This window comes from Nocardioides sp. GY 10127 (assembly GCF_004919085.1).
Taxonomy (GTDB): Bacteria; Actinomycetota; Actinomycetes; order Propionibacteriales; family Nocardioidaceae; genus Nocardioides.
Map to the genome: position 1 here is coordinate 230472 of NZ_STGL01000001.1, position 115343 is coordinate 345814.

At 73.5% G+C, this 115343-nt stretch carries 106 protein-coding genes (2 of these 106 cut by a window edge); 35 read left to right on the top strand and 71 right to left on the bottom strand.

Features of this window, described 5'->3' with window-relative positions:
- On the top strand, positions 1-227 hold the 3' portion of the coding sequence (gene galK / locus E8D37_RS01000; protein ID WP_136567884.1) for a galactokinase. Its footprint begins 955 nt before the window's first position; 227 of the gene's 1182 nt are visible here — the last part of the coding sequence; the start codon falls outside the window, past its left edge; the stop codon is at positions 225-227.
- A 58-nt stretch (positions 228-285) separates the two neighbouring features.
- Here galK and E8D37_RS01005 read toward each other — a convergent pair whose 3' ends face one another.
- Positions 286-1620 carry a DUF2252 domain-containing protein gene (locus E8D37_RS01005; protein WP_136567885.1) on the bottom strand — a complete coding sequence of 445 codons (1335 nt, stop codon included), beginning with the start codon at positions 1618-1620 and terminating at the stop codon, positions 286-288.
- 149 nt (positions 1621-1769) lie between these two features.
- Here E8D37_RS01005 and def point away from each other — a divergent pair, with 149 nt between their 5' ends.
- Complete coding sequence (gene def, locus E8D37_RS01010; RefSeq protein ID WP_136567886.1) at positions 1770-2375, top strand: peptide deformylase; 606 nt, start codon at positions 1770-1772, stop codon at positions 2373-2375.
- Between the two features lie 241 nt (positions 2376-2616).
- Here the strand turns inward: def and E8D37_RS01015 are convergent, their stop codons facing one another.
- Positions 2617-3417, bottom strand: coding sequence for an RNA methyltransferase (locus tag E8D37_RS01015; RefSeq protein ID WP_136567887.1), 801 nt, complete (start codon positions 3415-3417; stop codon positions 2617-2619).
- A 2-nt stretch (positions 3418-3419) separates the two neighbouring features.
- Complete coding sequence (gene cobA, locus E8D37_RS01020; RefSeq protein WP_136567888.1) at positions 3420-4688, bottom strand: uroporphyrinogen-III C-methyltransferase; 1269 nt, start codon at positions 4686-4688, stop codon at positions 3420-3422.
- Positions 4689-4833: 145 nt separating this feature from the next.
- Here cobA and E8D37_RS01025 point away from each other — a divergent pair, with 145 nt between their 5' ends.
- Positions 4834-5361 carry a YbhB/YbcL family Raf kinase inhibitor-like protein gene (locus tag E8D37_RS01025; protein WP_136567889.1) on the top strand — a complete coding sequence of 176 codons (528 nt, stop codon included), beginning with the start codon at positions 4834-4836 and terminating at the stop codon, positions 5359-5361.
- Between the two features lie 34 nt (positions 5362-5395).
- On the opposite strand, the gene E8D37_RS01030 is transcribed toward E8D37_RS01025, so the two are convergent.
- Genes E8D37_RS01030 through E8D37_RS01040 form a run of 3 tightly spaced genes read right to left on the bottom strand, consistent with a single transcriptional unit; the run spans position 5396 to position 8188 of the window.
- Positions 5396-6370 (bottom strand): hypothetical protein, encoded by a 975-nt coding sequence (locus E8D37_RS01030; RefSeq protein ID WP_136567890.1) that lies wholly within the window; start codon positions 6368-6370, stop codon positions 5396-5398.
- 58 nt (positions 6371-6428) lie between these two features.
- Positions 6429-7052, bottom strand: coding sequence for an FMN reductase (locus E8D37_RS01035; protein ID WP_136567891.1), 624 nt, complete (start codon positions 7050-7052; stop codon positions 6429-6431).
- A complete protein-coding gene (locus tag E8D37_RS01040; RefSeq protein WP_136568053.1) occupies positions 7049-8188 on the bottom strand; it encodes an LLM class flavin-dependent oxidoreductase in 1140 nt (379 codons plus the stop codon). Before E8D37_RS01040 ends, E8D37_RS01035 begins: the two co-directional genes overlap by 4 nt.
- A 163-nt stretch (positions 8189-8351) precedes the next feature.
- Here E8D37_RS01040 and E8D37_RS01045 point away from each other — a divergent pair, with 163 nt between their 5' ends.
- The 4 genes from E8D37_RS01045 to E8D37_RS01060 all read left to right on the top strand — a co-directional run bounded on the left by E8D37_RS01045 (position 8352) and on the right by E8D37_RS01060 (position 11758).
- Complete coding sequence (locus E8D37_RS01045; RefSeq protein ID WP_240770108.1) at positions 8352-8969, top strand: hypothetical protein; 618 nt, start codon at positions 8352-8354, stop codon at positions 8967-8969.
- A 123-nt stretch (positions 8970-9092) separates the two neighbouring features.
- A complete protein-coding gene (locus tag E8D37_RS01050; protein ID WP_136567892.1) occupies positions 9093-9875 on the top strand; it encodes an ABC-2 family transporter protein in 783 nt (260 codons plus the stop codon).
- Positions 9868-10719 (top strand): ABC transporter permease, encoded by an 852-nt coding sequence (locus tag E8D37_RS01055; protein ID WP_206055504.1) that lies wholly within the window; start codon positions 9868-9870, stop codon positions 10717-10719. The genes E8D37_RS01050 and E8D37_RS01055 overlap by 8 nt, the downstream gene beginning before the upstream one ends.
- Positions 10720-10804: 85 nt before the next feature.
- Complete coding sequence (locus tag E8D37_RS01060; RefSeq protein ID WP_136567893.1) at positions 10805-11758, top strand: ATP-binding cassette domain-containing protein; 954 nt, start codon at positions 10805-10807, stop codon at positions 11756-11758.
- Here the strand turns inward: E8D37_RS01060 and E8D37_RS01065 are convergent.
- Positions 11740-12945, bottom strand: a complete 1206-nt coding sequence (locus E8D37_RS01065; RefSeq protein WP_136567894.1) for a PP2C family protein-serine/threonine phosphatase — start codon at positions 12943-12945, stop codon at positions 11740-11742. The genes E8D37_RS01060 and E8D37_RS01065 overlap by 19 nt on opposite strands.
- 236 nt (positions 12946-13181) lie before the next feature.
- Between E8D37_RS01065 and E8D37_RS01070 the strand changes: the two genes are divergently transcribed.
- The 3 genes from E8D37_RS01070 (at position 13182) to E8D37_RS01080 (ending at position 16711) form a co-directional block, all read left to right on the top strand.
- A complete protein-coding gene (locus tag E8D37_RS01070) occupies positions 13182-14705 on the top strand; it encodes a catalase (protein WP_136567895.1) in 1524 nt (507 codons plus the stop codon).
- 96 nt (positions 14706-14801) lie between these two features.
- Positions 14802-15725 carry a glycerophosphodiester phosphodiesterase gene (locus E8D37_RS01075; RefSeq protein ID WP_136567896.1) on the top strand — a complete coding sequence of 308 codons (924 nt, stop codon included), beginning with the start codon at positions 14802-14804 and terminating at the stop codon, positions 15723-15725.
- Positions 15722-16711: an alpha/beta hydrolase gene (locus tag E8D37_RS01080; protein ID WP_240770109.1), complete on the top strand. Its 990-nt coding sequence runs from the start codon at positions 15722-15724 to the stop codon at positions 16709-16711. Before E8D37_RS01075 ends, E8D37_RS01080 begins: the two co-directional genes overlap by 4 nt.
- Positions 16712-16767: 56 nt before the next feature.
- On the opposite strand, the gene E8D37_RS01085 is transcribed toward E8D37_RS01080, so the two are convergent.
- The 3 genes from E8D37_RS01085 to E8D37_RS01095 form a co-directional block, all read right to left on the bottom strand.
- Positions 16768-17835 carry an SPFH domain-containing protein gene (locus E8D37_RS01085; protein ID WP_136567897.1) on the bottom strand — a complete coding sequence of 356 codons (1068 nt, stop codon included), beginning with the start codon at positions 17833-17835 and terminating at the stop codon, positions 16768-16770.
- 77 nt (positions 17836-17912) lie between these two features.
- A complete protein-coding gene (locus E8D37_RS01090) occupies positions 17913-18437 on the bottom strand; it encodes an NfeD family protein (RefSeq protein ID WP_136567898.1) in 525 nt (174 codons plus the stop codon).
- 76 nt (positions 18438-18513) lie between these two features.
- Entirely contained in the window at positions 18514-19314 is an 801-nt protein-coding gene (locus tag E8D37_RS01095; protein ID WP_136567899.1) for an ABC transporter ATP-binding protein, read from the bottom strand.
- Between the two features lie 99 nt (positions 19315-19413).
- On the opposite strand from E8D37_RS01095, the gene E8D37_RS01100 reads away from it, so the two are divergent.
- Positions 19414-20175, top strand: a complete 762-nt coding sequence (locus E8D37_RS01100) for a hypothetical protein (RefSeq protein WP_136567900.1) — start codon at positions 19414-19416, stop codon at positions 20173-20175.
- 95 nt (positions 20176-20270) lie between these two features.
- Positions 20271-21509 (top strand): phosphoserine phosphatase SerB, encoded by a 1239-nt coding sequence (serB, locus tag E8D37_RS01105; protein ID WP_136567901.1) that lies wholly within the window; start codon positions 20271-20273, stop codon positions 21507-21509.
- 507 nt (positions 21510-22016) lie between these two features.
- Here serB and E8D37_RS01110 read toward each other — a convergent pair.
- From E8D37_RS01110 to E8D37_RS01125, 4 genes are all read right to left on the bottom strand, one after another.
- A complete protein-coding gene (locus tag E8D37_RS01110; protein WP_240770110.1) occupies positions 22017-22532 on the bottom strand; it encodes a histidine phosphatase family protein in 516 nt (171 codons plus the stop codon).
- Positions 22533-22741: 209 nt separating this feature from the next.
- Positions 22742-23512 carry an enoyl-ACP reductase FabI gene (fabI, locus tag E8D37_RS01115; RefSeq protein ID WP_136567902.1) on the bottom strand — a complete coding sequence of 257 codons (771 nt, stop codon included), beginning with the start codon at positions 23510-23512 and terminating at the stop codon, positions 22742-22744.
- A 122-nt stretch (positions 23513-23634) separates the two neighbouring features.
- On the bottom strand, positions 23635-24366 hold the full coding sequence (gene fabG, locus E8D37_RS01120) for a 3-oxoacyl-ACP reductase FabG (RefSeq protein ID WP_136567903.1): 732 nt from the start codon (positions 24364-24366) through the stop codon (positions 23635-23637).
- A gap of 99 nt (positions 24367-24465) precedes the next feature.
- On the bottom strand, positions 24466-24678 hold the full coding sequence (locus E8D37_RS01125) for a dodecin (RefSeq protein WP_136567904.1): 213 nt from the start codon (positions 24676-24678) through the stop codon (positions 24466-24468).
- Between the two features lie 147 nt (positions 24679-24825).
- On the opposite strand from E8D37_RS01125, the gene E8D37_RS01130 reads away from it, so the two are divergent.
- Both E8D37_RS01130 and E8D37_RS01135 read left to right on the top strand, forming a co-directional pair.
- A complete protein-coding gene (locus E8D37_RS01130) occupies positions 24826-25158 on the top strand; it encodes a DUF3099 domain-containing protein (RefSeq protein ID WP_136567905.1) in 333 nt (110 codons plus the stop codon).
- Complete coding sequence (locus E8D37_RS01135; RefSeq protein ID WP_206055505.1) at positions 25155-25388, top strand: acetone carboxylase; 234 nt, start codon at positions 25155-25157, stop codon at positions 25386-25388. The genes E8D37_RS01130 and E8D37_RS01135 overlap by 4 nt, the downstream gene beginning before the upstream one ends.
- Positions 25389-25429: 41 nt before the next feature.
- Here E8D37_RS01135 and moaA read toward each other — a convergent pair whose 3' ends face one another.
- A complete protein-coding gene (gene moaA / locus E8D37_RS01140) occupies positions 25430-26428 on the bottom strand; it encodes a GTP 3',8-cyclase MoaA (protein WP_206055520.1) in 999 nt (332 codons plus the stop codon).
- Between the two features lie 74 nt (positions 26429-26502).
- On the opposite strand from moaA, the gene E8D37_RS01145 reads away from it, so the two are divergent.
- Complete coding sequence (locus E8D37_RS01145; protein ID WP_136567906.1) at positions 26503-27573, top strand: SURF1 family protein; 1071 nt, start codon at positions 26503-26505, stop codon at positions 27571-27573.
- Here E8D37_RS01145 and E8D37_RS01150 read toward each other — a convergent pair.
- The 19 genes from E8D37_RS01150 to E8D37_RS01240 form a co-directional block, all read right to left on the bottom strand.
- Complete coding sequence (locus E8D37_RS01150) at positions 27519-28262, bottom strand: SDR family oxidoreductase (RefSeq protein WP_136567907.1); 744 nt, start codon at positions 28260-28262, stop codon at positions 27519-27521. The two genes, E8D37_RS01145 and E8D37_RS01150, sit on opposite strands and share 55 nt — an antisense overlap.
- A gap of 58 nt (positions 28263-28320) precedes the next feature.
- Complete coding sequence (locus E8D37_RS01155) at positions 28321-30222, bottom strand: ABC transporter ATP-binding protein (protein WP_136567908.1); 1902 nt, start codon at positions 30220-30222, stop codon at positions 28321-28323.
- A gap of 26 nt (positions 30223-30248) precedes the next feature.
- Complete coding sequence (locus E8D37_RS01160) at positions 30249-31076, bottom strand: enoyl-CoA hydratase/isomerase family protein (protein WP_206055506.1); 828 nt, start codon at positions 31074-31076, stop codon at positions 30249-30251.
- Between the two features lie 272 nt (positions 31077-31348).
- Positions 31349-32947 (bottom strand): ABC-F family ATP-binding cassette domain-containing protein, encoded by a 1599-nt coding sequence (locus E8D37_RS01165; RefSeq protein ID WP_136567909.1) that lies wholly within the window; start codon positions 32945-32947, stop codon positions 31349-31351.
- A 223-nt stretch (positions 32948-33170) separates the two neighbouring features.
- Complete coding sequence (locus E8D37_RS01170) at positions 33171-34079, bottom strand: aminoglycoside phosphotransferase family protein (protein ID WP_136567910.1); 909 nt, start codon at positions 34077-34079, stop codon at positions 33171-33173.
- 9 nt (positions 34080-34088) lie between these two features.
- Positions 34089-35735, bottom strand: a complete 1647-nt coding sequence (locus tag E8D37_RS01175) for a hypothetical protein (RefSeq protein ID WP_136567911.1) — start codon at positions 35733-35735, stop codon at positions 34089-34091.
- The gene (locus E8D37_RS01180; RefSeq protein ID WP_206055507.1) at positions 35732-36685 is read right to left on the bottom strand and encodes an ABC transporter ATP-binding protein; all 954 of its coding nucleotides are present in this window, start codon (positions 36683-36685) and stop codon (positions 35732-35734) included. The genes E8D37_RS01175 and E8D37_RS01180 overlap by 4 nt, the downstream gene beginning before the upstream one ends.
- 107 nt (positions 36686-36792) lie before the next feature.
- Entirely contained in the window at positions 36793-37446 is a 654-nt protein-coding gene (locus E8D37_RS01185; protein ID WP_136567912.1) for an acVLRF1 family peptidyl-tRNA hydrolase, read from the bottom strand.
- Positions 37443-38006 carry an ASCH domain-containing protein gene (locus E8D37_RS01190; protein WP_136567913.1) on the bottom strand — a complete coding sequence of 188 codons (564 nt, stop codon included), beginning with the start codon at positions 38004-38006 and terminating at the stop codon, positions 37443-37445. Before E8D37_RS01190 ends, E8D37_RS01185 begins: the two co-directional genes overlap by 4 nt.
- A 50-nt stretch (positions 38007-38056) precedes the next feature.
- The gene (locus tag E8D37_RS01195; protein ID WP_136567914.1) at positions 38057-38485 is read right to left on the bottom strand and encodes a metal-sulfur cluster assembly factor; all 429 of its coding nucleotides are present in this window, start codon (positions 38483-38485) and stop codon (positions 38057-38059) included.
- A 1-nt stretch (position 38486) separates the two neighbouring features.
- Positions 38487-38963 (bottom strand): Fe-S cluster assembly sulfur transfer protein SufU, encoded by a 477-nt coding sequence (gene sufU / locus E8D37_RS01200; protein ID WP_136567915.1) that lies wholly within the window; start codon positions 38961-38963, stop codon positions 38487-38489.
- On the bottom strand, positions 38963-40234 hold the full coding sequence (locus E8D37_RS01205; RefSeq protein WP_136567916.1) for a SufS family cysteine desulfurase: 1272 nt from the start codon (positions 40232-40234) through the stop codon (positions 38963-38965). Before E8D37_RS01205 ends, sufU begins: the two co-directional genes overlap by 1 nt.
- A 59-nt stretch (positions 40235-40293) precedes the next feature.
- The gene (gene sufC, locus E8D37_RS01210) at positions 40294-41061 is read right to left on the bottom strand and encodes a Fe-S cluster assembly ATPase SufC (RefSeq protein ID WP_136567917.1); all 768 of its coding nucleotides are present in this window, start codon (positions 41059-41061) and stop codon (positions 40294-40296) included.
- Between the two features lie 59 nt (positions 41062-41120).
- Complete coding sequence (locus tag E8D37_RS01215) at positions 41121-41483, bottom strand: non-heme iron oxygenase ferredoxin subunit (protein WP_136567918.1); 363 nt, start codon at positions 41481-41483, stop codon at positions 41121-41123.
- On the bottom strand, positions 41483-42679 hold the full coding sequence (gene sufD, locus E8D37_RS01220) for a Fe-S cluster assembly protein SufD (protein WP_136567919.1): 1197 nt from the start codon (positions 42677-42679) through the stop codon (positions 41483-41485). Before sufD ends, E8D37_RS01215 begins: the two co-directional genes overlap by 1 nt.
- Positions 42680-42728: 49 nt before the next feature.
- Entirely contained in the window at positions 42729-44147 is a 1419-nt protein-coding gene (gene sufB / locus E8D37_RS01225) for a Fe-S cluster assembly protein SufB (protein WP_136567920.1), read from the bottom strand.
- Positions 44144-44881, bottom strand: coding sequence for a helix-turn-helix domain-containing protein (locus tag E8D37_RS01230; RefSeq protein WP_240770111.1), 738 nt, complete (start codon positions 44879-44881; stop codon positions 44144-44146). The genes sufB and E8D37_RS01230 overlap by 4 nt, the downstream gene beginning before the upstream one ends.
- 119 nt (positions 44882-45000) lie before the next feature.
- Complete coding sequence (locus tag E8D37_RS01235; RefSeq protein ID WP_136567921.1) at positions 45001-45450, bottom strand: hypothetical protein; 450 nt, start codon at positions 45448-45450, stop codon at positions 45001-45003.
- Positions 45443-45808, bottom strand: coding sequence for a hypothetical protein (locus E8D37_RS01240; protein WP_136567922.1), 366 nt, complete (start codon positions 45806-45808; stop codon positions 45443-45445). Before E8D37_RS01240 ends, E8D37_RS01235 begins: the two co-directional genes overlap by 8 nt.
- An 88-nt stretch (positions 45809-45896) precedes the next feature.
- Between E8D37_RS01240 and E8D37_RS01245 the strand changes: the two genes are divergently transcribed.
- From E8D37_RS01245 to E8D37_RS01255, 3 genes are read left to right on the top strand one after another with little or no spacing between them, the layout of a single operon-like run.
- Positions 45897-46892, top strand: a complete 996-nt coding sequence (locus tag E8D37_RS01245) for an ABC transporter ATP-binding protein (RefSeq protein WP_240770112.1) — start codon at positions 45897-45899, stop codon at positions 46890-46892.
- Positions 46889-47713 carry an ABC transporter permease gene (locus tag E8D37_RS01250; protein WP_136567923.1) on the top strand — a complete coding sequence of 275 codons (825 nt, stop codon included), beginning with the start codon at positions 46889-46891 and terminating at the stop codon, positions 47711-47713. Before E8D37_RS01245 ends, E8D37_RS01250 begins: the two co-directional genes overlap by 4 nt.
- Positions 47714-47720: 7 nt before the next feature.
- A complete protein-coding gene (locus tag E8D37_RS01255; RefSeq protein ID WP_136567924.1) occupies positions 47721-48725 on the top strand; it encodes a COX15/CtaA family protein in 1005 nt (334 codons plus the stop codon).
- On the opposite strand, the gene E8D37_RS19670 is transcribed toward E8D37_RS01255, so the two are convergent.
- From E8D37_RS19670 to E8D37_RS01300, 9 genes are all read right to left on the bottom strand, one after another.
- Positions 48689-49924 carry a glycosyltransferase family 4 protein gene (locus E8D37_RS19670; RefSeq protein ID WP_168929559.1) on the bottom strand — a complete coding sequence of 412 codons (1236 nt, stop codon included), beginning with the start codon at positions 49922-49924 and terminating at the stop codon, positions 48689-48691. The genes E8D37_RS01255 and E8D37_RS19670 overlap by 37 nt on opposite strands.
- Positions 49921-50976, bottom strand: a complete 1056-nt coding sequence (locus tag E8D37_RS01265; protein WP_168929560.1) for a glycosyltransferase family 2 protein — start codon at positions 50974-50976, stop codon at positions 49921-49923. The genes E8D37_RS19670 and E8D37_RS01265 overlap by 4 nt, the downstream gene beginning before the upstream one ends.
- Entirely contained in the window at positions 50973-51776 is an 804-nt protein-coding gene (locus E8D37_RS01270) for a polysaccharide deacetylase family protein (RefSeq protein WP_136567926.1), read from the bottom strand. Before E8D37_RS01270 ends, E8D37_RS01265 begins: the two co-directional genes overlap by 4 nt.
- The gene (locus E8D37_RS01275; protein WP_136567927.1) at positions 51773-52888 is read right to left on the bottom strand and encodes a glycosyltransferase; all 1116 of its coding nucleotides are present in this window, start codon (positions 52886-52888) and stop codon (positions 51773-51775) included. The genes E8D37_RS01270 and E8D37_RS01275 overlap by 4 nt, the downstream gene beginning before the upstream one ends.
- Positions 52889-53180: 292 nt before the next feature.
- Positions 53181-55730: a beta-galactosidase gene (locus E8D37_RS01280; protein WP_136567928.1), complete on the bottom strand. Its 2550-nt coding sequence runs from the start codon at positions 55728-55730 to the stop codon at positions 53181-53183.
- Positions 55727-58210 (bottom strand): hypothetical protein, encoded by a 2484-nt coding sequence (locus tag E8D37_RS01285; RefSeq protein ID WP_136567929.1) that lies wholly within the window; start codon positions 58208-58210, stop codon positions 55727-55729. Before E8D37_RS01285 ends, E8D37_RS01280 begins: the two co-directional genes overlap by 4 nt.
- A 17-nt stretch (positions 58211-58227) precedes the next feature.
- Positions 58228-59520 (bottom strand): glycosyltransferase family 4 protein, encoded by a 1293-nt coding sequence (locus tag E8D37_RS01290; RefSeq protein WP_206055508.1) that lies wholly within the window; start codon positions 59518-59520, stop codon positions 58228-58230.
- Positions 59517-60419, bottom strand: coding sequence for a glycosyltransferase family 2 protein (locus E8D37_RS01295; protein ID WP_136567930.1), 903 nt, complete (start codon positions 60417-60419; stop codon positions 59517-59519). Before E8D37_RS01295 ends, E8D37_RS01290 begins: the two co-directional genes overlap by 4 nt.
- Before the next feature lie 263 nt (positions 60420-60682).
- A complete protein-coding gene (locus tag E8D37_RS01300; RefSeq protein ID WP_240770126.1) occupies positions 60683-61606 on the bottom strand; it encodes a heme o synthase in 924 nt (307 codons plus the stop codon).
- A 291-nt stretch (positions 61607-61897) separates the two neighbouring features.
- Between E8D37_RS01300 and tkt the strand changes: the two genes are divergently transcribed.
- From tkt to pgl, 4 genes are all read left to right on the top strand, one after another.
- Positions 61898-63997 carry a transketolase gene (tkt, locus tag E8D37_RS01305; RefSeq protein ID WP_276606449.1) on the top strand — a complete coding sequence of 700 codons (2100 nt, stop codon included), beginning with the start codon at positions 61898-61900 and terminating at the stop codon, positions 63995-63997.
- 34 nt (positions 63998-64031) lie between these two features.
- Positions 64032-65138 carry a transaldolase gene (tal, locus tag E8D37_RS01310; protein ID WP_136567933.1) on the top strand — a complete coding sequence of 369 codons (1107 nt, stop codon included), beginning with the start codon at positions 64032-64034 and terminating at the stop codon, positions 65136-65138.
- Positions 65135-66790: a glucose-6-phosphate isomerase gene (gene pgi, locus E8D37_RS01315; RefSeq protein ID WP_136567934.1), complete on the top strand. Its 1656-nt coding sequence runs from the start codon at positions 65135-65137 to the stop codon at positions 66788-66790. The genes tal and pgi overlap by 4 nt, the downstream gene beginning before the upstream one ends.
- Positions 66791-66909: 119 nt before the next feature.
- Entirely contained in the window at positions 66910-67656 is a 747-nt protein-coding gene (gene pgl, locus E8D37_RS01320) for a 6-phosphogluconolactonase (protein WP_136567935.1), read from the top strand.
- Positions 67657-67795: 139 nt separating this feature from the next.
- On the opposite strand, the gene E8D37_RS01325 is transcribed toward pgl, so the two are convergent.
- The 11 genes from E8D37_RS01325 to uvrA form a co-directional block, all read right to left on the bottom strand.
- Positions 67796-68155: an RNA polymerase-binding protein RbpA gene (locus E8D37_RS01325; RefSeq protein ID WP_136567936.1), complete on the bottom strand. Its 360-nt coding sequence runs from the start codon at positions 68153-68155 to the stop codon at positions 67796-67798.
- Between the two features lie 28 nt (positions 68156-68183).
- Complete coding sequence (gene secG, locus E8D37_RS01330) at positions 68184-68423, bottom strand: preprotein translocase subunit SecG (protein WP_136567937.1); 240 nt, start codon at positions 68421-68423, stop codon at positions 68184-68186.
- 100 nt (positions 68424-68523) lie between these two features.
- A complete protein-coding gene (gene tpiA, locus E8D37_RS01335) occupies positions 68524-69312 on the bottom strand; it encodes a triose-phosphate isomerase (RefSeq protein WP_136567938.1) in 789 nt (262 codons plus the stop codon).
- 4 nt (positions 69313-69316) lie between these two features.
- Positions 69317-70516, bottom strand: a complete 1200-nt coding sequence (locus E8D37_RS01340) for a phosphoglycerate kinase (protein ID WP_136567939.1) — start codon at positions 70514-70516, stop codon at positions 69317-69319.
- 1 nt (position 70517) lies between these two features.
- Entirely contained in the window at positions 70518-71513 is a 996-nt protein-coding gene (gene gap, locus E8D37_RS01345) for a type I glyceraldehyde-3-phosphate dehydrogenase (RefSeq protein ID WP_136567940.1), read from the bottom strand.
- Between the two features lie 269 nt (positions 71514-71782).
- Positions 71783-72769, bottom strand: coding sequence for a DNA-binding protein WhiA (gene whiA / locus E8D37_RS01350; protein WP_136567941.1), 987 nt, complete (start codon positions 72767-72769; stop codon positions 71783-71785).
- A 120-nt stretch (positions 72770-72889) separates the two neighbouring features.
- A complete protein-coding gene (gene yvcK, locus E8D37_RS01355; RefSeq protein WP_240770130.1) occupies positions 72890-73900 on the bottom strand; it encodes a uridine diphosphate-N-acetylglucosamine-binding protein YvcK in 1011 nt (336 codons plus the stop codon).
- 26 nt (positions 73901-73926) lie between these two features.
- Entirely contained in the window at positions 73927-74811 is an 885-nt protein-coding gene (gene rapZ / locus E8D37_RS01360) for an RNase adapter RapZ (RefSeq protein WP_136567942.1), read from the bottom strand.
- Positions 74808-76859 carry an excinuclease ABC subunit UvrC gene (uvrC, locus tag E8D37_RS01365; RefSeq protein ID WP_136567943.1) on the bottom strand — a complete coding sequence of 684 codons (2052 nt, stop codon included), beginning with the start codon at positions 76857-76859 and terminating at the stop codon, positions 74808-74810. The genes rapZ and uvrC overlap by 4 nt, the downstream gene beginning before the upstream one ends.
- A gap of 98 nt (positions 76860-76957) precedes the next feature.
- Positions 76958-77440 carry a Rieske (2Fe-2S) protein gene (locus tag E8D37_RS01370; RefSeq protein WP_136567944.1) on the bottom strand — a complete coding sequence of 161 codons (483 nt, stop codon included), beginning with the start codon at positions 77438-77440 and terminating at the stop codon, positions 76958-76960.
- Between the two features lie 147 nt (positions 77441-77587).
- Positions 77588-80623, bottom strand: a complete 3036-nt coding sequence (gene uvrA / locus E8D37_RS01375; RefSeq protein ID WP_136567945.1) for an excinuclease ABC subunit UvrA — start codon at positions 80621-80623, stop codon at positions 77588-77590.
- A 179-nt stretch (positions 80624-80802) separates the two neighbouring features.
- Here uvrA and E8D37_RS01380 point away from each other — a divergent pair, with 179 nt between their 5' ends.
- Positions 80803-81477: an MBL fold metallo-hydrolase gene (locus E8D37_RS01380; RefSeq protein WP_136567946.1), complete on the top strand. Its 675-nt coding sequence runs from the start codon at positions 80803-80805 to the stop codon at positions 81475-81477.
- Between the two features lie 31 nt (positions 81478-81508).
- On the opposite strand, the gene E8D37_RS01385 is transcribed toward E8D37_RS01380, so the two are convergent.
- Together E8D37_RS01385 and E8D37_RS01390 are read right to left on the bottom strand one after the other, a co-directional pair.
- Positions 81509-82351, bottom strand: a complete 843-nt coding sequence (locus tag E8D37_RS01385) for a hypothetical protein (RefSeq protein ID WP_136567947.1) — start codon at positions 82349-82351, stop codon at positions 81509-81511.
- Positions 82352-82585: 234 nt separating this feature from the next.
- Entirely contained in the window at positions 82586-82975 is a 390-nt protein-coding gene (locus tag E8D37_RS01390; RefSeq protein ID WP_136567948.1) for a hypothetical protein, read from the bottom strand.
- 205 nt (positions 82976-83180) lie between these two features.
- Here E8D37_RS01390 and map point away from each other — a divergent pair, with 205 nt between their 5' ends.
- Positions 83181-83948, top strand: a complete 768-nt coding sequence (gene map, locus E8D37_RS01395) for a type I methionyl aminopeptidase (protein ID WP_136567949.1) — start codon at positions 83181-83183, stop codon at positions 83946-83948.
- Between the two features lie 427 nt (positions 83949-84375).
- On the opposite strand, the gene E8D37_RS01400 is transcribed toward map, so the two are convergent.
- The 3 genes from E8D37_RS01400 to E8D37_RS01410 all read right to left on the bottom strand — a co-directional run bounded on the left by E8D37_RS01400 (position 84376) and on the right by E8D37_RS01410 (position 87779).
- A complete protein-coding gene (locus E8D37_RS01400; protein WP_136567950.1) occupies positions 84376-85635 on the bottom strand; it encodes a DUF480 domain-containing protein in 1260 nt (419 codons plus the stop codon).
- Positions 85636-85700: 65 nt separating this feature from the next.
- Positions 85701-86216 carry a 2'-5' RNA ligase family protein gene (locus E8D37_RS01405; protein ID WP_136567951.1) on the bottom strand — a complete coding sequence of 172 codons (516 nt, stop codon included), beginning with the start codon at positions 86214-86216 and terminating at the stop codon, positions 85701-85703.
- 54 nt (positions 86217-86270) lie between these two features.
- A complete protein-coding gene (locus E8D37_RS01410) occupies positions 86271-87779 on the bottom strand; it encodes a cryptochrome/photolyase family protein (RefSeq protein ID WP_136567952.1) in 1509 nt (502 codons plus the stop codon).
- A 108-nt stretch (positions 87780-87887) separates the two neighbouring features.
- On the opposite strand from E8D37_RS01410, the gene E8D37_RS01415 reads away from it, so the two are divergent.
- Positions 87888-88646, top strand: coding sequence for a dienelactone hydrolase family protein (locus tag E8D37_RS01415; protein ID WP_136567953.1), 759 nt, complete (start codon positions 87888-87890; stop codon positions 88644-88646).
- A 24-nt stretch (positions 88647-88670) separates the two neighbouring features.
- Here E8D37_RS01415 and E8D37_RS01420 read toward each other — a convergent pair whose 3' ends face one another.
- Entirely contained in the window at positions 88671-89741 is a 1071-nt protein-coding gene (locus tag E8D37_RS01420; protein ID WP_136567954.1) for a response regulator transcription factor, read from the bottom strand.
- A gap of 215 nt (positions 89742-89956) precedes the next feature.
- Between E8D37_RS01420 and E8D37_RS01425 the strand changes: the two genes are divergently transcribed.
- Positions 89957-90367: a response regulator gene (locus E8D37_RS01425; protein WP_136567955.1), complete on the top strand. Its 411-nt coding sequence runs from the start codon at positions 89957-89959 to the stop codon at positions 90365-90367.
- Between the two features lie 97 nt (positions 90368-90464).
- Positions 90465-92921, top strand: coding sequence for an ATP-binding protein (locus tag E8D37_RS01430; protein WP_168929562.1), 2457 nt, complete (start codon positions 90465-90467; stop codon positions 92919-92921).
- 59 nt (positions 92922-92980) lie between these two features.
- Here E8D37_RS01430 and E8D37_RS01435 read toward each other — a convergent pair whose 3' ends face one another.
- Positions 92981-93346 carry a response regulator gene (locus E8D37_RS01435; RefSeq protein ID WP_136567957.1) on the bottom strand — a complete coding sequence of 122 codons (366 nt, stop codon included), beginning with the start codon at positions 93344-93346 and terminating at the stop codon, positions 92981-92983.
- 192 nt (positions 93347-93538) lie between these two features.
- Here E8D37_RS01435 and E8D37_RS01440 point away from each other — a divergent pair, with 192 nt between their 5' ends.
- Positions 93539-94246 carry a class I SAM-dependent methyltransferase gene (locus E8D37_RS01440; protein WP_240770113.1) on the top strand — a complete coding sequence of 236 codons (708 nt, stop codon included), beginning with the start codon at positions 93539-93541 and terminating at the stop codon, positions 94244-94246.
- A gap of 17 nt (positions 94247-94263) precedes the next feature.
- On the opposite strand, the gene E8D37_RS01445 is transcribed toward E8D37_RS01440, so the two are convergent.
- The 4 genes from E8D37_RS01445 to E8D37_RS01460 all read right to left on the bottom strand — a co-directional run bounded on the left by E8D37_RS01445 (position 94264) and on the right by E8D37_RS01460 (position 98701).
- Positions 94264-95361 (bottom strand): prenyltransferase, encoded by a 1098-nt coding sequence (locus E8D37_RS01445; RefSeq protein WP_240770114.1) that lies wholly within the window; start codon positions 95359-95361, stop codon positions 94264-94266.
- On the bottom strand, positions 95358-96077 hold the full coding sequence (locus E8D37_RS01450; RefSeq protein WP_136567958.1) for a methyltransferase domain-containing protein: 720 nt from the start codon (positions 96075-96077) through the stop codon (positions 95358-95360). Before E8D37_RS01450 ends, E8D37_RS01445 begins: the two co-directional genes overlap by 4 nt.
- The gene (locus E8D37_RS01455) at positions 96064-97479 is read right to left on the bottom strand and encodes a glycosyltransferase family 4 protein (protein WP_136567959.1); all 1416 of its coding nucleotides are present in this window, start codon (positions 97477-97479) and stop codon (positions 96064-96066) included. Before E8D37_RS01455 ends, E8D37_RS01450 begins: the two co-directional genes overlap by 14 nt.
- Before the next feature lie 142 nt (positions 97480-97621).
- Positions 97622-98701, bottom strand: a complete 1080-nt coding sequence (locus E8D37_RS01460) for a HAMP domain-containing sensor histidine kinase (protein WP_136567960.1) — start codon at positions 98699-98701, stop codon at positions 97622-97624.
- Positions 98702-98933: 232 nt separating this feature from the next.
- Between E8D37_RS01460 and E8D37_RS01465 the strand changes: the two genes are divergently transcribed.
- Positions 98934-99626, top strand: coding sequence for a DUF1707 domain-containing protein (locus E8D37_RS01465; protein WP_168929564.1), 693 nt, complete (start codon positions 98934-98936; stop codon positions 99624-99626).
- Positions 99627-99698: 72 nt separating this feature from the next.
- On the opposite strand, the gene E8D37_RS01470 is transcribed toward E8D37_RS01465, so the two are convergent.
- Together E8D37_RS01470 and uvrB are read right to left on the bottom strand one after the other, a co-directional pair.
- The gene (locus E8D37_RS01470) at positions 99699-101012 is read right to left on the bottom strand and encodes an MFS transporter (RefSeq protein WP_136567962.1); all 1314 of its coding nucleotides are present in this window, start codon (positions 101010-101012) and stop codon (positions 99699-99701) included.
- A 56-nt stretch (positions 101013-101068) separates the two neighbouring features.
- Entirely contained in the window at positions 101069-103207 is a 2139-nt protein-coding gene (uvrB, locus tag E8D37_RS01475) for an excinuclease ABC subunit UvrB (protein WP_136567963.1), read from the bottom strand.
- A 135-nt stretch (positions 103208-103342) separates the two neighbouring features.
- On the opposite strand from uvrB, the gene E8D37_RS01480 reads away from it, so the two are divergent.
- Complete coding sequence (locus tag E8D37_RS01480; RefSeq protein ID WP_240770115.1) at positions 103343-104602, top strand: phospholipase D-like domain-containing protein; 1260 nt, start codon at positions 103343-103345, stop codon at positions 104600-104602.
- Between the two features lie 69 nt (positions 104603-104671).
- Here the strand turns inward: E8D37_RS01480 and E8D37_RS01485 are convergent, their stop codons facing one another.
- Positions 104672-105634, bottom strand: coding sequence for a DNA-3-methyladenine glycosylase 2 family protein (locus tag E8D37_RS01485; RefSeq protein ID WP_240770116.1), 963 nt, complete (start codon positions 105632-105634; stop codon positions 104672-104674).
- A 115-nt stretch (positions 105635-105749) separates the two neighbouring features.
- Here E8D37_RS01485 and E8D37_RS01490 point away from each other — a divergent pair, with 115 nt between their 5' ends.
- Positions 105750-107264 (top strand): ATP-dependent DNA ligase, encoded by a 1515-nt coding sequence (locus E8D37_RS01490; protein WP_136567964.1) that lies wholly within the window; start codon positions 105750-105752, stop codon positions 107262-107264.
- A gap of 146 nt (positions 107265-107410) precedes the next feature.
- Entirely contained in the window at positions 107411-108862 is a 1452-nt protein-coding gene (locus E8D37_RS01495) for an HNH endonuclease signature motif containing protein (protein ID WP_136567965.1), read from the top strand.
- Positions 108863-108889: 27 nt separating this feature from the next.
- On the opposite strand, the gene E8D37_RS01500 is transcribed toward E8D37_RS01495, so the two are convergent.
- Positions 108890-110173 carry an acetyl-CoA C-acetyltransferase gene (locus E8D37_RS01500; RefSeq protein ID WP_136567966.1) on the bottom strand — a complete coding sequence of 428 codons (1284 nt, stop codon included), beginning with the start codon at positions 110171-110173 and terminating at the stop codon, positions 108890-108892.
- A gap of 199 nt (positions 110174-110372) precedes the next feature.
- On the opposite strand from E8D37_RS01500, the gene E8D37_RS01505 reads away from it, so the two are divergent.
- Both E8D37_RS01505 and E8D37_RS01510 read left to right on the top strand, forming a co-directional pair.
- Complete coding sequence (locus E8D37_RS01505) at positions 110373-111707, top strand: 3-oxoacyl-ACP reductase (protein ID WP_136567967.1); 1335 nt, start codon at positions 110373-110375, stop codon at positions 111705-111707.
- A gap of 10 nt (positions 111708-111717) precedes the next feature.
- Positions 111718-112572, top strand: coding sequence for a MaoC/PaaZ C-terminal domain-containing protein (locus tag E8D37_RS01510; protein WP_240770117.1), 855 nt, complete (start codon positions 111718-111720; stop codon positions 112570-112572).
- Between the two features lie 39 nt (positions 112573-112611).
- Here E8D37_RS01510 and E8D37_RS01515 read toward each other — a convergent pair whose 3' ends face one another.
- Together E8D37_RS01515 and E8D37_RS01520 are read right to left on the bottom strand one after the other, a co-directional pair.
- Positions 112612-113469, bottom strand: a complete 858-nt coding sequence (locus E8D37_RS01515) for an acyl-CoA thioesterase II (protein WP_136567969.1) — start codon at positions 113467-113469, stop codon at positions 112612-112614.
- Between the two features lie 95 nt (positions 113470-113564).
- The gene (locus E8D37_RS01520) at positions 113565-114611 is read right to left on the bottom strand and encodes a PAC2 family protein (protein ID WP_136567970.1); all 1047 of its coding nucleotides are present in this window, start codon (positions 114609-114611) and stop codon (positions 113565-113567) included.
- A 229-nt stretch (positions 114612-114840) separates the two neighbouring features.
- Here E8D37_RS01520 and E8D37_RS01525 point away from each other — a divergent pair, with 229 nt between their 5' ends.
- Positions 114841-115343, top strand: partial view of a thiolase family protein gene (locus E8D37_RS01525; protein WP_136567971.1) — the beginning only. The gene runs 715 nt beyond the window's last position; the window shows 503 of its 1218 coding nt (coding positions 1-503); it begins with the start codon at positions 114841-114843; the stop codon falls past the right edge of the window.

Sequence of the window (115343 nt, forward strand, 5' to 3'; positions counted from 1 at the left end):
AGATCTCCTGCGCCGAGCTGGACGCCGTGGTGGAGACCGCGGTCGAGGCGGGGGCGATGGGATCGCGGATGACCGGTGGCGGCTTCGGCGGCTCCGCGGTGTCCCTGGTGCCGACCGAGCGGGTCGAGGCAGTGGTGCGGGCCGTCGACGCCCGGTTCGTGGCCGAGGGCTTCCGGGCCCCGAGGCACCTGCTCGGGGTGCCCTCGGCCGGGGCCGGGCTCGCCTGAGACCCGCCTCGGCGGCGCGCGAGCCCTGACCCCGGCCGAGGAGCCGGGGGACGAGGACTCAGGTGGCCGACACGGAGATCCGCCCGGAGCGGAAGGCCTCGACGAAGAGGGCGTGATCGGTGCGCACCTGGCGGGCGTAGGCCTCACCGGCGTCCTGCAGCCACGCCACCAGCTCGTCGTCCCTGCCCTCGAGCACCGCGCCCACGGCGTCCTCCACCTGGAAGTCGACGAGGTCTTGGTCGGAGTCGGTGTCGGAGGCGCAGTGGATCTTGGCCGTGGCCCGGCCGAGCAGCTCCACCACGGACCGGATCTCGTCCGGCTCGGTGAGGTCGGCCCACTCGAGGTCCTCCTCGTAGGGCGAGACCTCGGAGACGACGTACCCGACGCCGTCGACGTCGGTCCAGCCCAGCAGCGGGTCGGTGTGGGCCTGGAGGGCGCGCTGCGAGACCACCGTGCGCTGGCCCTCGTGCTCGAAGTACTCCTCCACGGCGTCGGTGTCGACGTAGCGGCTCACGGCCGGGACGTTCGCCTGCTTCATGGAGAGGATGCGGTCGTTGTCCAGCGCCTGGCTGTCGCCCTCGATCAGCAGGCTGTAGGCGGGCAGACCCGCCGAGCCGATCCCGAAGCCGGACTTGCCGGCCACGTCATGGAGCTCGTGGAAGAGGTCACCACGACGCTTGTCCGCGGGCAGGGAGTCCAGGTAGCGACGGTAGGCGTCCACGACGCGGCCGCGCTCCTCGTCGTCCAGACGCCTGATCGTGCCGTCCTCCAGGAAGACCCGCCCCTCGCCATCGCGGGTCGTGTTCGCGTCGAGGAGCTCGGCGCGGCGGTTCTGCCGGGCGGCCTGGAGCGCCTCGTGGATCGGACCCTCGGTGTTGTCGAGGGTGAGCGCGAAGTCGTCGTCGTGGTCCTCGCGGTAGCGCCGCACCTGGTCGACGTAGGCGCGGACGTAGACCTCGACGAGCCCGCGCACGTCGTCCTCGGGCAGCGCCTTCTGCCAGCCCGTGAGGGACAGGGACGCGGCGAAGCGGAGGAGGTCCCAGGTGTAGGAGCCGACGTAGGCCTCGTCGAAGTCGTTGATGTCGAACACCAGCCGGCCGTCCGAGGCCAGGTAGGTGCCGAAGTTCTCGACGTGCAGGTCCCCGTGGACCCAGATCCGGGAGGAGCGCGCGTCGGTGAAGTCGTCGCCACGACCGGTCAGCTCGTCGACGAGCCCGGCTGTGACGTCGCGGTAGAACAGGCAGGCCGTGCCCCGGTAGAAGGCGTGCGGGTCCTTGGCCATCTTCCGGTACTTGCCGCGGAACGCGGCCGGGTCGGCCTCCATCAGGCCGCCGAAGGCGTCCTCGAGGACCTCAACGATGGTCTGGATGCGCTTCTCGCTGCTCTCGTCCATGCCCGGCAGGGTTCCCAGCCCGGGGTGGGCGCCGACCACCCCTCCGGGTGGCTCAGCCGATCCTTCCGAGTGGGGGCCGCTGGACCGGCACGGGCGGGGTCGGCCCCGCGATGGGGCACGGTCGGGGCGGCGTCCCTAGGATTCGGGCCATGGCCGACGTCGAATTCCCGCCGCCCCCCGAGCATGCTCCCTTCGGTCAGCTGCCCACCGGAGGCAGCGTCCGAGCCATCACGCGGTGGGGCACCGACGTCATGCACCGCGAGCTGGAGAAGGTCACGGTCTACGACGACGAGCTGCGCGCGCTGGCCGCCGACATGGTCGCCACGATGTACGCCGCCGACGGCGTCGGCCTGGCCGCCTGCCAGATCGGTGTCGACCGCTCCGTCTTCGTCTTCGACTGCCCCGACGCCCGCGGCGAGCGCACCGTCGGCGTGGTCTGCAACCCGGTGCTCACCCTGCCCGAGGGCAAGGACCGCCAGATCGACACCGACCTCGAGGGGTGCCTGTCCTACCCCGGGGCGTTCGTCGACTGCTCCCGCCCCGACCAGGCGTCCGTCACCGGCACCGGCCTGGACGGCGAGCCGGTCGCCTTCTCCGGCGACGGCCTGCTCGCCCGCTGCCTGCAGCACGAGACCGACCACCTGTACGGCACCGTCTTCGGCGACCGCATCCCCACCCGCGCCCGCAAGAAGCTGGCCAAGGAGCACGACAAGGCCGTCGACGACTACCCGATCGGTTGGCCTGCCGAGGGCTGAGGCTCTCGCCGTCTCCCGCACCACGTTTGGTCACCAACGGTGACTTCGGGGGCTCGTTGCGCACCGTTGGTGACCAAACCTGAGGTGGGCCGACGCTGAGCGGCTCCCGGCCGTCTGCCCGCCGCCGGCGCTCCCGGCGGGGCGCTCAGCCTCACGTTTGGTCACCAACCCTGCGTCCGGGGGCCTTGAACCCCACGTTGGTGACCAAACCTGACGCGCAGCGGCCACCGAGGACCGCCGGCTACCGCCGCGCCGCCACGTAGCAGGCGACAGCCGCCGCGGCCGCGACGTTCAGGCTGTCGACGCCGGCGGACATCGGGATGACGGCGCGGCGGTCGGCGGACGACTGCCAGCGCGGCGAGATCCCCTCCCCCTCGGTGCCCAGCACGAGGGCGAGCCGGTCGACGTCGGTGACGGCGTCCTCCAGGTCGACGGCATCGTCCGCGAGGGTCATGGCGACCGTGGTGAAGCCCGCGGCGGAGAGGTCCGGCATCGCGGAGTACCAGTCCGGCAGCCGCGTCCACGGCACCGAGAAGACGGTGCCCATCGACACCTTCACCGAGCGGCGGTAGAGCGGGTCGGCGCACCGTGGCGCGAGGAGGACGGCGTCGACGCCGAGGCCGGCGGCGCAGCGGAAGATGGCGCCGACGTTCGTGTGGTCGACGATGTCCTCGAGCACCACGACGGTCCGCGCACCGTCCAGCACGTCCGCCACCGACGGCAGCGTCCGCCGCTCGAACGACCCGAGCGCCCCACGGTGGAGGTGGAAGCCGACGATCCCCTCCAGCAGGGCCTCGGGCGCCGTGTAGACGTCCACGTCCAGGGGGTCCAGGACGTCGGCCAGCGGCTCGACCCAGCGGTGGCTCATCAGCAGCGACCGGGGCCGGTAGCCCGCGGCCAGGGCGCGCCGGACGACCTTCTCCCCCTCCGCGAGGAACAGCCCGTGCTCGGACTCCAGGCTCCGGCGCAGCTGCGTATCGCGCAGGTCCCGGTAGTCGGCCAGGCGGTCGTCGTCGCGGTCGGTGACCTCGAGGAGTCGCACGGTCAGCCGGCGGAGGGGTCCGACGCGACGCGTCCGTAGTGGCCCGGCTTCGCCACGGCCACGACCTCGCCCACGACGATGATCGCCGGCGGGCGGACGGCCTGGGCCACCAGGTCCTCGGCGAGGGTGCTGAGGGTCGAGAGGACCGTGCGCTCCTCCGGCAGCGTGCCCTCCACGATCACGGCCACCGGGGTGTCGGCGGGGCGTCCGCCGTCCAGGAGGGCAGCGGCGATGGCGGGCGCGTTCTCCACCGCCATGAGCAGGACGACGGTCCCGCGCATGCGCGCCACGGCCGACCAGTCGACGAGCGAGGTGGGGTGGCCGGGCGGGACGTGCCCGGAGATGACGGTGAACTCGTGCGCGACCCCGCGGTGGGTGACCGGGATGCCGGCCCGGGCGGGGACGGAGATGGACGAGGTGAGGCCAGGCACCACGGTGACCGGCACCCCGGCGGCCTGGCAGGCCAGGACCTCCTCGTAGCCGCGGCCGAAGACGTAGTTGTCGCCGCCCTTGAACCGGACCACCCGCTTGCCCTCGAGGGCACGCTCGACGAGCACCTCGTTGATGCGCTCCTGCGTGGTGTGCCGGCCGCGGGGCAGCTTGGCGACGTCGACGAGCTCCACGTGGGCGGGCAGCTCGTCGAGGAGCTCCCGGGGGGCGAGCCGGTCCGCGACCACGACGTCCGCCGAGGCGAGGGCGTGGCGCGCCGCGACGGTGACCAGCTCCGGGTCGCCCGGGCCGCCGCCGACCAGCACCACGCCGGCGGTCGTGTCCAGGGCGGCGCGCGCGTTGAGCGCGCCGTCGCGCAGTGCCGTCATGATCTCGTCGCGCACGCCCGCGGAGAGCCGCGGCTCGCGGTTGGCCAGGACGGCCACGGTGAGGTGGCCGTGCCGACCGACGGCCGGCGTCCACGCCGTGGAGTCGGCCGCGTCGTCCCCGCGCACGCAGAAGATCCGCCGCTCCTCCGCGGCCCGGGCCACGGCCTCGTTGACGGCCGCGTCGTCGGTGAGCGCCAGCGCGTACCAGGCGCCGTCGAGGTCGGCCTCCTCGAACGCGCGGGCGTGCCAGGTCAGGACGCCGGTGAGCCCCTCGATCGCGGGGGTCACGTCCGGGGAGACGACCACGACGTCCGCTCCCGCGCCCACCAGGGCCGGGATGCGGCGCTGGGCGACGTGGCCACCGCCCACCACGAGGACCCGCCGCCCGGCGAGCCGGAGGCCCACGGGGTAGGACGGGTGGTCGGCCGGTGCGTGCTCCCGAGCGTCGGTCATGCCCACATTCTGACGGGTCCGTGCCGCCTGGCGGACGAGGGCTCCGCCACGCGGGCAGGGCGGTAGCCAGAGCAGGCGCCAGGGGGCGGTGGACGGCCCGCTGGGGTGAACGGGTGGGCGCTCCGGCCCGGCTAGCGTCGCCGGCATGAGCCTCGAGCGCCCCGTGACCCCCGATCCGTACCCCCTCCTGCCTGCCGTCCCCGCGTTCACCGTCACCAGCACCGACGTCGTCGACGGTGACCCGCTGGACCAGGCCCAGGTCGCCGATGGCGGCAACACCAGCCCCCAGCTGTCGTGGGAGCCCGGGCCGGAGGGCACCCGGAGCTACACGGTGACCTGCTTCGACCCCGACGCCCCCACGCCGAGCGGGTTCTGGCACTGGGTCCTCGTCGACCTGCCGGCGGACTGCACCGAGCTCCCCACCGGCGCCGGCGCGGAGGGAGCGGACCTGCCCGGTGGGGCCTTCATGTGCCGCAACGACGGGGGCAGCCTCGCCTTCATGGGCGCGGCGCCGCCGCAGGGCGACCAGGTGCACCGCTACTTCTTCGTGGTCCACGCGGTGACCGAGGAGACCCTCGGTGTCGACGCCTCGGCGAGCCCGGCGGTCGTCTCGTTCAACCTGGCCTTCAAGACGGCCGGTCGCGCCATCCTGCACGGCACCTACCAGCACTGACGCACCTGCCCGGGCCGGCGCTCCTGACCGCAGGTCAGCGGCGGCCGCGACGCCGGGTGGGGGCGGCGACCTCCACCCGGCACACGCGTAGCAGCGCCTCGCGCGTGGCCTCCACGGCCACGCGCGCGAGCTCCGAGCAGCGCACCGGGTCGATCAACCAGTCCAGCAGCACCCGGTCGTGCGTGAGGAGCCCCGAGCCGACGTCGGCGACCGCCGCCGCCAGCAGGGTCCCGGCCAGCGGAGCCGGCGCGGGCTCCGCGCCGAGCTGGTCCCGCAGCCAGCCCTCCGCCTCGTCCAGGAGGACGTCAGGGAGCACGGCCCGCCGACGACGCGCCAGCTCGTCCCGGACGCCGGGCAGGGAGCCGGACGCCGAGCCGAGGCTCCCGTCGCCGCAAGCGGTGTCGAGCTCGGTCACGAGATCCGTGAGGTGGCGCTCCATGAGCCACGACGGCATGCCCCGCGAGGCGAGCAGCCGGGTGAGCCAGTCGACCTGGCGCTGGGCCTCCCCCAGCGGCTGGGTGCCCTGGAGGGCGAGCCAGGCCGAGTCCGCGCCGGAGTAGCGCCCGGCGCTGTCGGCGTAGCGCAGCGTGTAGTACTCGACCTGGGTGCAGGTGCGATAGGCGGCGCGGACCCCGGCGCGGACCACGTCCGCCTCCGTGGCCACGGGGTAGACGCCGCCCTCCGGGTTGAGGACGCCGGCGTCCACGACCATCCCGCGGGCGCGGTACCCGAGCCCGCGCACGACGCTGTCGTGGGCCTCGGCGACGAGCTGGAGGGTCGCCCGGCTGGCCAGCGGCAGGCGGTGGTCGGTGAGGACGGCGCGGAGCTCGGCCGCGTTCGTGCTCCCGATACGGCAGGCGATCCGCTCGACGGAGGCGACCGCGGCCCAGACGGCCCCGTCGGAGGCGTCGCCGTGGAAGGACCGGTCGGCGTGCTCGAGCAGGAGGGCGGTGACGTGCGCGTCGAGCGCACCCGGCTCGTGCGTGGGGAGGCCGGGTCCGCGCGTCATGGTCCGATCCTGTCACGCCCCGGTCGGTGCCCGACCGGGGCGTGAGGGCCGCGCCGGCTCAGCCGCGGGGGTCGCTCGCGCGGCGCAGGAGGTCCTCGAAGTCGAGCGGGGCGGCGACCTGCTCCTCGAACGACTGCGCCCGGTCCGCGGCAGCGGGGGCGGAGGCCACGCCCAGGAGCGCGGCCAGCTCGGCGCCGGCGCGGTGGACGCGACGCTCGAGGTCGGGGTCGGCGAAGTCCTCGGCGGCGGCGAACACCGCGGTCGGCACCACGACGGCACGCAGGTAGGCGAAGAGCGGGCGCAGCGCGTGCTCGAGGACGAGGCTGTGCCGGGCCGTGCCGGCGGTGGCCCCGACGAGCACCGGGGTGCCGGCCAGGGTGCCGGGCTCCAGGACGTCGAAGAACGTCTTGAAGAGCCCGGAGTAGCTGGCGCTGAACACGGGGGTGACGACGATGAGCGCGTCGGCCCGGCGCACCTGCTCGACGGCGTCCGCGAGGGCGCCGGTCGGGAAGCCGGTGAGCAGGTTGTCGGCGAGCTCGTGCGCGAGGTCCCGCAGCTCCACGACGGTCAGGTCGACCGGCTGGCCGAGCGCCTCCAGCGTGGCAGCCGAGAGCCGGTCGGCCAGGAGCCGCGTCGAGGAGGGCGTGGACAGGCCGGCGTGGACGACGACGAGCCTGGTCATGCCGAGACCTCCTCGGCCCGGCGGCCGGTGACGTCGTCCACGGCGTGCACGGTGCTGTCGTGGGCACCGCCCGCGGCGGCGACCAATGAGGCATGGGTCGGCGCGTCCGGGACGTGCGCGGGGCGGCCCTCGGCGAACCCGGCGCGCAGGTCGGGGAGGATCTCACCGAGCAGGTCGAGCTGCTCCAGGACGGTCTTGAGGGGCAGGCCGGCGTGGTCGATGAGGAAGAGCTGGCGCTGGTAGTGCCCGACGTAGTCGCGGAAGGACAGCGTCCGCTCCAGGACCTGCTGCGGGGACCCGACCGTGAGCGGCGTGGCCTCGGTGAAGTCCTCCAGGGCGGGGCCGTGGCCGTAGACCGGGGCGTTGTCGAAGTACGGCCGGAACTCGTTCACGGCGTCCTGGCTGTCGCGGCGCATGAAGAACTGCCCACCGAGGCCGACGATGGCCTGGTCCGCGGTGCCGTGGCCGTAGTGCTCGAAGCGCTGGCGGTAGTAGGCGACCATCCGCTGCGTGTGCGAGGCCGGCCAGAAGATGTGGTTGTGGAAGAAGCCGTCGCCGTAGTAGGCCGCCTGCTCGGCGATCTCGGGGCTGCGGATCGAGCCGTGCCAGACGAACGGGGCGACGCCGTCGAGCGGTCGCGGGGTCGAGGTGAAGCCCTGGAGCGGCGTGCGGAAGCGGCCCTCCCAGTCCACGACGTCCTCGCGCCAGAGGCGGTGCAGGAGGGCGTAGTTCTCGACGGCCAGGTTGAGGCCCTGGCGGATGTCCTTGCCGAACCACGGGTAGACGGGGCCGGTGTTGCCGCGACCCATCATCAGGTCGACGCGACCGTCGGTGAGGTGCTGCAGCTTGGCGTAGTTCTCCGCGATGAGCACCGGGTCGGTGGTGGTGATGAGCGTGGTGGCGGTCGAGAGGATGATCCGCTCGGTCTGCGCACCGATGTAGGCCAGCGTCGTCGTGGGCGCCGAGGCGATGAAGGGCGGGTTGTGGTGCTCGCCGGTGGCGAACACGTCCAGCCCGATCTCCTCGGCCTTCTTCGCGATGGCGACGGTGGCCTTGATGCGCTCGTGCTCGGTGGGGGTCCGGCCGGTGGTGGGGTCGGTGGTGACGTCACCGACGGTGAAGATTCCGAGCTGCATGGTGCTCATCTCCGCAAAGTAGTTGAAAACTGGATTGCTTGAGGAACTGTACGGCCTCGACGCCTATTCCGCGCCATCTCGGCCGTGTCGCCCGTGTGGCGCACCTCATCCGTCGCGGCGTGTGCACGCCGGCCGGGGCAGGACGTCCGTCAGGATGTCCCGCATGGCCACCTCCTCGCCCGTGCCGGGCAGTCACGTCGCGCCGGGGTCGGGTGGACGCCCCGGCGTGTGGTGCGCGGTGGCGGTGCTGCTGCTCGCGCTCACGGTCGGCCAGCTCGCGGTCGCCACCTTCGTCCCCGGCATCGATCGCTTCGCCGGCAAGGCGTTCGGCGCCCGGCTGGTCGCCTACCCCGTCCTCATGCTCCTCGTCCCCGTCGGCTGGTGGCTGACTCACCGCACGGCGGGGTGGCGCGCACAGCCCTGGGCCGCGACGGCCCTGGTGATGGCGCCCTTCCTCATCGACGTCACCGGCAACACCCTCGACCTCTACGACACCGTGGTCTGGTGGGACGACGCGAACCACTTCGTCAACTGGGCGCTCCTGTGCGGCGGGCTGGGCCTGCTGCTGCCCCGCACCGGACGAGCAGGCCTCGACGTCCTGGTGGTGGCGGGCCTCGGCGCGCTCCTCGCGATCGGCTGGGAGCTCGGCGAGTGGTGGACGTTCATCCGGCACGGGACCGAGCTCGGCACCGCCTACACCGACACCCTCGGCGACGAGACCCTCGGCACGCTCGGCGCGACACTGGCCGGTGTCGTCCTCGCCCTGCGTCGCCGGCCGTAGGCTCCGCGGGTGCGCGCGACGGTCCCTCCCCACCCCGGACACGCGCCCGGACACGCGCCCGGACGTCGCCTCGCACATGGGGTCGGCCACCGGGTCGGACACCAGGTCGGTCTCCACCTCGCCGTGGCCACCCGCTCCTTCCGGCGCTACTCCACCTACCGGGCGGCCACGCTGGCCGGCCTGTTCACGAACACCGTCTTCGGGATCATCAACAGCTTCGTCCTGCTCGCGGTGTGGCGGGCGAACCCGACCGCGGGCGGGTACGACGCCTCGGACGCGGTCACCTACGTCTGGCTCGGCCAGAGCATCATCATGGTCGTCATGCTCTGGGGCGGGGGCACCCCGTCCGACCTGACCGAGCGCATCCGCACGGGCGACGTGACGATCGACCTGCACCGCCCGGCCCCGCTCCTGGCCTGGTACCTCAGCGCGGACGTCGGCCGCGCGGTGTTCCACCTGCTCGCCCGGGGCGTGGTCCCCACCGTGGTCGGCGCGCTGCTCTTCGACCTGCGCTACCCGGCGGGGCCGGGCACGGTGGTGGCGTTCGCCGTCTCGGTCGGCCTGGCACTGCTGGTGAGCTTCGGCCTGCGGATGCTCGTGGCCTCGGCCTCCTTCTGGCTGCTCGACGCCCAGGGCGTGCAGCAGCTCGGCTCCCTGCTGGCCGTCTTCCTCTCCGGCCTGACGCTGCCCCTCGTCCTGTTCCCGGGGTGGTTCGGGGAGCTGGCGCGGGCGCTCCCCTTCGCCGCGCTGCTCCAGGTGCCGGCGGACGTCTGGCTGGGACAGCTCACGGGCCCGGCACTGTTCCGTGGCCTCGGGTTCCAGGCGGGCTGGGCCGCGGTGCTGCTCGCGGCCGCCCACGTGACGCTGCGCCGGGCCGAGCGCCGGGTGGTGGTCCAGGGTGGCTGACCAGCACGCGACGGCACCGCTCCTCTCCCCCTCACCCTCGACGTCCCCGCGCGCGGTCGTGCGGGCCTACGCCGGCCTGGCGGGGGTCTGGGTGCGCGCCTCCTGGACCTATCGGACGTCGTTCTGGCTGCTCCTGGCGTCGAGCTTCGCCATGAACGCCATCGAGTTCGTGTCGGTCCTGTTCGTCTTCGCCAACGTCCCCGACCTCGGCGGCTTCGGCCTGCGCGAGGTGGCGTTCCTCTACGGCACGACCGGGGTGAGCATGGCCGTGGCGAACCTGCTGGTGAGCGGCGTTGAGGACCTCGGCCGGGCCATCCGCACCGGGACGCTCGACCAGATGCTCGTGCGGCCGGTGCCGCTCCTCGTGCAGGTCTGCACCGAGCGGTTCGCCCTGCGGCGCGTGGGCCGGCTGCTCCAGGCCGTCGCGGTGCTGATGTGGGCCTGCTGGTGGCTGACCTGGACGCCCCTGACGGTCGGCCTCACCGTCCTGACCCTCGTCTGCGGGTCCGTCCTCTTCTTCTGCCTCTTCGTCCTCGTCTCCAGCCTGCAGTTCTGGACGACGGACGCCGCCGAGGCGGCCAACGCGTTCACCTATGGGGGCAACACGCTCACCCAGTACCCGCTCACCATCTATCCCGGCGGGTTGGTGAAGGCGCTGACGTTCGTCGTGCCCGTCGCGTTCGTCAACTGGTACCCGAGCCTGCTGGTGCTCGGACGGACGGACGCGAGCGACCTCCCGGGCTGGGCCGGGTACCTGTCCCCCGTCGCCGCCGCTGGTCTCGCCCTCGTCACCGGGATCGTCTGGCGCGCCGGCGTCCGCCACTACCGCTCCACGGGGTCGTGACCGTGCAGCACCCGGCACCCGACCCTGCCCCCGACCAGGCGACCACCCGCGCCACCACGACCGCAGCCCTGAAGGAGACCACCGCATGAGCCTCATCGAGGTGCGCGACCTGCGTCGCGACTTCGTCGTCCGGCGCCGGACGGGGCGGTTCTCGCGCACCCGCGACGTCGTGACGGCCGTGCGGGACGTCTCGTTCAGCGTCGAGGCCGGGGAGATGGTCGGCTACATCGGGCCGAACGGCGCGGGGAAGTCGACGACCATCAAGATGCTCACCGGCATCCTGGTGCCGACCTCGGGGCACGTTGAGGTCGCGGGCGTGGACCCCAGCCGGCACCGCACCGCCCTGGCCCGACGCATCGGCGTGGTCTTCGGCCAGCGCAGCAGCCTGTGGTGGGACCTCCCCCTGCGCGACTCCTTCGACCTGCTCGCGCGTCTCCACGACCTCCCCCGGGCCCGCTACCGCGAGAACCTCGGACGCTTCGCCGACCTCCTCGACCTCACGGCCCTGCTCGACACCCCCGTGCGCCAGCTGAGCCTCGGGCAGCGGATGCGCGGCGAGATCACCGCCGCCCTCCTGCACGACCCGGACGTCCTCTACCTCGACGAGCCGACGATCGGCCTGGACGTCGTGAGCAAGGCCCGGCTGCGCGCGTTCCTGCGCGAGCTCAACGCCGAGCGCGGCACGACGCTGCTGCTCACCACCCACGACCTCGGCGACATCGAGGCGCTGTGCGACCGGGTGGTGCTCATCGACCACGGGTCGCTGGCCTTCGACGGACCGCTGACCAGCGTGCAGGCCCTGGCGGGTGCCACCCGGACGCTGGTCGTCGACCTGGCCGAGCCCGGCCCGCCCATCGACGTCCCCGGGGCCAGGACCACGCGGGTCGACGGACCCCGCCAGTGGCTGTCCTTCCCCGCGGACGCCAGCGCCGCCCCCGTCATCGCGGCGGTCGCGGCCGGGTACGCCGTCGCCGACCTGTCCCTTCAGGAGCCCGACGTGGAGCAGGTGATCGCCCGGCTCTACGAGGGCCGGGGCTGAGCGGCGGTCCGACGCCGCGGCGGCACCGCGAGGCCGACCCGCAGCTCCGGCGGCAGGTCGACGGGGAGGAACCGCTCCAGGACGAGGACCGCCCGGTCGTCGTCCCCGCGCGGGACCGACGCCAGCACCCGCCGCGCGACGCCGTCGAAGCCCGGGGCGACGGCGCGGCGGGCGGTCTCCTGGAGCCAGGCGACACCGTCCTCGATGTCGCCACCGGGCTCCTCGACGACGCCGTCGGTGTAGAAGAGCAGCGCATCGCCCGGGGCCAGGCAGCCGCGGCTGGCCTCGAAGGGCGCCCGGTGCATCACGCCCAGAGCGAGCCCGCGGGCGTTGTCGACCTCCCAGCTGCGCCGCTCCGCGTCCCAGGCGAGCGCCGGTGGGTGCCCGGCGCTGTGGACCTGGTAGTCACCCGTGCGCAGGTCGACGACCACGTGGACGGCGGTGGCCATCGCCTCGTCGGACTCCTGGCGCAGCAGGAAGTCGTTGGCGGCCTCCAGGAGGGCCTGGGGTGGCAGGGCGCCCAGCAGCCCGCCCAGGGCGCCTGCGAACTGGAGCGCCGCGGTGCCGGCGGCCACGCCCTTGCCCACCACGTCGACCAGGATGAGCTCGAGCCGGTGGGCGTCCTCGTCCAGGCGGGCGACCATGAAGTCGCCCGCGTACCCCACCGAGTGGGCGGCCTTGGTCGCGGTCTGCACCCGCCAGCCGTCGGGCAGCGGAGGCACTTCCCCCTGGGCGGCGAGACGGTCACGCAGGTCGGCCAGCATCGCCTCGCTGAGGGGAGCGGGCAGGCCGCTGCGCTGACGGCTGGACTGCCACAGGACGAGCGCCGCGCCCAGCACGAGGGCGACCATCCCGGAGGCGCGCGCCGACCCGAAGGAGCCCCCGGCCCACCAGTCCACGAGCGCCGCGAGGAACGCGACCGGCACGGTGACCGCCGTGAGGACCGCCAACGCCCGGAAGCGCAGCAGCAGCATCCCCAGGACGAGCCACACGAAGTAGGTGCTGACCGGCATGACCGCGTAGGTCCACAGCGAGACCACGAAGCAGAGGGCGACCCCGACCAGGAGGACGAGCAGCACGGTCGTCTGGCTGCGCGAGGTGCCCGAGCGCCACTGCTCCGGCAGACCGTCGACCGCACGGGCGACCGCGCGCGCTCGTCCGAGCAGGGGGGAACGGTCTCGGTGCACGTCAGCAGCCTAGTCGGGCCGTCCCTGCCGCACCGGTGAACCGGCCGGTCCCCGGGGCTGCGGTAGGGCCGCGCGGCCTCGGCCCTCACCCGCACGGACCTGCTCCTGCCCCGCGTGCGTGGGCATGCTGCCGGGGACGGCGCTCCCCGCCGTCCGCACCCCGAGCAGGACCCCGCGAGGGACCTGCCAGCAGCACCCGACAGCAGCACCCGTCACCGGAGACCAGGGAGATCAGCATGACCGCCACCCAGGAGCCCAGCACCGGCTCGACCACGGGCTCGACCACAGGCACCGGAGCCCCCGCGCCCAGCGACCGCCAGAGCCTGACCATCGGGCCCGACGGGCCGATGCTCCTGCACGACCACCACTTCGTGGAGCAGATGGCCCACTTCAACCGGGAGCGCGTGCCGGAGCGCAACGTCCACGCCAAGGGCTCGGGGGCCTTCGGGACGTTCGAGGTCACCGGGGACATTACGGCCTACACGAAGGCCGCCGTGTTCCAGCCGGGCACCCGCACCGAGATGCTGGCCCGCTTCTCGACGGTCGCCGGCGAGATGGGCTCCCCGGACACCTGGCGCGACCCGCGCGGCTTCGCGCTGAAGTTCTACACCTCCGAGGGCAACTGGGACCTCGTCGGCAACAACACCCCGGTCTTCTTCGTCCGGGACGCGATGAAGTTCCCGCACTTCATCCGCAGCCAGAAGCGGCGAGGCGCCTCGGGCCTGCGGGACAACGACATGCAGTGGGACTTCTGGACGCTCAACCCGGAGTCCGCCCACCAGGTCACCTGGCTCATGGGCGACCGTGGCATCCCGGCGTCCTGGCGGAAGATGAACGGGTACGGCAGCCACACCTACATGCTCTACAACGAGGCCGGCGAGAAGTTCTGGGTCAAGTTCCACTTCATCTCCCAGCAGGGCGTCGAGTGCCTGCCCGGCCCCGAGGCGAACCGGATCGCCGGCGAGGACGCCGACTTCCACCGGCGTGACCTCTTCGAGGCCATCGAGGCGGGCGACTTCCCGGCGTGGACGCTCAAGGTCCAGGTGATGCCCTACGAGGACGCGAAGACCTACCGGTTCAACCCCTTCGACCTGACGAAGGTCTGGCCGCACGCGGACTACCCGCTCATCGAGGTCGGCACGATGACGCTGGACAAGAACCCCGAGAACCACTTCGCCCAGATCGAGCAGGCGGCCTTCGAGCCCTCCGCCATCGTCCCGGGCATCGGCTTCTCGCCGGACAAGATGCTGCTGGGGCGGGTCTTCGCCTACTCCGACACGCACCGGTACCGGATCGGCCCCAACTACCAGCAGCTGCCGGTCAACAGGCACCGCGTCGAGGGTGCCTTCACCTACCAGTTCGACGGCCCGATGGCCTACGACCACACGGGCGACCGCTCCCGGTACGCCCCGAACTCCTACGGCGACCCGTTCTCCGACCTCACCGGCCCGGCCGAGGACGGCTGGGAGACCGACGGGGACATGGTCCGCGAGGCCTACACGCTGCGTGCCGAGGACGACGACTGGGGCCAGGCCGGGGCCATGGTGCGCGAGGTCTTCGACGACGACGCGCGCGACCGGTTCGTCGAGACCGTGGCCGGGCACCTGCTCGGCGGGGTCAGCGACCCCGTCCTGGAGCGGGCGTTCGAGTACTGGCGCCACGTCGACGCCGAGATCGGCAAGCGCATCGAGGAGGCGGTGCACGCCGGCAAGGGGGCGCCCGCGGCGCCGCACCCGACGGAGCCGACCACCACCGTCTGAACGGAGACCGAGGCGCGGCTGAACGTCGCCCGAAGGTCTGCGAGCACGGCCCCGACCCCCGTGGGTCGGGGCCGTGACGCTTGTAGTGTCGACGACGTGCCGATCAGTCCCCGCCTCCCCGGGCGGCCCGTCCTCGTCAGCGCCCACCGCTGCGGGGCCGGCGACGACCGCAGCCTGGAGAACACCCGGCCGGCGCTCGACGGGGCGCTCGCGGCGGGGGTCGACTTCGTCGAGGTCGACGTCCGGCGCTGCGCCGACGGGACGCTCGTGTGCTTCCACGACGCCCACGTGGGGGTCGAGGGACGACGCCGGCCCCTGGAGTCGCTCGACTACCCCACGTTCGCGGCCGCCGCGCCCCAGCACCTGCTGTTCGAGGACGTGCTCCGGGCCCTGGCCGGTCGTGCCCGGGCGCACGTCGACCTCAAGCTCACCTCGCCCGAGGCTCTGTACGCGCGCCCGGAGGAGACCCACGAGGTCGCGGCGACCCGGCTGGCGCTGGCGCACCTCCCGGCCGCCGACGTCATCGTGACCACGCTCGTCGACGAGTCGGTGCGGGCGGTCAGGGACTGGGCGGACGCCGAGGGTCACGACATCCTCGTGGGCCTCAGCCTGGGCCGCCCCGTCGACGAGCTCCCCTGGTGGGGTCAGCTGACCACCCGGCTCTCCGAGATCCGCCCCGCCCGCCGGGTCGCGCGCTCCCGCGCCAACCTCGTCGTGGCCCAGCACGCCATCGCCCGGCTGGGCGCGGCGTCCTTCGCCCGTCACCACGGCATCCCGCTCCTGGTGTGGACCGTGGACACCGAGCGGGGGCTGCGGTACTGGCTGCGCCCCGGACGGGCCTGGCTGGTCACCAGCAACCACCCGGCGCGCGCGCTCGACCTGCGTGCGAGCCACCGCGGCGGCCGCTTCGGGCTGGGCACCCCCTGGCGACACCCGGAGGAGCGTCCGCGACCCACCCGCCCCCGAACCGCCGGCGACCGACCCGTGCCGGTCGGGAGGCGTGGCAGGATCGCCTCGTGACCTCCCCCAGTGCCCCGGACGCCGACCACGTGCTCCCCGACGTCCTCGGCGAGCCGTGGACCGCGGAGACCCTGCACCTCGGCCACGACGACGAGGGGCCCGTCGTGGCCACGCTCGTCCACCACGCGGCCGCGGAGCCCACCCGCCGGGCCGTGCTCTACGTGCACGGGTTCAGCGACTACTTCTTCCAGGTCGACTTCGCCCGCTGGTGGCTCGACCGCGGCTACGACTTCTACGCCCTCGACCTGCGCAAGTACGGGCGCTCGCTGCGCGACGGCCAGACCCCCGCCTTCGTCACCGACCTCGACCAGTACGGCGAGGAGCTCGCCGAGGCCTGGGAGCGGATCACGGTGCGGGACGGTCACACCCACGTCATCGGCGCCGCCCACTCCACCGGGGGTCTCGTCCTGCCCCTGTGGCTGGACGCCGCCCGACCCGCCGGCCTGGCCGGCGTGGTGCTGAACTCCCCCTGGCTGGACATGCAGGGCAGCGTCCTGCTGCGGACGGTCGGGACCGTCGCCATCGACCGCCTCGGCGCGCACCGCCCCCGGTTCGAGATCAAGCGCGCGGTCGACGGGTTCTACACCCAGGCTCTGCACCGTGACCACCAGGGCGAGTGGGACTTCGACCTGTCGTGGAAGCCGGCCGAGTCGATGAAGGTCTACGCCGGCTGGCTGCGCGCGGTGCGCCGCGGCCACGCGCGGGTGCACCGGGGCCTGGACGTCGGCGCGCCGGTCCTCGTGCTCTCCTCCGACCGCAGCTCGCACCCGACGTCCTTCGACGACGACCTGGTCTCCACCGACGTCGTCCTCGACGTGGAGCAGATCCGGCGCTGGTCCACGAGCCTGTCCCGGCACGTCACCTATGCGGCCGTGCCGGGGGCGATCCACGACGTCGTGCTCTCCCGGGAGCCGGTGCGGCACGCCGCCTATGCCGAGATCGAGCGTTGGCTCGACACCTACGTGGCGGTGGACGCCGGGGTCTGACCCCGGCACCCACCGCACTGAGTCCCGGGGTCAGGCCCGGCGGTCAGACCTCGCGGTCAGGCCTCGGGCGTGCGTCCGGGGTTCGCCGCGTCCTCGGCGGCCGCCAGGGCCTCCGCGACCGCCTCGTCGGCGCTGCTCTCCCCGCGCTCGGGGACGTCCGGCTCGCTCGGGCCGAGGTCCATCCGCGTCCGCGGCCCGTCCACGTGGTCCGGGACGCCGGCCAGCGACCCCATCGTCGAGCCCAGGCCCTCGAGGGCCTTGCCGACCTCGCTCGGGATGACCCAGACCTTGTTGGCGTCGCCCTGGGCGATCTTCGGGAGCATCTGGAGGTACTGGTAGGAGAGCAGCGACTGGTCGACGCCGCCGTCGTGGATCGCCTGGAAGACCGTCTGGATGGCCTGGCCCTCACCCTGCGCCCGCAGGATCGCGGCCTCGCGGTCGGCCTGCGCCCGCAGGATGGCCGACTCCCGCTCGCCCTCGGCGGTGAGGATCGCGGACTGCTTGCGACCCTCCGCGGTGAGGATGGCGGCCTGGCGGTCGCCCTCGGCGTTGAGGATGGCGGCGCGCTTGTCGCGGTCCGCACGCATCTGCTTCTCCATCGAGTCCTTGATGGACGGCGGCGGCTCGATGCCCTTGATCTCCACGCGGTTCACGCGCAGGCCCCAGGTGCCGGTCGCCTCGTCCAGGACGCCGCGCAGGCCGGCGTTGATGGTCTCGCGGCTGGTGAGGGTGCCCTCGAGGTTGATGCCACCGACGATGTTGCGCAGGGTCGTCATGGTGAGCTGCTCGACGGCCTGGATGTAGTTGGCGATCTCGTAGGTCGCCGACACCGGGTCGGTGACCTGGAAGTAGATGACCGTGTCGATCTCCACCGTCAGGTTGTCCTCGGTGATGACCGGCTGCGGCGGGAACGAGACGACCTGCTCACGCATGTCGATGATGTACCGGACGTTGTCGACCACCGGGACCACCAGGTTGAGCCCGGGCGGCAGCGTCGCGCGGTACTTGCCGAAGCGCTCCACGATGCCGGCGCGTGCCTGGGGCACGATCCGCACGGCCTTCGCGAGGACCGTGACGACGAAGACGAGCAGCAGCACGAGGACGACGAGCAGTGGCAGTGGCATCCGTTCTCCCTGGGTGGGTGGTGTGCGGCCGTCGCACCCGGCGGGGCGCTGAGCGGCCGGTGGTGCAGGTGGGACGCTCAGGACGTCCCGTGGGTTCCTGGTTCGTCCGCGGGCCCGGCGTGGGGGCTGTCGAGAGGACCGTCGAGGGGGTCGTAGCCGTGGACGGGATGCACGAGCGCCGTGGCGCCGCGGATCTCCATGACCTCGACCTCGGTCCCGGCGGGCAGCGTGAGGGTGTCGTCGTAGGGCCGGGCGGTCCAGGTGTCGCCGCCGAGGCGCACGAGACCGGCGTGGCGGGAGACGTCCTCGCTCACCACTCCCCTGCTGCCGAGCAGGCGCGCGGTGCCCAGGACGAGCTCGGGCCCGCCGTGCAGTCGCGCGATCAGCCGGGGACGCAGGAGCCCGAGCGTGGCCCCGCTGGCGCCCAGCGCCACCAGGACCTGGAGCACGAACGGGGCCGAGAGCAGCCCGGCGGTCATGCCCGCCAGGGCGCCCACGGAGAGCATCGCCAGCGTGAGCTCGAGGGTGATCATCTCCCCGGCCCCGAGGAGCACCGCGAGACCGAGCCAGGCCACCCACGTGTGGTCCGCGAGCCAGTCCATGGCACGACCCTAGCCCGCGGACGGCGAGCGCGGGGCGGTTGCCGTCCGGAAACCCCCGACGAGGTGACGGCGGGGGTCAGCGCGAGTGCGAGGCCCGGCGCCGGGCCGCCCAGCGGCCGTCGTCGGTGTGGCTCACGTGCAGCGGGAGGCCGAAGGTCGAGGAGAGGTTCTCCTCGTTGATCACGTCCTCGATCTCGCCGGCGACGACGACCTGGCCCTGGCGCAGGAGCAGGGCGTGGGTGAACCCGGGCGGGATCTCCTCGACGTGGTGGGAGATGAGGACGGTGGCCGGGGAGTCCTCGGCGTAGGCGAGCATCGACAGGGTGCTCACCAGGTCCTCGCGGCCGCCGAGGTCGAGGCCGGCGGCCGGCTCGTCCAGCAGCAGGAGCTCCGGGTCGGTCATGAGCGCCCGCGCGATCTGGACGCGCTTGCGCTCGCCCTCGGACAGCGTGCCGAAGCGGCGGTCGGTGAGCCGGGAGACCCCGAGCTCGCGCAGCAGCGCGGTGGCGCGGTCGTGGTCGGCGTCCTCGTAGGTCTCGTTCCAGCGTCCGAGGACGCCGTAGGACGCCGAGACCACCACGTCGTGGACGGTCTCGTGCCGCGGGATGCGCTCGGCCAGCGCCGCCGACGTGATGCCGATGCGCGGACGCAGCTCGAAGACGTCGACGTCGCCCAGCAGCTCGTCGAGGATGCTGACGATGCCGGACGTGGGGTGCATCTGGCTGGAGCAGACCGAGAGCAGGGTCGTCTTCCCGGCGCCGTTGGGGCCCAGGACGACCCAGCGCTCCTCGGCCTCCACGGTCCAGCTCAGGCGGTCCAGCAGGAGGGACTCCCCGCGGCGGACGGTGACATCGACGAGGTCCAGGACTGCGGCCATGAGCGTCACCCTAGCCCCGGCCCGGAGCCCGCCCGCGGGTGCCCCGCCGGGCGGACCGGAGCCGGACGGGTGGGCGTGGCGCCGGTACCGTCGGCCCCCGTGAGCACCCTTCTCCCCGACGCGCTCCGGCTCGCCTGGTGGGGCACGGCGTGGCTGCGCGGCCACGTCGTCGCCGACCACCTCATCGACGAGGTCGTGGCCGACCAGGCGACGCATGCGGTGCACGGTCTGCGTGAGCTGGGCCTGGGTGGTGCCGAGACCGAGACGCTGGTCGGTGGGCTCGGTCGGCTGCGTGCCGAGGGCGCCGACACGATCGGTGCGGCGTTCCCGGCCGAGGGCCTGCCGATCGGGCTCGGCGGGCCGCCGCCCTTCAACGCCGCCGCCCTGGACGCCGGCGAGGCGGTCGTGGTCTCCGGGCCGGGTGTCGAGCCGCCGATCGGGCTGGTGCCGGTGGTCGTGGGGCGCGCGACGACCTGGGTCGCGCAGCCGGCACGCCGGCGTCCTCTGGTCGACCTCGGGGAGGCCGACCGCGGCCTGCGCGCGGCCCTCCCCGCCGCGGCGGACCTGCTGGCGAGGCTCGACGTCGCCCGGTGGCGACCCGAGGCGGCCGACCTGTTGCTGAACCTCCGGCACCGCGAGCGGGTGGCGGGCCCGCCCGGCGTCCCTGCTCGGGCGGTGGACCTGGCCGTCCGGGGGCTGCAGGCGCTGGAGATCTGCGACGTCGCCCTCGAGGACGACGGGGGCGCCGTGTCGCTCGGCGAGGCACAGGCCCGAGTAGAGGCGCTCCGGCCCCTGGCCCGCGCCGCCCGCGAGGCGCTGGTGGCCGCCGGTTCCCCCGAGGGCTGGCCCCCCGGGGACTGAGCGGGCGGTCGGCGTCCGGCTGCGGGCGGGCCTGCGCCCGCGCGCGGCGTCCCGGAAGCGACGTCCCGGGCGCGCGGGCAGTAGCCTTCGCCGTGATGAGCGAGCAGCCGGCCCCCACCCCGCGCCCCGACTCCCACACCCTCCTGGTGACGCTGTCCGGCCGTGACCGGCCCGGCGTGACCTCGGCGGTGCTCTCGACGCTGTCGGAGTTCGGGGTCACCGTCGTCGACCTGGACCAGATCGTCCTGCGCCGACGCCTGATCCTCGGCGTCCTGGTCACCGTCGACGGCGACGCGGACGCCATGCGCGCGGCCGTCGAGGCCACCGCGGCCCGGCTCGAGATGAGCGTCGAGGTGGACGCCGGCACCGGCCTGTCCCAGGCGCCGGCCGAGGGCCGCGCCCACGTCACCGTGCTCGGCACGCCGCTCTCGGCGTCCGCGATGTCGGGGATCACCTCGACCATCGCCGCCGCCGGTGCCAACATCGACCGCATTCAGCGGCTGGCCAGCTATCCCGTGACGGCGATCGACCTGCACGTCTCCGGCGCCGAGCCCCAGCGGCTGCGCGAGCTGCTGTCCGTGGAGGCGGCGCGGCAGCGGATCGACGTCGCCGTGCAGCCGGCCGGCATCCTGCGCCGGGGCATGCGCCTGATCGTCATGGACGTCGACTCGACCCTCATCCAGGGCGAGGTGATCGAGATGATCGCCGCCCACGCCGGGTGCGAGGCGCAGGTCGCCGAGGTGACCGAGCGGGCGATGCGCGGTGAGCTGGACTTCGAGGAGTCGCTGCGCGCTCGCGTCGCGCTGCTCGAGGGCGTCCCCGCCTCCGCGCTGCACCAGGTGTACGACGCGATCGAGCTCGCCCCGGGCGCCCGGACGATGGTCCGCACCCTGCGCCGACTCGGCTACCGGTTTGCCATCGTCTCCGGCGGCTTCACCCAGATCACCGACCGGCTCGCCGTCGACCTCGGCATCCACTACGCCCGCGCCAACCAGTTGGAGATCGTCGACGGCAAGCTGACCGGCAAGGTGATCGGCCAGGTCGTCGACCGCGCCGGCAAGGCCGCCGCACTGCGTGAGTTCGCCCAGCAGGTGGGCGTGGACGTCGCCGCGACCGTCGCGATCGGCGACGGCGCCAACGACCTCGACATGCTCGCCGCCGCCGGCCTCGGCATCGCCTACAACGCCAAGCCGATGGTGCGGGAGCGGGCCGACACCGCCGTGAACGTCCCCTACCTCGACACGATCATGTACCTGCTCGGGATCACCCGTGAGGAGATCGAGGCCGCCGACGCGGCCGCCGGCATCACCACCCCCGCGCCCCCGCTAGCCTGATCCTGGCGGTTCGCCCGGTGCCGTGGGTGCTCGGGCGGTGGCGTTCTCCGGTCTGCTGGTCCTGATGGCCCCAGGTTTGGTCACCAACGTGGTCAGATCGGCCGTCTGAGGCGGGGTTGGTGACCAAACGTGGGTTGGCCGGGCGGTGGCGCTGCCGCCAAGGCCGGCTGGGAGCCGGTGTGCCTGGCCGGCGTCCGATCTGAGGCTGCTGGGGTCTCGGCGTCAGGTTTGGTCACCAACGTGACGAAATCAGCCCTCCGGCGCAGGGTTGGTGACCAAACGTGGGTTGGCCGGGCTCAGGCGCTGCTGCCGAGCTCGGCTGGGAGCCGGTGTACCTGCCCGGCGTCCGATCTCGGGCCTGCAGGGGTCTCGGCGTCAGGTTTGGTCACCAACGTGGCGAAATCAGCCCTCCGACGCAGGGTTGGTGACCAAACGTGGGGCGCAGCAGCCGCAACCAGCCGCCAGGGCCGCGGCCAGAGCGGAGGCAGAGCGTAGTCAGAGTGGCCGTCAGCCCCGAGCGACGTGGAACTGCGTGAGACGCAGGGAGGCCTGCTGGACGGCGGTCCAGCCGCCGGAGACCTCGAGCACGACGAGCGAGCAGGGCGGGAAGCCGAGGGCGACGGCGTTGCCTGCCTCGGCGTCGCCGGAGCCGTCGTCGAGGAGGGACGCCAGCATGGCCATCGTCGGGTTGTGGCCCAGCACGAGCAGGGTGCGGGCGTCGTCGTCGGTGGCCCAGACGAGGTCCAGGACGCTGGCGGCACCGGCCTCGTAGACGGCCGGAGAGACGGTCGGCTCCAGGTCCCACCCGGCGCCGTCCACCAGCCCGGTCCACGTCTCGCGAGTGCGCCGGGCGTCCGAGACCAGCGCGACGTCAGGGGAGATCCCCTGCGCGGCCAGCCACGAGCCCGCCGCGAGGGCGTCCTCCTGGCCGCGGGGCGTCAGGGGACGCTCGTGGTCGGAGCGGGCGATCTGCTGGGCCTGGGCGTGGCGGACCAGGACGAGACGGCGAGTCGTGTCGGGCACCTGCACAGCCTCCCCCATCGAGGGCCGGCGCACTCCCCCAGGGTCCCCCGGATCGAGAGGACCACAGGGCGCACCGGGCGAACGGCATGAGCGCCGGGAAGGACGCCGGGAGGGAAGCGGGAACGCCAGGACGCAGGAGGGCCGGGCCGCCCCGAAGGGCGACCCGGCCGGTGTCCAGAACAGAGGTCCAGAGCGGAGGTGCGGCGGCGTCAGGCGCCGGTGGCGTGGAACCCGCCGTCGACGTGCACGATCTCGCCGCTGGTGGCGGGGAAGAAGTCCGACAGGAGCGCGACGACTGCCTTGGCGGTCGGCGTGTGGTCGGTGTTGTCCCAGCCGAGGGGGGCACGGGTCTGCCACATGTTCTCGAGGTCCTCGAAGCCGGGGATGGCCTTCGCGGCGAGCGTCTTGAGCGGTCCGGCGGAGACCAGGTTGACCCGGATGCCCTCGGGGCCGAGGTTGCGGGCCAGGTAGCGCGAGGTCGACTCCAGGCCGGCCTTGGCGACGCCCATCCAGTCGTAGGCGGGCCAGGCGACGGTCGCGTCGAAGGTCATGCCGACGACGGACGAGCCGGGCTGCATGAGCGGGCGGCAGGCGTTGGTGAGGCTGGCCAGCGAGTAGGCGGAGACCTGAACGGCCTGCGAGACATCCTCCCAGGGACCGGTGAGGAACTTGCCGCCCAGCAGCGTCTCGGGGTTGCCGTAGGCGATGGAGTGCACGACGCCGTCCAGGCCGTCCACGTGCTCGCGGACGAGCTCGGGGAGCCGCTCGAGGTGCTCGGGGTCGGTCACGTCCAGCTCGAGGACGGGGGGCTCGACCGGCAGCCGCTTGGCGATGCGGCGGGTGATGCCGAGCGCGCGACCGAAGTTGGAGATCAGGACGGTGGCGCCCTGCTCCTGGGCGACGCGGGCGGTCGCGAAGCCGATCGAGGTGTCCATCGTGACGCCGGCGACGAGGATGCGCTTGCCGTCGAGGATGCCCATGGTGGTGATGCTCCTGCCTGTGGGTGCTGCGGTGGTCTGCGGGTCCGGCCAGGGAGGCCGGGATGTCCGAGGTGTCCGGGTGTCCGGGGTGGCTGTGGGCCAGGGGCGGGTGCCCGGGGGCGTCAGTGCCCCATGCCGAGGCCGCCGTCGACCGGGATCACGGCCCCGGTGACGTAGGCGGCGCCGTCGCCGGCGAGCCAGGTGACGGTCTGGGCGACGTCCTCGACCGCGCCGAGCCGGCCCAGCGGGATGCGCGAGGCGTACTCCTTCTGCTGCTCCTCGGGGAGCGCCGCCGTCATGTCCGTCGTGATGAACCCGGGGGCGACGACGTTGGCCGTGATCGACCGGGAGCCCAGCTCGCGGGCCATCGAGCGCGCCATGCCGACGAGGCCGGCCTTCGAGGCGGCGTAGTTGACCTGCCCCGGCGAGCCGAGGAGCCCGACCACGGAGGAGATGAACACGATGCGGCCCCGACGCAGCCGCAGCATGCCCTTGGCGGCACGCTTGGCCAGGCGGAAGGACGCGGTGAGGTTGGTCGAGATGACCTTCTCCCAGTCGTCCTCGCTCATGCGCAGCAGCAGGGTGTCCGCGGTGATGCCGGCGTTGGCGACGAGCACCTCCACCGGGCCGTGGGCCTCCTCGGCGGCCTTGAAGGCGGCCTCGACGGCGTCGGGGTCGGTCACGTCGCACCGCAGGTCCAGCGCGCCCTCGGGGGCGCCGCCGCTGCGGGTGGTGACGGCGACCCGGTCGCCCTGGGCCAGGAAGGCCTCCGCGATGGCGCGGCCGATGCCGCGGTTGCCGCCCGTGACGAGGACGGACCGGCCTGCGGGGGTGTTCTGCTCTGCGTCGCTCACGGCGGTCACGTTATTGGTGACCCGCCAGTATCCCCAGCGCGCCCCGCCGACGGACCGGTCCCGGGTCTGTGCCGGGCCCGGCCGCCGTGGTGGGCCGGATCACTCGTCCTCGAGGCGGAAGCCGACCTTGAGGCCGACCTGGAAGTGCTCGATCTCGCCGTCGCGGACGTGCCCGCGGACCTGGGTCATCTCGAACCAGTCGATGTGGCGCAGCGTCTGGGCTGCCCGGGAGATCCCGTTGCGGATGGCCTGGTCGATGCCGTCCGGCGACGTGCCGACGATCTCGGTGACGCGGTAGGTGCGGTCGGTCATGGTGTCCTCCTCGACGAGGGGCGCGCAGACGGCGTGCGCCCGTCCTGCGAGCCTAGTCCCGATGCCACCTGCCCCGCCCGGGGAGGTGGCGCGTCCGGGCTGCGGAGGGGTGACCGGCGTCCCAGGTCCGCTTCGTACACTGGACCCATGGCCAGGCAGCGACCCGACGAGGCGGTCCGCATCACGACCGCCCCCACCAGCCGCGCCGCCGACCTGCGCACCAGGCAGCGGCGCTACCTCATCTCCATGGGGATCCGCTCCGCCTGCTTCGTGGGCGCGGGCATCGCGGGGGTCTTCGGCATCGGCTGGCTGTGGCCGATCCTCATCGTCGGCGCCGTGTTCCTGCCGTACGTGGCGGTCATCCTCGCGAACGTCCAGAGCACGCGGGACGACGGCGTGGACCTGCGCGGCTCGGCCTACGTGCACCGCCAGCTCGGGGGCAGCGGCTCGCCCGACGCCGTCGGCGGGTCCGGCCGGTGACCCTGCCCGAGCCCCCCGCCACCGCGCCCGACGTCTGCTCCGCGAAGGGCTGCACCGCGCCCGCGGAGCACGCGCTGCTCTGGAACAACCCCAAGGTCCACACGCCGGAGCGCCGCAAGGTCTGGCTGGCGTGCGCGGAGCACCGCGAGTCGCTGGGCTCGTTCCTCAGCAGCCGCGGGTTCCTCAAGGACGTCGTGGCGCACTCCCCGGGCGCCGACCCGACCGTCTGATCCCTGGGGGCCACCGCCGCGAGCGCGACGGGTGGGCCGGGTCAGCCGCCGATGGCGGACATGGGTCGGTCCGGCTGGAGGAACGACTCGTCGTCGATCCCGTGTCCGGCGGCCTTGCCCCGCATCGCGGTCACCCACCGGGTCGCCAGCTCCCCGTCGTCGGCACCGGCCCGCAGGGCGCTGCGCAGGTCCGACTCCTCCCGCGCGAACAGGCACGTGCGCACCTGCCCGTCGGCGGTGAGCCGGACCCGGTCGCAGTCGCCACAGAACGGCCGGGTGACGGACGCGATGACGCCCACGGTGGCGGGCCCACCGTCCACCGAGAAGAGCTCCGCCGGCGCGGAGCCGCGCGGCTCGGCGGCCGGCGCGAGCGTGAACCGCTCCTCGAGCCGGGACACGATCTCGTCGGCGGTCACCATGGCCGAGCGGTCCCAGCCGTGCTGGGCGTCCAGAGGCATCTGCTCGATGAAGCGCAGCTGGTAGCCGCGCTCGAGGCACCAGGCGAGCAGTTCGGGCGCCTGGTCGTCGTTGATGCCACGGAGGAGGACGGCGTTGACCTTGACCGGCCCCAGCCCTGCGGCCTGGGCGGCCGCGAGCCCGTCGACGACGTCGTGGAGACGGTCGCGGAGCGCGATCTTGAGGAACGTCTCCGGACGGACGGTGTCGAGGCTGACGTTGACGCGGTCCAGCCCCGCGTCCGCGAGGGCCTGCGCGCTGCGGGAGAGGCCGAGCGCGTTCGTGGTGACCGAGAGGCCGAGCCGCTCACGGTCGGGCTCGAGGGCACGCACGCGGGAGACGATGTCGACCAGTCCACGGCGCAGCAGGGGCTCGCCGCCGGTGAACCGGACACCCGTCACACCCAGGCGTTGCACGGCCACCCGGACGAGCCGGACCACCTCGTCGTCGGTGAGCTGGGTGTCGTCCGGTGCCCACTCGAGGCCCTCGGGCGGCATGCAGTAGCTGCAGCGCAGGTTGCAGCGATCCGTCAGGGAGACGCGCAGGTCCCGCGCGACCCGTCCGTAGCGGTCCAGCAGCGGCAGCGTCCTCACGCGCACACCCTACGTGGGTGCCCGTCACCTGCAGTCCAGGCGACCACGACCCGTACGCTGACGACGTGCGTGCCTGGTCGTTCCTCCTCAGCCGCCGCTGGGTCCTCCTCGCCCTGACCGTCGCGTTCCTGACGTGGATGACGTACTCGCTGGGCCTGTGGCAGTGGCACCGTCTCGTGGAGACCAAGGCCACCAACGCCCAGGTCGTCACGAACGAGAAGGCCGCGCCCGTCCCCGCGTCCGACGTCCTCGCGGTGGGGCGCCCCGTCTACGACGCCGACGAGTGGCGCGTGGTGTCGGCCACGGGCACCTACGACGTCGACGACACCGTCATCGTCCGGTACCAGACCCGCGACGGCGAGGCGGGCGTGGACGTCGTGGTGCCGCTCGTCCTCGACGACGGCACGGCCCTGCTGGTGGACCGCGGGTGGCTCGCCACCGACAACGCCGGGACCGCCGACCCCGACGACGTGCCGGCCCCGCCGTCCGGGGAGGTGCGTGTCACGGCGTACGTACGCGTGGACGGGTCGGGCGACAGCACCGCGGTCGACGACCAGTCCACCCGCGCCGTCTCGTCCGTGACGATCGCGGACTCGCTCGGGATCGACGTCCTCGGTGGCTGGACGGAGCTGAAGACCGAGTCCCCGGCCCCCGCCACGGCGCTGGAGCCCGTCGTCCTGCCGGACCTGGGCAACGGTCCGCACTTCTTCTACGCGCTGCAGTGGTGGTTCTTCGGCCTCCTGGCCGTCGTCGGGTACGTCTGGTTCGCGATCGACGAGCGCAGGAACGGGCGGCGCTCCGAGCGGGAGCCGCAGGAGGACGGGCTGGAGGGCGCCCAGGAGGACGACCGGGTCAGGGGCCCGGTGCCCGTTCCCGTGGCTGTCGGCGCCGGGGGCGCGCAGGGTGACACCCGCCCCGCGAGGCCCGCTCGGAAGCAGAAGCCCGAGCGCAAGCCTCGGCGGACCAACCACCCGTACGCCCGGATGCTCGAGGAGCAGCGGGCCCGGGAGGCGGCCGCCCGTGCCGCCCTCGCCGCGGAGGGCGCCGAGGACGCCGAGGACGCCGGCGGCGAGGCTGCCGCTCAGAGGGACGGGATCGCTCCCCCGTCCACGGGCAGCGCGACGCCCGAGAGGTAGGACGCGGCGGGGCTGAGGACGAAGGCGGCGACCCGTCCGAACTCCTCCGGAGAGCCGACGCGGCGCAGCGGGATGCCGGCCACCCGGGACGCTCCCGCGTCGGAGCCCTGCAGCGAGCGCGTGCGCGGGGTGTCGATGAACCCCGGCAGCAGGGAGTTCACCCGCACCCCGGCGGGCCCCAGCTCGCCGGCCAGCGACTTGGCCACCATGGCGAGCCCCGGCCGCAGCCCGTTGGAGATCCCGAGCCCGGGCAGCGGGGCGCGGACGCTCGAGGAGAGCACGAGCGCGATCGAGCCTCCCTCCCCCGCGGCCATGGCCGCGCCGATCACGCGGGCCAGCCGGACGGCACCGAGGAAGACGGACTCGAAGGACTGACGCCACGCGTCGTCGTCCACGTCGCTCACCGTGCCCGCCGGCGGGCCCCCGACGCTGACGAGCAGGCCGTCGGGGGCGCCCCAGTCCGCCGCGGCGGCCAGGAGGCGTGCGGGGGTGTCGGCGTCGGCGTTGTCAGCGCGGACCACCCGGACGTGGTCGGGGTGGGCAGCCGCCAGCTCCTCGAGCGGTTCTGCACGCCGTCCGGACACGACCACGCGCGCCCCGTCGGCCAGCAGCGCCTCGGCGGTGGCGCGACCGAGGCCGGACCCGGCCCCCGTGACGATCTGGATGGTTCCCTCGAGGCCGAGGTCCACGGGCAGGCTCCTTCGTGAGTGGTGGTGCGGTCGGGTGTGGTCGAGCGCGCTCGGGCGCTCAGGCGGGGGCGCCGCTGACGGCGTCGAGACCGGTGCCGTCGTGGGTGGTGCCGGCTGCCGTCGGGTCCGCGGCGAACTGGGTGCGGTACAGGTCGGCGTACAGCCCCCCGGCCGCCAGGAGCTCCTGGTGCGTCCCGGTGGCGACGACGCGTCCGGCCTCGAGCACGACGATGACGTCGGCGTGCCGGACGGTGGAGAGCCGGTGCGCGATCACGAGGCTCGTGCGCCCCTCGAGCGCCGCGTCGAGGGCGCGCTGGACGGCGACCTCGGACTCGGAGTCGAGGTGCGCGGTGGCCTCGTCGAGGACGACGATCGACGGTGACTTCAGCAGCAGCCGGGCGATGGCCAGTCGCTGCCGCTCCCCGCCCGAGAGCCGGTAGCCGCGGTCCCCGACGACCGTGTCGAGGCCCTCGGGCAGCCCGCGGACCAGCGACGCGACCTGGGCGGCCTCCAGGCACGCCCACAGCTCGTCCTCGTCGGCGCCCGGCCGGGCATAGAGCAGGTTGCCGCGCACGGTGTCGTGGAACATGTGGGCGTCCTGCGTGACGTAGCCGACCACGTCCTCGAGGGAGTCCAGGGTGACCGCCCGGACGTCGTGCCCGCCGACGCGGACGGCGCCCCCGTCGACGTCGTAGAGCCGCGCCACGAGACTCGTGACGGTGGTCTTGCCGGCGCCGGAGGGTCCGACGAGGGCGACCATCTGGCCGGGCTCGGCCCGCAGGCTCACCTCGTGGAGCACCGGGCCGGCGCCCGGGCGCGGACCCTCGCGCACGACGCCCTCCAGCGAGGCCAGGGAGACGTCGTCGGGGTAGGCGAAGGTCACCCGGTCGAGCTCGAGGAGGCCGGCGTCGCGGGGCAGCGTCAGCGCGTCGTCCTTCTCGACGACGAGGGAGGGGAGGTCCAGCACCTCGAACACGCGGTCGAAGGACACGAGCGCCGTCATCACGTCGATGCGGACGTTGGAGAGGCCCTGCAGCGGGCCGAGGAGGCGCAGCAGCAGCACGGCGAGGGCCACGAGGGTGCCCACGGTGAGGGAGCCCTGGATGGCCAGGACGCCGCCGACGCCGTAGACCAGGGCCCCGGCCAGGGCGGGGACGGACGTCATGGCCGCGCCGAAGAGCCTCGAGGTCAGCGCGATGCTGATGCCGAGGTCGCGGACCGTGGCCGCGCGGGAGGCGAAGAGGGCGTCCTCGTCGGCGCGCCGCCCGAAGAGCTTGAGCAGCATGGCGCCGCCGACGTTGAAGCGCTCGGTCATGAGGCTGCCGAGCTCGGCGTTCCCGTCCATCTGTGCCCGGGTGAGCCGGGCGAGCCGGCGCCCGACCAGGCGGGAGGCGACGAGCAGCACCGGGAACACCGCGACGCACAGCAGCGTCACCTGCCACGACAGCGCGAGCATCGTCACGCCGACGACCGCGACGGCGACGAGGTTGGAGACCGTGCTCGACAGCGTGGACGTGAACGCGCGCTGGGCGCCGATGACGTCGTTGTTCAGGCGCGAGACCAGCGCCCCGGTCTGGGTGCGGGTGAAGAACGCCATCGACTGCCGCTGCACGTGCGCGAAGACCCGGGTGCGCAGGTCGTAGATGAGCCCCTCGCCGATGCGGGAGGAGAGCCAGCCCATCAGCACGGTCAGGACGGCCGAGAGGACGGCGAACGCGGCCATCGCGCCGGCCAGCCGTGCCACGAGGCCGGTGTCGCCCTGGCCGATGCCGTCGTCGACCAGTCGCTGGGTCAGGAGCGGCACCACGACGACGAGCGCGGCGTCCAGGACCGTGAGCACCAGGAAGACGCCGATCACGCCGCGGTGCGGTCCGGCGAAGCGCAGGATGCGCCGCACCGTCGGCCAGCCGACGCGCTCGTGCACGACGCTCCGGTCGGTGCGCACGTGCCGCCACGCCATGCCGGCGTTCATCATCCCCGACACCGCTAGCCCCGGGGCGCCTGCGCCATGAGGGCCGCCATCTCGCGGAAGCGGCCCACCTGGTGCTCGCGCTCCGTGCGCCGCTGGGTGTCGAGGTCCCCCGGCACCGCCGCGCGCAGGATGGCCTTCACCGCACGGGCGTTGGCCGCAGGAGTGGCGGTGAGGGCGGCCACGAGCGCCTGGACGGCGGCCTCGAGCCCCTCCGCCGGCACCACGTCGAGCGCCAGACCGAGGCGCAGCGCCTCCTCGGCGTCCACGCTGCGGGCGGTGGTGCACAGCTCCAGAGCGCGGCTGTAGCCCACGGCCTCGACGAGCGGGAGGGTGCCGGTGAGGTCCGGGACCAGGCCCAGCGCCGCCTCCTTCATGCTCAGGCTCGCGCCCTGTGCCAGCACGCGCAGGTCGCAGGAGAGCGCCAGCTGGAAGCCTGCGCCGACGGCGTGACCGTGCACGGCGGCGATGGAGACGATCCGCGGGTCGCGCAGCCACGTGAAGCCGCGCTGGTAGGCGTCGATGCGGTCGGCCATGCCGGCGTCGTCCAGGGCGAGCAGATCGTGGACCGACTCCCCCGCGCCCGGCTTCGGCATGAGCACGGCGCGGTCGAGCCCGGCCGAGAACCCGGCCCCGGCGCCTCGGACCACGACGACCCGCACGGCCGGGTCGGAGAGCAGCTGCTCGCCCACCCTCGCGAGGGTCAGCCACATGGCGGGGGTCTGGGCGTTGCGGACCTCGGGCCGGTCCAGCGTCAGGGTCGCCACCGCCCCGTCCACCGTGAGCCCCAGCCCGACCTCGGCCAGCTCCTCCGACGTCATCGTCCCGGGCGTCTCGTCAGTCATGGCAGGCAGTCTAGGAGGCCGGACCGACGGTGCGGGTGATTGTTACCGATCGGTAGGTCCTGTGGCGTCCGGGCTCCACGTTTGGTCACCAACCTGATGCCAGCGGCCGTCCGCCTCCACGTTTGGTCACCAACCCGACGCCACCAGCCGGCCAGCGCCACGTTTGGTCACCAACCCGAGGCCACCGGCCCTCCCGCGCCACGTTTGGTCACCAATCCGACGCCAACAGCCCTCCCGCGACACGTTTGGTCACCAACCCGAGGTGGGGCACCTCAGGCCAGCGAGACCAGGTCCGCGTAGTCGGGGTTCCAGAGGTCCTCGGTGCCGTCGGGCAGGAGCAGCACGCGGTCGGGCTCGAGCGCGTGCACGGCGCCCTCGTCGTGCGTGACGAGGACGATCGCGCCCTCGTAGGAGCGGATCGCGGCGAGCACCTCCTCACGGGACGCGGGGTCGAGGTTGTTGGTCGGCTCGTCCAGCAGCAGGACGTTGGCGCTGGAGACGACGAGGGACGCCAGGGCGAGCCGGGTCTTCTCGCCACCGGAGAGCACTCCGGCCGGCTTGTGCACGTCGTCCCCGGAGAAGAGGAACGAGCCCAGGACGCTGCGGGCCTCGGTGTCGGTCAGCTGGGGCGCCGCGGACTGCATGTTCTCCAGCACCGAGCGCTTGGTGTCCAGCGTCTCGTGCTCCTGGGCGTAGTAGCCGATCTTCAGACCGTGGCCGGGGACGATCGCGCCGGTGTCCGGCTGGTCGACGCCCCCGAGGATGCGCAGCAGCGTGGTCTTGCCGGCACCGTTGAGGCCGAGGATGACCACGCGGGAGCCGCGGTCGATGGCCAGGTCCACCCCGGTGAAGACCTCCAGCGAGCCGTACGCCTTCGTCAGGCCCTCGCCGGTGAGCGGCGTCTTCCCGCAGGGGGCCGGCTTCGGGAAGGCGATCGCCGCCACCTTGTCCGACTGGCGCTCCCCCTCGATGCCGGCGAGCAGCTTCTCGGCGCGCTTGAGCATGGACTGCGCGGCCTGGGCCTTGGTGGCCTTGGCGCGCATCTTGTTGGCCTGGTCGGTGAGCGTCTTCGCCTTGTTCTCGGCGTTCATCCGCTCGCGCTTGCGGCGCTTCTCGTCGGTCTCGCGCTGGACGAGGTAGTTCTTCCAGCCCATGTTGTAGACGTCCATGGCCTGGCGGTTGGCGTCCAGGTGCATGACCTTGTTCACCGTCGCCGCGAGCAGGTCGTTGTCGTGGGAGATGACGATGAAGCCGCCGGAGTAGGCCTTGAGGAAGTCCCGCAGCCAGACGATCGAGTCGGCGTCCAGGTGGTTCGTCGGCTCGTCGAGGATGAGCACCTCGGCGGAGGAGAACAGGATGCGCGCGAGCTCGACGCGGCGGCGCTGGCCGCCCGAGAGCGTCTTGAGCGGCTGGCCGAGCAGCCGCTCCTCGATGCCGAGGCTCGAGGCGATGGTCGCGGCCTCGGACTCCGCCGCGTAGCCGCCGGCGGCCTGCATCTCGTCCTGCGCCCGCGAGTAGCGGCGCATGGCCTTCTCCCGCTCCGACGCCTTCTCGGACATCATCATCTCCTCGGCCTTGCGCATGCGCTGGACGATGGTGTCCAGGCCGCGGGCGGAGAGGATGCGGTCGCGTGCGAGCACCTCGGGGTCCCCGGTACGCGGGTCCTGGGGCAGGTAGCCGACCTCGCCGTTGGAGGTCACCTGGCCGGACGCCGGCAGGGCCTCGCCGGAGAGGATCTTGGTGAGCGTCGTCTTGCCGGCGCCGTTGCGGCCGACGAGTCCGACCTTGTCGCCCGCCGCGACCCGGAAGCTGACATCGGCCATGAGGAGTCGAGCGCCGACGCGGACCTCGAGCTGGTGGGCGGTGATCATCGTCCGCCGAGTCTAGGGTCGTCGGCCCCGACCGGGCGATTCGGCTGTCTGTCGTCCCTGTCACGCCTCGGTGCGGCTCGGGCTCGTTCGCGCCTCGCGGCGGCCGCGGGGCCTCACGTTTGGTCACCAACCGTGACTGTGAGCGCTCACAAACACGGGTTGGGGACCAAACGTGGAGCCAGCGAGCCGCCAGAGACCGAGCGCCGACCCCAGCGGCAGACGGTCACAGCCCCAGCAACGCCTCGATCAGGTGGTACTGCCTTTGGAGCGACCGGAGGTAGGGGGCGACGGCGGGATGGCGGATCTTCGCCAGGAGCGGGCCCTCGCCGGGGGCGACACGCGCCAGCGCCCAGTCCGCGCGGCTCAGGGCGGTGTACACCGCGACGACGGTCGCGCCGAGCCGCGCCTCGTCCGCGGTGGCGGTGCCGGTCGGCAGGCCGAGCAGGTAGGCGTCTAGGAGCGGCTCGAACTCCTCGCGGGCCGACAGCAGGTAGTAGCCGAGGTCCCCGCCGACCGCGCCGACCCCCAGCGTCCCCCAGTCGACGGCCACCACGTCGTCGCCCTCGCGCCCGAGGAGGTTGGCGGGGGTGGGGTCGCCGTGCTGGAGCACCTGGGGCAGCCGGTCGAGCGCGTCGAGGTGGCGGGCGCGGGCCTGCCACAGCACGTCGGCCACGTCGGCGACGGGGAGGCGGGCCAGGGTGGTCCAGCCGCCCCGGCGCTCGATCCGGAGCAGCCGCGAGCGCAGCTGCCCGCGCGCCAGCCAGTCGACCGCCGGCACGGGCGTGCCGGCGAAGCGCCCCAGGGCGTGGGCGGCGAACAGCCCGTTGACCGCGGCGTCCTCCACCCAGTCGTCGGTGAGGGTGATGCCCTCGTCGTCCTCGACCACCTGGCTGCGGACGGGCGGGCGCAGGCCGCACGAGCGGGCCAGCACGCCGGAGGTGGCCACGTCGGCCGCGCGACGCCAGTAGGCGAAGTGGGACGCCTGGGAGTACTCCTCCGGGTCCCCCGGCTCGGGCCGGACCAGCCGCTTGACCGAGACCGGCTCGTCCCCCACGACGGCGCGCCACACGCCGAGCGTGCTCGGCGCGCTACCACCCGGGAGCGGGTGCCAGCCGGGCTGGGGCTGCCACATGCTCCGACGCTAGCCGATGTCGCGTGTGAGAAGGCGCACCCACGCCACGCCCAGCAGCGCGGCGGCCACCAAGGCCAGCACGAGGCTGCTCAGGGGGTCGACGGTCTGGACCGGCACCGCCGCGACGTGCGCGTACGGCGAGAGCTCCGAGATCCCGGACGGCAGGTCCAGCAGGTCGGCGAGCAGGTCGAGCAGCAGGCAGCCCACGAGCACCGCCCAGCCGCCGGGAGCCCAGCCCGGCGAGAGCGCCCAGAGCAGCACCGCGAGACCGGTCACGACCGCGACGGCCGGCAGGTAGGCGAGCCCCGCCCACCACACCGAGCCGGACAGCGTCGCCCCGGCCACCGCGCCGCCGAGCGCGAGCCCGCACCCGGCCACCAGCAGCAGCCAGGCACTCCCCGCGAGGGCGAGGACGACGGTCACGCCGACGAGGCGCCCACGGGCAGTGGCGGTCGACAGGAGGGCCTCGGTGCGGCCGGAGCGCTCGTCCGCGCCTGCCCGGGCCACCACGACGACGGCCCACGCGCCGATCCCGACCCCGACGAGGGCGAGGACGGCGGAGACCAGCGCGTCCTGGAGGGCGCCCTCCCCGCCCAGGGCCTGGAGCATCGTGCGCCCCGCGTCCGTGTCGAGCAGGTCCCCCACGCCGGGCGTGATGGCGCCGAGCAGCATCCCCCAGCCCGCCACGGCGACCGTCCACCACGCCAGAGCGGAGCGGTGCTGGTGCCAGGTCAGGCCGACGACGCCGGACAGGCTCGCCCCGGCCTCCGCGGCACCGGGCCGCTCGGCCAGCAGCCCCGACCCCAGGTCCCGGCGCCGGCGCAGCACGACCGCCAGCACCACGAGGCCCACGGCCGTGCCCAGGTGCAGCAGCAGGACCCACGGTCGCGGGTCCGACCACGCCTGGAGGCGGGTCTGCCAGCCGAACGGCGAGAGCCAGCCGAGGAAGGCCAGCGGCGCCGGCCCCACGTCGGCCGCGACGCGCAGGGCATAGAGGACGCCGAGCGCGCCGGACGCCAGCCCGGCCGCCGTCCTGCTCGAGGCGCTGAGCTGGCACGTGACCGCCCCGAGGCCGGCGCCGACCAGGCCCATCCCGGCCCACGAGGCACCGAAGAGCAGCGAGCCTGCGAGGGGCAGCCCGCCCGCGACGTCCGCCACGGCCGCGAGGACGCCGACGACGACGCTCACGCCCCAGGCCAGCCCGACAGCCGCGGCCAGCGGGGCCGACGGCCCGATCGCGGTGGACCCCAGGAGCTCGGTGAGGCCGCGCTCCTCCTCGGTCCGGGTGTGCCGGCGCACGAGCACCAGCCCGAGGACGGCGACCGCGACGGCGTAGAGGACCGTCAGCTTCGTCATCGCCAGCTCACCGAGGCTCGTGGGGTCCGTGATCGGACCGTAGAGCGCGACGACGGCCGCGCTGGACGTGAGCGCCTCGGCGGCCTCGATCCGGCTGCGCTCGTCGGGGTACAGGCCTGGGGTGGCGGCGGCCGAGGCGTAGACCAGGCCGGTGAGGACGACGAGCCAGACCGCCACGAGCACGCGGTCGCGACGCAGGGCCGCGCGGGCGAGGAGCCCTGCCCCGTGGGCGCCGCTGCCCGTGCCGCTGCCTGCGCCCGGCTCGTCCGGGGCCCGTCGGTGCGTCAGCAGGCCGGTCACGACGACACCCGGTACTGGTCCAGGAACAGCTGCTCGAGGCTCGGGGGCCCGCACTCGATCCCGTGGACGCCCGCTGCGGCCAGGGCGGCCAGGACGCCGGGCAGGGCCTCGGGCTCCACCGCCAGGGTCACCTCGACCTCGGGTGCAGCCCCACCGGCGTCCGCGCCGGGCGCGCCCACCACCAGGTCGTGGACGCCGGCCAGGCCGCCCAGGCCCCCCAATCCGGCCAGTCCGGCGAGACCCTCGCTCGTCCCGCTGATCCGGGCGCGGACCCGGGTCCTCCGCAGACCCCGGAGGTCCTCCAGGCTCCCCGACAGCACGGTGCGCCCGTCGCGCACGATCGTGACCCGCTGCGCGAGGTGCTCCACCTCGGCCAGGATGTGGCTGGAGAGCAGCACGGCCGTGCCCCGCGCGGCGTGCTCGGCGAGGCAGACGCCGAACTCGTGCTCCATGAGCGGGTCGAGGCCGCTGGTGGGCTCGTCGAGCAGCAGCAGGTCGACGTCCGCGGCGAAGGCGGCGACCAGTGCCACCTTCTGCCGGTTGCCCTTGGAGTAGGTGCCCGCGCGCTTGGTGGGGTCGAGGGCGAACCGTTCCAGCAGCTCGGCCCGTCGCCCCGGGGCCGGCACGACCCCGCGCAGCCGCAGCAGCAGGTCGATGGTCTCGCCGCCGGTGAGGCGCGGCCAGAGCGTCACGTCGCCCGGCACGTACGCGAGCCGCCGGTGCAGGGGCACGGTGTCGCGCCAGGGGTCCAGGCCCAGGACCTGGACGTTCCCGGCGTCGGCGCGGAGCAGGCCCAGCAGGCAGCGCAGGGTGGTGGACTTGCCGGCGCCGTTGGGCCCCAGGAAGCCGTGCACCTCCCCCGCCGCCACCTCGAGGTCGAGCCCGTCGAGGGCCCGCGACCTGCCGAACGACTTCACCAGTCCCTGTACGTGCAGTGCGGTCTCGCTCACGTCCCGCACGCTAGTGCGGCGCGAACCCGACCGCGAGGGTCCGACCTCCCGAGGGGACGGGCCGCCCGCCGGGCCACCACCGGTGCGGGGGCGTCAGCAGGACGTGGTCACCCGTTGTGGACGGTCACCTCGACCGCGGCGGCGTCCGCCACCGCCGCCAGGAGGACGTCGCGGCGCGGGTCGGGGACGGCGAGGAACCGGGCGTCCACGCGCACGTTCTCCAGCCCCGCCACCGGGTGCGCGGTCCCGAGCCCCAGGTCGTCCGTGACCTCCTCGACCATCGCCCGGTCGCCGCCCAGGACGAGGGGGCCGTCGAGCCCCTCGAGCACGCGCGCAGCGTGTCCGGCGGCGGCCTCCCCGGCCACCCGGGCCTGCTGCTCGCGACGACGGGCGAACCGCTGCTGGGACCAACCACCCGCCTTCGTGCGTCCCTGCACGTGACGCTGACCGGTCTTGCTCGCCGCGAGCACCCCGTCCCGCACGAGCGCGACCGCGTAGCCCCCGCGGCGCACGAGCAGGACGCCGTAGGGCCGCCCGGCAGCCTCGCGAGCGGCCTCGGCGGTCACCGCGACCGAGGCCTCCCCCACGGGCCCCCCGAAGGGCAGCGCCAACCGGCACCAGGCACCGTCGGGCGCGGACCCGACCAGCACGCCGGCGTCGAGCGTCAGGGCCGGCTCGCCGTGCCTGCGCCCGAAGTTCTCGACCCAGCGCTCGACCCGCCCGGGCGGCACGAGGAGGACGGTGGAGCCGGCCGCGCTCACGGCCGTTCGGCCCCGTCGGCCCGTTCGGCCCCGTCGGCCCGGTGCACGACGTGGAAGGTCTCCAGGACGAGCAGGTCGTCGTCGGCGACGGGGCCGAGGCCCGCGACCACCGTGGCCAGCCACGCCGCTCGCAGCGCCGCCGGGTCCGGGGGCACGGCGGCCAGCTCCGCGGCCATGTGTGCGGGCGGCACCTGGGCCACGGCCGTCACCTGCACCGCGGTGGTGGACAGGAGGGCGACGGGGCGCACGTGCGCGTCCAGGAGGATCGACAGGGAGCCGACGGCCGGGAGCTCTCCCTCGGCGTGCTCGCCGAGCCTGCTGGTCGCGCCGGTGACGAGGCCCTCCAGGACCTCCGCCGTGCGGGCGGCGGCCTCCTCGTCCCCGAACCCCCACGCCGGGGGCGGGACGACCTCGAGCGTCGAGGGCCCGAAGTACGACGGGACGCTCGCGCCCAGTCGGGCGTGCACGCGGGCGACGTCCCAGAAGGCGCGCAGGGCCTCGGGATCGGGGAGACCAGAGAGATCGGGGTCGCAACCGTCGGGCTGCGTCGTGTCGACCATGCGCCGAGCCTAGTCAGCCCGCGTGCGGGGGCGGCGTCGACCGCCCCGGCTCAGACGTTGAAGCCGAGCGCCCGAAGCTGCTCGCGGCCGTCCTCGGTGATCTTGTCCGGGCCCCACGGCGGCAGCCAGACCCAGTTGATCGCGACGTCGTTGACGATGCCCTCGAGGGCCGCGTCGGTCTGGTCCTGGATGACGTCGGTCAGCGGGCAGGCCGCGGAGGTGAGCGTCATGTCGATGACCACGTTCGAGCCCTCGTCGACGTGGACGCCGTAGACGAGGCCGAGGTCGACGACGTTGATCCCGAGCTCGGGGTCGACGACGTCCTTCATGGCCTCGGTGACCTCGTCGACGCTCACGGTCGAGGAGGTCACCGAGGAGGCGCTCGACGACGGGGACGCGGACGCCGCGGCCTCGGGGACGTCGGGCAGGTCCGAGTGGTCCGGCGTCGCGGCCTCGGTGGTGTGGGCGGTGTCGGTCATCTCAGGCCTCCTGGCTCGAGGTGGCGGGCTCGGGCAGCGTCCCGAGGGACTGCGCGGTGGCGTCCTTCCAGGCCATCCAGGCCAGGAGGGCGCACTTCACGCGCGCCGGGAACTTGGCGACGCCGGCGAACGCGATCGCGTCCTCCAGCACCTCCTCGTCCGGCTCGATGGTCCCCTTGGACTGCATCAGCTCGAGGAACGTCTGGTGCACGGAGAGGGCCTCGTCGACCTTCTTGCCGATGACGAGGTCGGTGAGGACCGAGGTCGAGGCCTGGCTGATGGAGCACCCGACGGCGTCGTAGGAGACGTCGGCGACCGTGCCGTCCTCGACGTGGACCCGCAGGGTGATCTCGTCACCGCAGGTGGGGTTCACGTGGTGCACCTCCGCCTCGAAGGGGTCCCGCAGGCCCTTGTGGTGGGGGTTCTTGTAGTGGTCCAGGATGATCTCCTGGTACAGGGCGTCCAGCTCGCTGCTCATCAGTCGTCCAAGCGGAAGTAGGAGCGGGTGTATTCCAGGGCGTCGACGAGCGCGTCGATCTCCTCCGGCGTCGTGTACAGGTACGACGACGCCCGGGTGGAGCTCTGCACGCCGAACTTCTCGTGCGCGGGGCGGGCGCAGTGGTGCCCGGCGCGCACGGCGACCCCGCGGGTGTCGAGCACGGTCATGATGTCGTGCGGGTGCACGCCCGCGAGCTCGAAGGAGACCGCTCCGCCCCGGTGGGCCGGGTCGGTGGGGCCGAGCACCCGCAGGCCCTTGACGCCCGCGAGGCCCTCGAGCGCGTAGCCGGTGATGGCCCGCTCGTGCGCGTGGACGTGCTCCATGCCCAGCGCGGAGAGGTACTCCACCGCCGCGCCGAGGCCGACCGCCTCGACGATCGGCGGGGTGCCCGCCTCGAACTTGGCCGGGATGCCGGCGTAGGTGGAGCCGGTCATCCGGACGGTCTCGATCATCTCGCCACCGCCGAGGAACGGCGGGAGCGCCTCGAGCAGCGCCCGGCTGCCCCAGAGGACGCCGATGCCGGTGGGGCCGACGACCTTGTGCCCGGTGAAGACGAGCGCGTCGGGGCGCTCCTCCGGCGCCATCGCCGCCAGGTCGATCGGCAGCTGCGGGGCTGCCTGGCTGGCGTCCACGACGACGATCGCGCCGACCGCGTGGGCGCGGCGGGTGATCTCGGCGACCGGGTTGATGGTGCCGAGCATGTTCGAGACCCACGTGAGGGTGACGACCTTGGTCCGCTCGGTGAGGAGCTCGTCGGCCTGGGAGAGGTCGAGGTAGCCGTCCTCGTCGAAGGTGAACCACCGCAGCTCCGCACCCGTGCGCTGGCAGAGCATCTGCCACGGGACGATGTTGGAGTGGTGCTCCATCTCCGTGGTCACCACGACGTCGCCGGGGCCCACCTGGTGCTCGCCGGCCCACCCCAGGGTGGTCGCGACCAGGTTGAGCGCCTCGGAGGCGTTCTTGGTGAAGATCACCTCCGAGCGCTCGGGGGCGCCGATGAACGCGGCTACCTTGTCGCGGGCGCCCTCGAACGCCTCGGTCGCCTCGGCCCCGAGCATGTGCATGGCGCGGGCGACGTTGGCGTTGTGGCGCTCGAGGTGGTCGACCATCGTGTCGATGACGACCTGCGGCTTCTGCGAGGTGTTGGCGCTGTCGAGGTAGACCAGCGGACCCCCACCCGGGGTCGTCCGGGTGAGGATCGGGAAGTCCTTGCGGACGACCTCCAGGTCAGGCAGCAGACCCTCGAGCATCAGTCCTCCTGTGGTGGTGAAGTTCGGCGACGTGCGGGCGCCCGCGTGGGGCGTCCAGGTCAGGCCTGGGCGGCCGCGGCCTTGACGTACTTGTCGTAGCCGTTCGCCTCGAGCTCGTCGGCGAGCTCGGGGCCGCCGGACTCGGCGACGCGGCCGTCGACGAACACGTGGACGACGTCCGGCTTCACGTAGCGCAGGATGCGGGTGTAGTGCGTGATGAGCAGGACGCCCTTGCCGTCGCGCTCGGCGAAGCGGTTGATGCCCTCGGAGACGACCTTGAGGGCGTCGATGTCGAGGCCGGAGTCGATCTCGTCGAGGATCGCCAGCTTCGGGTCGAGCAGGTCGAGCTGCGCGATCTCGGCGCGCTTCTTCTCGCCGCCGGAGAAGCCCTCGTTGACCGAGCGCTGGGAGAACTGGGTGTCCAGGTTCATCCGCTCCAGGGCGCCGTTGACGTCCTTGACCCAGGTGCGCAGCTTGGGGGCCTCGCCGTCCAGCGCGGTCTTCGCGGTGCGCAGGAAGTTGGCCATGGAGACGCCGGGGACCTCGACGGGGTACTGCATGGCGAGGAAGAGGCCGGCACGGGCCCGCTCGTCGACGCTCATGGCCAGCACGTCCTCGCCGTCGAGGAGGACCTCGCCGCCGGTGATCGTGTACTTGGGGTGACCGGCGATCGAGTACGCGGTGGTCGACTTGCCGGAGCCGTTGGGGCCCATGATCGCGTGGGTCTCGCCGTCCTTGATGGTCAGCGTGACGCCCTTGAGGATCTCCTTGGGCCCGTCCTCGGTCTCGACCGAGACCTGCAGGTCCTTGATCTCCAGCGTGCTCATCTGTGTCTCTCTTTCGCGTTCTCGCGGGTGCGGTGCAGTGTCTGGGGGGCGTGCCCGGCTCAGCCGGGGGTGACGCCGTTGAGGGTGGAGGCCACGTCGACGTAGACGACCTGCTGGCCGTCCTCGTCGCGGACCTCGGTGCGGAAGGTCGCCACGGGCTCGGTGGCCGGCAGCCCCGAGGGCGCGCCGGTGCGCATGTCGAAGCGCGAGCCGTGCAGCCAGCACTCGATCTCGCACCCGCCGCCGGGGCCGGTCTCGACGTCGCCCTCGCTGAGGGCGACGGCCGCGTGGCTGCAGAGGTCCTGGACGGCCAGCACGTCGTCGCCGTCCCGGGTGAGCGCGAGGGTGTACTCCTCGACGTCCACCGCGAGGGCCTCCCCGGAGGGGACCTCGGCGAGGGTGCAGGCGCGGACCAGGCTCATCAGGCCTCCAGTGCGGCGGCCGAGGAGCCGCTCGTCACCGTCTTGGCCAGCTCGGCCTCGACGGTGGCGGTGAGCCGCTCCTCCAGGGAGGGGACGTCGACCTTGCGGATGAGCTCGGAGAAGAAGCCGTGCAGCACGAGGCGGCGGGCCTCGGTCTCCGAGACGCCGCGGCTCTTGAGGTAGAAGAGCTGCTCGTCGTCGAAGCGGGCGGTGGCCGAGGCGTGCCCGGCACCCTCGATCTCGCCCGTCTCGATCTCCAGGTTCGGCACCGAGTCGGCCTGGCAGCCGTCGGTGAGGACGAGGTTGCGGTTCTCCTCGTACGTCTCGATGCCCTCGGCGACCTTGCGGATGAGCACGTTGCCGATCCACACGGTGTGCGCGCCGGTGCCCTGCAGGGCGCCCTTGTAGTTGACGTTGCTCTTGGTCTTCGGCGCGTTGTGGTCGGCGAAGAGGCGGTGCTCGAGGTGCTGGCCGGCGTCGGCGTAGTACAGGCCGAGGAGCTCGGCCTCGCCGCCGGGGCCGGCGTACTCGACGTTCGCGTGCAGGCGCACCACGTCGCCGCCGAAGGAGATGGACGCGTGCTTGACCGAGGCGTCACGGCCGACGCGGATCGAGTCGCGGCCGAGGTGGACCGCGTCGTCGGCCCAGTCCTGGAGCGTCAGGACCGTGACCTTCGCGCCGTCACCGACGAGGAAGGTGGAGATGGCGTTGTAGCGCGCCGACCCCTCGTGCACGAGGACGACGGTCGCCTCGCTGTGCGCGCCGAAGCGGTACACCATCCGGCCGTGGACGAGGTCGTCGACCGAGCCGCCCGTGAGCCGCAGGACGATCGGCTCCTCGACCCGGGTGTCGGCCGGGACGTCGACCAGCCGGGCCGAGCCCGAGAGCTCCGCGGCCAGGGCGGCCGGGCGCTCGTTGGGCGCGAGCTCGAGGGCACGCGCCTCCTCGGGGCTGATCTCGGTGAGGCTCGCGCCCGCCGGGATCGTGGTGTCCCAGGTCAGGCTGCCGGTCGAGGCCTCGCCGTCCAGCAGGCCTCGCAGCCGCTTGAGCGGCGTGAAGCGCCAGACCTCCTCGCGGCCGGTGGGCAGCGGGTGGTCGGCGAGGTCGTAGGACGGCGGCGGGTTGAGGTGGGACTCGACCCGGTCGGACTCGAGCGCGGCCGCGACGGTGTCGCGGGCAGCATCGGTGACGGTCACTGCGGTTCTTTCTTCTCGTGAGCTGGGCGTGCGGTGGAGGGGGCCGGCGTCAGCCGACCGCACCCTCCATCTGCAGCTCGATGAGGCGGTTGAGCTCGAGGGCGTACTCCATCGGGAGCTCCTTGGCGATGGGCTCGACGAAGCCGCGGACGATCATGGCCATGGCCTCGTCCTGCTCCATGCCGCGGCTCATCAGGTAGAAGAGCTGGTCGTCGGAGACCTTGGAGACCGAGGCCTCGTGGCCCATCGACACGTCGTCCTCGCGGATGTCGACGTAGGGGTAGGTGTCGGAGCGGCTGATCTGGTCGACGAGCAGCGCGTCGCACAGCACGTTCGACTTCGAGCCGTGAGCACCCTCGTTGACCTGGATCAGGCCGCGGTAGGACGTCCGGCCGCCACCGCGGGCCACGGACTTGCTGAGGATCGAGGAGGACGTGTGGGGCGCGGCGTGCACCATCTTGGCGCCCGCGTCCTGGTGCTGGCCCTCGCCGGCGAAGGCGATCGACAGGGTCTCGCCCTTGGCGTGCTCGCCCATCAGGTAGATGGCCGGGTACTTCATCGTCACCTTGGAGCCGATGTTGCCGTCGACCCACTCCATGGTCGCGCCGGCCTCGCACGTCGCGCGCTTGGTGACGAGGTTGTAGACGTTGTTCGACCAGTTCTGGATGGTCGTGTAGCGGCAGCGGCCGCCCTTCTTCACGACGATCTCCACGACGGCGGAGTGCAGCGAGTCCGACTTGTAGATCGGCGCGGTGCAGCCCTCGACGTAGTGCACGTAGGCGTCCTCGTCGACGATGATCAGCGTCCGCTCGAACTGGCCCATGTTCTCCGTGTTGATGCGGAAGTAGGCCTGGAGCGGGATGTCCACGTGGACGCCCTTGGGCACGTAGATGAACGAGCCGCCGGACCACACGGACGTGTTCAGCGCGGAGAACTTGTTGTCGCCGACGGGGATGACGGTGCCGAAGTATTCCTTGAAGAGCTCCTCGTGCTCACGCAGGCCCGTGTCGGTGTCGACGAAGATGACGCCCTGCGCCTCGAGGTCCTCGCGGATCGAGTGGTAGACGACCTCGGACTCGTACTGGGCCGCGACGCCGGCGACGAGGCGCTGCTTCTCCGCCTCCGGGATGCCGAGCTTGTCGTAGGTGTTCTTGATGTCCTCGGGCAGCTCCTCCCAGGAGGTGGCCTGCTTCTCCGAGGAGCGGACGAAGTACTTGATGTTGTCGAAGTCGATGCCCGACAGGTCCGAGCCCCACGTGGGCATGGGCTTGCGCTCGAAGAGCTTCAGGCCCTTCAGGCGCAGGTCGAGCATCCACTGCGGCTCGTTCTTCTTGCCCGAGATGTCGCGCACGACGGCCTCGTTCAGGCCGCGCTGCGCGGAGGCGCCGGCCACGTCCGGGTCGGCCCAGCCGAAGTCGTAGCGGCCGATGCCCTGGAGCTCCGGGTTCAGTTCCTCGATCGAGGTCATGAGGTGACCTGCTTCCTTTCGTCGGACGGGCGGGGGGTGAGGCGGGTGGCTCCGCGGGCCGCGACGGGCTCGGGGATGCAGGTGGTGCAGACGCCGTCGCCGTGGGCGATGGTCGCGAGGCGCAGGACGTGGCGCTCGAGGACGCGGCCGATGGCCGCGGTCTCCGCCTCGCACAGCTGGGGGAACTCGTGGGCCACGTGCGAGACGGGGCAGTGCTGCTGGCACAGCTGCTCCCCCGTCGCCGACGAGGCGGCTGCGGGGACGTCCCGCACGGACGCGGCGTATCCCTCCTGGCTCAGCACCAGCGCGAGCACCTCGGCGGGCGTCGACTCCGGGTGGGCGGCCATGACGTCCTCGAAGTTCTCCTCGATGAACGCCACGCGGCGCTCGGCGAAGGCGCGGACGGCGTCGTCGCCACCGGTCTCGGCCAGGAAGCGCAGCGCGCTGCGGGCCAGGTCGTCGTAGCCGGCGGCGAAGCCGTCGCGGCCGCGCTCGGTGAGCGCGAAGACCTTGGCCGGGCGCCCACGGCCCCGGGCACCGACGGCCCGGGGGTCGCGCTGCTCGACGGAGCCGTCGGACTGGAGGGCCTCGAGGTGGCGTCGGACGGCGGCGGGGGTCAGCCCCAGCTCCTCGGCCAGCGCCGCGGCCGTCTGCGGACCCTTCGAGAGCAGGGTCGAGGTCACGCGTCGACGCGTGCCCTGCTCCTGCTTCGGGTCGGGTCCGATGAATTCCACAACGTCAGTGTGCCGATATTGCTCACGGACCTTCAAGCCAGGGTCACCTAACCTGCCACCGCGGGAAGGCCCGGGCCGGGCCGTGGCGGGGGTCGTGGTGGGCGTCGTGGTGGCGAGGATCACTCCCCCGGCGGTGGAGAACCCTGGTTCCGGCCGTTGCGCAGGAGCCAGGCCAGGCCGAGGAACGGCAGGACGAGCGGGAGGTAGCCGTAGCCCTGGCCGAAGTGCGACCAGACGGTCTTGTCCGGGAAGAGCTGGGGCTCGACGTAGGTGAGCACGCCCACGACCAGCACACCGACGAGCTCGATGCAGACGGCCACCAGCGCGGTGCGCCGCGCGGCCTCGCTGCCGAGCAGCAAGCAGCAGGTGGCCACGAGGTAGAGCACCGCCGCCAGGAGCGAGAGCGAGTACGCCAGCGGCGCGTTGCCGGCCTCGAGCCCCAGCTGGACGAGCGAGCGGCCCGTGGCGGCGACGGCGAAGACCCCGTAGAGCGCCACGAGGATGCGCCCCGGCCCGGACGCCAGGGGGCTGACCGGGGCGTCCGTCGTCCGCTCGCCCGGGCTACGCACCGACGCTCCACAGCGACTCGAGCCGGAACTGGCAGGCGGCCACGGTCAGCAGGGCCACGAGCAGGACGCCGGTGCCCCAGCGGCTGCGCTCCACCAGCGCCAGGGCGGCCCCGACCGGCACCACCAGGACGTCGGTGAGCAGGTAGGCGACGAACGTGACGCCCTCCACCGGGCGGTCCGTGCGCGCCAGCGCGACGCCGCCGACCACCAGCTGGACGACCAGCGCGACCATGAGCACGCCGAGGAGGACGAAGAACGCGTCCGAGGGCGGGTGCTGGGCGCGGGCGATCATCACGATCGTCCACACCACGCCCACCAGGCAGAGCCCCAGCACGGGGACGGTGATCCAGGCAGTCACGGGCGTGAAGCCTAGGCGCGACGGGCCCGGCCCGCGGCAGCGGTGCGCGCTTTGGGACCGCGCCGGGGGCCGCTCCTACACTGCGGGAGTGCCTCATGCCGTACCTGCCGCCGGGAGCACGCCGGCGCTGGAGGTCCGCGACCTCTCCATGACCTACGGCGCGACCCGGGCCGTCGACGGGCTCTCGCTCGACGTCGCCCGTGGCTCCATCACCGCCGTCCTCGGGCCCAACGGCGCCGGGAAGACCACGACGCTGGAGACCTGCGAGGGTTACCGCCGCCCGCAGTCCGGCACGGTCCGGGTCCTCGGCCTCGACCCCGTGGCCGACCGGCGGGAGCTGCTCCCCCGGATCGGCGTCATGCTCCAGGGCGGCGGCGCCTGGTCGGGCGTGCGCGCCGAGGAGATGCTGCGCCACGTCGCCAAGCTGCACGCCCGCCCCCTGGACCACGACCTGCTGGTCGAGCGTCTGGGGCTCGCGGAGTGCGGACGGACGCCCTACCGCCGGCTGTCCGGGGGCCAGAAGCAGCGGCTGGCGCTGGCGATGGCCGTCGTCGGACGCCCCGAGCTGGTCTTCGTCGACGAGCCGACCGCGGGGATGGACCCGCAGGCGCGGCGCGCCACCTGGGAGCTGCTCGAGGAGCTCCGCCGGGACGGTGTCACCGTGGTGCTCACCACGCACTACATGGACGAGGCGGAGCGGCTGGCCGACGTCGTCCACATCATCGACCACGGCCGCCTCGTGGCCACCGGGTCGCCCAGCGAGCTCACCCGCGGCGGCCGGGTCTCGACGCTCCGCGTCGTCCTGGAGCGCCCAGTGCCCGAGGGTGCGCCGCAGGCGCTCGCCGAGGAGCTCGGGGCCTCGCTGCAGGTGCTGGACGCCACCTCGCTGGTGCTGAGCGGGCCGGCCGACGCGACGACGCTCGGTCGCGTCGCACGCTGGTGCGAGCAGCACGACGTGGTCCCGGTCCAGCTGAGCCTGGGCACCCGCTCGCTCGAGGACGCGTTCCTCGAGCTCACGGGGCGCGAGAGCCTCGACGCCGCGGCCGGGGAGATCGGCTCGAGCCTGGACGGAGCAGCCCGATGAGCGCAGAACCCACCGCCCAGCCACTTGCCGAGCCCACCGCCGGGTCCGCGGCCGGCACCTTCAGTCCCGACCCCGCGGCGGCGCCGTTCCGGGCCCAGGTCCTGGCGCAGGCGTCGATGGAGGCCCGGCTGCTGCTGCGCAACGGCGAGCAGCTCCTCATCGCCCTCGTCATCCCCGTCGTCGTCCTGGTCGGCGGGGTGCTCGGTGCCGAGCGCGTCGGGCTGACCTTCTCGGCACCGGTCGCGGACGTGCTGACCCCCGGCGTCCTGGCCCTGGCCGTCATGTCGACGTCCTTCACCTCGCTCGCCATCGCCACCGGCTTCGAGCGCCGCTACGGCGTCATCAAGTGGCTCGGCGCCTCGCCGCTGCCGCGGTCCGGGCTGCTGGGCGGCAAGGTGCTCGCCCTGCTGGCCGTCGAGGTGCTCCAGGTGGTCGTCGTGAGCGCGGTCGGCCTCGCTCTCGGCTGGCACCCCACGCCGGGCGCCCTCGGCCTCGTCGGCGCGCTGCTGGCCGCCGTCCTCGGCACCTCGGCGTTCGCGTCGCTCGCCCTCGCCATGGCGGGCTCGCTGCGCGCGGAGGCGACCCTGGCCGGCGCCAACCTCGTCTACCTCCTGCTGATGGCCGGCGGTGCCGTCGTCCTGCCCGCGGACGCCTACGGGAGCGCCGGCGGCTGGGTCACCTGGCTGCCCTCCGGTGCGCTCGGCGAGTCCCTGCGGGCGGGGCTCCTGCACGGCACCGTCGATCCGGTGGGGCTGGCCGTCCTCGCCGTCTGGACCCTCGCCGGAGCCCTGCTCACGGCCCGCACCTTCACCTGGGAGTGACGCAACGATGAGCCACACCGACCCCGCGCCGACGTCCTCCGCGGCATCCTCCCCGACGTCCTCCCCGACGTCCTCCCCGACGTCCTCCACGGAGCCCGTCGACCGCCGTCTCGTGCAGATCCGGGTGGCCGCCTGGGCCTCGATCGTCGCCAACATCGTCATCGTGGTCACCGGCGGGGCCGTGCGCCTCACCGCCTCCGGGCTCGGCTGCCCCACGTGGCCGCGGTGCACGTCGACGAGCTTCACGCCGGAGGCACACCTCCACGGGATCATCGAGTTCAGCAACCGGATGCTCACCTACGTGCTGGTCGCGATCGCGATCTGGACCGTGGTGGCCGCGTGGCGCACCGGCCGGCGGGACCTCAAGCGGGTCGCCGTCTGGTTGGCGCTCGGCATCCCCGCCCAGGCCGTCCTCGGCGGCATCACGGTGCTCACCGACCTCAACCCGTGGATCGTGGCGGGGCACATGATCCTGTCGATGGCGCTCATCTGCACGGCCGTCCTCCTGCTCCAGCGCGTGGCCCGGCCGACGCCGGCCCGGGGCGGGGCGGGCGTGGTGCTCGCCTGGCTCACCTTCGCGGCCGGGTGGATCGTCATCTACCTGGGCACGGTGGTCACCGGGGCCGGCCCGCACGCCGGGGACGCGGACGCGCCCCGCAACGGTCTCGACCCGCTGCAGGTCTCCCAGCTCCACGCGGACGCGGTCTTCCTCTTCATCGGCGTCAGCGTCGGCCTGCTCGTCTGCCTCGTGGCCCTGCGGCAGCCGCGCGCCGCCGTGCGGGCCGCCGCCGTCCTGCTGGTGGTCGAGGCGGCCCAGTCCGTCATCGGCTTCGTGCAGTACTTCACCGGCCTGCCGATCGTCCTCGTCGGCGCCCACATGCTCGGGTCAGCGGTCATCGCCGCCACGATGACGTGGGTGCTGCTGCACGTGCGTCACCCCGAGGTCACCACGCAGCACCCCGGTGGGGAGCGGCCTCAGTCGGACGACGCCCTCGCCACCAGGTCCGCGTAGATCTCCCCCAGCCGGTCGGCCACGCTGCCCTGCCGGTAGCGCGCGACCTCGCGGCGCGCGCCGGACGCCAGCCGGTCGCCCAGCCCCTCGTCGCCCACCAGGCGGGAGATCGCGCCCGCGAGCGCCCGCGGGTTCCCGGGCGGGACGACGAGGGCCGACTCGCCGTCGGTGACCATGTCGGCGATGCCCCCCTGCTGCGTCGTGACGAGCGGGGCGCCGAGCGCCATCGCCTCGAGCACGGTCGTCGGGCACGGGTCCGGCCACTCGCTGGGCAGCACCGCGGCGCACGCGTGGCGGAACCCCGACACGACGCGCTCGTGCGCCCAGCCGTGCTCGACCAGCACCCCGGCGGGCAGGGTCCCGAGGTCGGCGTCCGGTCGCCCGACCATGACCAGGGACGGCTTGTCGACGCCGACCGTGCCCGGGAGCGACCGCCAGGCCTCGAGGAGCGTGCGGACGCCCTTCTGCTCGGAGAGGTCGCCCGCGAAGAATAGGTAGTCGCCCTCGGGGAGGGCGGGGTCCCGCGGCACGGGGCGCTCGTCGGTGAGGTCGTCGGGGACGAAGTTGGGCACGACCTCCCAGTCGACGCCCTGCTCGTCGAGGCGGTTGGCCTCCCCCACGAACGTGCTCACGGGCGTGTAGAGGTCGACCGCACGGCGACGCACGGGCAGGCCGCCCCGGACGAGGGAGTAGATGACCGGGCCGCGTCCGGCGCCGTAGTGGTCGGTGGTGCAGGGCAGGCACCGGCGGGGCGAGGGGCCTTCGCAGACGGCGCCGTCGCGGACCAGCCGCTTGGTGGCGCAGACGTGGCCGTAGTCGTGCAGCGAGTGCACGAGCGGGACGCGGTGGGCCGCCGGCACCGCCAGCCAGCTGTTGAGGAGCCAGTTGTGGCTGTGCGCGACGTCCGGGCGCAGGTCACGCGCCAGCCTGGCGAGGTCGCGTACGGTCCACGGGTCCGGTGCCGGCAGCGCCAGGGGCCGGTCCGCGGTCGGGTACAGCGCGGGGACGCGGGCCCCCACGTGGTCGAGCAGGTGTACGGTCACGCCTGGGTCCGCCTGCGGGATCCCGCGGTCGGTGGCGAGCGTCGCGACGTGGACGTCGTGCCCCCGCGCGGCCAGGGCGACGGCGAGGTTGCGGACGTGGCGCTCCTCCCCGCCGATGACGGGCGGGTAGAACTGTGCGAGCAGCAGCACCCTCACGCGGTCGCCTCCGCCCGACGGCCGGCCCCGCGTCCCGCCCCGGAAGGGCCACCGGTCGTGCCCTCCAGGGCTGCCCCGGCCATGCCGACGAGCACACCGAGCACCCCGACGACGATCCCGAGGGCGCGCTGACGACGGCCCGGCGTCACCAGGGAGCGGACCGCCGCGGCGGGCATCCGCAGGGCGAAGGCCCGCTCGTCGGAGAGCGCCGAGCCGCGAGCGGAGACCTGTGACCTGCTCGAGGACGTCCCGGCCTCCTCTTGCTGCACGAGACGGGCGAGGCGCACCTTCTGGGCCCCCTCGCTGCGGCAGCGGTCCCAGTAGAAGCGCCAGGTCAGCCTGTCCGCGGGGACGTGGTGGTGGATGACCGCGCCCGGGTGGAAGGCGAACGTCCCGCCCGTACGCCGGGCGGCGCGCAGGCCGAACTCGGCCTCCTCGCCTCCGCCGCTGACGCCGGCGCGGTGACCGAGGCCCGGGTCGTAGCCGCCGACCTCGAGGAACACGTCGCGGCGCAGCGCCGCGCACCCGCCGTAGATGTTGCGGATGCGTGCGAGGCGTCGCGGCAGCCCGGCGTAGCTGGCCCCCACCGTCCAGAGGAACTCCTCCGGCAGCCACGGCGGGCGGGCGGCGTCCCAGATCGGCACCGAGCGACCGCTGGCGCCGATCACGTCGGGCGCCTGGAGCGCCTCGACGAGCCGCTCCAGCCAGGTGGGCTCGGCTTCGGCGTCGTCGTCGAGGAACGCCACGACGTCGGTCCCGAGCCGGCGTGCCCCCTCGGTGCGCGCCACCGACACCCCCTGGTTGCGTCCGAGACCCTCGACGCGCTCCCCGGGCAGCCGCGCGGCGACCAGTGCGGTCAGGTGGTCGTCCCCGTCGACGACGACGAGGAGCTCCTCGGGAGGTCGGGTCTGCGCCCGGACGGAGGCGACGGCCGCGGCCACGAGCTCCAGCCGCCTGGCGTCATGAGTGCACACGAGGGCACCGACGCTCGGGGAAGGGGGTGAGCCCTGGGCGGGCGTGCTCGGGCTCTGCTCGGGCGAGCGCTGGTTCACGTGAGGACCTTCCCGGTGGTGCTGCGGACTGCGCGCCTCGTCCACCTCCACGGTGGGCCGGCCCATCGCTTCACGCGTGCCCGGAGCTCCGCGTCCTGCGAGCCCGCCACGCGCTCGAGCAGCCTCTCCGGTGTGTCGTCGGGGCCCACCAGGAGGCGGCTCACGGCGTAGGGGTCCTCCCCGCGGGGAGCCACCCGGTGGCCGATGGCGCACGCAGACCTGTACCCGGCCGAGTGCACAGTCATTCTCACCCTGTCGTCGTGGTACCCGTGCGGGTAGGCCAGCGAGTCGACCGGCTGCCCCGTGGCGTCCTGCAGGACCGTGCGGCTCTCCGCGACCTCGTCCGCCATCCGTCGCCGGGGCCGGGAGTCGAGGGGCACGTGGACGGCGGAGTGGCTGCCGATCTCCACCTCCGGCTCGGCTGCGAGACGGACGACGTCCGGCAGCCCCATGAGGCGCAGGTCGCCCGCGTCGGACAGCCAGGAGGGCGACGCTCCCAGCTCGCGCGTCGGCACGTAGAGCGTGCAGCGCGCCCCTGAGTCGCGAAGCACCCCCAGGCCGTGGTCGAGGAAGTCGGTGTACCCGTCGTCGACCGTCACCGCCACGTGCGGGGCGGGGGCCGGCCCACGCTCCCGCTGGTCCAGCGCCTCGGTGAGGCCGGTGAGGACGTAGCCGGCACCGGCGAGGGCGTCGAGCTGCTCCGCGAGGAGGCCCGGGTCGACGCTCAGCTCGCGCAGCGCCGTCGGCACGCGTCCCCCGATGGAGTGGTACATGAGCACCGGGAGGGCTGCGGTCGTCATCGGCCCACGCCGGACGGGGCGTGCGGAGTGTGCGGGGCGTCCGGGGCGAGGCCCAGGCCCCTGGCCAGTCCGACCCGCTGGCGCAGGTAGCCGGTCGCGGCCATGGCCAGGGAGACGACGATGCCGGCTGCCGCCTGCCAGCCGTCCGGGCGACCGGTCAGGCCGCGGGCGACGCCCCGCAGGACCCCGCGGGGAAGGACGCGGAGCACGTAGCCCCACTCGGTCGAGGTGGCGTCCCGGTCCCCCACCCGCGCCGCCATCGCCGCCTTCGAGACGCCCTCGAGCAGGCTGCGGTGGCGCAGGTAGCGCCAGCGCACGCGGTCGGACGAGACGTGGTGGTGCACGCGCGCGGCCGGCTCGAGCAGCACGCGAGCGCCCGGCAGCGCGCCGACGCGGATGCAGAGCTCGGTCTCCTCGCACCCGAGGGGAAAGGCCTCGACGCGGCCCGCGGACTCGTCGAAGCCACCGACGCGCCGGAAGACCTCCGTGCGCACGCTCATGTTGCAGCCCCACAGGTTGCGGACCGGGGTGAGGCGGGTGGGCATGCCGCGGTAGGTGCACCCGACGACCCACCACAGCTCCGGGGCGAGCTGCGCGGGCGCGCCGGCTCCCGGCCAGACGGGCTCGGCGTGGCCGCCGACCGCCGCGACGTCCGGGTCGCAGTAGGGAGCAAGGAGGCGCTCCAGCCAGTCCGGCTCCGGCACGGCGTCGTCGTCGAGGAACACCGTGACCTCGCTGCGCACCAGGGCGGTGCCCGTGTTCCGCGACCCCGAGGCCCCCTGCGGGCGCGCGTTGGCCACGACGAGCACCGGGTACGGCCCGGCGTCCTGCCCGCGCGCGAGCTCGCGCCGGGCGCGCTCCAGCATCGCGGGGTTGTGGTCGATCACCAGGACGACGGCGTCCGGCGTCCTCGTCTGGGCCGCGATGCCCGCGAGGCCGGCAACCACCTGCTCCCACCGTCGTTCCGTGTAGGCGCAGACGACGACAGAGGAGGAGAGGTGCCCTCGGTCCTCGACGAGGGCGGTGCCGGTGTCAGGAGCCGGGCTCCCCCGGTGCGCGGTCCGCGTCGGTGCCGTCGTGGCCGCTCCGGTCGGTTCCGTGCGCGGGGTCATCGCGCACCTGCTCGGGACGCAGGGTCAACGCGTAGCGTCGGCAGGCGCAGTGGCCGCAGTCGGAGCCGGGGCGGTAGTGGGTGTGCGCGGCCCGGGCGTGGCCGCAGCGGCACGACCGCTCCGACAGCCAGGTCCGCAGGCCCACCCGGGCTCCTCTCCACCACGTCTCGTGCCTGGTCAGCGGTGGTGCCAAACCAGGCGGCGCCTGAGGGTAACAAGGCGGGCGGGGGCGTGTGGGCGCCTCGGGCGCGGTCCACCCGTTCGTGTGGTGCCGAGCTCACGTGCGGGCGGGTCATGAGCGTCCTCCGGTCCACGCGCGGAGCGCGTCGTAGGTGCGGTTCGGTCGGCCGGCGCGGTCGAGCAGCGTCCAGGACGCGGGGTTCCACGGGGTCGGGTGCAGGTAGTACCAGGACAGGGCGGTGACGTAGGGCGTGCAGGTGGCGAGCCCGTAGGCCTCGGTGAGGTACCCGGCGCGCGTGGCGTCGCTGACGGCCGCGACCCCGTCGTGGCCGCGCGTGCTGTAGCCGAGCTCGCCGATGTAGAGCCCGAGGTCGGAGTCCCCGTGCGCGACGAGGACGCGCCACAGGTCGCGGTAGCCGAGGAACGTGTCGTCGTAGGCGCCGAACGTGCCCTGGTAGGGCGCGGCGTCGTCGACGGCGTCAGGGGCGTTCGAGCCCGGCCAGGGGTGCACGCCCACCAGGTCGAACGGGCGGGCCTCCCCGAGGGCGGCGTAGACCCGCCGGAGGTAGCCGAGGTCGTTCCCGTCGAGTCCGCCCGTCACCACCTGGGCAGCGGGCAGGAGGCGGCGGAGGGTGGGCGTGGTCGCCTCCAGCAGCGCGGCGTAGGCGGCCGGGTCGGCCCCCGTCGTCCAGTACTCGTCGTTGTCGGGCTCCGACCAGACCTCGACGTAGGCGACGCGCCCGGCCAGGTGGCGGGCGACAGCCGCGACGAACGTCCGCCACCGCTTCAGCTCGGCGGGCGTGGTCGGCGGGCGCCACTGCGCGGCCGCCGCCGATCCGTCGCCGGTCCCCAGCGCCCAGGCCGGCGAGCCGCTCAGCACGATCCGCACCTCGAGCCCGGCGGCACGGGCGCTGCGCACCACCCGGTCCACCGCCGTCCACCGCCAGCGGCCCTCCTCGGGCTCGACCGCCTGCCAGGCGACCGAGGTGGAGATGACGTCGGCGCCGGCGTCGGCGGCCCTGCTCACGAGACGGTCCACGGCCGCCTGGGAGCGCACGGGGTGCGCCGCACGCCCCGTGGACGCCTCCACCCCGAGGTCCACGAGGGGCCCCGGCTCGGCGTCGTCGGGCGTGCAGACGGACGCCGTCAGGTCGTCGTCGTCCGGGGTGGCCGTCCGCCCGCGGACCGTCACGACGGCCAGGGCGGCGACCATCGCCAGCACCAGGAGGCCGAGCAGGATGCTGGTCGTCCGCAGGCTCACTGCCCCGCGGTCGCCCGCGGCCGCCACCGTGCTCGGGCGAGGGGGGTCCGCCTGCTCGGCAACATCCGGCACGTCCTCCCCCACGTCCTCACCCAGGTCCTGCTGGGAGGCGCGTGCCACCAGGAGTCGCCGTGGCGTCGGGGCGACCCACGGACACCCGCCGAGGGTGCGACGGACGAGGCGGGAGGCGAGCACGGCCTCGAGGAGCAGGGAGGACGTCCAGCCCACGGCCACCCCGGCCGCACCGGCGGCGAGGCCACCGACCGCGGCACCGAGCAGCTCCAGCACGAGGGCGGCGACCGCCAGGCGCGAGGCCAGGGCGAACCGCTGCTCGGCCCGCAGCACGACCACGACGTGGTCCTTGACCACCATCCACAGACCGGCCGGTACGAGGAGCGCCAGCAGGTGCGAGGACGACTCGGCGTAGCCGTCGCCGAACAGGGCCATCACCGGCCGGCCCAGCACCCACGCCCCCAGGACGAGGACCCCGCTGAGGGCGAGGCCGGCCGGGAGCGTCGTGCCCACGGACCGACGCAGCTCCCGCGTCCCGGCTCGGGAGCCGTGCGCGAAGAGGGCCACGGAGAGGAGGTAGGGCGGCAGGAACGCGAACGTCGCGGCCAGCCAGGCCAGCGCGAAGGCCGCGTTGTCCTCCGCCGGCAGGACGAGTGCGGCCACGACGGGCACGAGCTGGGTCGCGGCGGCGACGGCGAGCGTGAGCACCTGGTGGTGGGCCGCCGCCGAGGCGTGGCTCCGGAGGTCCGCTAGCAGCGACGGCCGGGAGGACGGCCGGCCCCGCGGGGCCACCCGCCAGACGACCAGGACCACGGACAGGGCCAGCGGGGCGACCCAGCAGGCCTGGAGGACCAGCTGGTCGTGCACCCCGGCCGCCACCAGGGCGGCGGCCACGGGGAACCGGGCGCCGGCGGCCAGCAGGTTGCGCCACACCTGCCACGAGGAGCGGCCCAGACCGAGGGTGGCCTCGTCGGTGACCACGCCGGCGGCGGCCGCGACGACCCCGAGCACGAAGAGGGTGAGGGAGCCGGGGCCGGCGAGCGCGGTCCCGAGCGCCCCGCCGAGCAGGCCGGCCGCGCCGAGCAGCGCCACCACCAGGGCGAGACCACCGGCACCGACGCAGGCGACCAGGAGGCCCCGCAGCAGCACCACCCGCTGGCGGCCCGGGTCCAGGCCCGGCAGCGCCGCGACCAGGAACGTGCCCAGGCCCATGGCCACCAGCGAGCCGACGAGGGTCTGGGTGCTGATGGCCGCCGAGGCCGCACCGACGCCCTGGGCCGGGACGAGCCGGGCGACCAGCACCCAGAACAACAGGCCGAGGCCGGTGCCGAGCAGCTGTGCCGTCAGCAGCGAGCGGAAGGGCGCGAGGACGCCGTGCGCGCGGCTCATCCCTCGCCCCCCGAGGAGCTCGACGAGCCCGAGGTCGCGCCCGAGGTGGACGCGAGGGTCGTCTCCGGGGACGGGGCCAGGGCGGCGTCCGTCAACCCGTGGTAGGCGCTGAGCCCGGCCGCGGCCCCCGCGACAGCGAGGAGCACGACGGCGACGAGCGTCGCCCAGAACCCCGCGCGCCGCTGCGCCCACGGTCGGCGGGGCGCGGCGGGCGGATCGGCGCGGCCGGCGCGCACGAGGACGGCGCCGACGGCGATCAGGCCCAGCACCAGGGCGCCCTGGACCGGCGGGTAGCCGCCGAGCAGGCCGAGCAGGCCCACGAGCATGGCCCCCGGCAGGAGCAGGGCCGCCGTCACCAGGTGCTGCGGCCGGGGCCGACGGAGGACCGCCGCCACGTACCGGCGTCGCCACCACAGCAGCACGCCGGCGCCCCCGGCGACCACCAGGGTCTGCCACCACCGCGCGTCCCCCGGCAGCCCCGGGTCCGCCCGGTCGGCGAAGTGCTGGGTCTCCCCGCGCAGCGAGCGCACGTCGTAGACGACGACCCCGCCGGAGTCGTAGACGACGTCGAAGCCCTCCACCCCGGCGAACTTGGTCATCATCTCGCGCGTGGGGGTCTGGGCGGTGGCGCCGTAGCTGGAGCCGGCCTCGAAGTAGGAGCTGGAGAGCACCGTGTGCCCGATGATCCGTTCGTCGACCACCAGGAAGTCCACCTTGTTCTCGACGAGCAGGTCGAGCACCTCGTCGTCGACCGAGGTCGCGGTGAAGACGGGCGTGAGGTTGTCGTCGCCCGCCTGCTGGGTGACCGCGTCGACCGGGGCGAAGTCCGGGATGACGCGGTCCATGGTGAGGTCGGAGGCGATCCGGGAGCCGGCGGGCAGGTACTCCCCCGCCCAGCGGGCCACCGCCACGGTCTGCGCGTCGACGGAGCGCTGCTCGGCGCCCGGCAGGTAGGGCCCGGGGACCCGCTGCCAGTCCGGCCCGCCACCCAGGACGATGCCCCCGATGATCATGACCAGGGCGGCGGGGACGAGGACGCGGCGCAGGCGCGGCAGCCGCGGCACCAGCCAGACGGCGGCGACCAGCGCGGTGGCCAGGCACACGAAGGTGGTGGCGCGGTCGGCGACCTCGGAGGCCGTGGGGAAGAACCGCACCGCGTAGACCGCGGGGTAGGCCGAGGCGCTCACGAGCAGCAGCCAGCGGACCCGGGTGCGGCCGAGGAGGCTCCCCCGCAGGGTGCCCCAGAGGCTGGGCGCCAGGAGCGCGCACCACAGCAGGATCGACAGCCCCATGACGGCGATCTCCCACAGCGCGCTGCGGTTGCCCGAGCTGTCCGCGAGCACCTCGCGGCTGCCGCTCGAGCTGAACGTGAGGAGGTTCCACAGCTCGCCGCCGGTGGTCTCGAAGATCGGCCCCAGGTAGGTGACGAGGAGCGGGGCGACGACGGTCGTCCAGGCCGCCGCGAGGAGCGTGGCGACCTCGGCCACCACCAGCACCGTGCGGGCGCGGGAGCGGGCGGTGGAGGCCTGCGCCTCGTCCTCGCGCACCCGACGGGCCTCCAGGGCGAGCAGGACCACGAGGAACCAGAGGCCGGCGAGGTAGAGCCAGCTGGTGAGGTGGTGGGTGACGGTGAGGGCGGCGGTGGCGCCCAGCGAGGCGCCCAGGAGCACGAGCCGCTGTCGTCGCGGTCCGGCGAGGGACGCGGTCGTCACCCCACGGAGCAGGAGCGCGAGCGCCACCACGAGGAGCCCGAGCGCCGGGGTCTGGTACGCGAACTGCGCGTTGAAGAAGTAGAACTGGGGGCTGGCCGCGTACAGCAGGACGGCCGTCCCGCCGACCAGCGTCGGCGAGATTCTGGCGCCCTCGGGACGGAACCGACCGGCGAAGCGGCCCACCAGGGTCCCCAGCGCGAAGAGACCCGCGACCAGCAGGGCCCGCGAGCCTGCGTCCACCACGGCGATGCTCGCCACGACCGGGAGGCCCGTCGTCCAGTGCACGGCGGCCGTCGCGAGCTCCAGCCCCGGGTAGTACGGCGAGACCGGGAGCATGGTGTTCGCGGTGAAGAGGCCGTCCCCGTCGAGCAGGTCGAGCAGGGTGCGGACGTGGAGCGTCTCGTCGAAGCGGGTCGCCATCACCGGGTCGGAGAGGAACCACGAGGCCCAGAGCGTGAGGCCCAGCAGCTGGGCGGCCGCGAACCGCTGCCGACCCCGCAGCCGCGGGGAGGTGAGCAGCGCCGCGAACGGCGCGATGATCGGGACCAGCCCCAGGTAGTAGGGCCAGAGCGCCAGCTGCGCGTGGCCGGCCCAGCCCAGGACGTAGCCCACGACCTGCAGCGCGAGGCCGGCGCAGGCCAGCGCCAGGGCACCGCGCACCGGGGCGTCACGGACCACGGCCTCCGCGGGGCGCCGCAGGGGCCCGGGGAGGGCCGCCAGCACGGCCGAGGACGCGTGCCTGCCCGGGGGCGGCTGCTCGTCGTTCATGGCGTCGCCGGGGCTCCTCACCGGCGGTGGGACGCAGCGGGCTGCGCGCGGGGGGTGGACGTCGGCACCGCCGCGACCGGACGGTCCGAGGCGTCACAGTAGGCGACCTCCAGCGCGTCGACGCACCCCTCCCAGGTGGGGAGCTCGGTGACGTCCGGCACGCGCGGGTCCCCCAGCTGAGCCGCGACGGCGGCGGCGACGTCCTCGGCGGGCGCGTCCGCCTCCACCGTCCGGGCCCAGCCCAGCTCGCCGAGCTCGGTGAGGCCCGACGTCCGTGCCACCACGACCGGACGGCCCAGGTCGAGGGCCTCCATGACGGCGACGGGGTGGGCCTCGTAGTCGCTCAGCAGCACCACGCAGCCCGCGCGGGCGAGACTGCGCGCCATCTCCGCACGGTCGCGCGGCGGGACCAGGCGGACCGTCACGCGGTCGGCGACGCCGAGGCGCGCCGCCAGCGCACGCAGCTCACCCTCGTAGGGGCCCGCTCCGAGGATCTCCAGGCGCGCCTCCGGCACCCGCTCCAGCAGCGCCGGCAGCGCGGCGACGGCCCGCTGGTGCCCCTTGTACTTCTCCAACCGGCCGACGGTGACGACGAGCCCCGGCTCGACCGCGGGCGCGGGGACCGGCGCCGGCAGGGAGCCACCGTTGCGGACGAGGCGCACCGGCGCCCCGACCGCCTGCTCGAACCGGCGCACCTCGAACTCCGAGACCCCGACCAGCAGGCGGGCCCGGCGAAGCAGCGGCCCCAGCAGCCGCCACTGGGTGCCGCGCGCGCGGGCGCGGAGCTCGCTCGTCGCGCCGCCGGAGTGGAAGGTCAGCAGGTAGGGGGTGCGGCGCAGCCAGGCGCCGAGCATGGCCACCGGCGGCACCAGCGTGTGCACGCCCTGGACGTGGACGAGCTCGCGCCGGCGCGTCAGCAGGGCCAGGAGCAATCCGGGGCTCGCGTACCAGTCCCGGGTCCGGGGGTACGCGCGGTAGCGGCGCACGACGTAGCCGTCCGTGCGCTCCGTGCGCAGGAGGTCGCCCGTGCGGTCGGTGGTGAGCACCTCGAGCTCCCACCCCCGGGCGGCCAGCCTCCGCGCCACCTCGGCGACGTGGGACTCGATGCCGCCCAGGTCAGGCTGGGCCCTCGTGGACACCATGGTCACGCGTGGACGTCGCGGGGAGGCCGCCAGGTCCTCACCCGCCGGCACGGAATGGAGCGCCGGGCGGGCGACGGACCGCAGGCGCTGGGCCGTCGCCGAGCCGAGGGCGAGGACGACGAGCAGGACGGCCCAGCCGCCCGTGCGCCGACGCTGCGGACGCGTCACGAGGCGACCCGTCCCGCCTCGCGCAGGCGCGGCAGGTGCCGTCCGGGGCGCTCTCGCCGGCCGGCACCGCCACCCATGCCGCGGCCGGCGCGCACGCGCTCGGTGGCGATCGTGCGCAGGACCCGGATGCCGTCGCGGACCGCGTGCAGGTTGCTGGCGCCGTGCAGGCGCAGGCGCTCCACGCTCGGCACCTCGGTGATCGCCGAGTCCGCGGCCGCGAACCGGCAGGCGATGACCGTCTCGATCTCGAACCCGTCACCCCAGAGCATCGTGCCGTCCGGCGAGGGCTGCTGGGACTCCGGCAGGTCGAGCACCGGCAGCTGGTCCGCCCAGAAGGCGTTGTAGCCGTAGCAGAGGTCGCTGAAGCGCGTGCCGAACGCGGTGTTCATGGCCAGGTTGAGGCCGTGGTTGCCGGTGGAGCGGACCGCCGTGATGTCGGCGCTGCCGGCGTCCCAGCCGTAGCGCGTGCCCTTGGCGAAGTCCGCGCCCTCGGTGAGGGCGTCGACGAACGCGGTGATCTCGCTCGGGTCGGCGCTGCCGTCCGCGTCGAACATCACGATGACGTCGCCGCGCGCGGCCGCGAAGCCGGCGGCCAGCGCGTTGCCCTTGCCGCGGCGGCCCTGGCGCACCACGCGCACGGTCGGCAGCAGGCGCTGCGCGACCTCGACGGTGTCGTCGACGGACCCGCCGTCGATGAGGACGACCTCGGCGATGCGCTCGTCCGCCTCCCGGAGCTCCGGGAGCACGGCCTCCAGGTTGCGGGCCTCGTTCAGCGCCGGGACGACCACGGAGACGGACGGGACGGACGGCCGCGAGGCCGCCCGGGAGAAGGACGAGCGAGCCTGCCCGCTCGTCCTGTACGCGTCCCGGGACGACCCCGGGCGTGCGTGTGCAGTCATGTGTACCCCCCATGGTTCACAAGCGGTGCACATCTGTGCCCGCCGCTCTTGACCTTGCCCACTCGGGGGCGGTCTACACCACCTGTAGGAGAGGGAGGAGGTCACATCGCGACTGCACGACGAGTTCTCAGCGCGTTCTCCGGCGTGAGGCCCCTACGCGCCCGGAGGAGCCTTCGGGCCCAGCCGGAGGGGCGGCGCGGCACGCCCCTAGCGCACAGGCCACGGGTGTGCTCCGGCGGCGGCAGCGGAGGTGCGGTGCGGGGTCAGTGGAAGATCAGCGGGTCGACCGCGACGGCCACGAAGAGCAGGCTCAGGTACAGGTTCGAGAGGTGGAACAGCCGCATGGGCTGGATCTCGGTGAGGTCGTCGGTGCGGCGCGTGCGGCCCCACATGCGGTGCGCCTCCACGAGGAACACCGCACCGAGGACGACGGCCACCACCGGGTAGAGCAGGCCGGTGCCCGCGACCGGCCACAGCAGCAGCGACGTCACGACCGTGGCCCAGGTGTAGAGCACGACCTGCTTGCCCACCTCGGCGGCCGGGCGCACGGCGGGCAGCATCGGGACGTCGACCCCGGCGTAGTCCTCGCGGTAGCGCAGGGCCAGGGCCCAGGTGTGCGGCGGGGTCCAGAAGAAGACGACCAGGAACAGGATGATCGGAGTCCACGCCAGCGACCCGGTGACCGCGGTCCAGCCGATGAGGGCCGGGAAGCAGCCGGCGAGGCCGCCCCAGACGATGTTCTGCGTGGTGCGGCGCTTGAGCAGCATCGTGTAGACGAGCACGTAGAACGCGTTCGCCCCGAGCGAGAGCGCCGCCGAGAGCGGGTTCACCAGGGTGAGCAGGACGGCGGTCGAGGCGACGGCCAGGACGGTGCCGAACACGAGCGCGGCGACCGGGCTGACGATGTGCCGCGGGAGGGCACGCCGACGCGTCCGACGCATCTGCTCGTCGATGTCGCGGTCGTAGACGCAGTTGAACACCGAGGCCGAGCCCGCCGAGAACGTCCCGCCGATGACGGTGCCGACGACGGTGAGCAGGTCCGGCACGCCCCGGGCCGCGAAGAACATCACCGGAACGGTGGTCAGCAGGAGCAGCTCGATGACCCGCGGCTTGGTCAGCCCGACGTACGCGGCGACGACGTCGCGCCACGTGGTCGGCTCGGCCGCGGAGCCCGTCCGACGACCGATCGCACCGGTCGCGTGGGTGGGGGCATCGGTGTCACGATCGTCACGCGGTGAGGCGGACGAGGAACCGACGTACGTCACAGATGACCTTCGATCCTGCGGGTGGGTGAGGCGATGAGATGCGCCGGGAAGTCTACTGCCCAGGGTGAGTAGGCTCGGAATCGACTGGGAACAGGCCGGTACCCGAGCCCGTTGCCCCGAAGGCCGCCCCGGGTCGTCCATGCCGAGGACCCGCCGGCGCCGCCGACGCTGATGAGAAGGCTGCCACTGAGCAGCCACGAGAGGATCTTCCACGTGACCACAAGCGAGCAGCTCGACTGGACCGACCTCGACCGCAAGGCGGTCGACACCGTCCGGGTCCTGGCGATGGACGCGGTGCAGAAGGTGGGCAACGGCCACCCCGGCACCGCCATGAGCCTGGCCCCCGCGGCCTACCTGCTCTTCCAGAAGGTCATGCGGCACGACCCGGCGGACCCCCGCTGGATCGCCCGTGACCGTTTCGTGCTCTCGTGCGGCCACTCCAGCATCAGCCTCTACATCCAGCTGTACCTGGGCGGCTTCGGCCTGGAGCTGGACGACCTCAAGGCGCTGCGCACGTGGGGCTCGAAGACCCCCGGCCACCCGGAGCTCGGCCACACCGCCGGCGTCGAGGTCACCACCGGTCCGCTGGGCCAGGGCGTCGCCAACGCCGTCGGCATGGCGATGTCCGCCCGCCGCGTCCACGGGCTCCTCGACCCGGAGGCGGCCGAGGGCGAGAGCCTCTTCGACCACCACGTCTACGTGCTCTGCTCGGACGGCGACCTGGAGGAGGGCGTCAGCGGCGAGGCCAGCTCGCTCGCCGGCACCCAGGCCCTGGGCAACCTGACGATGATCTACGACCGCAACAAGATCTCGATCGAGGGCGACACGGACGTGGCCTTCACCGAGGACGTGGCCAAGCGCTACGAGGCCTACGGCTGGCACGTCCAGACGGTCGACTGGACGAACGGCGGCACCGAGTACGTCGAGGACGTCCCGGCCCTGCACGCGGCCGTCGTCGCCGCGGGCGAGGTCACCGACAAGCCCTCGCTGATCGTGCTCGACACCGTCATCGCGTGGCCCGCCCCGAACGCCCAGGGCACCGAGGCCGCCCACGGCAGCGCCCTGGGCGCCGACGAGGTCGCCGCCACCAAGCAGGTCATGGGCTTCGACCCGGAGCAGACGTTCGAGGTCCCGGACGACGTCATCGCCCACACCCGCTCGCTCCTCGAGCGCGGCGCCTCCTGGGGTTCCGAGTGGGACGAGCAGTACCGGGCCTGGGCCGAGAAGAACGCCGACAAGGTCGACCTCCTGCACCGCCTCAAGGCCCAGGAGCTGCCCGAGGGCCTCGCGGCCGCCCTGCCGGTCTTCGAGGCCTCGGAGAAGGGTGTCGCCACCCGCTCCGCCAGCGGCCAGGTCATCAACGCCATCGCCGGCGTCATGCCCGAGCTGTGGGGCGGCTCCGCCGACCTCGCCGGCTCGAACAACACCACCATCAAGGGCGCGCCGTCCTTCCTGCCGTCGACCACGACCGTCGAGGAGTACGAGGCGGACCCGTTCCAGGGCCGCGTCCTCCACTTCGGCATCCGTGAGCACGGCATGGGCGCGATCATGAACGGCATCGCGGCCGATGGCATGACCCGCGTCTTCGGCGGCACCTTCCTGACGTTCTCCGACTACATGCGCGGCGCGGTCCGCGTCGCGGCGCTGTCCAAGCTGCCCGTGGTCTACGTCTGGACGCACGACTCCATCGGCCTGGGCGAGGACGGCCCGACCCACCAGCCGATCGAGCACTTCGCCGCGCTGCGCGCCATCCCGGGCCTCGACTTCGTCCGCCCGGCCGACGCCAACGAGACCGCCGCCGCCTGGGCCGCCATCCTCGCGAACACCGACCGACCGGCTTCCCTGGCCCTCACCCGCCAGAACGTGCCGACCTTCCCGCGCGGCGAGCAGGGCTACGCCACCACCGAGGACGTCGCCAAGGGTGGCTACGTGCTGCTCGACACCGACGGCGAGCCCGACGTGGTCCTGATGGGCACCGGCTCCGAGGTGCAGCTGGCCGTCCAGGCCCGCGACCTCCTCGCCGCCGAGGGCGTCCAGGCCCGCGTGGTCTCGCTCCCCTGCCTGGAGTGGTTCGAGGAGCAGGACCAGGCCTACCGCGACACCGTCATCCCGCCGCAGGTCAAGGCCCGCGTCTCGGTCGAGGCCGGCATCAAGATGGGCTGGCGCGAGTACGTCGGCGACCACGGCCGGATCGTCTCGCTCGACCACTACGGCGCCTCCGCCGACTTCGCCCGCCTGTACTCGGAGTTCGGCATCACCGCGCAGGCCGTCGCCGACGCCGCGCGCGACAGCATCACGTCCGTCCGGGCCTGAGCGCCCACCGACACACACGTTCCAGGAGGAACACATGAGTGACCGTCTCAAGGCGCTGGCCGACGCCGGCGTGTCCATCTGGCTCGACGACCTCTCGCGCGAGCGGATCGAGACCGGCAACCTGGCCGCCGTCGTCGCGGAGAAGTCCGTCACCGGCGTCACGACCAACCCGACCATCTTCCAGGGCGCCATCGCCAACGGCGAGCGCTACGACGCCCAGGTGCGTGAGCTCGTCGCCGCCGGCAAGGACGTGGACGAGGTCATCTTCGCCCTCACCACGCAGGACGTCCGCAACGCCTGCGACATCCTCGCGCCGGTCGCGGCCTCCACGAAGTACGACGGCCGGGTCTCCATCGAGGTGGAGCCGGGCCTGGCCAACGACACCGAGGGCACCATCGCCTCGGCCCGCGCCCTCTGGGCGGAGGTCGACCGCAGCAACGCCCTGATCAAGATCCCCGCCACGCTCGAGGGCCTGCCCGCGATCACCGCCGTCATCGCCGAGGGGATCAGCGTGAACGTGACGCTGATCTTCAGCCTCGAGCGCTACCAGGCCGTCATGGACGCCTACCTCACCGGCCTCGAGCAGGCCCGGGAGGCGGGCCTGGACCTGTCGAAGATCAACTCGGTGGCGTCCTTCTTCGTCTCGCGCGTGGACTCCGAGGTCGACAAGCGCCTCGAGAAGATCGGCTCCGACGAGGCCCTGGCCCTGCGCGGCAAGGCCGCCGTCGCCAACGCCCGCGTGGCCTACGGCGCGTTCGAGGAGGTCTTCTCCTCCGACCGCTGGAAGCAGCTGGAGTCCGCCGGCGCCAACCCGCAGCGTGCGCTGTGGGCCTCCACCGGCGTCAAGAACCCCGACTACTCCGACACGATGTACGTCATCGACCTCGTGGTCGCCGACACCGTCAACACCATGCCGGAGAAGACGATGGACGCCGTCGCCGACCACGGCGAGGTCAAGGGCGACCAGGTCAGCGGCACCTACGCCGACGCCCAGGGCGTCCTCGACGCCGTCGCCGCCGTGGGCGTCGACTGGGCCGAGGTCATGACCCTGCTCGAGGACGAGGGCGTGTCCAAGTTCCAGGACTCCTGGAAGGACCTCGTGGCCAGCGTCCAGTCGCAGATGGACAAGGCCGCCCAGTGAGCGCCCCGATCGACCCCACGTCCACCGCGGCGTGGGGTCGGTTGGCCTCCCGGGCCTCCGGCTTCTCCCCCGACCTGCGCGCCTGGTTCGACGCCGACGCCACCCGGGTGGAGAAGCTGACCCACCAGGCCGCCGACCTCCACGTCGACCTCTCCAAGAACCTCGTGGACGACGACCTGGTGGCCGACCTCGTGGCCCTGGCCGGCGAGGTGGGGCTCGAGGCGCGTCGCGACGCGATGCTCGCGGGCGAGCACATCAACGTCACCGAGGACCGGGCGGTGCTCCACACCGCCCTGCGCCTGCCGTCGGAGGCCACCCTGGTGGTCGACGGGCAGGACGTCGTCGCCGACGTGCACGAGGTCCTGGGCCGGGTCTACGACTTCGCCGACCAGGTGCGCTCGGGCGAGTGGACCGGGGTGACCGGGAAGCCGGTCGCCACGGTCGTCAACATCGGGATCGGCGGCTCCGACCTGGGCCCCGTCATGGCGTACGAGGCGCTCCAGCCCTACGTCCGCGACGGCCTGGAGTGCCGGTTCATCTCGAACATCGACCCGACCGACGCGGCCACCACGCTGGCCGGGCTGGACCCCGAGACGACGCTGTTCATCGTCTCCTCCAAGACCTTCGGGACGCTGGAGACGCTGACCAACGCCCGCCTGTGCCGCTCCTGGCTCCTCGCGGGCCTGCAGGAGGCCGGCATCGACACCGGCGAGGCCGTCGCGAAGCACTTCGTGGCCGTCTCCACCAACCTCGAGAAGGTCGCGGACTTCGGCATCGACCCGGCCAACGCCTTCGGGTTCTGGGACTGGGTCGGTGGCCGGTACTCGATGGACTCCGCGATCGGCACGTCGCTGGCCGTGGCCATCGGGCCGGACGCGTTCGCCGACCTGCTGGCCGGCATGCACGCCATGGACGAGCACTTCCGGACGGCTCCCCTGGGCGAGAACGTCCCGGCGCTCATGGGTCTGCTCAACGTGTGGTACTCGAACTTCCTCGACGCCCACACGCACGCCGTCCTTCCCTACAGCCAGCTGCTGCACCGCTTCCCGGCGTACCTCCAGCAGCTGACCATGGAGTCGAACGGCAAGAGCGTCACCTGGGACGGCAAGGCGGTCACCACCGGCACGGGCGAGGTGTTCTGGGGCGAGCCCGGGACCAACGGCCAGCACGCCTTCTACCAGCTGATCCACCAGGGCACGCGGATCGTCCCGGCGGACTTCCTGGCCTTCGCCGAGCCGGCCTTCCCGCTCAAGGACGGCGAGACCGACGTCCACGAGCTGTTCCTGGCGAACTTCTTCGCGCAGACGCAGGCGCTGGCCTTCGGCAAGACGGCGGACGAGGTCCGCGCCGAGGGCACCGCGGAGGCGATCGTCCCCGCGCGGGTGTTCTCGGGCAACCGGCCGACGACGTCCATCATGGCGCCGGCGCTCACGCCGTCCGTGCTCGGTCAGCTCATCGCGCTGTACGAGCACATCACGTTCACCCAGGGCGTGGTGTGGGGCATCGACAGCTTCGACCAGTGGGGCGTCGAGCTGGGCAAGCAGCTCGCGTCGGCCCTCACTCCGGCGGTCGCCGGGGACGAGGCCGTCGCCGCCGCCCAGGACGCGTCCACCCAGGCGCTGGTCGCCTACTACCGGCGTCACCGATCCTGACCCGCCCCCAGCGCGCCTCCACCCCACCCTGATGGCACGCTGACCACCGATCCCGGCCCGGGCACGCCACGCGAGCCCGGGCCGGGTCACGTCCCACCCCGCACGACCACGGAGGTCCCATGTCCCCGCTGCCCGACCGTCCCGCCGCCCGCGTCGAGGTCCACCCCGACGCCTCGGCCCTCGCGACGGCCATCGCCGGCGAGCTGCTCAACCGCCTCGCCGACGTCCAGGCCGCCGGCCGGACGCCCCACGTCGTGCTGACCGGCGGCACGATCGCCGACGCCATGCACGCCGAGGTCACCCGCCTGGCCGACGCCTCGGGCGTCGACCTCACCGAGGTGGAGTTCTGGTTCGGTGACGAGCGCTTCGTCGCCCCGGACTCCCCCGACCGGAATGTCGGCCAGGTCCGACGGGCCTTCCTCGACCCCGCCGGCGTGCCCGCGCGTCGGGTCCACGCCATGCCGTCCACGCAGGACGCCGAGGACGTCGACGCGGCCGCCGCGCTCTACGCCGACGAGCTCGCCGAGCAGGGCCCGGAGGCCTTCGACGTCGCCATGTTCGGCGTCGGCCCCGACGGCCACATCGCCTCGCTCTTCCCGGGCTTCCCGCAGCTGGCCGAGGAGTCCGCCACGGTCCTCGGCGTCCGCGACGCCCCCAAGCCCCCGCCGGAGCGGATCACGCTGACCTACCCGGCGCTGGCGCGGTCGCGGGCGGTCTGGTTCCTGGTCAGCGGTGAGGGCAAGGCCGAGTCCGTCGCCGCCGCCCACGCGGAGGGGACCACGAAGGAGCAGATCCCCGCCGTGGGGCTCATGGGGACCGAGGACACCCGCTGGTTCCTCGACACCGGGTCCGCCTCGCAGCTCTGAACGGCAGCCCAGCAGCAGGAGCGGACCGCGCTGCGTCCGCCCCGGCACGACGAAGGCCCCCGACCTGAGGTCGGGGGCCTTCGTGCTGGGCCGTGAAGCTGGGCCGTGAAGCTGGGCCCTGCTGCTGGACGCGTGTGCGTCAGAAGATCAGGTCGCCGGACGCGCGGCGGCTGCGCAGCAGCGAGAGCGCCTCGTCCAGGATGTCCTCGGCCTCCTTGTCGGAGCGACGCTCCTTCACGTAGGCCAGGTGCGTCTTGTAGGGCTCGATCTTGGGCGCCGGCGGCGGGTTCTCGGAGTCCCGGCTCGCGGGGAGCCCGCACTTGGGGCAGTCCCAGCTGTCGGGGACGGTCGCCTCGACCGAGAACGCCACCACGACGCGGTGCTCGTGCGAGCAGTAGTACGACACGGCCTGGCGCGGCGCGGCCTCGCCACGCTCCGCCTCGCCCATGGGGCCCGCGCCGACGCGGCTCCCCCGGATCGCGTTTCCTCCACCAGCCACAGCGGTTCCCTCTCCCCCGTCGTCGCAGTCAGTAGGCGTAGAGCATGCCGAGGGCGATCACCGTGGCGAACCACAGGACGCCGGTGGCGATGGTGATCCTGTCCAGGTTCTTCTCGGCCACCGACGAACCGCCCAGGGAGCTGCTGACGCCGCCGCCGAACATGTCGGACAGACCGCCGCCGCGCCCCTTGTGGAGCAGCACGAGCATGACCATCAGCGCGCTGGAGAGCACCAGCACGATGGTGAAGACGAGAATGAGGAGATCCACGGGCGCGATCCTACGTGAAGGTGGTCAACGACACCGGCAGCGGGCCCACAGGACCCGCTGCCGGTGTCGGCCGGTCAAGACCGGTCGGTCAGGACGGCTCTCAGACCGTCGGCAGCTGCGCATAGCGGCAGATGCCGGAGAACTCCTCCGCCTGGAGGCTCGCGCCGCCGACGAGGCAGCCGTCGACGTCGTCCTTCTCCATGATGGCGGCCGCGTTGGCCGCCTTCACCGAGCCGCCGTAGAGGACGCGGACGCCCTCTGCGGCCTCGGCGCCGAGGTTCTCGGCGACCCAGCCACGGATCGCCGCGCAGACCTCCTGCGCGTCCTCGGGGGTCGCCACCTCGCCGGTGCCGATGGCCCAGACGGGCTCGTAGGCCACGACCAGGCCGGCGACCTCGTCGGCGGTGAAGCCGGCGAGGCTGCCCGCGACCTGGGCGAGGGTGTAGGAGACCTGCTCCCCCGCCTTGCGCACGTCGAGGGGCTCACCGACGCAGACGATCGGCGTCATGCCGGCCGCGAGCGCCTTGCGCGACTTCGTGTTCACGAGCGCGTCCGACTCGCCGTGGTACTCGCGGCGCTCGGAGTGACCGGTGACGACGTAGGAGCACCCCAGCTTCGCCAGCATGCCCGCGGGGATCTCGCCCGTGTAGGCACCGCCGTCGTGGGCGGAGACGTCCTGCGCGCCGTAGCGGATCGACAGCTTGTCGCCGTCGACCAGGGTCTGCACCGAGCGCAGGTCCGTGAACGGCGGGACGACGACCACCTCGACACCGGAGTAGTCGTGCTTCTTGTCGTCGAGCGTCCAGGCGAGCTTCTGCACGAGGGCGACGGCCTCGACGTGGTTGAGGTTCGCCTTCCAGTTGCCCGCCATGAGGGGCGTGCGTGCCATGCGGTCAGTCCTCCAGGATCTGCAGGCCGGGGAGGGTCTTGCCCTCCAGGTACTCCAGCGACGCGCCGCCACCGGTCGAGATGTGGCCGAAGTCGTCGTCGGCGAAGCCGAGCGCGCGCACCGCGGCGGCGGAGTCGCCGCCGCCGACCACGGAGAGACCGTCCACGCCGGTGAGCGCCTGGGCCACGGCCCGGGTGCCCTCGGCGAACGCCGCGACCTCGAACACGCCCATGGGGCCGTTCCAGAACACGGTGTGGGCCTCGGCCAGCACGGCGGCGAACGCCTTGCCGGACTCGGGGCCGATGTCGAGACCCAGGCTGTCGGCCGGGATCGCGTCCGCGGCGACGACGGTCGGGCTCGGCGTCACGTCGCCGGACGGGAAGGCGGTGTCGACCACGACGTCCGTGGGCAGGACGATCTTCACGCCCAGCTCGTCGGCCCGGGCCAGGTAGGACCGGCAGGTGTCGAGCTGGTCGGCCTCGAGCAGGGACTTGCCGACCTCGTGGCCCTGGGCCGCGAGGAAGGTGAAGACCATGCCGCCGCCGATGAGCAGCGTGTCCGCCTTGCCGAGCAGGTTGTCGATGACGCCCAGCTTGTCGGAGACCTTCGAGCCACCGAGGACGACCGCGTACGGCCGGACCGGGGACTCCGTGAGCCGCTTCAGCACGTCCACCTCAGCGGCCACGAGGCCACCCATGGTGTGCGGGAGCAGCGTCGCGATCTCGTAGACGCTGGCCTGCTTGCGGTGGACGACGCCGAAGCCGTCCGAGACGAACGCGTCCGCGAGCGCCGCGAGCTGCTGGGCGAACGCCAGGCGCTCGCCCTCGTCCTTGCTGGTCTCGCCCGCGTTGAAGCGGACGTTCTCCAGCAGGGCGACCTCGCCGTCGGCGAGGCCGGCGACGGTGGCCGTGGCGGACTCGCCGACGGTGTCGGTGGCGAAGGCCACCGGGGCGCCGAGGAGCTCACCGAGCCGACCGGCCACGGGCGCGAGGGAGTACTTGGCCTCCGGAGCGCCCTTCGGACGACCGAGGTGCGCGGTGACGACCACCCGCGCCCCGGCCTCGGCCAGGGCACGGATGGTCGGCACGCTCGCGCGGATCCGGCCGTCGTCGGTGATGGTGGTGCCATCGAGGGGGACGTTCAGGTCGGAGCGGACCAGGACCCGCTTGCCGGCGACGTCCCCGAGACCGGGGAAGTCGCTCATGTCAGAGGGTCTCCCCGACGAAGGCGATCAGGTCGACGAGGCGGTTGGAGTAGCCCCACTCGTTGTCGTACCAGCCGGCGACCTTGACGGTGCTGCCGAGGACCTTGGTCAGCGGCGCGTCGAAGATGCAGGAGGCCGGGTCGGTGACGATGTCCGAGGACACGATCGGCGCGGTCGAGTACTTGAGGAACTTGCCGTCGGCCGCGGCCTTGACGATCTCGTTGACCTCGTCGACGGAGGTCTCGCGCGGGGCCTCGAAGGTGAGGTCGGTGAGCGAGCCGGTCGGGGTGGGGACGCGGAGGGCGTAGCCGTCCAGCTTGCCCTTGAGCTCCGGGAGCACCAGACCGATCGCCTTCGCCGCACCGGTGGAGGTGGGGACGATGTTGAGGGCGGCGGCGCGGGCGCGACGCAGGTCCTTGTGGATGTTGTCCTGGAGGTTCTGGTCCGCGGTGTAGGCGTGCACCGTGGTCATGAGGCCCTTGGTGATGCCGAGGCCGTCGTTGAGGGCCTTCGCCATGGGCGCGAGGCAGTTGGTGGTGCACGACGCGTTGGAGATGACGGTGTGGGCCGCCGGGTCGTACAGCTCGTGGTTGACGCCCATCACGATCGTGATGTCCTCGTTGGAGGCCGGGGCCGAGATGATGACCTTCTTGGCGCCGGCGTCGACGTGGGCCTTGGCCTTGGTCGCGTCGGTGAAGAAGCCGGTGGACTCGACGACGACGTCCACGCCGAGGTCGCCCCACGCGAGGTTGCCGGGCTCGCGCTCGGCGGAGACCTTGATCTCCTTGCCGCCGACGATGATGGCGTCGTCGGTGGCCGAGACCTCGTCCGGGAGGACGCCGAGGATCGAGTCGTACTTCAGCAGGTGCGCCAGGGTGGCGTTGGCGGTGAGGTCGTTGATGCCGACGATCTCCACGTCGGCACCCGAGGCCGCCACGGCCCGGAAGAAGTTGCGGCCGATCCGGCCGAATCCGTTGATACCTACACGAACGGTCACTGCTGCTCCTGCTCAGATAGTCAGGTGGTGGTCGCGGCGAGTTCTGTCCCGCCGCTGCGAGGCCTGGTTCGGTCCAGACGACTCGACCCTAGCGGTCTTCACTCCCCGCGTGACCCCCGTGGACCGTGCTACGAGCAAGTAACGGCGTGATGTCGGACTCGCTTCACCGGACGGACGCGTCCGCGTCGCCCATCCCACGCCGTGGGAGGGGCCAAAGCCCCTGTCGCGACGCAGAGGCCGACGCCCCGGCGGGTGCCCAGGCGGCTGCCTCAGGCGTCCTCGGCGAGCAGCTCGGGCGACAGCGACGCCTCGGTGTCCGGGATGCCCAGCTCCTCCGCGCGCTTGTCCGCCATGGCCAGCAGCCGGCGGATACGCCCGGCGATCGCGTCCTTGGTGAGGACCGGCTCGTGCAGCTGACCCAGCTCCTCCAGCGAGGCCTGCTTGTGCTCCAGGCGCAGGGCACCGGCCATCTTCAGGTGGTCGGGGACCTCGTCCCCGAGGATCTCCAACGCCCGCTCGACCCGGGCGCCGGCCGCCACGGCCGCGCGCGCCGACCGGCGCAGGTTCGCGTCGTCGAAGTTGGCGAGCCGGTTGGCGGTCGCCCGCACCTCGCGGCGCATCCGGCGCTCCTCCCACGCGAGCAGGGACTCGTGGGCGCCGAGCCGGGTCAGGAGCTGACCGATGGCGTCGCCGTCACGGATCACCACCCGGTCCACGCCGCGCACCTCGCGGGCCTTGGCGGAGATGCCGAGCCGCCGGGCCACGCCCACGAGGGCCAGCGCCGCCTCCGAGCCCGGGCAGGTGATCTCCATGGCGCTGGAGCGGCCGGGCTCCGTGAGCGAGCCGTGCGCGAGGAAGGCCCCGCGCCAGGCGGCCACCGCGTCGCAGGTCCCGCCGGAGACCACCGCCGGGGGCAGCCCGCGGACCGGTCGCCCGCGGCCGTCGAGGAGGCCCGTCTGACGGGCCAGGGAGTCGCCGTCACGGTGGACGCGGAGCAGGTACCGGCTCCCCCGGCGCAGGCCGTTGCCCTGCACCATCACGATCTCGGAGGACGCGTTGTAGATCTCCGCGATGTCCTTGCGCAGCCGTCGGGCTGCGGCCCCGGTGTCCAGCTCCGCCTCGATCACCACACGCCCGCTGACCAGGTGCAGCCCGTTGGTGAACCGCAGGGTCGTGGCCACCTCCGCCTTCCGGCAGCACGTGCGGGTGACCGGGGTGTTGGCGAGCTCCGCCTTGACCTGTGCCGTCATCGCCATGCGGCCGATCCTGCCACGCTCGACCCAGCCTGACGGGCAACGGGGCCACCCACGCGCCCGGGCGTGTCGCGGACCCGTTCGGGCACGTTCGGGCACGGGCCGGGCGCGCGACGCTCGACCTCAGCGGCCGACGCGCGCCTCCACCAGCCGCTCCAGCGCGCCGGCGAGCAGGTGCACGTCGTGACGGGGACTTCCGTCGTCGCAGGCGACGTCCGTGACGACCACGCGGGCACCGCAGGCCGCGGCCTCCCGCTCGAGGTCGGGGAGCGTGGCCGGGTCCACGAGCTCGGGGTCGAGGATCGACGGGTCGACCAGGACGACGTCCAGCCGCAGGTCCGGTGCGTGCTCGCGCAGGACCCGCAGGTGGTCGGCGGGCGCGAAGCCGCCCGTCTCCCCCGGCTGCTCCGCCAGGTTGAGGACGACGGCCAGGCGGGCCGGCGTGGAGACGAGGGCGTCCCGCAGCCCGGGCACCATCAGGTGCGGCAGCACGGAGGTGAACCAGGAGCCGGGGCCGAGGAGCACCCAGTCGGCGGCCAGCACCGCGTCGACCGCCTCGGTGCAGGGGGCGGGGTCGGCGGGCTCGAGCGCGACGGACTCGATGCGCCCGGCGGTGGTGGCGACCTCGACCTGGCCTCGCACCGTCGTCCGGGCGTCCGGGGCCCCGGGCTCCGCCCCGCGCACCACGGCGCGGATGTCCATCGGCGTCAGCGCCATCGGCAGCACGCGACCGCGCGCACCGAGCAGGCGACCGACGAGGTCGAGGGCGGCGACGTGGTCCCCGAGCTGCTCCCACAGCGCCACGATGAGCAGGTTGCCCACGCTGTGGCCCCGCATGTCGCCGTCGCCCGCGAAGCGGTGCTGGAGCACCTGCTCCCACGTCTCGCCCCAGTCGTCGGAGCCGCAGAGGGCCGCGAGGGCCATCCGCAGGTCACCCGGAGGCAGCACTCCGAACTCCGCGCGGAGGCGGCCGGACGAGCCACCGTTGTCCGCGACCGTCACGACGGCGGTCACCTCGCCGACCACGTCGTCGTAGGTCAGCTCGCGCAGCGCACGCAGGGTGGCGTGGAGGCCGTGGCCCCCGCCCAGGGCGACGACCCGGGCACCCGGCCGTTCGGACGGCGGGGGCGGCAGTGGGATCTCGGGGACGGCGGGCGCGCTCACTCGCGCCCCAGGTCACGGTGGGTGGCGGTGGCCTGGAACCCACGCTCGACGAGACGCCGGGTGATCTCCTCCGTCATCGCCACGCTGCGGTGCTTGCCCCCGGTGCAGCCGATCGCCACGCGCATGAACCGCTTGCCCTCGCGCAGGTACCCCTCCGCGACGCCCTCGAGGACGGGCAGGTAGCCGTCGAGGAACTCGGCGGCGCCGGGCTGGGAGAGGACGTAGTCGGAGACCTCCGGGTCCCGGCCGGTGCTCGGGCGCAGCTCTGGGATCCAGTGCGGGTTGGGCAGGAAGCGCATGTCGGCCAGGAAGTCGGCGTCCACGGGGATGCCGTACTTGAAGCCGAAGCTCACCACGCGGATGCGCAGGCGCGTCGCCTCGTCGGTACCGAACGCCTCCCGGATGCGCGCGGTGAGCTGGTGGACGTTGAGCGAGGTGGTGTCGATGACCAGGTCGGCGTCCCCGCGCAGGTCGGCGAGGACCCGGCGCTCGCGCTGGAGGCCGTCGAGCAGGCGTCCGCTGCCCTGCAGGGGGTGCGGACGGCGCACCGCCTCCTGCCGCCGCACGAGCACCTCGTCGCTGCACTCCAGGAAGACCAGGGAGGCGAGCCGTCCGTGGGCGCCCTCGGCCAGGTTCACCTGGAGGGAGTCGAAGAACGACCCCGAGCGGACGTCGACCACCACCGCGATCGGCTGGCTCGTCCCGCGGCTGGTGTCGACGAGGCGGACGACGTCACCCAGGAGGGACGGCGGCAGGTTGTCGACGACGTAGTACCCGAGGTCCTCGAGCTCCTTGGCCGCCGTGCTCCGCCCGGCCCCCGTCATGCCCGTCACCACGACGAGCCGACCGGGCTCGTGCCCGGTGTCCGCAGCGCTGCTCATGCTTCCTCGATCTCCCCGGTGGCGGTGTTGACGACCCAGCCGCTCCCGCCCTCGGCGGGCCCGTCCGCGGCCGTGGGGCCATTGTGTCCGTCGGTGCCGCCCGAGCCCTGCGCCGACCCGCCGGGCTCGACCGCCGCCTTGATCGCCTCCGCCGTGCGCGGACCGATGCCGGGCACCTGGGCGATCTCCTCCACCGTGGCCCCCCGCAGCTTCTTGAGCGAGCCGAAGTGCGCCAGGAGCGTCTTGCGTCGCACCTCGCCCAGGCCCGGCACGTCGTCCAGGGCGGACTCCACCATGGACTTCGAGCGCCGAGAGCGGTGGTGCGTGATGGCGAAGCGGTGGGCCTCGTCCCGGAGCCGCTGGAGCAGGTAGAGGCCCTCGGAGGTGCGCGGGAGGATCACCGGGTCCTCCTCGTTCGGCACCCAGACCTCCTCCAGCCGCTTCGCCAGGCCGCACACGGGGACGTCGTCGATGCCGAGCTCCTCGAGGGCAGCGCGGGCCGCCGCCACCTGCGGCGGGCCGCCGTCGACGACGACCAGGCCCGGCTGGTAGGCGAACTTGCGGGGCCGGCCGGTTTCCGGGTCCACGAGCATCGGCCCGTTCTCGCCGTCCCCGGGGCGGTACTCGCTGCGCGCCTGCTCGTCGAGGAGCCGGCGGAAGCGCCGGGTGATCACCTCGTGCATGGACGCCACGTCGTTCTGGCCGTCCACGCCCTTGATCACGAACCGGCGGTACTCCGACTTGCGCGCGAGGCCGTCCTCGAAGACGACCATGGAGGCGACCACCTCCGTGCCCTGCAGGTTGGAGATGTCGTAGCACTCGATGCGCAACGGGACGTCGTCGAGCTCCAACGCCTCCTGGATCTCCTCCAGCGCCCGGTTGCGGGTCGTGAGGTCGCTGGCGCGCTTGGTCTTGTGCAGCGCCAGCGACTGGGAGGCGTTCTTCTCCACCGTCTCCAGCAGCGTCCGCTTGTCGCCCCGCTGCGGGACCCGGACCTGCACCCTGGAGCCGCGCAGGTCGCCGAGGAGCTCCTCGAGGGTGGCCGTGTCCGTGGGCAGCGCGGGCACGAGGATCTCCTTGGGGATCGACTCCCCCGACTCCCCCGCGTACAGCTGGAGCAGGAAGGTCTCGACGAGGTCGGCCGTCTCCCCCGAGTCCATTCGGTCGGCGACCCACCCCCGCTGGCCGCGGATGCGTCCGCCGCGGACGTAGAACACCTGGACGGCGACCTCCAGGGGGTCCTCGGCGAGCGCCACCACGTCGGCGTCGGCGCCGTCCCCGAGCACCACCGCCTGCTTCTCCAGGGCGCGGTTGAGGGCGCCCAGGTCGTCGCGGAGACGGGCGGCCCGCTCGAAGTCGAGGTCGTCGGAGGCGGCGTACATCTCCTTCTCGACCCGGCGGACGAACGCCTGGGTGCGACCGCCCATGAAGTCGCAGAACTCGTCGACGATCACCCGGTGCTCGTCGGCGCTGACCTTCCCGACGCAAGGTGCCGAGCACTTGTCGATGTAGCCGAGCAGGCACGGCCGGCCGATCTGGGCCGAGCGCTTGAACACGCCGTTGCTGCACGAGCGCATCGGGAAGACGCGGAGCAGGATGTCGACGGTCTCGCGGATGGCCCAGGCGTGGCTGTACGGGCCGAAGTACCGCGTGCCCCGTCGCTTCGCACCGCGGCCGACCATCACCCGCGGGAACTCCTCGGAGACGGTCACCGCGAGCCAGGGGTAGGACTTGTCGTCGCGGTACTTGACGTTGAACCGCGGGTCGAACTCCTTGATCCAGGAGTACTCCAGCTGGAGCGCCTCGACCTCGGTGTTGACGACGGTCCACTCGACGCTGCGCGCGGTGGTGACCATCGTGGCCGTGCGCGGGTGCAGGTTCTGGATCGGCTGGAAGTAGTTCGAGAGCCGGGCCCGGAGGCTGTTGGCCTTCCCGACGTAGATGACTCGCCCGTGGCCGTCGCGGAAGCGGTAGACCCCCGGCTGCGTCGGGATCGTGCCGGGCTCGGGTCGGTAGGACAGGGGTCCGGTCGAGGGTCGTGCAGCCACCCGATCAGCCTACGAGGCGCCCCCGACAGCGACGCCCACCCCCGCGCGGCGGAGGTGGGCGTGGATGTCCCCGTGGCGCGCCGGGCGCGCCGGGAGGATCAGGCGATGGTGACCTCGCCGTCCTTGACCGTGATGTCGACGCTGTCGAGCGGGGACGGAGCGGGGCCCTCGAGGACGTCGCCGGTGCTCACGTCGAAGACGGAGCCGTGGCACGTGCACACGATGCCGTCGGCGCTGATCTGGCTCACCGGGCAGCCCTGGTGGGTGCAGATGGCCGAGAAGCCCTCGTACTGGCCCTTCGTCGGCTGCGTGACGACGACCCCGGCGTCGCTGTAGATGACGCCGCTGCCCACGGGGACGTCGGACGCCTTGCCCAGCACCTGGCCGGACTCGGCCGTGGACTCCGCCGAGGCGGACCCGCTGTCGTCGGAGGAGCAGGCGGCCAGCACCGGGACGGCGAGGCCGGCCACGGCCCCCAGGCCGATCGCCCGGCGGCGGGACAGGGCGCCGGGCGTCCCCGTCCTCGTGGCGTGCTCGGCACCGCAGCAGCAGGAGGCGGCGGGCGTGGTCTCGTCGGTCATGCGGTCCTCCGGGGCGGGACGGGCCGGCGGGTCAGCCGTGGGGCGGCTGCCTGTCAGCGGGTGGGGTCGAGGCGACCGTACAGGGGCAGGGGTGCCCGGACGCGCGTGTCGACCGGTCGGCACGCCCGCACCCGCGCCCCCACCGGCTCAGCTCGTCTTCTTGCGCGCCTTCGTGGCGGCCCGCTGGTTCGCGGCACGGCTGGCGACCTGCCGACGCGTCCCGCGCGTCGGGGCGGGGGCCTCGCTCGCGGGCAGCATCTTCCCGGGCTGCTTCGCCTCCTTGCCCTCCAGCAGCGGGGCCAGGAAGCGACCGGTGTGGCTCTCCGGCGTGGCCGCGACCTTCTCCGGGGTGCCCTCGACGACGACGGTCCCGCCGCCCGAGCCGCCCTCGGGGCCCATGTCGACGATCCAGTCCGCGGACTTGATGACGTCGAGGTTGTGCTCGATCACCAGCACGGTGTTGCCGTTGTCGACCAGGCGGCCGAGGACGAGCAGGAGCTTGCGGATGTCCTCGAAGTGGAGACCGGTCGTCGGCTCGTCCAGGACGTAGACGGTGCGGCCGGTCGAGCGCTTCTGCAGCTCGGCCGCCAGCTTCACGCGCTGCGCCTCGCCGCCCGAGAGCGTGGTGGCCGGCTGGCCGAGCCGGACGTAGCCCAGGCCGACCTCGACGAGCGTGGTGAGGTGTCGGCTGATCGCCGGGACGGCCTCGAAGAACTCGACCGCCTCCTCGATCGGCATGTCGAGCACCTCGGCGATGGTCTTGCCCTTGTAGTGCACCTCGAGCGTCTCGCGGTTGTAGCGCGCGCCGTGGCAGACCTCGCACGGGACGTAGACGTCCGGCAGGAAGTTCATCTCGATCTTCAACGTGCCGTCGCCGGAGCACGCCTCGCAGCGTCCGCCCTTGACGTTGAACGAGAACCGACCCTGGAGGTACCCGCGCATCTTCGCCTCCGGGGTGGCGGCGAAGAGCTTGCGGACGTGGTCGAACACGCCGGTGTAGGTGGCCGGGTTGGAGCGCGGTGTCCGCCCGATCGGCGACTGGTCGACGTGGATCACCTTGTCGACGTGCTCCAGGCCGGTGATCGCGCGGTGCCGGCCGGGGAGCGCCCGGGCGTTGTAGAGCTCCTTGGCGAGCGAGGTGTAGAGGATGTCGTTGACCAGCGTGGACTTGCCCGAGCCGGACACCCCGGTGACGGCGACGAAGAGGCCGAGCGGGAACGCGACGTCCACGTTCCGCAGGTTGTTCTCGCGCGCACCGAGGACGGCGAGCTCGCGACCCTTCGTGCGCGGCCGGCGGACCGCGGGGACGGGGATCTCCCGACGACCGGACAGGTACATGCCGGTGAGGGAGTCCGGGTGCGCGAGCAGCTCCTCGACCGTCCCGGAGTGGACGACCTGGCCGCCGTGCTCGCCCGCGCCCGGCCCGATGTCGACGACCCAGTCGGCCACCTTCATCGTGTCCTCGTCGTGCTCCACCACGATGAGGGTGTTGCCGAGGTCGCGCAGGCGCACCAGCGTCTCGATCAGCCGCGCGTTGTCGCGCTGGTGCAGGCCGATCGACGGCTCGTCGAGGACGTAGAGGACGCCGACGAGCCCGGCGCCGATCTGGGTGGCGAGCCGGATGCGCTGGGCCTCGCCGCCCGACAGCGAGCCCGAGGGCCGCGCCAGCGAGAGGTACTCCAGACCGACGTCCAGGAGGAACTGGAGACGCTCGTTGATCTCCTTGAGGACCCGCTCGCCGATCTGCCGCTCGCGGGACGTCATGTCGAGGTCGGAGAGGAACTCCGCAGCCTCGGTGATCGAGAGCGCGCAGACGTCGGCGATGCCGAGCTCGCGGCCGTCGCGGCCGGTCACCGTCACCGCGCGCACGGTGTCACGCAGCCGCGTGCCGTCGCACGTGGGGCACGGGACCTCGCGCATGAAGCCCTCGAAGCGCTCGCGGCTCGTGTCCGACTCCGCCTCGCGGTGCCGCCGCTCGATGTAGGAGCGCACGCCCTCGAACTGCGCGTCGTAGGCGCGCTGGCGGCCGTACCGGTTCCGGGTGACCACGTGGACCTTGGTCGAGTGCCCCTCGACGATGGAGCGCCGCGCCTTCGCGGGCATCTCCTCCCAGGGGGTGTTGAGGTCGAAGCCGAGCTCCTCGCCCAGGGCGCCCAGCAGCCGGAGGAAGTAGTCGGAGACGTGGGCGTGCGCCCAGGGCACGATGGCGCCCTCGCCGAGGGTGGCGGACGGGTTGGGGACCACGAGCTCGGGGTCCACCTCCATCCGCGTGCCGATGCCCGAGCAGGCGGGGCAGGCTCCGAAGGGGGCGTTGAAGGAGAAGGAGCGGGGCTCGAGCTCCTCGACGTCGATGGCGTGCTCGTTCGGGCACGCCATCTTCTCGCTGAACCGCAGCTCGCGGCCCGGGTCCTTCGCGTCCAGGTCGACGAAGTCGAGGACGACGAGGCCGTCGGCCAGCCGCAGGGCGGTCTCGACCGAGTCGGTGAGGCGCCGCTTGGAGGACTCCTTCACCGCGAGGCGGTCGATCACGACCTCGATGGTGTGCTTGAGCTTCTTGTCCAGCGTCGGCGGCGCGTCCAGCGTGTGGGTCTCGCCGTCCACCCGGACGCGGGAGTAGCCCTGCGTCTGGAGCTGGCTGAACATCTCCACGTACTCGCCCTTGCGGCCGCGGATCACGGGGGCGAGCACCTGGAAGCGGCGCCCCTCCTCGAGCGCGAGGACGCGGTCGACGATCTGCTGGGGCGTCTGCCGCTCGATGAGCGCGCCGCAGGTCGGGCAGTGGGGCCGGCCGGCACGGGCGTAGAGCAGGCGCAGGTAGTCGTAGACCTCGGTGATGGTGCCCACGGTCGAGCGCGGGTTGCGGGAGGTCGACTTCTGGTCGATCGAGACCGCGGGCGAGAGCCCCTCGATGAAGTCCACGTCCGGCTTGTCCATCTGGCCGAGGAACTGGCGGGCGTAGGCGGACAGCGACTCGACGTAGCGGCGCTGACCCTCGGCGAAGATGGTGTCGAAGGCGAGCGAGGACTTGCCGGAGCCGGAGAGCCCGCTGAAGACGATGAGCGAGTCCCGCGGGAGGTCGACCGAGACGTCCTTGAGGTTGTGCTCCCGGGCACCGCGGACGACCAGCTGGTCGGTCGGGGTGGTCGCGCGGGCGGCCTCGGGCTTCGGCGGGGTCTTCGCCACGGGGGTCCTCTCCAGGGGGACGGGCGGCGGCCGGCGTGGCCGTCGTTCGAACAGACGTTCCCCAGCCTACGGTGTCGTACCAGGGAGTCTCCAGCCTCTCACGCACCACCGACAGCCCGACCGGGTGAGACCGTGCCCACGGCCCGCCCGACCGCGGCCCCACACCACGAGGAGCAACGATGAGCGAGACGTACACCGGTCAGGTCAGGGTCGGCGGGGCGCCGGACACGCGCGAGGTCGGCGACCTGCGGATCACCAAGGTCGCGGTGGACGAGCGGATGTCGAACAACGCCTACCTGCTCACCTGCCTGAGCAGCGGTGACCAGGTGCTCGTCGACGCCGCCGCCGAGCCCGACACGCTGCTCGCGCTGCTCGACCCCGCGCGGCTGCGCACGGTCGTGACGACGCACCAGCACTGGGACCACCACCGCGCGCTCGCCGACGTCGTCGCGGCGACCTCCGCCGAGGTGGCCGTGGGTGACCCGGACGCCGACGCCGTGACCGAGCAGACGGGCGTCCCCGTCACCCGGCGCGTCCAGGACGGAGACGTCGTCCCGGTGGGGTCGTGCGGCCTCGAGGTCGTCCGCATCACCGGGCACACCCCCGGGGCCGTCGTCCTCGCCTTCACCGAGCCCGGTGGACGCGCCCACCTCTTCACCGGTGACTCGCTGTTCCCGGGCGGCCCCGGCAAGACGCCCGACGCGGAGGCCTTCGCCTCGATCATGGACGACCTGGAGCGCAAGGTCTTCGACCGGTTCGGCGACGACACGTGGTTCTACCCCGGCCACGGGGACGACTCGACGCTCGGCGCCGAGCGTCCGCAGCTCGCGGAGTGGCGGGCCCGGGGCTGGTGACCCCGGACCCGCACCACGCGGGTCAGGTGGGTCAGGCGGCCCGGCCCTCGCCCAGGCCGGGCTCCTCGCCCGGCTCGTCGTGGGACTGCATCTCCTCGACACCGCCCTGCGCCCACGGCTCCTCCAGGAACCCGAGCTCTGCCTCCAGCTCGGGGAAGGGCCAGGTGCCGGGGTCGCCGATCGGGGGGAGGCCCGCGGCGGGCGGACGCATGTCGGGGAGCTCCGGGCGGGCCAGCAGGTGCTCGTCCCCCAGCATCTCGCTCAGCGGCATCCCGTAGGCGGCGGCGACGTCGGCCGCCGACTCCGCGGGCGCGGGCACCGCGGCCGGCGCCGCCTGCTCGAGGACCAGGGCCTCACCGTCGAGGCCGGGGGCGTAGACGGTCGGCAGCGCGCCCATGGCCTGCGTCGGGGCGGCCGCGCGCCGGACCGGGGCGGTCGGGGCGGCCGGGCGACGGGAGTCGGCCTTCCGGGTGACCGGTGCGAGGCGCTCACCGGTGAGCGCGGCCCGCACGCGGAGGGCCGCCAGGTCGGGCAGGGTCCCGTCGGCCAGGTGACGGCGCAGCGTCGCCTCGTCCAGCCCGGCCCGGGCCACCGCGGTGAGGGCGTGCACGTCGTGGCGCTGGGCCCAGGCCCAGAGGGTCGCGGTGCCGACCCGGTGGGTGGCGTTGAGGACGAGGGCCACGTCGCCGTCGTCGAGGTCGTGGGCCCGCAGCAGGCGACCGAGGTCGGTCCTGGTGGCGGTCCCGGGCTGGCGGTTGAGGCGCGCCAGGCGCTTGTGCTCCTGCGAGTCCCGGCGCTCGGCGGCGCTGGCGGGTCGGGCGTCGCGAGCGACGTACCAGACGATCGTCCCGAGAAGGACGGCCATCACGATCATCCACATCATTCTTGTTACCTCCAGGGTCCCGGAGGCCCCGCTTCGGTCTGGGGGACCGAGAGAGGTCAGGTGCTTCCGGGGGGATGACGTCCCGGCCCGGCCGTGGGGGGGGCGGCCGTGTCCCTGTCGCGACGTCGCAGCAAGCATTACCCAGGGGGGTGTTGTCCTACACCTGGAGCGCGGGGATTCAGGCGTAGTCCATTCGAGTCATTCCGTACTTCCGTCAGGGCCCCCTCACCCCAGGGCGGACGTCTCGGGTCGACGCCGTCCCGCGGGCTCCCGACCGGCCGCCAGGAGGACCTCGGCCTCCAGCAGCATCTCGGCCGCGCTGAACCTGCCGTAGGACCACGAGCCCGGGTCGTGCACCTCGAGCACGCTCTCCGCTCGCCAGGCCCGGCCGACCGAGGACGCAGCGGAGGACACAGCGGAGGACGACGCGGACGGGGCTCCGGGGTGGACGGCGGTCGGGACCGCGCGCCGCGGAGCAGGCCGTCCCAGCGGCCGGGCGGGCAGCCCGGCGACCGCGCCGCTCGGGACGCGACTGGGCCGCACGAGCACCAGCACGAGCACCGCGGGCAGGGCGGCGAGGAGGACGCCGACGGGAAGGGCGAGGAGAGGGGACACCAGAGGCTCCGGATCTCACCGTCCCCCGACGCGGCGGGGGCTCGCGACTGGGGGGAGAGGACGGCGGGTCGTCCTCCTCAACGAGGGCGGCTCGTCGGCGTCACTGCCCAGGCGGCCACACGGCACGCAGGTCTGGACCGGCCGGCCCCGCCGGCGCGGCCTCCCGGCTGCGCAGGCGCCCTCGCTCCCCGCGTAGGCTCGCCGCGTGATCGAGCTGCGCACCCCCACCCAGGTCGAGCAGATGCGTCCCGCCGGACGCTTCGTGGCCGACGTCCTCACCGCCCTCGCCGACGCCGCGGACGTGGGCGTGAACCTGCTGGACCTGGACGCCCTGGCGCACCGCATGATCAAGGAGCGCGGCGCGGAGTCCTGCTACATCGACTACCACCCCAGCTTCGGCGGCTCGCCGTTCGGCAAGGTCCTGTGCACGTCGGTCAACGACGCGGTCCTGCACGGCCTCCCCCACGACTACGTCCTGGCCGACGGCGACCTCCTCTCCGTCGACTTCGCCGCCTCCGTGGACGGCTGGGTGTCGGACTCGGCGCTCAGCGTCGTCGTCGGGACTCCCCGCGAGGAGGACCTGCGGCTCATCGAGACCACCACCCGCGCCTTGGAGGCCGGTATCGCCGCCGCCCGCGTGGGCAACCGCCTCGGGGACATCTCCGCCGCCATCGCTGAGGTCGCGCGCGGTGCCGGCCTCACCATCAACACGCAGTTCGGCGGCCACGGTGTCGGCCGCACGATGCACGGCGACCCGCACGTGCCCAACGACGGCCGCGCGGGACGCGGGCTCAAGCTGGCCGAGGGCCTGGTCATCGCGATCGAGCCGTGGTTCCTGCACACCACCGACGAGATCTTCACCGACCCCGACGGCTGGACCCTGCGCTCCGCCGACGGTTCCCGCGGTGCCCACATGGAGCACACGGTCGCCATCACGGCCGACGGCCCGCTGGTGCTCACGGCCCGCGACTGAGCTCAGCGCGAGGGACCGGACGGGCCCCGGCGGGGCTCCGGAGCGCGGCACCAGGGACCTTCGTCCCGAGGTTGCACCGGCCGCCCACGGTCCGGTGGACAGCGTCTCGGGACCTTGAGCCCACACGTGCGTGACGTGGCACACACGTGCCCCTCCGGGTACTCCGAACAGGCTGTCGAGGGCCTACCGTTACGCCATGACGACCACCGAGAACCAGACGCCGCAGGACAAGAAGATCGCCGCCCCGGTCTCGACCGGCATGGTGGCCAATCCCCGCCGCACCCGCCTCTGACCCCGTCGGGACCCCCAAGTCCGACGGAGCAGACCCAGGCCCGCACCCCTTCGGGGGCGCGGGCCTGAGTCATTCCAGGCTCGGGCGTTCCAAGCCGGGTCGTACCCGACTGGGTCGTTCCCGGCCGGTCCCGGCTCAGGCGCGCCGGGCGACGACGACGAGCCGGTCGGTCCGCTCGCCGTCCTCCGGCCTGGCGCCCCGCACGTACCACTCGACGTCCACGAGGCCCGCGGCCCGCACGTGCTCGACCAGGACCTCCGGCTGCGTCGGCACCAGCGCCAGGCCCGTGACGTCGTGGCCCAGCCACTCCCCCACCCGGCGCACCTCGTGCCCGCTGAAGGTGCCGACCACGAGCAGCCCACCCGGGGCGAGCGGACGGGCCAGGGCCGCCACGGCGTCCCCGAGCTCGGCCGGCGAGAGGTGGTGGAGGCTGAACCAGGCCACCACGGCACCCCAGCCCTCCGCCGCCTCCGGGCGCATGAGCCGGCGCAGGTCGCCCAGGTCGTAGCGCAGCTCCGGGTAGCGGGCGCGCGCCTCCTCCACCATCCCGGGGCTGACGTCCAGCCCGCGCGCGTCGGCACCCATGGCCGCGAGGTACGCCGTCGTGTGGCCCGGCCCGCTGCCCACCTCCACCACGGGCAGGCCGAGCTCGGCCGCGTGCTCCGCGGCCCGCCACAGCACCCAGCGCTCGAAGGGCAGGCCGTGGCCCTCCAGCTCGGCGCAGAACTGCTCCGCGTAGGCCGGCGCGAGCGCGTCGTAGACCTCCCGCACGAGCGCGTCCCGCGCCTCGCGCCCGTCCTCGGCCCCCGCGTCCGCGGCGAGCGGCACGGGGCCCTCGGCGCCGGCCGCGGGCGACGCGGGCCCCAGCAGGTGCATCCACCGGTGGTCCCGATCGCCAGGACGCTTGTCGAGGCGCCGGACGAGGGGCCGCTCCCGCCCGGCCAGCACCTCCAGGGCGGCCTCGGCGTCGTCGCGGTCCGTGAACCGGTGCAGCCGTTCCGTGCGGGTGCGCAGCTCACCGGGTGACTGCGCACCGCGGAGGAGGAGCACGGTGAGCAGGGCGCGGCCCGGTTCGTCGAGCCCCAGGACCTCGTCGAGGGCCTGGTGGTACTTCAGGGTGCGTCGTCCGGAGTCGGACCACACGATCCGGAGGAGGCCGTCGTCCTTGAGGGCGCGCGCTGTCTGCTCCACGGTGCGCTCGTCGAGGTCCGTCACGGGCTCCCGCGAGCTCGTCTGGTTGCACGCGGTGCGCAGCGCGCTGAGCGTGAGCGGGTACGAGCCCGGGACCGTCACCTGCTTCTCCAGCAGGGCCCCGAGGACCCGCTGCTCGTCGGCGGAGAGCGGACGGCCCAGCGGGTGGTCGTCGTCCTGCGTGGCGTGGCTGACCTGCGACATGACGCCAGCCTAGAGAGCGGCTCCCCGGCCTGCGCCCGCCCGGTCCGCACCCGGCCGCTCAGCGGTCAGAGCGCGCGCACGTGACCCCGGTCCGGGTCCCAGTGCCGGACGCCGGTCACCAGCACCTCCTCGAGCGCTCCGGAGGCGGCGTCGACCTCGGCCAGGACGGCGACCGCATCTGCCAGGCGTGCCGGGTCCAGGCCCCGCGCCAGGGTGAGGTGCGGCAGCCACCCCGCCCGCAGCCGCTCCGGCACCTGCACCCGCACGGCGAGGGCGCGACGCACCACGTCGTCGTCGAGGACGACGGGCCGGGCCAGCGTCAGCCGCCGGCCACCCAGCACCAGCAGGCCGCTCACGCGCGCCGTGACCGGCAGCAGGGTCCGCAGGCGCGCGCGGGCGACGTCCAGCGCCGCGTCGTCGATCACGGGAGCCTCGACGAGGCTCACGTGGGGCGCGTTGGTCGGCGAGGCGTGGTCGGCCTGCGAGGGCAGCCCGGCCTCGCGCAGCGCCTCCCAGCGCCGGCGCACCGCCAGGTCGTCGGGGTCGTCCAGGACGAGCTCGAGGCTGTGGGGTCGACGCACCGTCCCAGCCTGCCACGCGCGTGCGGGCCACGACGCCGCGAGACCGGCCCGCGCTCAGCCCTCCAGCCAGCGGTGGGCGCGCCGGGTGAGGGCCGCCTTGCGCGCGGGGTCGAGCCGGTCGTAGCCCCGCGCGATCATCTGGCTGCGCGGGTTCCGCTCGAACACGGACCGGTGGTCGCGGACGAACGTCCAGTAGAGGGCGTCCCAGTCCTCGGTCCAGTCACCGGCGGGCAGGTCGCTCATCTTGCGCAGGTAGTTCGAGCCCGAGACGTAGGGCTTGGTGGTGATCGCCTCGCCGGCGGCGAACTGGCTCATGGCGTGGACGTTCGGCACCATCACCCAGTCGTAGGCGTCCACGAAGAGCTCCATGAACCACTCGTGGACGGCCTCGGGGTCGGTGCGCAGCAGGCACATCGCGTTGCCCAGCACCATGAGCCGCTCGATGTGGTGGGCGTAGCCGCTCTCCAGCACGCGGTCGATCACGAGGTCCACCGGGGGCAGTCCGGTCTCCGCCGTCCACCACCCCGGGGCCAGCGGTCGCGCGTGTGAGAGGTGGTTCCGGCTCCGCAGGCGCCGCCCCCAGAGGTGGTACGTGGCCCGCATGTACTCCCGCCAGCCGATGAGCTGACGGACGAACCCCTCCAGGCTGGGCAGCGGCACGTCGTCCTCCTGCCCCACCCGCAACGCCTCCGCGAGGACGTGGCGGGGGTCCAGCAGACCGATGTTGAGCCCCGGGGTCAGCAGCGAGTGGAAGACGGTGGGCTCGGTGGTGCTGATCGCGTCCTCGTACGGGCCGAACTGGGCGAAGCGCTCGACGAGGAAGCCGGCGAGCCCCGCCTCCGCGTCCTCGTGCGAGGTGGGCCAGGCGAAGGCGTCGGCCGCGGGCAGCCGACCCGGGTTGTCGGGGAAGGCCCGGCGGACCCAGTCCATCCCCTCCTCGACCTCCGGGTGCGGGGCGGGCAGGCGTGGCGCGGGCACCGGATGGCCACGCGGTAGCTTCTTGCGGTTGTCCTCGTCGAAGGACCACCTGCCGCCCTCCGGCTCGCCGTCCCCGGTGAGCAGGACGCCCAGGCGTCGGCGCTGCCAGGCGTAGAAGTGCTGCATCCGCGCGGCCCTGCCCCGCGGGCCCGCCGTCCCGCCCAGCTGGTCCGCCAGCTCGCGCCGCGTCGTCAGGAACCCCGGGCTCTCCAGCACGTCCTCGGGGCGCAGCTCGTACCCGGCGTCCCCGAGGGCCGCCGTGAGGTCGCGCGAGAGCCAGTCGTCGACCACGTCGAAGACGGAGACGGACGCGGGGGCCAGGTCCGCCACGACGCGCGCGAGTGCCCGGCGGCTCGTGGTCCGGCCGTCCGTCTCGACGTGCACCACGTCGATCCCCGCCTCGCGCAGCCGCGTCGCGAAGCGCCGCATCGACGCCCGGTGCAGCACGAGCTTCTGGACGTGGAAGCGGTAGTGGCGGAAGAGCAGGTCGTGCTCGAGCAGGACGACGGTGGTGCCGTCCGGGACGTCCAGGTGCTCGGCGAACAGCTGGTGCGGCAGGACGAGTCGCAGGTGACGCTCGGGCATGACCCGGACGCTAGGGGCGGCCGGGACCGGTCCAGCACACCCCGCGGCCATCCCGATGGTCTCGCCTTCCGAGGGCCGTGGGGCACCGCCGACCGCTAGCGTCCGGCCATGGACCTCTCGCCTGCCACCCTTCCGTCCCTGCCCGGGTGGGAGCCCGGCGTCCACGTGCACGACAGGGTGTCGCACCCCGTGCACCGCCGCGGCACCGGACCCGGCGTCGTGGTCGTGCACGAGATCCCGGGGCCGACCCCGGCGGTGGTCGCCTTCGCCGAGGAGGTCGTCGAGGCCGGCTTCACCGTGGTGCTCCCCCACCTCTTCGGCGAGCTCGGCCGCGCGCCGAGCCCGGGATACGTGGCCGGCAGCCTCGCGCGGGTCTGCGTGAGCCGCGAGATGACCGCCTTCGCCACCGGGGTCACCACGCCGGTCGCCGACTGGTTGCGCTCCCTGGCACGGGACCTCCACGCCGAGGTCGGCGGACCCGGCGTCGGGGCGCTCGGCATGTGCTTCACCGGCGGCTTCGCGCTGGCGATGATGGTCGACGAGTCCGTGACCGCCCCGGTGCTCTGCCAGCCGTCCGCGCCGTTCCCCGTCGGCCGACGCCGGGCCGCGGACCTGAACCTCTCCCCCGACGACCTGGAGCGCGTCGTCGCGCGGGTCGACGCGGGGTGCCCGGTCCTGGGCGTCCGCTACCGCAGCGACCCCGCCGTGGGGACGCGCTTCGACACGCTGCGCGAGCGACTCGGGGACGGGTTCCGCGCGGTGGAGCTGGAGGGACGCGGGCACTCCACCGTCACCGAGCAGCGCTCGCAGACCGCCGTCGACGAGGTCCTGCGGTTCCTGCGGGAACGGCTGCACCCGGCGGACTGAGCCCGCCGCGGTCGCGGCGCCCGGTCAGTCCCCGGAGGCGGGCGGGAGCTCGGGCAGGACGTCGTCGGTGATGGGCATCTCCTCGTCCTGCTCGTCCTCGGACGCCTCGATCTGGTTGCTGGCGATCCGCTCGAGCTCGACGACGAGCCCGCTCACGCGGGCCAGGGCGGCGTCGAACCGCTCCAGGGGCGGCGAGAGCTCCCGGGACGCGTCGTCGCCGGCCCGTTCGGCCCGCGACCGCACGACGTGCAGGGCCAGCCGCAGTGCCGTGAGGGCGTTGTTGAGCTCGTGGGTGACCTCCTCGGAGACCCTGGAGCGTCCGACCTCTGCGTCGGAGCCCGGCGTCATCGTCCCGAACCCGTCCTCGGGGGCCGTCGGAGCAGCCGGGAGCTCGGGGGCCGTGCCCTCGACGGCGATCCACCGGTAGCCCGCGCCGGACTCGGTGGCCACGAAGATGGGCGAGGTCGCGTCGTCGCCGATCTTCGCGCGCAGGCTGCGCAGGTGCGCGCGCAGCGCGGCGCGGGTCTCGTCGCCGTGCCCGGCGTCCCACACCGTGTGCAGCAGCCAGCGGTGCGTGAGGAGCTTGCCCGGGTTGGTCACCAGCGCCTCCAGGAGGCGCCACTCGGTCGGGGTGAGGTGCAGCGCCTCGCCCTCGCGGCTCACCGCGCGGCTGGCCAGGTCGACCTCGAGGGAGCCGAACTGGCGGCTGCGCTGGAGCTCGTCGTCACCGCTCGTCTGGGTGCGACGCAGCAGGGCCCGGAGCCGCGCGACAAGCTCGTCCAGCCCGAACGGCTTCTGGAGGAAGTCGTCGGCCCCGGCCTCGAGGACGGCGACGCGGCGCGCCTGGTCGCTCACGCCGGAGAGGATCAGCACGGGCACCGAGCTCCAGGTGCGCAGCGTGCGGACCAACGTCAGCCCGTCGGTGTCGGGGAGCCACAGGTCGAGGACCACGACCTCCGGGGCCGCGGTGGCCAGGGTCTCGAAGCCCTCGCGGCCGTCGGCCGCGAGCAGGACCTCGAACCCGGCACGGGCCAGGGCGCTGCGGAGGGCCAGGCGGACCTGGGGCTCGTCGTCGATGACCAGAACACGCGTCATGCATCCACTCTAGGGGTTGCGCCCCGCTGCGCGCCGTGCCGCGCCGTCCTCGCGGGGCCACGGACGTTCACAGCGTCTTCACGCGGGCCCGAGCGCACCCCTGGTGGCCTTCACGTCAGGTGGGCGAACATGGGACTGCGTGGACCCCCGGCCGCGCAGCACCGAGGACGGCGGTGGCCCGTGGCGCCGTGTCCTCCCTCCAGGAGGCGGTAGGAATGGCCAGCATCCTCGTCGCCGACGACGACGAGGACCTCTGCGCGCTCGTGTCGCTGGTGCTCTCCGAACGGGGACACCGGGTCCGCACGGTCCCCGACGGGCTCGCGGCCGTGGACGCGCTCAGGTCCACCCCGTTCGACCTCGTCGTCCTGGACGTCGCGATGCCCGGCCTGGATGCCTTCGGCGTGCTGCAGTCGCTGGAGGTGGACCCCCAGGTCGGGACGCCCCGCGTCGCCCTCCTCACCGCGCACCACGGACGCGCCGTCCGCCGACGCGCCGAGCGCTTCGGCGTCCCGGTCCTGGCGAAGCCCTTCGACGTCGACCTGCTCGCCGACGAGCTGGACAGTCTCCTCGCACGACCGGCGGGCGTCCCCCTCGAGGCACCGGGCGTGCCGGATGCCGACGACTGATCCGCGGGCCGGGGTCGACGGCGCTGCGGCCGGTCCCCCTGACACGCCGTCGGCGAACGCGCGTGCCAGCGAGCCCGCAGCCCTCCATGATGTCCCTGTGGCTCCCCTCCCCCCAGGCTCCGACCGCGGCCCCGTGCACCCGCCCGCCCAGGACGGCGCGCCGCGGCTCCCGCTCACGGGCGTCCTCGCCCTCCTGGCGGTGCAGCTGCTCCTGAGCGTGGCCTCCGTGGCGTTCACGTCGACCGGGAGCTCGGTGTCGGCCTGGTGGCCGGCCAGCGGCGTGGCCGCCGGCCTCCTCCTCCTCTCGCCCCGCCGACGCTGGCCGGCGCTCCTGGTGGCCGTCGGCCTGGTCGCCTCGGTCGCGGGCTACCTCGGGGACCGGCCGACGGCGGTCGTCCTCGTCTCGTTCCCCGTGCAGGCGATCGAGGCCCTCGTCTTCGTCCTGGCCCTGGGCGCCGCCCGCCGACGTCCCGGCCTCGAGAGCTTCGAGGACCTCGCGCGTCTCCTCCTCGCCTCCTTGGCCGGCGCGTTCGTCACCGCCGTCCTGGGGGGCCTCGTCATCGGGGCCGTCAACGGGGACAGCAGCATCGGCACCGTCGCCGGGCGCACCCTGCTCGCCACCCACGGAGCCGCGCTGCTGGTGGTGACGCCCCTGTTCCTCCGGCTCCCGGCGAGCAGCCCGACCCCGGCGGTGTGGATCTGGCGTCCGCTCCAGGTCCTCAGCGCCCTCGTCTCGACCCTCGTGTTCCTCCCCGGCCAGAGCCTTCCGCTTGCCTTCCTGCCGGTGCCGTTCGTCGTGTGGGGCGCAGTGCTGCTCCCGATGCGGTGGCTCGTGGCCGAGGTGCTCGCCATGAGCGTGCTCGTCACGCTGTTCACCGGGGAGGGTGGCGGCCCCTTCTCCGCGAGCCCCGTCCACGACGCCGGCGCTCGGGACGCGCTCGTCCAGCTCTTCCTGGTCACCCTGACGCTCGCGTCGCTGCCGCTCGCGCTCGCGATGGCCCACCGGCGAGAGGCGGTCGAGGCCGCCCTCAGCAGCCGGGAGACCTACCGGCGCGGCATCGCCGAGTCGCTGATCGGCATGATGCTGCTCCGCCCCACGACCGACGGCCTGGTGATCATCGAGGCCAACGGCCCCTCTGCGCGCCTGCTGGGCAGCACCCGCGACGACCTGCTCGGCAGGGTCTGGACCGCGGGGCTCGGCTCCCACCTGGGCACGGTCGGCGAGGCCGTCCACGACATGCTCGACAACCGCCGGAGCTCCTGGGACCACGAGCTCTGGCTGGAGACCACTCCGCCCCGCTGCGTCCGCCTGGCCCTGTCCCCGCTCCGCGACACCGACGAGGGCTCCCTCGTCGTCGCCCAGCTGGTCGACCTGACGGACGAGCGGACGGCCCAGCGCGAGCTGAGCGACGAGCGCGAGTTCACCGCCGCGCTGCTGCGTGGCACGACCGAGATCGGCATCCTCGGCACGGACGGGGCCGGCCTGCTGACCTACGTGAACACCGGCGCGGAGCGCATGCTCGGCGCCGCCGGCGCCGAGCTCCTGGGCCGCCCCCTGGACTCGCTGCACCCCGCCGAGGAGATCCGCGCCGCGCGGGCAGAGCTGACCCCCCGACCCGACGAGCCCGGCGTGGTGCTGCTCAACGCCGCGCGGACGGCACGCCCGGACCGACGCGACTGGACCTGGGTCCGGCCCGACGGCACCACCTTCACCGTCGCCCTGCGCACCAGCGCCCTGACCGCCGTCGACGGACGGCCGCTCGGCTTCCTCCTCGTCGCCGACGACGTCACCGAGCGCCGGCAGCGCGAGGCGTCGCTGCGGGCGGCCCTGGCCCACGAGCAGGCGGCCGTGGAGCGCCTGGAGGAGATCGACCGGAGCAAGAACGAGTTCGTCTCCTCGGTGAGCCACGAGCTGCGCACGCCCATGACCAGCGTGCTGGGCTTCACCCAGCTGCTCTCGTCGGGCCACCTCGGGCCGCTCACCGATCGCCAGAAGGAGTCCTTGGGGCGGATCGACCGGAGCGGACGCCGTCTGCTCGGCCTGATCGAGAACATCCTCACGCTGTCGCGGCTGGAGTCGCGGCGCGACGACCTCGAGCTCGCCACCACCGACCTGCGCGACGTCGTCCGGGCGGCGTGCGAGGAGGCCGAGGAGTCCCTGCGGGGCCGCTCGCTGAGCCTCGACGTCCACCTGCCTCCGACGCCCGTGCCCGCGCTCGTGGACGCGGAGCAGCTCGAGCGCGCCGTGCTCAACCTGCTGACGAACGCCGTGAAGTTCACCCCCGACGGCGGCACCGTCACGGTCGAGGTCCTGCGGGACGCCGACACCGACCGGATCAGGGTGCGGGACACGGGCATCGGCATCACGCCCGAGGACCAGGCACGGCTGTTCGAGCGGTTCTTCCGCAGCGAGGGCGCCATCGAGGCGACCGTGCCCGGCACCGGCCTCGGGCTGTCGATCGTCGAGACGATCATGGCGGCCCACGACGGCAGCGTCACCGTCTCGTCCGCACCCGAGCAGGGCTCGACGTTCGAACTGGTGCTGCCGCGCTGAGCCGGGGCGAGCCCCGCTGAACCCCGGCGACCGGCGGGACCGGGGGCCGGGGAACCGCTCTAGGAGAGCAGCTTCTCCACGCGGTTGAGCAGCTCGACGATGTCGAAGGGCTTCACGAGGTAGTCGGACGCGCCGGCGGCCATGCCGCGGCGCTGGTCCTCCTCGCGGGCCTTCGCGGTGAGCATCAGGACCGGGAGGGCCTCCGTGGCCGGCTCGGCACGCAGCCGACGACAGGCCTCGACGCCGTCGACGCCACCCGGCAGGGAGACGTCCAGGACCACCAGGCCCGGACCGTGCTCGGCGACCAGGCCGAGACCCACCTCCGCCTCGGTCGCCATGTGCACCGTGTGCCCGGCGTCCTCCAGCAGCAACCGGAGCAGCTGGTGCACGTCGGGGTCGTCCTCCACTGCCACGATGACCGCCATGTGTCCACCCTAGGGCCTCGTCGCGCCGATGGCACGGAACCCCTCGGGTCCATCGCGACCTGGGACTGCACCGGGGATCCTCATCAGGTCTTCACACCGTCGGCCTCCGCGCCACGTGGACCTTCCGCAGGACGCCCGTGCACCGACCAGACCGGCGGGCTCGTCGTCCCCGGGTGAACCTAGGGTGAGCCCGTGCTGCTGCCGGACCCCGCCACCGCCCCGCCGTGCGACCCCGCGCTCCTCGCCGCCTCCCGCGCGGCCGACGGCTTCATGCCGGACGACGAGGGCGAGTCCCTGCGCCGCTGGGCCTGGGCGGTCCTCTCGGCCTCGACCGCGCCCGCCCTCGAGATCGGCACCTACTGCGGGAAGTCGGCGATCCTGCTGGGGGACGCGGCGCGATCCGCGTCCGCGGCGCACCCCGTCGGCGAGGAGCCGGTGGTCCTCACGGTCGACCACCACCGGGGCTCGGAGGAGAACCAGGCCGGCTGGGAGCACCACGACCCGACGCTGGTCGTGCCCGGCACGGGCCTGATGGACACGCTCCCCCGCTTCCGGGCGACCCTGGCGCCCACGGGGCTGGAGGACGTCGTCGTCGCCGTCATCGGCCGCTCACGCACCGTCGCCCGGCACTGGCGGACGCCCCTGTCCCTGGTGTTCGTGGACGGCGGCCACGCGGAGGAGCACGCGCAGGCCGACTACAGCGGCTGGGCCCACCACCTCGTGGCGGGCGGGCTGCTCGCCATCCACGACGTCTTCCCCGACCCGGCCGACGGTGGGCAGGCCCCCTGGCACGTGCACCAGCGGGCGCTCGCCTCCGGGGCGTTCGCCGAGGTCGCTCATGTGGGGTCGCTGCGCGTCCTGCGCCGGGTGGGTGGGGACGCCGGCGAGCCGGTGGGCTGAGGCCCATCGGCTGTCCGTCAGCCGGCGTCGGGGCAGCCGCAGCGCAGATCGCGCTCCGGCGGGTGCGGCACCAGCGTCTCGCCCCGCATGATCCCGGAGCCCGGCGTCGCCGACCCCAGGGTCGCCCCCAGTGCGTCCACGGCCAGGACCACGGCCGCGGCCGTGTAGGTGGTGCGCTCCTGGGGCCAGATCACGTCGTCGCCGTAGACCCAGCCCGTCCAGTAGCCGCCGTCGTCCGCGCGCAGGTGCTGGACGTCGGCCAGCAGCCGTCGGGCGTCCTCCACCCGGCCCACGGCGTCCAGCGCCATGACGAGCTCCGAGGTCTCGGCACCCGTGACCCACGGGTTGGTGTCCACGCAGCGGATGCCGAGGCCCGGCCGCACGAAGTCCTCCCACCGCGTGCCCAGGAGTGCGAGGGCCTCCTCGCCGCGCACGGCCCCGCCCAGGACCGGGTAGTACCAGTCCATCGAGTAGCGGGACTTGTCCAGGAAGGCGGACCGGTGCCGGCGCAGCGCGTGCCGCAGCCGCCCCGCGGCCAGCTCCCACGCAGGCCGGCTCTCCCCCACCAGCCCCGCCAGCGACAGCCCGGCCCGCAGCGACTGGTAGACCGACGACGAGCCGGCGAGCAGGGCACCCCGTTCGCTCGGCGTCCAGGTGAGGCCCCCGAAGTCCTCCTGCTGGGCGCACACCCAGGTCAGCGCGGCGTCCACCACGGGCCAGTAGCGCTCCACGAAGGCCTGCTCGCGCCGGAGGAGCCAGTGGTGCCACACCCCGACCGCGAGGTACGCGGAGACGTTCACCTCGCCGCGCTCGTCGGTCACCTCCCCCCGCTCGATGCGCAGCGGGAAGGAGCCGTCGGCGCGCTGCCACCGCGGCACCCACGCGTAGGCGGCCTCGGCCTCGGCCACGCGCCCGCCCACCAGGAGGGCCATCGCCGCCTCCACGTGGTTCCACACGTCCGCGTGCTGACCGGTGGTGAACGGGACGGCGCCGTCGGGCTCCTGCATGCCGGCGATGGAGGCCGCCGTCAGCGCGACGTCCTCGGCCTCCAGCAGGCCCGGGACCGCCGGCACGACGGTCCCGGTGGGCAGCCCGGTGGGCAGATCGGCGCTCACGGCACCTCGGGCTTGCGCAGGTAGAGGACGAGGCTCTTGCCGATGAGGGGGTCCAGGACGCGGCCGGCCCACCGCAGGACCCGCGGCTGCGAGGTGATCTCCCAGACCAGCAGCCGGTGGTACGCCTTGACCAGCGGGTGGTCGGCGTCGTCCACGCCCACGGCGCACTTCAGCCACCAGTACGGGCTGTGCAGGCCGTGCGCGTAACCGGTGCCCTCGTGCGTGAGGCCGGCCGAGGTCAGCTTCGAGACGAGCTCAGCGTCCGTGTAGATCCGGATGTGGCCGCCCTCGACGGTGTGGTACTCCTCCGAGAGGCGCCAGTTGATGATCTCGGGGAACCACCGCGGGACCGACACGGCGACCGTGCCGCCGGGCCGCACGACGCGGACGAGCTCCTGGATCGCCTGGATGTCGGCCGGGACGTGCTCGAGGATCTCCGCCGCGATGACGCGGTCGAACTCCCCGTCCTCGAAGGGCAGAGCCAGCGCGTCGCCGAGGACGACGGCGGCCCGGGCGTCCTCCGGCACCTCGCCCTCGAGCCGCATCGCGCCGAAGAGGTCGTCGACGCCGCGCAGCTCCTCGGCGTCCTGGTCCAGGGCGACGACGTCCGCGCCGCGTCGGTAGGCCTCGAACGCGTGTCGGCCGGCCCCCGCCCCGAGGTCGAGCACCCGGTCGCCGGGCACGAGCCCGAGGCGGTCGAAGTCAACGGTGAGCACGGTCATCCTCCTGGGGGACGGGGACAGGGGCGGCGGTGTCGTGGGGAGCCTGGGGGACGGTGGCGGCTGCGGGGGTGGGGCGCGGGGATCGCCCCGGCTCCGGCCGGAGGGCCCGGCCGACGGTGAGCCGGGTGGGCACCAGCGGACGAGCGCGGACGTGGGCCGGGCGGGCTCCTGCTCGCCACCGCTCGACCGCCTCGGCGTGGACGGCGGCGGTGGCACGAGCCACCGCGCCCCAGCCGTAGCGCTCCTCGGCGCGTCGGCGGCCGGCGGCCCCCATGCGGGCGGCACGGCCTGGGTCGTCCAGGAGGGCGCCGAGGGCCCGGGCGAGGGCGTGATGGTCCCGCGGCGGGACGAGGTCGGCACACTCGCCAGGCTCGCCGACCACCTCGGGAATGGCCCCCGCGTCGGAGACCACCAGGGGGGTCGCGCAGGCCATCAGCTCGGCGGTCGGGAGCGAGAACCCCTCGTACCAGGACGGCACGCACCCGACGGCTGCCGAGCCCATCAGGGCGACCAGGTCGTCGTCGGACAACCCGTGGACGAACCGGACGACGTCGTGCAGGCCGAGCCGGTCCACCAGCCGCTCCGTGGGTCCGCCGGGCCTGGGACGGCAGACCAGGACCAGGTCCAGGCGTCTCCCCTCCGCCCGGAGCAGCGCTGCCGCCTCGAGGAGCGTCGCCACGCCCTTCATCGGTGCGTCGGCGCTCGCGAGGGCCACGACACGGTCGGGCACACGGTCCGTCGTCGGGGGCCGGAAGCGCTCCTCGACCCCGAGCGGCACCACCCGCACGCGGCCCGGCTCCACGCGGAAGTCCCGGACGACGTCGGCGGCGGCCGACTCCGACGGGCACAGCAGCACCTCGGACCGGCGCGCCACGACGCCCTGCATGCCCACGAAGCCGTACCAGCGGCGCAGGCTCCAGCGGCGGGAGCCCGACGCGGCCTCCACCTCGACCCGTCGGTCGACCGTGATGGGGTGGTGCACGGTGGTGACGACCGGCAGGAACGAGGCCACGTCGAGCAGTCCGGGGCCGAGCGTCTGGTTGTCGTGGACGACGTCGAACTCGTCCCGGCGCTCCGCCAGCGCCCGAGCGACGCGCAGGGAGAAGGTCCGCGGCTCCGGGAAGCCGCCGGCGCGCATGGTGAGCACCTCCTCGACGTCCACGAAGTCCCGGAGCTCGCTCAGCGCGGGCGTGCGGAAGGGGTCGGGCTCGCGGTAGAGGTCCAGACTCGGGATCCGGGTGAGCGCTACGCCGTCGTCGAGGACCGGGTACGGCGGACCGGAGAACACCTCGACGCTGTGGCCCTGCGCCACCAGCGCACGGGAGAGATGGCGGACGTAGATCCCCTGCCCACCCCCGTGCGGGAGGGAGCGGTAGGACGTCAGCGCGATGCGCACCGGCGCTCCTCTCCCTCGTGAGGCTCCTGGGGTGGGTCGGGTGGCGGCGCCGTCCGTCGCCTCGTCGTCGCCTCAGCGGCGACCCTACTCATGGGTAGACACCCGTGCCACGGCGGGCCGGGGGCGACGTGCCGCGGGGCGCTCAGGCGCGGGGCAGGACGAGCACCACGTCGGTCCCGCCGTGCCGTCCGTCCTCGACGGTCGCCGAGCCGCCCATGAGCTCCATGAGCTGGCGGACCACGGCGAGCCCGAGACCGAACCCGCCGTCCCGCTGTGCGCGCCGGCCGCGCTCGTACTCCGAGAACACGAGCTCCCGGTCCGCCGGGTCGATGCCACGCCCCCGGTCGGCCACGACGACGGACACCGCCTCGGCCGCGTCCGCCGGTCTGCGTCCCTGCACCCCTGCCGGCTCCACGTGGACGTCGACGGGCGCGCCCTCGGGGCTGTACTTCACCGCGTTGCCGAGGACGTTGACGAGCACGCGGCTCAGCGCATCCGGGTCCGCGGCGACCACGACCCCCTCCGCGCCGTGCACCCTGACCTCGCGCCCCGCCAGGGCACCGCCGAGGTCGCCGACGACCGCGGCGACGAACGGCCCCAGCTCGACCGGCTCCACGTGCACCTCGACCGTGCCCGAGTGCAGCTTCGCCTGCTCCACCAGCTGGTCGACCATGCTCATGATCCGCACCGCGTTCGCCCGAATGCGCTGCGCGAAGTCCACGAGCGCCGGGTCCTCGAGGTCCGTGCACAGGAGCTGGGCGTAGCCCTCGATGCTGGTCAGCGGGCTGCGGAAGTCGTGCCCCAGGCCGGAGATGAAGATCTCCCGGGCGTGCTGCATCCGGCGCTGCTCGGAGAGGTCGCGGGTCACCTTGATGAAGCCCGTGAGGACGCCGTCCTCGTCGTGCAGGGCGGTGATCACCACGTCCGCCCAGAACTGGCTGCCGTCGCGTCGCACGCGCCAGCCGAGGTCCTCGACCCGGCCGTCGCGGCGGGCGGTGGCCAGCAGGCGCTCGGGGGTGCCGTCGGCGAGCTGCTCCGCCGTGTAGAAGGCGTGGAAGGAGCGGCCGACGATCTCGGCGGCGTCGTAGCCCTTCACCAGGGCGGCGCCGGCGTTCCAGGTGGTCACGCGACCCTCGAGGTCCAGCGTGATGATCGCGTAGTCCTTGATCTGCGCGGCCCAGTCGAGTCGCTCGAGCGAGGGCAGACCAGCGTCCTTGTGCACAGGCGAACCCTAGGCAACGATCCGCGCCTCCGGGAGCAATACGCCGGGGGACGCGCCGGAGCGGACTTCTGCCTCGGGTCCTCCCGTGGTCCAGCCCGGTATCCTCGACGGCACCCGCTCGCCTGCTGTCAGGCTGTCGGCCGGCACCCACGGTCCGTCGGACCGGACGGAGGGCGGGTGGGCACGCGGGCACCACGTGGTGCCCCTCGGACCGGGAGAGGAGGACGGACAGGTGGACGCCTCGGTGTGGACCCAGTTCGCCCTCGACCCTCGCGACCCCGCGCACGCGCACCTCCGGGCGGCGGACCACGACCGCGCCGTCACCTGCGCCCTCCTCGACGAGGCGTACGCCGAGGGTCGGCTGGACACCGTCGAGCGCTCCCAGCGGACCGACGCGGCGATGCGGTCCAGGACGTTGGGCGACCTGACCCGGCTCCTGGTCGACCTGGTGCCCGACGGAGCCGTCCGTCCCGCGCTCACGCTCGCCCCCGACGCCCGGCGCGACATCGAGGCAGCGGCCGAGGCGGCCTGGCACGCCGCCCGCCGTCGCGCCGTGCTCACGTTCCTGGGCACCGGACTCATCGCCTGGGCGGTGTGGGCTGCCGTCAGCGCGGCTGCCGGCTCGCCGGTGTTCCTCTGGCCCCTCATCGTCATGGCCGTCACGGCCGCCCACGTGCTCAAGGTGCAGCTCACCCGGGACCAGGCGATCGCGGACGAGCGGGCCCGCCTCGAGCGGCAGCGGGCGAAGGAGATCGCCCGGAGCCGCGGGCGGCTCCCCAGCAGCGAGGACACGCTCCGCCTGGCCGCCGACGCGGCGAAGCGGCGCACGGCCGCGCTCGCCCGGCAGGTGGAGGCGGACGTGCGCCGCCGCGTGGCCGAGCGTCAGGGTCGCAGCCGGCACGGCGACGGCCGTCCCGGCGCCTGAGCGGACCCGCTGGGGGCCTGTGCAGGGGGCCGGTGCAGGGGGCCGGTGCAGGGGGCCGGTGCAGGGGGCCGCTCAGTGTCGGGGGTCGATCCCGCCGTGCTGGGCCAGGTCGAGCGCGTGCGCCCGGGCGCGCCGCCGCAGCCGGTAGACCTGCGTGAGCCCGAGCCCCCACAACAGGTACTGGAACGACATCGCCCAGCGGAACGACGTGGCGTCGTAGTCGGTCGAGCCGGGTGGGGTGGTGAGGTCGAGGATGATCCCGATGGCGATCACGAGCACGAGGCTCGCCACGAACCCGCCTTGGTTCACCAGGCCTGAAGCACTTCCCTGGCGCTCCCCCGGGTTCGAGGTGCGGGCCAGGTCGAAGCCGATGATGGACGCCGGGCCGCCGATGCCGACGACCTGGGTCATCACGACGAGCAGCCAGAACGGGGCGTCACCCGGCCAGCAGAGCACGACGGTCCAGATCAGGACGATCGCGGAAACGATCCCCAGGACCATCGACGAGCGGTGCCACGGGTAGCGACCCACCAGCCGGCCCAGGACCGGCCCGCTGTACATGAACGAGACCACGATCAGGGTGAGCAGCAGGCTCGCCTGGGCCGGTGAGCGGTGCTCGGCCTGGACGAAGAACGGGTACCCCCACAGGAGGGCCAGCGAGGTCGCGGAGAACTGCGTGACGAAGTGGGCCCAGAAGCCCAGCCGCGTCCCCGGGTGGGCCCACGCGCCGGCCAGCAGCTCCTTGACCCGGGCGGCCGAGAGCCGGGGGCCGCGGAGGCTCCGGCTGCCCGGAGCGTCCTGGACGACGAGGAGCACCGCCACGGCCACGAGGACCCCCAGCGAGGCGCTGAACAGGTACGCCTTCGTCCAGCCGACGGTGCCGAGCGCCCAGGTCATGGGCGCCGCCGCGCCGATGGCGCCCGCCTGGCCGAGGACGCCGGAGAGCTGCGTCATGAGCGGGATGCGCGTGGCCGAGAACCAGCGGGCCACCAGCCGCAGCAGGCAGATGAAGGTCATCGCGTCGCCCATACCGACGAACGTCCGCGCGACGAGGGCCCACCCGTAGCTGTCGGCGAGCGCGAAGCCGGCCTGCGCGACGGTCAGGATGGTGACGCCGGTGAGCATGACGGCGCGCGAGCCGAACCGGTCCACCATGAGGCCCACCGGCACCTGCATGCCCGCGTAGACGAGCAGCTGGAGCATGGTGAAGACGGACAGCTGGGCGGCGGTGATGTCGAAGCGCTCCGTGGCCACCAGGCCCGCCACCGCCAGCGACGAGCGGTGGAAGATCGCCAGCAGGTACACGCTCAGGCCCACCACCCAGACGGCGAGGGCGCGGCGGAGGGGGGCAGGGTCGGCCGTGACCGCTGCGGTCGGGGAGCTCACCCGAGCATCCTGCTCGCCGCCGGGCGGGCCGGGCGCGCCGGGGGTCTTGCGAGGGGCTACTTCGTGGCCTCCATCATCTGCCGCAGCTCCTTCTTGAGCTCGTCGATCTCGTCACGCAGCCGGGCGGCCACCTCGAACTGCAGCTCCGCGGCCGCCGTCCGCATCTGGTCCGTCAGGTCCTGGATGAGCTGAGCGAGGTCGGCGCTGGGCATGCCCGCGAGGTCCTTGGCGTGGACGCCCGCGCCGTCACCCAGCGCCGGCACCGGCTGCTTGCCGCGTCCGGCCTTCCCGGCCCGGGCCTTGGCCTCGGTGCCGGCCCAGGTCTCCAGGAGCGCCTGGGTGTTCTCGTCCTCGCGCGCCAGCATGTCGGTGATGTCGGCGATCTTCTTGCGCAGCGGCGTCGGGTCGATGCCGTGCTCGGTGTTGTAGGCGACCTGCTTGGCGCGACGACGGTTGGTCTCGTCGATCGCGGCCTCCATCGAGGGCGTGATCCGGTCGGCGTACATGTGGACCTGGCCAGACACGTTGCGCGCCGCGCGTCCGATCGTCTGGATCAGGGACTTGTCGGAGCGCAGGAAGCCCTCCTTGTCGGCGTCCAGGATGCTCACCAGCGACACCTCGGGCAGGTCCAGGCCCTCGCGGAGCAGGTTGATGCCGACCAGGACGTCGTAGGCACCCATCCGCAGGTCGCGCAGCAGCTCGATGCGCTTGAGGGTGTCGACCTCGGAGTGGAGGTAGCGGGTGCGGATGCCGGCGTCCAGGAGGTAGTCGGTGAGGTCCTCGGACATCTTCTTGGTCAGCGTGGTGACGAGGACGCGCTCGTCCTTCTCGGCCCGGGTGCGGATCTCGTGGATGAGGTCGTCGATCTGGCCCTTGGTGGGCTTCACGATCACCTCGGGGTCGACGAGGCCCGTGGGGCGGATGATCTGCTCGACCACGTGCGGCGGCCGGTCCCCGCCCGCCTTGTCCAGCTCGTAGTCGCCCGGCGTCGCCGACAGGTAGATCGTCTGCCCGATCCGCTCGAGGAACTCCTCCCACCGCAGCGGCCGGTTGTCCATCGCGGAGGGGAGGCGGAAGCCGTGGTCGACGAGGTTCCGCTTCCGCGACATGTCGCCCTCGTACATGCCGCCGATCTGCGGGATCGTCACGTGGGACTCGTCCACGACCAGCACGAAGTCCTCCGGGAAGTAGTCCAGGAGGCAGTTGGGGGCCGAGCCGCGGCCGCGGCCGTCGATGTGCATCGAGTAGTTCTCGATCCCCGAGCACGAACCGACCTGGCGCATCATCTCGATGTCGTAGGTGGTGCGCATGCGCAGCCGCTGCGCCTCGAGGAGCTTCCCCTCGCGCTCGAACGTCGCCAGCTGCTCGGCGAGCTCCGCCTCGATCCCCGAGATCGCGCGCTCCATCCGCTCCGGGCCGGCCACGTAGTGGGTCGCCGGGAACACGTAGAGCTCGGAGTCCTCGGTGATGACCTCGCCGGTCACGGCGTGCAGCGTCATCAGGCGCTCGATCTCGTCCCCGAAGAACTCGATCCGCACCGCGTGCTCCTCGTAGACCGGGAAGATCTCGAGGGTGTCGCCGCGGACGCGGAACGTGCCCCGGGTGAACGAGAGGTCGTTGCGCGTGTACTGGATCTCGACCAGGCGACGCAGGATCGAGTCCCGGTCGTGCTCCTCGCCGACCCGGAGCCGGAGCATGCGGTCCACGTACTCCTGCGGCGTGCCGAGGCCGTAGATGCAGGACACGGTGCTCACCACGATCACGTCGCGGCGGGTGAGCAGCGAGTTGGTGGCGGAGTGGCGCAGCCGCTCCACCTCCTCGTTGATGGAGGAGTCCTTCTCGATGTAGGTGTCCGTCTGCGGGACGTACGCCTCGGGCTGGTAGTAGTCGTAGTAGGAGACGAAGTACTCGACCGCGTTGTCGGGGTAGAGCTGGCGCAGCTCGTTGGCGAACTGGGCGGCCAGCGTCTTGTTGGGCTGGAGCACCAGGAGCGGACGCTGGAGCTGCTCGGCGCACCACGCCACCGTCGCCGTCTTGCCGGTGCCCGTCGCACCGAGCAGCACGACGTCCTTCTCGCCACCGGAGATCCGCTTGCTGATCTCCGCGATCGCCGCAGGCTGGTCCCCCGACGGCTCGTAGTCGGACTGGACCTTGAACGGGGCGACGCGGCGCTCGAGATCGGTGACAGGACGCATGCGACGAGCCTACGGTGGCCCACCGACAGACCGCCCCGTCCGGCAGGGCGAGGCCGGAGGCGGGCCCGGTCACACCTCCGGCGCGGTCGCGGGACGCCGTCCTGACCCCTCGTGGCCATCGTCTAGGTTGGCGACGTGGCATCCCCGCTCAGCCGCCTCGACCGCGTCGTGCGCCTCGCACGCCGCGGCCTGCTGGCGTTCTTCGGCTTCCAGGTCGCGCTGGCCGTGGCGCTCTCGCTCGTCGACGCCTACCGGCGCCGCGGCAAGCGGTCGCGCCCCTTCCCCGTGACCGACCCCCGCACCGTCGTCGTCGGCGAGAGCCGGGTGACGACCTACACCTACGGCGCCGACGTCTTCGACGCCATGGTCGAGGCCATCAACGGCGCCCGCCGGCAGATCCTCTTCGAGACCTACATCTGGAAGTCGGACCGCACCGGCGAGCGGATCAAGGCCGCCCTCGTGGCCGCGGCCGAGCGCGGGGTCGAGGTGTACTGCATCTACGACGGGTTCGCGAACATGCTGGCGAACCCGCGCTTCAAGCGGTTCCCCGCCGGCGTCCGCGTGCTCCGCTACCCCGTCTACCCCGCCGGCCTGCGGTTCCTGGACCTGCGACGCTACGGACGCGACCACCGCAAGATCCTCGTCGTCGACTCCGAGACCGCCTTCGTGGGCGGCTACAACGTCGGCAACGAGTACGCCGGCGAGTGGCGCGACACGCACCTGCGCATCGTCGGCCCCGCCGTGTGGGACCTCCAGCGGGCGTTCGCCGACTTCTGGAACCTGCACCGCCGGCGCCGCTTCCGCACGAGCGAGCGGCCGCTGCTGCTCGAGACCGCCGGCTCGTGGGAGACCTGGATGCGGGTGCACCGCAACGTCCCCCGCCTGTGGATGTTCCCCATCCGCGGGATGTACCTGGAGGCCATCAACCGCGCCAGCGAGCGGATCTGGCTCACCACCGCCTACTTCCTCCCCGACCAGGACTTCGTCGACGCGCTCAAGGACGCCGCCAGGCGCGGCGTGGACGTGCGCATCCTCGTGCCCCTGAAGTCCAACCACGTGGTCACCGACTGGGCCTCGCGCGGCTACTACTCGCAGCTCCTGGCGGCGGGCGTCCGGATCTTCCGGTTCGCCGGCGCCATGGTGCACGCCAAGACCGCGACCGTCGACGGCACGTGGACGACAGTCGGCACCGCCAACATCGACCGCCTCTCGCTCTCCGGCAACTACGAGATCAACGTCGAGATCGTGGACGCGGCCCTCGCCGAGGCCATGGAGGAGATCTTCCGCACCGACTGCACGAACTGCCTGGAGCTGACCCTCGGCGAGTGGCAGGCCCGCGACGTGCACCGGAAGTTCACCGAGGCCGTCCTCGGCCCGCTGCGGCCGCTGCTCTGAGGCGTCGCCCGGTGACGGGGGCGCCTGCGATGCTCGGCCCCGGCCCGCCTCGCGCGGCCTCCGCTCCGCTCACCACCGGGTGACGCTGCTGGGCAGGTGGGTCCGTGGGGACATCCGCGCCCCGTGGCGGGGGCGGTGCAGCCCGGCCGCCGCGATCAGGGCCGGGACCCTGCCGCGCTGCGGCCGGTAGGGCTCGAGGAACGCACGCAGCTGGTCGTCGTCCCAGGGGGTCCCGGTCAGGGCCCAGCCGACGTCCTTGGCCACGTGGTAGTCGCCGAAGCTGACGGCGTCCGGGTCTCCGTGCGCCCGCTGGCGGACCTCGGCGGCCGTCCACTCCCCGATCCCCGGCAGGCTGGTGAGGCGGCGCTCCACCTCCTCGCCCGCGAGGCCGACCGTGCGCTCAAGGGCGTCGGCGACCCGCGCCGCCCGCACCACCGCCTTCGAGCGCGCGGGGTCGACGTGCATCTTCAGCCAGGCCCAGGACGGCACCTGCCGGAGCACCTCGGGGGTCGGCTGGAGGTGGAGCCCGAGACTCGCGGCCTCCGGCCCGGGTGCCGGCTCCCCGAAGCGGCGCACGAGCATCCGGAAGCCGGCGAACGCCTCCTGCCCCGTCACCTTCTGCTCGATGATCGCCGGCACGAGCGCCTCCATGACGAGCCCGGTGCGGCCCAGGCGCAGGTGCGGGTGGTGCCTGCGCGCCTCCAGCAGGACCGGGTGGTCGGTGGTGAACCCCGTCCAGTCGTCCTCCCCGCCCAGCAGGGCGGGCACCGACTCCAGCGCCCACTCGGCCCCCGGCCCCCAGGCCGTCGCCTCGACGTCTGCGTCGCACGGGCGGGCGAGGATGCGGAGGGTGGCGGGCCCGGAGGGTGTGCGGACGCCGCGCCAGACCGCGTCGTCCGGCGCGACCTTGAACGTGGGGTCCCCACCCCCGTGGCGCTGGAGACCCAGCACGCGGCGCACCGGCCACGGCAGCAGGGTGCCGTCGGCGGCCGTCAGCGGCGGGGGCCGCCAGGTGCGGTGCTGCGAGGACACGAGCGAACCGTACCCGCGGCCACCGACGAACCAGCCGGACCCGACGGACCCGACGAACCTGGCACGGGGACCGAGGGGCGAGGCGGCTGTCGGCGGGGGCCTGTTGAATCGGTCCGTGCTGCTCCACGAGGTCGTCGAGACGTCCACCCAGGTCGCGAGCACCCGCGCGCGCCACGCCAAGCGGGACGCGATGGCGGACCTGCTCGGCCGCACGCCGGAGGGCGAGGTGGAGGTGGTGGCGTCGTGGCTCGGGGGCTCCCTGCTCCAGCGGCGCACGGGGGTGGGGTGGCGCTCGCTGCAGGAGCTGCCGCAGCCGGCGGACCGGCCCTCTCTGGAGGTGCTCGTCGTCAACCGGACGCTGGACGCGCTCTCCGCAGTCTCGGGCCCGGGCTCCGTGGCGCGTCGGACCGCTCTGCTGGGCGACCTCCTCGGCCGCGCCACGGCCGAGGAGCAGCGCTGGCTGCGCTCGGTGATGACCGGCGAGGTGCGCCAGGGCGCGCTCGATGCCGTCCTGATCGAGGCGGCCGCGCTGGTGGCCGACGTGCCCGCCGCGGCCGTGCGCCGGGCGGCCATGATGGCGGGCTCCCCCGTCACCGCGGTGGTCGTCGCGCTCCGCGACGGCCTCGAGGCACTGGACGCCGTGGGGCTCGAGGTGATGCGGCCGATCCTGCCGATGCTGGCGTCCTCGGCGCCCGACGTGGCCACGGGGGTGGCGAAGGCGGCCGGCCCGGCGCAGGGTGCCGTGGCGGTGGACGTGAAGCTGGACGGCATCCGGGTCCAGGTGCACCGCTCGGGCGAGGACGTGCGCGTCGTGACGCGGACGCTGGACGACATCACGAGCCGGCTCCCGGAGGTCGTGGCGGTGGTGCGGGCGCTGCCCGTCACGAGCGTCGTGCTGGACGGGGAGGCGCTGCTCCTCGAGGCGGACGGCCGGCCACGACCGTTCCAGGAGACGTCCTCACGCACCGCGCGGCAGGGGGCCACGGACCTGGCGGTGACCCCGTGGTTCTTCGACGTGCTGCACGTGGACGGGGAGGACCTCCACGACCGCCCGCTGGGGGAACGGCTGGAGCGGCTCGCCGCGCTGGTGCCCGAGGCGCACCGGGTCGCCCGGCTGGTCACCGGCGACCCCGAGGCAGCCGCCGCCTTCGCGCGAGAGGCCGTCGCCGCGGGTCACGAGGGCGTGGTGATCAAGTCCCTGGGCTCGACGTACGAGGCAGGACGGCGCGGTGCGTCCTGGGTCAAGGTGAAGCCGGTGCACACGCTGGACCTCGTCGTGGTCGCCGTCGAGCACGGGTCCGGGCGTCGTCGCGGATGGCTGTCCAACATCCACCTGGCCGCGAGGTCCGGGGACGACCTGGTGATGGTGGGCAAGACCTTCAAGGGGATGACGGACGAGATGCTGGCGTGGCAGACGGAGCGCTTCCGCTCGCTCGAGACCGGTGACGACGGGTGGGTGGTGACCGTGCGGCCCGAGCAGGTGGTGGAGGTCGCGGTGGACGGGGTGCAACGCTCGACGCGCTACGGCGGCGGTGTCGCCCTGCGCTTCGCGCGGGTCGTGCGCTACCGGGAGGACAAGACGCCGACCGAGGCCGACACGATCGAGACCGTGAGGTCGCTCCTGGCGTGACCTGCCGGGCTTCCGTCCGGGCCACGTGCTGGGTGGTCGAAGCCGCGACCGCCACGAAGTGCCCACAGGTCCTTGTGTCGACTGGCTACTCCCCAGGCGCGGCTTGCTGTCGGCGAGGAGGCGGGCGGAGGCGGTGAGATCGAGCCATGGCCCTCACCACCCTCGAGCTCCCCGAGAGCAGCCCGACGCCGACGTCGGCCTCCGTCGCGCGCCTGCTCGACGCCCTCCAGGGGGAGCTGGACGGGCTGGACCCCACAGCCCTCCCGGACGCCGAGCCCCAGGCGTTGGTGGACCTCGTGGAGGGCATCCAGCACCTGCGGTCGCGGCTCGCGGCACTCGAGGCCCGAGCCCTGGCGGCCGTGGAGGAGCGGGGGCTGGCACGCACCGAGCTCGGGTGGGGGTCCACCGCCGACTGGTACACCCATCTCGCCGGACTCCGCCGCGGCGCGGGTCGGCGGATCGTCGACGCCGCCGTCCGTCTCGTCCGGGAACGTCCCGCGACGCTGGAGTCGATGGAGTCGGGTGCGACGAGCCCGGAGCAGGCGCACGTCGTCCTGGAACACCTCGACCGACTTCCGGGCGATGCTCAGCTGCGCGAGGTCGCGGAGCTGACCCTGCTCGACGAGACGCACCGGCTCAACGCCACCGACCTCGACCGGACGGCCGTGCGCATCCTTGCCCGGCTCGACCCCGACGGCACCGCCGCCCGCGAGGAGGCGGCGAAGGACCGCCTCGACCGGGTGGCCCACCAGCGCCGGTTCCTGTCCATCACCGACGACGGCTGCGGCGGGGTGCGTCTCCGTGGGCGAGGGACGCTGGAGGACGCGGCCGTGCTGCGGGCCGCACTGCTCCCGCTCACCTCGCCGGTCGTTGCGAGTGGGGACGAGGTGGCGCGTCTGGACCCACGTGACCATGGCACCCGGCTCTGGGACGCCGTGGTGCAGGTGGCACAGCACGCTCTCGACACGGAGCTGCCCCCTGAGACCCACGGGGCGCGGCCCCGGCTCAGCGTCACCGTCCCACTGGACGTGCTCCAAGGCGCCGCGCCCGACGACGTACCGGCGTCGGAGGACGGCACACCCTTGCCGGTCAGCACCCTGCGCCGGCTCGCCTGCGACGCCGAGATCGTGCCCGCCGTCCTGGGCTCACGCGGAGAGGTGCTGGACGTCGGACGCAGCACCCGGGTGGTCCCCGTGTCGCTGTGGCGGGCACTGGTGGTGCGCGACGCAGGCTGCGCCTTCCCGGGCTGCTCGAGACCGCCCGTCATGTGCCACGCCCACCACGTGCGCAGCTGGGCCACCGGTGGCGACACCGCGCTGCCCAACCTCGTGCTCCTGTGCGGCTCCCACCACCGCCTGGTGCACGGGTCCCCCTGGGAGGTACGGATCAACGCTGACGACCACCTGCCCGAGTTCCTGCCACCTGCGGATCGGCAGCCTGACCGGCACGGACACCGAGCGGCGGAGCACCCGCCAGACGACCCGTCGACAGGGGGAACGGTCGGGACGGCCGATGGTCCCGGGTGGACCCGGCACCGTGGTCGACCGGGTCAGCCCCGGGCGGACCTTGCCCCGGACCCCCGCCCACCGGCAGGCTGACCGGCTCCGCCGGCGACTTTCGGGCGTTCAGGGACGCTCGAGGATGGCGGTCACGCCCTGGCCGCCGGCGGCACACACAGAGATGACCCCTCGTCCGCTGCCCTTGTCCGCGAGGAGCTTCGCCAGCACGGGGAGGATGCGTCCACCCGTCGCCGCGAACGGGTGACCGGCCGCCAGAGACGACCCGTGCACGTTGAGCTTCTCGCGGTCGATCGACCCCATCGCCTCGGGGAGGCCCAGGCGCTCACGGCAGAAGACCGGGTCCTCCCAGGCCTTCATCGTCGCCAGCACCTGAGACGCAAAGGCCTCGTGGATCTCGTAGAAGTCGAAGTCCTGCAGCGTGAGCCCGGCCCTGGTGAGCATGCGGGCCATGGCATACGCCGGCGCCATCAGTAGTCCCTCCCCGCCGTGCACGTAGTCGACCGCCGCCGTCTCGTACTCCGTGAGGTAGGCCAGTACGGGGATGCCGTGCGCCTGCGCCCACTCCTCGGAGGCCAGCAGGACCGTCGAGGCACCGTCGGTGAGCGGGGTCGAGTTGCCGGCCGTCATGGTGGCCGCCTCGCCCTTCCCGAAGACGGGCTTGAGCTTCGCGAGCTTCTCCACCGAGGAGTCAGGCCGGAGGTTGGTGTCGCGATCCACGCCGCGGAACGGGGTCACCTGGTCGTCGAGCCATCCGGACTCGTAGGCGGCGGCGAGGTTCTGATGGGACGCGGCGGCCAGCTCGTCCTGTGCGGAACGCTCGACTTTCCACTCCACCGCGGTGAGGGCTGCGTGCTCACCCATGGACAGGCCGGTGCGCGGCTCGCTGTTGCGGGGGATGGCCAGTCCGATGTCGCCCGGACGCAACGACGACAGGACCCCGAGCCGCGCCTTGGCGTCGCGCGCGGTGTTGAGGTCGAGGAGCTTGCGACGGAGCCGGTCACTCACGGCGATGGGGGCGTCCGAGGCCGTGTCGGTACCGCCTGCCACGCCGACCTCGATCTGGCCGAGCGCGATCTTGTTCGCCACCTGGATGGCTGCCTGGAGTCCGGTGCCGCACGCCTGCTGGATGTCGGTCGCGGGGGTCTCCGGTGACAACCCGGAACCGAGGACGGACTCCCTGGCCAGGTTGAAGTCGCGGCTGTGCTTGAGGACCGCGCCGGCCACGACCTCGCCCAGCCTCTCCCCCCGGAGGTCGAACCGGTCGACCAGGCCGTCGAGGGCCGCGGTCAGCATCTCCTGGTTGGACGCCGTGCTGTAGGCACCGTTGGCACGGGCGAAGGGAATGCGGTTGCCGCCCAGGACGGCGACGCGGCGGGTCTGCTTCAGCATGGGGAGGTCCTTGCGCTCTCGGCTGCCTGCACCAGAGGGTGGTGAGGTCCAGGTCACGTATCGTGGACAGTGGAGGTTACTCGTCGGTTACATCGACGGGAACCACCCTGCCAGTGACGAGGACAACTCCGCAGCCGGCGCCCACGACGACGGGGCGGCGCTGCACCTCGCTCCCCCACCCATCCAGGAGACCCGCACCATGTCCGACCGCTACCAGGCGTTCACCGCCAGCCCGTTCGGCAAGCTGCTCGTGAAGAACCTCGGGCTCCCCGACCCGGTCCGGCTCGCCCGCTGGCACGACGGCGACGAGCTCGTCTCCGGCAGGGTCCTCCTCGTCGGGGACGGGCGACTCGCCTCGCCCGTCGCCAAGCAGCTGGACGCGCTGGAGATCGCCCACGAGCCGGTCCCAGCGCCGGAGACCCGCTATCGCGGGATCGTCGTCGACGCGAGCGGTCTCACCGACTCCTCCGCGCTCGGAGCACTGCGGGACGAGGTGGCACCCGTGATGCGCAGCCTGGAGACGTGTGCCCGGATCGTCGTCCTGGGCACCCCTCCGGAGCAGGTCGCCGGGTCGGCGCGCATCGCGCAGCGAGCGCTGGAGGGATTCACCCGCAGCTTGGGCAAGGAGATCGGACGCGGCGGCACGGTCCAGCTCGTCTACGTCGCCGAGGGCGCGGAGCAGGACGTCTCCAGCACGCTCGCGTTCCTCCTCTCCCCCAAGTCGGCCTACGTCTCCGGGCAGGTGGTGCGCGTGGGCGCGCACGGGTCCCAGCCGGCGGCCCCGGCGACCGACTGGCGGCGCCCCCTGGAGGGCAAGGTGGCGCTCGTGACCGGTGCCAGCCGCGGCATCGGTGAGCAGATCTCCCGGGTGCTCGCGCGCGACGGCGCGACGGTCGTGGGGCTCGACGTCCCGCAGGCCGCCAGCGACCTGCAGCGACTCACCTCCGAGATCGGCGGCGACTGGCTGGCCCTCGACATCACCGCCAAGGACGCCCCCGCTCGTATCGCGCAGCACCTGCAGCGCGAGCACGGCGGGGTCGACGTCGTCGTCCACAACGCCGGCATCACCCGCGACAAGAAGCTCGCCAACATGAAGGCGGACCGCTGGGAGCAGGTCATCGCGGTCAACCTCACCGCCCCGGAGCGCATCACCCGCACGCTGCTCGACGACGGCGTGCTCAACGACGGCGCCTCGGTCGTGGGGGTGGCCAGCATCGCGGGCATCGCCGGCAACGTCGGCCAGACGAACTACGCGACGTCCAAGGCAGGCGTGATCGGGCTCGTCGAGGCGCTGCGCGACGACCTGCCGAACGGCGTCCGGATCAACGCGGTCGCCCCCGGTTTCATCATCACGCAGATGACGGCCGCGGTCCCGTTCGCCACCCGCGAGATCGGCCAGCGCCTCAACGCCCTGGCTCAGGGCGGGCTCCCCGTGGACGTCGCGGAGACCGTCGCCTGGTTCGCGGACCCCGCCTCGGCCCGGGTCAACGGCAACGTGGTCCGCGTGTGCGGCCAGATGATGCTGGGCGCCTGACGTGGGCGGGGTGGGAGCTCTCGCCCGCGCGGCGCTGCCGTCGGTGCCGGGCATAACCCTGCTGCCCGGGGTGCGGAAGGACCCGGCCGCGGGCCGCGCCGAGCGACTGGCACGGCGGAGGTCCGACGTCCGCATCGACGCCGAAGCGGCCGGACGCTACGCGGAGCTCTGCGGGTTCGCCCCGCGCGACGCCGTGCCGCTCACCTACCCCCACCTGCTCGGCTTCGACCTGCAGTTGGGTCTCATGGCAGAGCCCGCCTTCCCCGCACCGGCTCTCGGGCTCGTCCACGTCGAGAACCGGATCACCGCCTCACGCCGTCTCCATCCCGGCGAGGTCGTCGACGTCGAGGTCAGCGTCGGGCCTGCCCGTCCGCACCGCAGCGGAAGGGTGTTCGACTTCGTCACCACCGTCTGCGACGCGGAGTCCGGGGAGGTCGCGTGGGAGGAGTCCTCCTCCTACCTGCACCGCAGCAACGGGCAGCCGGATGCGCCGGGTCTTCTCGATCTCCCGCAGGTGCCCCCGACCGGCACGGTGTGGAAGCTGCCCGCCGATCTCGGACGTCGGTACGCATCCGTGGCCGGCGACTGGAACCCGATCCACGTCCATCCGTGGACCGCGAAGGCCTTCGGCTTCCCTCGCGCCATCGCCCACGGCATGTGGACCATGGCGCGCTGTGTGGCCTCCTTCGAGAACCGGCTCCCGCCGGCCTGCACGGTGGAGGTCGGGTTCCGCAAGCCGGTGCTGCTCCCGGGGTCGGTGGCGTTCGGCAGCCGTCTGCGCCCCGACGGCGGGCTGGACTTCAGCCTCTCCCGCCCGGGGTCGGACACCTGGCACCTGCTCGGCAGCGCCTACCCCGGAGCCTGACCCGGAGCCTGCCCGTGGACGGGGCAGAGCCCCACCCGATCAGTGCTCCCGCGCGGGGTCCCTCCGGCGGATGAGCGCCTCCTGGGCCACGGACGCGACCAGGCGACCGTCCTGCGTGAACACGCGCGCGTTGATGAGCGCGCGAGCGCCGGCCATGCTCGGCGAGTGCTGGTCGTAGAGCCACCAGTCGTCGGCCCGGAAGGGCCGGTGGAACCACACCGCGTGGTCGAGCGAGGCCGCCATCGACCGGTTGTCGCCGAACCTCAGCCCGTGCGGGGCGAATGCGGGGCCGAGCAGCGCCATGTCCGAGCCGTAGACGAACGCGGCGGCCTGCAGCAGCGGGTCGGACGGCAGGTCCCGGCCGACGCGGAGCCACACTCGCTGACGTCCGGGCCGCTCCGGGTCGGGCGGCAGGACGTCGGCGGAGCTGCCCGCGTAGCGGATCTCGGAGACGTCCCAGTCGGTGAACCGCTTGCCCGGCGGTGCCGCGTCCCGCGGGTCGGGGCACTCCTCAGGGCCGGGGACGCCGACCGGCATGACGTCCTGGTGGTCCCAGCTCTCCTCCTCGCGCGCGAGGTCGACGGTCATCACGAAGATGGGACGCCCGTGCTGCCGCGCGAGCACGCGGCGGGTCGTGAACGACCGCCCGTCCCGCAGCTTCTCGACGTCGTAGATGATGGGCGCGCCGGTGTCACCGGGCTGGAGGAAGTACGAGTGCAGCGAGTGGATCGCGAAGCCCTCGCCCACGGTCCGAGCAGCCGCCACCACGGCCTGCGCGGCGACCTGCCCGCCGTACACCCGCGGGAGCTGCGAGGGCAGCTGCGACCCCCGGAACAGGTTGTCGTCGATGGTCTCGAGGTCGAGCAGGAACAGCAGCTCGTCGGTGGTGCTCGGCACGATTCTTCCGGTTCTCCTGTGGTCCTGGCAAACGGTCCTGCAGACGGTCCTGGCGGAGCGGTCCTGCTCAGCCCGGGTGCGGGGTTCGGCGGGCCTCAGCCCTGGGGCCGGCCCCAGCCCTCGCCGGGCTCCTCGGGGTTCTCGGGGTCCGCCTGGTCGAGCTCAGCGAGGAACTGCTCGAACTGGCGCCCGAGCTCGTCGCCGCTCGGCAGCGGCTCGTCCTTGGCCAGCAGGCCCTCACCGGACTGCTCGGCCCGCTCGAAGGCGTCGTACTGCTGCTCGAGCGCCTCGACGACGTCCGCCACCTCGCTGTTGTCCTCGAGGTACCGACCGATCTCGGCCTCGCGGTCCTCGGCCTCCGCCCGTAGGCCCGAGAGGTCGATGGTGAGGCGACCGGCGATCTCCACCCGCTCGAGGAGCGAGGTGGACGCGCCGGGGTAGTCGAGCTGCGCCAGGTAGTGCGGCACGTGCGCCACGAACCCGAGCGCGGCGTGACCCCACTCCCCCAGGCGGATCTCCAGGAGCGCCTGGGCGCTGGACGGCACGCGGAGCTCACCGGACCACGGGCTCGTGCCGGTGAGCAGGTCGGGGTCGTTGGCGTGCTGCGTCATGGCCAGCGGCCGGGTGTGCGGCACGGCCATGGGCACGGCGCCGAGGCTGATGACCCGGTCCACGTCGAAGCGCTCGACGACGCGGCGCACGGCGCGCGCGAACGCCTCCCACCGGACGTCGGGCTCGGGGCCGTGCAGCAGCAGGTACGGGTTCCCGCCGGAGTCGTGAAGCAGTCGCACCACGAGGCGCGGCGCGTCGTAGTCGGTGTAGCGGTCGACGGAGAAGGTGACGGCGGGGCGACGCGCCCGGTAGTCGTGGAGCTCGTCGACGTCGAAGGTGGCCACCACCTTGCCGGGGCGCCAGCCCGGCGGGCGGGGCGAGGCCTCGCGGCCGGTCAGGTCCGCGCCACCGACACCCGTGACCGGGCTGTCGTCGGCGATGTCGAGGAGGTGCTGCACCGCTCGGCGCGCGGCGTTGCCGGCGTCCAGGAACCCGTCGAGCGACAGCACGAGCGTCAGGTCGACGTCCGCGTCGCGCTCGTCGAGCTCCGGCACCTCGTCGAGGATGTGCACGAGTCGGTCCTCGGCCACGTGGGTCCTCCGTCCTCGCTGGTTGCAGGGCGCCCGTCGGGGGGTTCCGGTCGGCGCCGCCGTCCGTCCAACCGGCGACGTCCCACGATATTCCGCCGGGGCCCGTGGAGTCGGTAGCAGGACGCGTCCGGCGACACGGACGTGACGCGCCGCACACCTAGTACTCGCGCGACCTAGTTACTAGGGAGTAACGTTGTGCGGGCAAGCTCCGCCCACCACAGGAGGCCCCGTGCCCCGACAGTCGCGAGAGGTCGTCTTCGTCGACGGCGTGCGCACCCCCTTCGGCAAGGCCAAGGGCCAGTACGCCGAGACCCGCGCCGACGACCTCGTCATCAAGTGCATCCGCGAGCTCCTCCGCCGCAACCCCGACCTGCCGCCCGAGCGGGTGGACGAGGTCGCCATCGCAGCCACCACGCAGATCGGCGACCAGGGCCTGACCATCGGCCGCACCGCCGCCCTGCTCGCCGGGCTCCCGAAGTCCGTGCCCGGCTACTCGATCGACCGCATGTGCGCCGGCGCCATGACCGCCGTGACCACCACCGCCGGCGGCATCGCGTTCGGCTCCTACGACATCGCCATCGCCGGCGGCGTCGAGCACATGGGACGCCACCCGATGGGCGAGGGCGTCGACCCGAACCCGCGCATCCTCTCCGAGCGCATCGTCGACCCGGACGCCCTGGTCATGGGCAAGACCGCCGAGAACCTGCACGACCGGTACCCGTCCATCACCAA

Bases quoted from the DNA above. Each gene is read 5' to 3' on its own strand.
- E8D37_RS01495 (WP_136567965.1), top strand. From the start codon at position 107,411: ATGGCCCTCACCACCCTCGAGCTCCCCGAGAGCAGCCCGACGCCGACG.
- E8D37_RS01250 (WP_136567923.1), top strand. From the start codon at position 46,889: ATGAGCGCAGAACCCACCGCCCAGCCACTTGCCGAGCCCACCGCCGGG.
- E8D37_RS01340 (WP_136567939.1), bottom strand. From the start codon at position 70,516: ATGAGCGACTTCCCCGGTCTCGGGGACGTCGCCGGCAAGCGGGTCCTG.
- E8D37_RS01425 (WP_136567955.1), top strand. From the start codon at position 89,957: ATGGCCAGCATCCTCGTCGCCGACGACGACGAGGACCTCTGCGCGCTC.
- E8D37_RS01205 (WP_136567916.1), bottom strand. From the start codon at position 40,234: ATGCTCGAGGGTCTGCTGCCTGACCTGGAGGTCGTCCGCAAGGACTTC.
- E8D37_RS01160 (WP_206055506.1), bottom strand. From the start codon at position 31,076: ATGACTGACGAGACGCCCGGGACGATGACGTCGGAGGAGCTGGCCGAG.
- E8D37_RS01400 (WP_136567950.1), bottom strand. From the start codon at position 85,635: ATGTCGCAGGTCAGCCACGCCACGCAGGACGACGACCACCCGCTGGGC.
- E8D37_RS01060 (WP_136567893.1), top strand. From the start codon at position 10,805: ATGAGCCTCATCGAGGTGCGCGACCTGCGTCGCGACTTCGTCGTCCGG.
- E8D37_RS01090 (WP_136567898.1), bottom strand. From the start codon at position 18,437: ATGGACTGGCTCGCGGACCACACGTGGGTGGCCTGGCTCGGTCTCGCG.
- E8D37_RS01285 (WP_136567929.1), bottom strand. From the start codon at position 58,210: ATGAACGACGAGCAGCCGCCCCCGGGCAGGCACGCGTCCTCGGCCGTG.
- sufC (WP_136567917.1), bottom strand. From the start codon at position 41,061: ATGAGCACGCTGGAGATCAAGGACCTGCAGGTCTCGGTCGAGACCGAG.
- rapZ (WP_136567942.1), bottom strand. From the start codon at position 74,811: ATGAGCAGCGCTGCGGACACCGGGCACGAGCCCGGTCGGCTCGTCGTG.
- E8D37_RS01040 (WP_136568053.1), bottom strand. From the start codon at position 8,188: ATGCAGCTCGGAATCTTCACCGTCGGTGACGTCACCACCGACCCCACC.
- sufB (WP_136567920.1), bottom strand. From the start codon at position 44,147: ATGACCTCGATCGAGGAACTGAACCCGGAGCTCCAGGGCATCGGCCGC.
- E8D37_RS01005 (WP_136567885.1), bottom strand. From the start codon at position 1,620: ATGGACGAGAGCAGCGAGAAGCGCATCCAGACCATCGTTGAGGTCCTC.
- pgl (WP_136567935.1), top strand. From the start codon at position 66,910: ATGTCCCCGCTGCCCGACCGTCCCGCCGCCCGCGTCGAGGTCCACCCC.
- uvrB (WP_136567963.1), bottom strand. From the start codon at position 103,207: ATGCGTCCTGTCACCGATCTCGAGCGCCGCGTCGCCCCGTTCAAGGTC.
- sufU (WP_136567915.1), bottom strand. From the start codon at position 38,963: ATGAGCAGCGAGCTGGACGCCCTGTACCAGGAGATCATCCTGGACCAC.
- E8D37_RS01070 (WP_136567895.1), top strand. From the start codon at position 13,182: ATGACCGCCACCCAGGAGCCCAGCACCGGCTCGACCACGGGCTCGACC.
- E8D37_RS01410 (WP_136567952.1), bottom strand. From the start codon at position 87,779: ATGCCCGAGCGTCACCTGCGACTCGTCCTGCCGCACCAGCTGTTCGCC.
- E8D37_RS01085 (WP_136567897.1), bottom strand. From the start codon at position 17,835: ATGCCACTGCCACTGCTCGTCGTCCTCGTGCTGCTGCTCGTCTTCGTC.
- E8D37_RS01295 (WP_136567930.1), bottom strand. From the start codon at position 60,419: ATGACTGCACACGCACGCCCGGGGTCGTCCCGGGACGCGTACAGGACG.
- E8D37_RS01255 (WP_136567924.1), top strand. From the start codon at position 47,721: ATGAGCCACACCGACCCCGCGCCGACGTCCTCCGCGGCATCCTCCCCG.
- E8D37_RS01415 (WP_136567953.1), top strand. From the start codon at position 87,888: ATGGACCTCTCGCCTGCCACCCTTCCGTCCCTGCCCGGGTGGGAGCCC.
- E8D37_RS01215 (WP_136567918.1), bottom strand. From the start codon at position 41,483: ATGAGCCTGGTCCGCGCCTGCACCCTCGCCGAGGTCCCCTCCGGGGAG.
- E8D37_RS01385 (WP_136567947.1), bottom strand. From the start codon at position 82,351: ATGATCGTGATGGCCGTCCTTCTCGGGACGATCGTCTGGTACGTCGCT.
- E8D37_RS01280 (WP_136567928.1), bottom strand. From the start codon at position 55,730: ATGAGCCGCGCGCACGGCGTCCTCGCGCCCTTCCGCTCGCTGCTGACG.
- E8D37_RS01380 (WP_136567946.1), top strand. From the start codon at position 80,803: ATGAGCGAGACGTACACCGGTCAGGTCAGGGTCGGCGGGGCGCCGGAC.
- E8D37_RS01170 (WP_136567910.1), bottom strand. From the start codon at position 34,079: ATGTGGCAGCCCCAGCCCGGCTGGCACCCGCTCCCGGGTGGTAGCGCG.
- E8D37_RS01165 (WP_136567909.1), bottom strand. From the start codon at position 32,947: ATGATCACCGCCCACCAGCTCGAGGTCCGCGTCGGCGCTCGACTCCTC.
- E8D37_RS01370 (WP_136567944.1), bottom strand. From the start codon at position 77,440: ATGACCGACGAGACCACGCCCGCCGCCTCCTGCTGCTGCGGTGCCGAG.
- E8D37_RS01420 (WP_136567954.1), bottom strand. From the start codon at position 89,741: ATGACGCGTGTTCTGGTCATCGACGACGAGCCCCAGGTCCGCCTGGCC.
- E8D37_RS01435 (WP_136567957.1), bottom strand. From the start codon at position 93,346: ATGGCGGTCATCGTGGCAGTGGAGGACGACCCCGACGTGCACCAGCTG.
- E8D37_RS01025 (WP_136567889.1), top strand. From the start codon at position 4,834: ATGAGCCTCGAGCGCCCCGTGACCCCCGATCCGTACCCCCTCCTGCCT.
- E8D37_RS01190 (WP_136567913.1), bottom strand. From the start codon at position 38,006: ATGGTCGACACGACGCAGCCCGACGGTTGCGACCCCGATCTCTCTGGT.
- whiA (WP_136567941.1), bottom strand. From the start codon at position 72,769: ATGGCGATGACGGCACAGGTCAAGGCGGAGCTCGCCAACACCCCGGTC.
- tpiA (WP_136567938.1), bottom strand. From the start codon at position 69,312: ATGGCACGCACGCCCCTCATGGCGGGCAACTGGAAGGCGAACCTCAAC.
- E8D37_RS01275 (WP_136567927.1), bottom strand. From the start codon at position 52,888: ATGACCCCGCGCACGGAACCGACCGGAGCGGCCACGACGGCACCGACG.
- E8D37_RS01035 (WP_136567891.1), bottom strand. From the start codon at position 7,052: ATGACCAGGCTCGTCGTCGTCCACGCCGGCCTGTCCACGCCCTCCTCG.
- E8D37_RS01125 (WP_136567904.1), bottom strand. From the start codon at position 24,678: ATGACCGACCGCACCTACCGCGTCACCGAGATCGTCGGCACGTCGCCG.
- E8D37_RS01270 (WP_136567926.1), bottom strand. From the start codon at position 51,776: ATGACGACCGCAGCCCTCCCGGTGCTCATGTACCACTCCATCGGGGGA.
- E8D37_RS01505 (WP_136567967.1), top strand. From the start codon at position 110,373: ATGTCCGACCGCTACCAGGCGTTCACCGCCAGCCCGTTCGGCAAGCTG.
- def (WP_136567886.1), top strand. From the start codon at position 1,770: ATGGCCGACGTCGAATTCCCGCCGCCCCCCGAGCATGCTCCCTTCGGT.
- E8D37_RS01155 (WP_136567908.1), bottom strand. From the start codon at position 30,222: ATGGCGTGGCGGCACGTGCGCACCGACCGGAGCGTCGTGCACGAGCGC.
- tal (WP_136567933.1), top strand. From the start codon at position 64,032: ATGAGTGACCGTCTCAAGGCGCTGGCCGACGCCGGCGTGTCCATCTGG.
- E8D37_RS01195 (WP_136567914.1), bottom strand. From the start codon at position 38,485: ATGACCGACACCGCCCACACCACCGAGGCCGCGACGCCGGACCACTCG.
- serB (WP_136567901.1), top strand. From the start codon at position 20,271: ATGAGCGAGCAGCCGGCCCCCACCCCGCGCCCCGACTCCCACACCCTC.
- E8D37_RS01130 (WP_136567905.1), top strand. From the start codon at position 24,826: ATGGCCAGGCAGCGACCCGACGAGGCGGTCCGCATCACGACCGCCCCC.
- E8D37_RS01095 (WP_136567899.1), bottom strand. From the start codon at position 19,314: ATGGCCGCAGTCCTGGACCTCGTCGATGTCACCGTCCGCCGCGGGGAG.
- fabI (WP_136567902.1), bottom strand. From the start codon at position 23,512: ATGGGCATCCTCGACGGCAAGCGCATCCTCGTCGCCGGCGTCACGATG.
- E8D37_RS01045 (WP_240770108.1), top strand. From the start codon at position 8,352: ATGGCCACCTCCTCGCCCGTGCCGGGCAGTCACGTCGCGCCGGGGTCG.
- E8D37_RS01030 (WP_136567890.1), bottom strand. From the start codon at position 6,370: ATGACGCGCGGACCCGGCCTCCCCACGCACGAGCCGGGTGCGCTCGAC.
- cobA (WP_136567888.1), bottom strand. From the start codon at position 4,688: ATGACCGACGCTCGGGAGCACGCACCGGCCGACCACCCGTCCTACCCC.
- E8D37_RS01500 (WP_136567966.1), bottom strand. From the start codon at position 110,173: ATGCTGAAGCAGACCCGCCGCGTCGCCGTCCTGGGCGGCAACCGCATT.